Here is a 115,343-nt window from a genome sequence, read left to right as displayed (position 1 = left end):
GACGAGTCCGCCGCGACCCGCACGACAGCGGACGCCGCCGAGGGACAGGCCCGTGCCCTGGTCCAGGCGATGGAGGACGCGGGCTGGGACCCGGCCGCCGTACCCAACGAGCACGGCGAACAGGTTCGCGCGGTCCTGGACTTCGCAGCGCGCGAAGTCGTCCCGCGCCTGGCGGCGACCACCGCCGAACTCGACCACACGGTCCACGCGCTGGCCGGCGGCTTCGTCCCGGCGGGTCCGTCCGGCTCACCGTTGCGCGGCCTGGTGAACGTCCTGCCGACGGGGCGCAACTTCTACTCCGTCGACCCCAAGGCCGTCCCCTCCCGCCTCGCCTGGGAGACCGGCCAGGCCCTCGCCGAGTCCCTCCTGGAGCGCTACCGCGCGGACAACGGCGACTGGCCCACCTCCGTCGGCCTGTCCCTGTGGGGCACCAGCGCCATGCGTACCGCCGGCGACGACGTGGCCGAAGCCCTCGCCCTGCTTGGCATCCGCCCCGTCTGGGACGACGCCTCGCGCCGTGTGACCGGCCTCGAGCCCATCCCGTACGAGGAGCTGGGCCGTCCCCGTATCGACGTCACCCTGCGCATCTCGGGCTTCTTCCGCGACGCCTTTCCGCACACCATCGGCCTCCTGGACGACGCCGTGCGCCTGGCCGCCGCCCTGGACGAACCGGCCGAGATCAACCACGTCCGCACCCACGTACAGGCCGACCTGGCGGCCCATGGCGACGAACGCCGCGCCACCACCCGCATCTTCGGATCCCGCCCCGGAACGTACGGCGCCGGCCTGCTCCAGCTCATCGACTCGCGCGACTGGCGCACCGACGCCGACCTCGCCGAGGTCTACACCGTCTGGGGCGGCTACGCCTACGGCCGTGAACTCGACGGCCGCCCCGCCCGCGAGGAGATGGAGACGGCGTACCAGCGGATCGCGGTCGCGGCCAAGAACACCGACACCCGCGAGCACGACATCGCCGACTCCGACGACTACTTCCAGTACCACGGCGGCATGGTGGCCACCGTCCGGGCCCTGCGCGGCACGGCCCCCGAGGCGTACATCGGGGACTCCACCCGCCCCGAGACGGTCCGCACCCGCACGCTGGTGGAGGAGACTTCCCGCGTCTTCCGCGCCCGCGTCGTCAACCCGAAGTGGATCGACGCCATGCGCCGCCACGGCTACAAGGGCGCCTTCGAACTCGCCGCGACGGTCGACTACTTGTTCGGCTACGACGCCACGACCGGAGTGGTCGCCGACTGGATGTACGACAAGCTCACCGAGACCTACGTCCTGGACCCGGTCAACCGGGAGTTCCTTCAGCAGGCGAACCCCTGGGCCCTGCACGGCATCGCGGAGCGGCTGCTGGAGGCGGAGTCGCGAGGGATGTGGGCGAAGCCCGACCCGGCGGTCCTGGACGAACTGCGGCAGGTGTACCTGGAGACGGAGGGCAACCTGGAGGGCGACGCATGAGCCCTCCGCTTATTGCGAGTGAATCGCAATAAGGTCTAGATTCGACGGAGGTCGGCCGGCTGGGGTGCTGAAGCGGTACCGCGCCGTCGGCCGGGTGTGGGGCGTCGTCGTCATGCCTTTGACAGCGTCCGTTCCGACGGCGGCGCCCCGCACCCGTGACAGGAGCCCACTTACCCGCTGCACCGGGAACATCGGCCGTAGAGCAGCAGCGAGCCCCCTTCACCGGTGTGTAGTCCGGTCAGTTCGGTGATCTGTTCCACGGCTTCCCTCATGTCGGCGATCGCCACGTCCTGTACGCGACCACATTCCTCACACACGGCGTGATGGTGCGGTTCGGAGCTGACGCCGTAGCGCTTGGGCCCCGGGCCGTGCACGGCGTGCGCCAGACCCGCCTCCGTGAAGGTCTCCAGAGTCCGGTAGACGGTCGCCTGATCGAACGGCAGACCCATCTCCTGTAGTTCAGCGCAGACTTCGGCGGTGGACAGGTGCTGCCCCGACGCGGACAGCAGCCTCAAGGTGCACAGCCTGCTTGCCGTGCAGCGCAGGCCGTGGCGTCGCAGCAGTACCGAGTGCTCCGGTGCCGCCGCGCCGTGCTGTGCCGACGGCGGGGTCATGGTCACGTACCTGCCTTCCTTGCCGCCGTCGAGAAGTCCGGATCGCGGACAGCCGTCACCCGGCCGGCGGCGCGACATGGGGGAGGGGAGTCCTAGGTCCAACGCATGATCGCAAGGTACCGTTCTTACTGCTAGCGTGCACCTGCATACGACTCGCAATAACGTCGGAGGACGTTGGACATGGCGCTTTACACGCTCCCGGAACTTCCGTACGACTACTCGGCGCTCGCCCCGGTCATCAGCCCGGAGATCATCGAGCTGCACCACGACAAGCACCACGCGGCGTACGTGAAGGGCGCGAACGACACGCTGGAGCAGCTGGCGGAGGCGCGGGACAAGGAGTCGTGGGGCTCGATCAACGGCCTGGAGAAGAACCTGGCCTTCCACCTCTCCGGCCACATCCTGCACAGCATCTACTGGCAGAACATGACCGGCCCGAAGGACGGCGGCGGCGAGCCGCTGGCCCAGGACGGCGTCGGCGACCTGGCGGACGCGATCACTGAGTCCTTCGGTTCCTTCGCCGGCTTCAAGGCCCAGCTGACCAAGGCCGCCGCCACCACGCAGGGCTCCGGCTGGGGCGTCCTGGCGTACGAGCCGCTGAGCGGCCGGCTGATCGTCGAGCAGGTCTACGACCACCAGGGCAACGTCGGCCAGGGCTCCACCCCGATCCTGGTCTTCGACGCCTGGGAGCACGCCTTCTACCTCCAGTACAAGAACCAGAAGGTCGACTTCATCGACGCGATGTGGGCTGTCGTCAACTGGCAGGACGTGGCCAAGCGCTACGCCGCCGCCAAGGAGCGCGGCGACAGCCTGCTGCTCAAGCCGTGATGCCGTAGCCGCGCCGCACAGACGTCCTGCTCGTGATCGTCTTCTCACCCTTCACGGAGCAGGCGGTACAAGGGAAGGCTCCCGCAGGCCCGATGCCTGCGGGAGCCTTCCTGTTGCAGAGGCCGGCGCGGGGGGCTGTGGTGCGGGCTCAGGCGGTGGTGAACCGCAGCTCGGGCCGTTCCCAACGGACCTTCGGTGGTGAGGGGGCAACGGTTCCCACTCGCTCGGCGCCCAGGCGTCGGTAGAACTCCTCGGCGGGGGACGGGAGACCACCCGCACCTCGGTCAGGCCGGCGGCCCGGGCCTGGCGGATAGTGTGCTCGATGAGGAGCCGGCCGACGCCCCTGCCCTGAACGTCGTCGGCCATGAACGCCCAGCTCCGGGGGCTGTTCCAGCAGGGCGTAGAAGCCCTGAGGGCGTTCGGCCGTATCGACGGCCACGAAAGCCCGGTGTCTGGCGATGTAGTCGGGGGGGGGGCCCGGTAGCCGGAGATGATCGAGGCGTATGGTCCCCGGCAGGCGCCGGAGTCTGGATCAGGCTGGTGAGGCGGTCTGCGTCCTGCGCGACGCCGCGCTTGATGGTCGTGGACTGCATCCGTTTACTCATGGACTGCGACGGTCAGTTTCTTCCAGTGGACGGTGCGGTCGCACCAGCGGTCCAGGAGCACCTGGTCATGGCCGACGGCCAGGAGTCCGGCGCCGGTGGCGGTGCGGTACTCCTCGACGGCTGCCACCAGCGCGGCGGCGGTGGAGGCATCCAGCATCGCGGTCACCTCGTCGCAGATCAGCCAGCGCGGACGCAGGACGAGAGCGCGGGCGAGGCAGGCGCGTTGGAGCTGGCCGTCGCTGACCTCGTGGGGACGGCGGTCCATAAGGTCGGGTGTGAGGCCGACGGCCGGGGCCAACTCGGCCAGGCGCTCTGGTATTTCGTCGCGGCGGCCAGTGGCGCGCAGGGGCTCGGCGATCAGGTCGGTGAGCCGCAGCCGGGGGTCGCAGGAGAGACGGGGCTGCTGGAAGACCACGCCGATGGCGGTGCGCTGGGTGCGTGGGGCGCTGTAGCGCCAGCCGCGTACGGGATCACCGTCGAGGGTTACGGTGCCGGCCTCAGGGCGGTGGAGCAGAGCCGCGACCCGGGCCAGGGTGGACTTGCCGCAGCCGCTGGGCCCCAGCAGGCCGACGCTCTCGCCGGGGGCGAGGGCCAGGGTGGCGTTGCGGACGACGGGGGCTCCTCTGCCGTATCCGGCGGTGATGTCGTGCAGTTCAAGCACGGAGGTCCTCCGGTACGTGCGGGTGGTGGCAGGCGATGCCGTCGGCCTGCTGGGGCAGTGCGGTGCAGGCGTGGGTGGCCCGCGCGCAACGCGGAGCGAAGGCGCAGCCGTCGGGAAGATTGCCGAGTTCGGGCGGCATGCCGGGGATCGGGGTGAAGGCGCGGTGGGGGAGAGCCTGGAGGAGACCCCGGCTGTAGGGATGGCGGGGACCGGGGGCGTCGAAGAAGGCTTTTGCTTCGGCGACTTCGACGATACGGCCCGCGTACATCACGGCCACGCGATCGGCGATGCGCTCGGCGGCAGCCAGGTCGTGGGTGATCACGAGCAGGCCCCGATGGCCGGTGTCGGTGTGGCGGCGCAGTTCGTCCACGGTGTGGTCGACCAGGTCGCGGTCGAGGCCGGTGGTGGGTTCGTCGGCCACGAGCAGGGGCGCGTCGCCGACGAGGGCGAGGGCGGTGGCGGCGCGCTGGGCCAGGCCGCCGGAGAGTTCGTGCGGATGGCGGTCGAGGTGGCCGGCAGGAAAGGCGGCACGTTCTGCGGCTGCCTCGGCCGCGGATCGTACGGCTGCCCGCTTTCGCACGCCGGTCAACGCGACCACGGTTTCGCTCAGTTGGGAGCGGACGGTGCGCACGGGCGTGAGGTGCGCGGCGGGGCTCTGCGGGATGAGGCCGATCAGGCGGCCCCGTACCGTTCGCGCCAGCGTGCGTTCGTCGGCGGCGAGCAGGTCCAGGTCGCCGAGGCGGGCGTGTCCCGCGGCCTGGGCGTTGGCGGGCAGCAGACCGAGCAGGGCGGAGGCGAGGACCGACTTGCCGCAGCCGCTCTCGCCGATCAGGGCGAGACACTCGCCGGCCGCCACGTCGAAGTGCGCGTCGGTGACGGCGGCGATCCGCCGTCCGCCCGGCATGAGGAAGCGCACGGACAGCCCGCGTACCGAGAGGACCGGGGTTCGGGCGGTCACAGCATCAGCTCCGATCGGCGGCGGGGGGTGATCCGTTCCCGCCAGGCTCCGGCGAGCCCGGCGATGGCGAGGGTGGGGATGATGATGAACAGGCCGGGGAAGAGGGTGGGCCACCACTGCCCGACGAGCAGCGAGCCCCGCGCGCCCTGGATGAGGTTGCCCAGGCTGGCCATGTGGGTGGGCAGGCCGAGGCCGAGGAAGGACAGCGCGGACTCGTGCCACATGGCGTGCGGCACCATCAGGACGGCGGCCAGCGCGGCCTGGGGCAGCACGGCGGGCAGCAGATGCCGTACCGCCACCCGCCACCGGGAGGCGCCACCGGAGACGGCTGCGTCGATGTAGGGGCGGGCGCGCAGGGACAGCACCTCGGCGCGGACGATCCGGGCGGTGGACAGCCAGTGCGTGAGTGCCACCGACACGACCACCGGCCACACCCCGGGCCGGAACATGGCCACGATGAAGATGCCCAGCAGCAGATGCGGTACGGAGGAGAACGTGTCGACGACCCGCATGAGACCACGGTCGGCCCAGCCGCCCAGCGCTCCGGCAATCGCCCCGACGGCCGTGCCGATCACCGTCGCCGTGAGCGCTGCCGCCACCCCGACCAGGAGGGACACGCGCATAGCGTAGACACAGCGCAGGAGCAGATCCCGGCCGAGATCGTCGGTGCCGAAGGGGTGCGACCAACTCGGCGGCAGTAGTTTCGAGGACAGGTCGACGGCCTGCTGGTCGAGGTGGACCAGGGGCGGGACGAGGAGTACGGCCAGCACGATCGCGGCCACGAGGGCGACGGAGACGCGTACGCGTACCGCCCGAGTGGAGCGGCGGCTGGCGCCGTAGGACCGCCAGGCGGGATCCGCCGTGGTCGTGGGTTCACATGTCACTGAACTTCACCCTCGGGTCGAACAGGCCGTAGAGCAGGTCGGCGAGGAGGTTGCCGACGAGCACCGCGGCGGTGGCGAGCGTGGTGAGCGCGGCGAGCAGCGGGAAGTCGACGGCGGTGGCCGCCTCCACGGTGGCCGCCGCGATGCCCGGCCAGCTGAAGACGCTCTCCACCAGCAGGGCACCGGTGATGAGTTCGGGCACCCGGGAGCCGACCAGGGTGAGGACCGGCAGCAGGCCGGAACGCAGGGCATGGCCGAGCAGGACCGTTCGCTCGCTCAACCCCCGTGCGCGGGCGCCGCGTACGGGATCCTCCCCGAGAGCGTCGCCGACGCCCTGACGGACGTACAGGGTGAACCAGGGCAGCTGGGAGACGGCGAGCACCCCGGCCGGCAGCACGAGGTGACCGGCTACCTGATGGGCTGTGACCTGCTCGCTCGCGGTGTCGGTCAGACCGCCGGCCGGGAGCACTCCGAGTTGGAGGGCGAACAGCCAGACGGCCAGGAGGGCCAGCCAGAAGACCGGCGCCGCCTCCAGCGAGTAAGCCACCGAGGTGATCATCCGGTCGAGCGCGGATCCGGGGCGGCGGGCGGCGAGCACACCCAGCACCGTGCCCGCCGCCAACGCCACCACGAACGCGACCGCGCACAACAGCGAGGACCACACGAGGCGTTCGCCGATGACGTCGGCCACCGGCTGTCTCAGCACGCTGGACTGGCCGAGGTCGCCCGTGAGGGCCGCGGTCAGCCAGTGCCACCAGCGGGAGGTGAACGGCTGGTCCACGCCCAGGTTCTCGCGCAGCCGCTCCAGCGTTTCGGCGTCGGCGCCGAGGGCGGCCGTGCCGGCGTATGCCTTGACCGGGTCGAAGGGGGAGGCGGCGGCGATCGCGAAGACGCCGAAGGTCACGAAGAGCAGGATCGGGACGGCCAACAGCAGCCGCCGCCCCGCCAGTCGTGCCATCGCTCCCCAGGGAAGGGAGAACCTCACTTCTTCGGCTGCCAGGCTTCGAGGTTCCACCACGGGCCGGAGGCGAAGCCGTGTTCGTGCGGCTCGACCTGCGTGGTCAGGCCCTTCCAGCGGTCGGCGAGGACGTACACGTGGTCGATGTGGGTGAGGAAGGTGTAGCCGGGGTTCTTCACCAGTTCGCGCTGCAGGCTGTCGTAGGCGGCCTTGCGGGCCGTCGTGTCGGAGCTGTGGCGGCCAGTGTCGAGAGCCTTGTCCACGACCGGGTCGTCATAGCGGGCCATGTTGTTGAATCCGTCGCCGGCAAGGGAGGAGTGCAGCAGCGTGTAGAGGCCGTAGTCCGGGTCGCCGCTGCTGCCGAAGCCGGCCAGGACCGCGTCCGTCTTCATCCGCGGCTCGATCACCTCCCAGGTGGCGCTCTCCACCTTCACCTCGATACCGGCCTTCTTGACGTCGGAGGCGTAGGCGAGGGCGTGGTCCTGGCGGACCTTGTCACCGGAGGGGTAGAGGAGGGTGAACGAGGCCCGCTGCCCGTCCTTGGCACGGATGCCGCCCTCCCCGCTCTTCCAGCCCGCCTCATCCAGGACGCGCCTGGCCTTGGTGAGGTCCTGCTTGCGCTCGATGCCCTTGGCGAACCAGGGGTCGTCGACCGGCAGCGGCCCGTACGCCGGACGCCCGGCGCCGTCGAGGATCTTGTCGACCATGGCCTGCCGGTCCACGGCCGCGTCCAGGGCCTGGCGGATGGCGCGGTCGCCGGTGACCTTGTTCTCCTGAGGGAGGGTGACTGTGCGGAAGTCGTACGTCTTCGCGTCGTACGTCTTCTTCGCCTTGTCGTTTTTGAAGGTGGCGGCGAGGTTGGGCGGCAGGATCGCGCCGTCGAGGTCGCCGGACCGCAGCCGGGTGGCCCGCACGTCGTCGTCCTCGATGATCGCCATGGTCACCCTCTTCACCTTCGGTGCACCGCCCCAGTAGTTGGGGTTGGCCTTGAAGGTGAGCTTCTCGCCCTTGCTCCAGGAGGCGAGCAGATAGGGGCCGGTGCCGACCGGCTTGGTGTTGAAGGAGCCGGTGTTGGGGTCCTGCTTGCCCGCGACGTGTTCGGGGACGATGGGCAGCACCGTACGCCCGGCGAAGGAGGCGTACGGGTACTTGAGGGTGAAGACCACCTTGTCGTCACCCGCTGCCCGCACGTCCTTGATGGCGTCCAGTTCGCTGCGGTTGGTGTTGTTGGTCTTCGCGTCGAGGATCGAGTCGTACGTGAAGACGACGTCGGCGGAAGACAGCGGCTTGCCGTCGGAGAACTTCACGCCGTCGCGCAGGGTGTAGGTGTAGGTGAGGCCGTCGGCGGTGACCTCGGGCAGGGCCTCCGCCAGCGCCGGTCTCAACTTCAAGCCGGCGTCCCGGGCCAGCAGACCGTCGAAGATCTTCGAGTTGCCGTCCTTGCCGTAACCGAGCAGCGGACTGAGCGTGTCCGGCTCGGAGGCCACGCCGATCACGACGGAGTCGGCCGCCTCGCCGCCTCCCGTGCCGTTGCCGGGGGCCGAGCAGGCGGCGACACCCGTGAGTATCGCCGCCGCGGCGGCTGTCCGTATCCGTCGGACCGTCATGGACCTCACACCCTTATTGCTGGTCTGTAGCTGTTGCATGTTAATCGCAATAAGAGTTACCCGGGTCGGTGGGCGGACAGTCCGCCGCGGTGTCAGGCGTGGACACCTCCTGGCGCACCTCCCGGTGGTGCATGCGCCGGATCCGGGCCGGGTGAGTCAGCACGGGCTGGAGCTGGTCATGGCCGTCTGCTCGCACTTCGAGGTGCACCGCGAGCCGGTCGGCAAGCGGGTGATGGCGGCGGTGATGCTGGCCGACGATGCCCTCGGAGACACGGCCGGCCGCCCGGGCTGACGACGCTGACCAGGAGGAGAGGGTGACGCGGCTGGTTGACGCTCCGGTGACCGGTCGGTCCGGGCAACGTTGGGCTGGGCGGAGCGCGTGCACCGGCGCTCCGAGGTCCCCGGCTTGCTTCCTGCTGTCGCGCCTGGGCCATGGCAGACGTCCCTTGGCCGTCACCGGCCCGGTAACCGGCCAAGGGACGTCGCAGATCAGGCGGCTTCGTCTGTGCCCCTGCAGCTGGTGAATGGCTGCCAGGACGGCCGGTCCGGATCGGCGATCGGTGATAGGCACGTCGCGGAGGGCGCGGTGGGAGGATTGCTCGAGTGATGGCAAGAACCCCCGATATCGAGAAGGCAGTCGAGGTACTGCGCACCGGCGGCCTGGTGGCCCTCCCGACCGAGACCGTCTACGGTCTGGGCGCCAACGCCGAAGATCCCGTCGCCGTTGCCCGCATCTTCCGGGGCAAAGGTCGCCCGCCGTCCCATCCGCTGATCGTCCACATCGGCGGCGCGGAGCACCTGGACGACTGGGTCCAGGAGGTGCCCGCCACCGCGCGCCTGCTGGCCGAGCACTTCTGGCCGGGACCGCTGACGCTGGTCCTGCGGCGCGGCCGACGGGTGCCGCTCGAAGCGACCGGCGGATTGGAGACGGTGGCCGTGCGCGTCCCCGACCACCCCGTGGCGCTGGCGCTGCTGTCGGCCTTCGGTGGCGGTGTCACCGCTCCGTCCGCCAACCGCTTCGGCTCGGTCAGCCCCACCACCGCGGACCACGTCCGGGCGGAGCTCGGTGATGCCGTCGACTTCGTGCTGGACGGTGGCCACTGCGAGGTGGGTGTCGAGTCGACCATCGTCGACGCCACGGGCGACATCCCGAGCATCCTGCGGCCCGGCGGGGTGACCCGCGAGGACCTTGAAGCGGTGCTGAAGTGCCCGATCACGGTCCCTTCGACGAGCCAGGTCCGCGTGCCGGGCCAGCATCCGTCGCACTACGCGCCCCGGGCGCGGGTCGTCCTCGTCGAACCGGAGAAGGTCGTCGCCGAAGCGGAGCTCGCCCAGGAGCTGGGCCACCAGGTCGGCGTCTTCCTTCCGCCCTCCCTCACGGACGCCCCCGTGAAGGTGCACGCCGTGGTGGCCCTTCCCGCCTCGACGGCTGCCTACGCGCGCGGGCTGTACGGGTTCCTGCGCGAACTCGACCAGCGAGGGTGCGACCTCATCATCGTGTCCTTGCCGACGGAGGAGGGGCTGGGGCTGGCGATCGCCAACCGGCTGCGCCGCGCCGCCGGGCCCCGGCCCACGGTGTGACCAGCACCCACGCCGCTCGGTGTTCCCGTCGGCGCGACCAACCCTGATGGCGCCCGTGGAGTCCCTTCCGGCCGCGGCACATTCTCGGGGCAGCCGCGGCCGGGGTGGTCAGGACGTGGTGGCGACGTGCGTGTCGAAACCGCAGGCCGCAACGAGCTGCGCGCTGCCGTCGGCCAGCCGGTAGCACAGGCCCACCACGGCGGCCTGGCCAGCGGCCACCTTCTCGGCGAGGACGCGAGAGCGGTCCAGCAGCAGGTCGACAGTGTGCCTTACGTGCTCGGCGAGGACCTCCTGTGGCTCCACCCGTCCGGCGGCTCGCGCCGCCAGCACGCTGGGGGTCACCCGCTCGACCACATCCCGGATGTAGCCGGCCGGGGCCATGCCGTCCTCCAGCGCGGCGCACGCCGCGCCGACCGCCTTGCACGAGTCGTGGCCGAGCACCACGACCAGCGGGCAGCCCAGCACGTCAACGCCGTACTCGATGCTGCCCAGCACTTCCGCCCCCACCACGTGGCCGGCGGTGCGCACCACGAACAGGTCGCCCAGGCCGCGGTCGAAGATGATCTCGGCGGCCAGCCGGGAGTCGGAACACCCGAACAGCACGGCGAAGGGCTGCTGGCCCGGGGCGATCTCGGCGCGGCGGGTGGCGTCCTGGTTCGGGTGCTCAGGGGCGTTGGTGACGAAGCGCTGGTTACCGGCCAGCAGCAGTTCGAACGCTTCCGAGGGCGTCGCAGTGGGGATATCGCTCATGGCCCGCAGCCTACGAGACGGCACCAGCCGTCGCACCGCCTGATCGCCTCGGTCGTCGCCGGGGCGGCCGATCCCGACGCCTTGGGCATCATCCCCAGCCGCGACGCCAGAGCGGCCTCGGCCCGTGTCCTCAGCGCGCCACCCAGTCGCCACGCCTCCTGCGGCCAGCTGCCGCAACGCCGAATTCGACTGCTGGCTGGCTTCACCGGACGAGTTCGCTGCGACCATGGACCGTTCAGGACTGCCCTGCGTTCGTGCCGTGGCCGACGAAGGACAGCCGGTAAGGCAGCGGCAATGACTGGCCGTCAATGCCGGTCACTAGTGGGCGACTAGCCAAACCATCGTCAGCCTGCCCAGGCCAGGTTGAGCGCTGGTTCGGAAGAAGCCATCCGACAGTGATCGAGTCATGCCGTTGTGCCGAGATCAATGGGACGGTTACGCAGTGCCGTTCCGCATGGGGGTCTGACTCATGAGATCTATGACCGAAGTGTCCAGCCACGGACCTGTCGACTGCCGTTGCGGGATGCTGCCTGCCACCGAGCCACAGGCGTGTCCCAATAGGGGCCTTGCCGAGTTTCAGGCGCCATCACGGTTCAGACCGCCCGAGCAGGCTGGTGCCATTCACCCAGCACGTCACCACGCGGGAGGCGAACCACCATGACGACCAGAAAACGCAGCATCCCCTCCAGTACGGATCCTCCCGTGCGGAGCGAGGTCGTGCTGGGCGTGGACACGCACGGTGAGGTGCACGTCGCCGCCGTGAGCTCCACGCTCGGGAAGATGCTGGGCACCGAGACCTTTCCGGCCACGGCGGCCGGCTACCGGCGGCTCCTCGTATGGGCACGCAGGCGGGGGACGGTGCGCCGGGCGGGCGTGGAGGGCACCGGCACCTTCGGCGCGGGCCTGTCTCGCTACCTGCTGGCGCAGCAGGTCGAAGTGTACGAGGTGAACCGCCCCGACTGCTCGGTTCGCCGGCTGCTGGGGAAGTCGGACCCGCTCGATGCCCAGGCCGCAGCGCGAGCCGTGCTCAGCGGTCGCGCCCGGGCCCGGGCCAAGTCCGGCGACGGTCCGGTGCACAGCGCCCGGATGTTGAAACTCGCCAAGGACTCCGCGGTCAAGGCCCGTACCCAGGCGATCAACCAGCTCAAGGCCGTCCTGGTCATCGCCGATCCCGCACTGCGGGAACGGTTGTCGAGCTTGGGCAATGCCGTGCTGTTCCGCACCTGCGCGACCCTCAGCCCACCCGATGGTGGGGGAGACGAGGACGCGGTGGCCCAGGCCACCCACATGACCTTGCGCATGCTCGCCGAGCGCATCGAACAGCTCACCGGACAGATCAATGAGCTGAACCAACGCCTGACCCGGCTCGTCGAACGCCACGCCCCACAGCTGCTCGTACCGGTGGGCATCGGTCCGGACAGCGCCGTCACTCTCCTGATCACCATGGGGGACAATCCCGAGCGGCTGAACACCGAAGCGTCCTTTGCTGCCCTTTGCGGAGTCAGCCCCATCGAGTACTCCTCCGGGCGTCGGAGCACGCGACGGCTCAACTACGGCGGCGACCGGCAGGCCAACGCCGCCCTGCACCGCATCGTCTTCACCCGGCTGCGTCACGATCCGCGCACCCAGGCGTACTACGAACGCCGCACCCAGGAGGGCAGGACCCGACGTGAGATCATCCGATGCCTCAAGCGATATGCCGCCCGCGAGGTCTTCAACCTGGTCAGACCGGTTTCCCGCACCCCCACGCTATAGGGGCGTCGGTGATACGGCGAAGCCCCGTCGGAAACATCACGACGGGGCTTCCGCATGGAGGGGGCTATGACAGAGTGCGGCGTCCGGCAGCACGGGCACTGACGCTTGGACTCCCGGCTCTGGAGCACCGGGAGCAAGGATGCCGGGCGTGGTAGGGCCTGGCCGACCACACGGCACACACGTTCGCTCAGCCCGCCGAACGGCTTTGCCTTCGCGAATGTGGCGAGTCCCTCGACTGGCCAGTGTGCCTTCAGAGCGCGACCAGGAGGCGGTGTCCAAACCATCGACGGAAGATCGCGGTGCCCCGTCATAGGGGCAATGCGGCCAGCGTTGCTGCCGTTCGGCGTGGCGGCCTCATCTTCGAGGCCGCCACGCCGAACGGCTCGGAGCCGTCCCGGTATCTACAGGTCGGTGCCGCTGGCTTCCTTCAGGATTTCCATGCTCTCAGGGTCCTTCGGCTCGGAGCGTCGGTACTGGGGGTGGCCAAGGTCCATCTGAAGCGCGGCGTGGAGCGGGGCCGGGTATCGCGTCCGGTCTGACCAGGAGAGCGCCTGGTGACAAAGCCGCGCCGCGGCAACCGCGAGAATCTCTCGGTCGTAGCCGTCCCGCGTGTGCATCGGGGTGATCTCCCTGGTGGTCATGCTGTACCAGGGTGCGTTCAGTTCGTTCTCCTTGCGCTCGTCGGCATTCTTCGATGCTTTCCCCGGGGCGGCGCGCCAGCGGGTCTTCCACTGCCCATGGCGCTTCTTGCCGTAGTTGCGGGGTTCGGTGAACAGGAACCAGGGGTGGCCTTCGGGCCGGGCTTCCGGGTAGTAGAGGTCGCTGGAGGTCTTGAGCGGGACGGTCTTGCCGTTCTTCTGCTTCTCGGTGACGGCGACCAGACGGGGCATTTCCGCCTGCGCGCAGTTCATGCGGATGATGCTGACCGGATTCCAGGACGGGGGCAGTCCGCTTGCGGGGAGCCAGAGGCGCGGGTCCCCGGGATCTTTTCCGAGGCCCTGCTTGTTGTTGTGGAGGCCGGGCCATACACGGCGGCTGGCGTGACCGTCGATCATCAAGGCGTAGGGCAGGCCGTCGAGCTCGTCGTGGAGCTCTTGGAGTGCGGTGCGGACGTCTTCACCGGCCTGTGCCCAGCGCTGGATTTCGCCGTCGCCGTTTTCAGTGTGAAGAGGGTAGTTGGCGGCGTGGAAGTTGCTCTGTGCGAGGGCGTAGTGCTCCCACTGCGGGTGGATGTTGCTCCAGCCGATCATGCGCCACGGGCCGCTGGGTTCAGGAGAGGGGATGATCGCGCTGGCGGTGATGATCCTTTTGGGCTGGCCCTTGTACTTGCGGTCCGTGGCCTGCTTGCGGATGTGGATGCCGCAGAAGGCCATGCGGGGCAGCGGGTAGGGGTCGTCGCCGGGGTAGAGGGCACGCTCGAAGCGGTCGTCCACGACCCCGCACGAACGGTAGAGGTCCAGCAGACCCATGTAGACGCGGTGATCCTCGAAGGCTTTCGCCGGCCTCTTGATGATGGTGAAGGTCTTGGTGAACGGGTCGTACTCGCGGCCGACGAGGAATTGGGACGGCACTGCGGCCTTGGCGAGTTCCCGGACGACTTGGTGCTTGGCGTCGTTCTCCGCCAGGGCGGTCTTCACTTCGGCGGGCTTCATGCCCTCGTGTTCCTCGCCGCGCACTGGGATCTCTGTTTCACACCAGGCGGCGAGGAGGACGCCGGGTTCTGCGAAGGTGCCGGCGATCCTTTGGGCGTCAGTGGCGCGCTGAGTGCCGGGGCCGTGCTCCAGCAGGGCTTCGGCGTTGCAGAAGACAGCTTCGATGCCGTCCGCGAGCGGGAAGGACTTCTTTCCGCCAGGGTCCGGATCGATGCCCTCCGGGTCCAGCCCGTAGGGGTGGGCGAGACCGTGGATCATCCGCGTGAGGGTCGCGTCGCGGTACCACAGGCACAGGATGCGGAGTTTCTTGTATCCGGCCGCTTCGATGGAACGGCGAATACCCTCCGGGGAGGGCTTGCCGATGAGATCGACGTATTCGCCATCCTGCTTCTTCTGTTTCTTCTCTTTCTCCTGGGCGGCGGTGGCGGGCTCGTGGGAACGCTTACCGAAGACATTCCCCTTCGACTTCAGGTCGAGCAGGGAGACGGCGTCACCGAAGACTCGCTGGATGTGTTCCCGCAGCAGGGAGAGATGGTAGATGCCGGCGCCGGTACCGACAGCGAAGGAGTCCGTCTTCGGCATGGTCGGCCTGATCGCTCCAGGAGGAGGAGTCAGGATGTCGATCCTCTTGCCATTTTCGTCCCTGGCGTTCAGGCGGCTGCGCTCACCGGCGACGCGTTCCTCGATGGCGTTGAGCGATGACCGGTCGGCGTCCATCTTCGCCAGGATTTCCAGCGCGTGCTTGTTCGTCTGCCGCAGACCGCGCCCATCCAGGGACACAGACATGATCGGCCGGTCTGTTCCCTGGTCCACGAGAACGGTGCTGGCGTGGATCACCGTGTTGTTGATGCGCCGGATGTGAGCGTCAAGATTCAGGACGGGGTTCGGCTCGGCCGTGTAGGTGGCCATCTTCACCGACAGGCGGGACAGCGCGTACTGGACTTGACTGCGGGTGGGGTTCTCGGGACGGGCCTTGAGCGCTTCGGCGAGGTCGACCGGGTGGGCGAGGGCGGCGAAGACCGGGCCGATGGGCTGTTCCCAGGCGATCAGGTCACCGTTGCTGATGGGCCGGTACTGCACTGCCGCGACGTTGTCGGAGGGCTGCCAGCCGACGGTCCTGTGTTTCACCTGGCCGTTCGTCGCCTCGTACGCCTCACGGACCGGCTCGACTTCCCGGTCGAGGAAGGGCTTTGCCGCCAGCTTCTTGGCGATGTGCCACTTCACCGCCTCATAGGCCCAGCTGTCGGGACTGGCGGGCTTGCCGTCTTCCTCCTGGAGGATGTTCTTAGCCAGGCTTCGGCGCTCAGGAGCGACGTCCGCGACCAGTCGGGGCAAGGCGGGTGGATCCATGAAGGGGATCTCATCCAGAGGAATCCGGCGGACGATGCCTTCCAGGTAAGTGAAGACCCTCCTGAGGGCGTCGGGCTCCACGGGGTTGAGCGTCACCATGAAGGCCAGGTACTTGTCCAGGTAGACGTAGCCATCGGTGATCTGCTGGAGCACGGTGACAGCGATGGAATAGGGGACCAGGAAGGGGTCGGATTCCTGGACATCCTTGATCCATTTCGCGTTCTTTGAGGCCGTGCTCCCCAAATCCCGCCAGGCCGTGCGGATGGGCGAGTGGTAGTCGCCGAAGTCCCAGACCAGGGCGGTCATGCCGTCCAGAAGCTCGGGGGTGCACCGGATCGATGTGGTGTGCGCGGTGAGATCCCGCTGCGTGTTGCTTCGCCCCATGAGCGGGGGTACCTCGTCTCTCGGTCTCTCCGTTTGGGAGAGGATGCGGGTCCGTCTCCGCCGCGGCAAGGCGGCGACGCGTGGTCACTTCAGAGCGTCTCGCGGTCGAGCCCTGCATAGGTCAGGAATGCCTGAAGCGCTTGACCGTAGAGCTCATTCATGATGTCGCGCTGTTTCGGAGTCCAGTCGCGGTAGATCTGTTCGATGATCGTGGCCAGGTCGGAGCTGAACTTCTTGTCGTGGATGGAGTGGTCCACGATGTGGAGGGTCATGTCGGTCTCGCCCCGCCGGGCACGGCCGGCGAGCTGGATGAGCAGGACGAGCATTCCTGCGACGAGTTCCTTGCGCAGGTCGTGGTCCATGTTGGAGAACCGGGCCGGGGAGCGAAGGATCTTGGTGAGTTGCTTCCAGGAGGCTTCGCCTGCTGCGCGCAGGACGGCCAAGGGCTCGTCGCTGCCGTCGGCGGGAAGGGTGTTGTAACCGGCGGCGTTGACGCTTGCGTGCAGCCAGTCGGTGTCCTCGATGCTCAGGACAGGCCGGACGCACAGATAGATGTCGCGGACTGCCGAGCGCGTTCCGACGACGATGTTCAGGCCCCGGCCGATGACGGCGAGGGGGGCGATAAGGATCTCTCCGCGGTCGGGGAACTCCTTGAGCTCTTCGCGGACCATCCGGTCCACGTGGGCAGGTAGGTGCTCCTCGTAGTTCTGTTTCTCCGGCTTCTTCACCAGCAGGCAGATCCGGTGGTTCAGCCCGTCGGCCTGTGCCACCCCGGAGGCGAGGTAGGCGGCCTGCTCATAGGAGTTGACGGCGAGGATGACGCGGGCCCGTTCCGGTTCGTGCTTCTCCAGGCGGGCCAGGCGCTTGGCGAGCTGCTGCTCGTACAGGCCCCGGCCGAGATCGCGCAGTGCGTTGGGCTTCAGCTCTGGCGGGAGACCCCCGATCCTCATGGCATCCCCGCTGCTGCCCCGTACAGGCGTGGCGAGGGTGACGATGGACTCCGGACGGGTGTCGGGGAGCCACCAGCGGACCGGGGCATGGATGTGTTCCTGTACGGCCTGTGGTAGGTAGGCGGTGGCGGACAGGCCCATGACGGGGCGCTGCACGCCGGCCGCCAGCAGGGCGGTGAGGCCGCCGAGTTCGCTGACGAAGGTGTGCGGATCGCCGCCGAAAGAACGTGACAGGAGTTCCGCTTCCTGCTCCTTTTTGTCCATGCCCTTGACCTGGTAGCCGTGGATGGAGCGGCCCAGCATGGCCAGGGGGTAGAGGGTGGCGACCGTGCTGCTGCGCATGCTTTCAAGGATCTTGCGGACCGATCCCAGGTCGAGATAGCGCAGGGTCTGGGCCTGCATGCGCAGCTCGTCCAGCGCGCTGTCGAGTTCCCGTAGCACGGTGCGGGTGATCAACAGGTTCACCACGGCGGCCTGCTGATGCGCATCGGGCACGAGCTCACGCAGGAGCGTGCGCATCGCGTCGCGAGTGTCGGTGAGGTGGTCCTGGCCGCGCTGCGCGGTGAGGATCGTCAGGGCTGTTTGGATGGCGTCCCAGTCGGCTCCGTCGGGAAGTTTGGCCTCCTCATCCGGTCCGGCCGCGTACCAGCGGGCGGGCATGATCTCGTCGAGGAAGGCGAACAGCTCGGGCGGAACGTCGTCGGCCGCGGTCTGGTGGGGGAACAGGAGCTGAAGGATTTCACGGTCCCTCGAGCGGGCCAGGCGCCAGCCGGTGTTGTCGCGGCTGGCCCCGTCAGGGCTGTCCGCCTCGTTGCCCGGGTTCAACCTGAGCCCGCTGCCTGAGCAGAGCCACAGCAGCAGCATCTCGGCCATGAGCCGCGCGTGGCTGACCGGCGCTGCAAGGGCCATCTCATGGACGACGGGCAGGTTCCTGGCGTCCGAGTCGATCTCCCGCAACGCGGTCGTCCGTTTCCGGGAAGCCAGAGTGAGCTCCGAGGTACAGCGGCTGATGGCGGCCGTCTGGAAGGCATCGATCTCATCGATCACCAGCGCATCGCAGGCGCGCAGCGTCATCTCCAGCACGCTCATGCCCCTGGTGCCACGTGCCTTGCCGCGGAACTCCTGCCCGTCCAGGACGACACCGATGCGTGTGCGGCCTTCCAGGAGGTTGGCGTGGTTGGTGACGATCACGGCCGCGTCGGTGGCCCGGTAGAACTGCTGGAACTTGCCGCACACCGGGGCGAAGGAGCAGGTGAGCCGGGTGGAGCCGGTGGCCGGAGAGGTCAGCGAGGTGCAGTTCTCCTCCCCGTACGGATACAGGGTGGGCGGGTCCATCAACGCCCGCTGCGCGCAGCCGCCCGACAGCAGCGCGATGTCGGTCCTGGCGCGCCGGTCCCATTCGTCGATCTGGGTGGAGGTACCCAGGGCGGCGTAGTCCATGGCCCGCCGGTGCATGCTCGATGGGGACATCAGCGGAGTGCAGTGAGCGGGCTCGGCTAGGTGCTTGTTCTTGTGCAGATAGGCCAGGTCGTTGTTGATGTCCCAGGCCATGTCCAGGGTGGCGCGGACATCGGTGACGGCGAGGGCGATTCGCCGGTCGTTGAGCGCTGCCCAGGACGCCATGACCCGTACGAGTACCGTTTTGCCGCTTCCCGTGGGGGCGTTGAGGACCTGCAGGTCTCCGGACGTCAGGTCCAGTTCGGTCAGCTCGCCGTCGGTCGTCTTCATTGCCTTGAAGAAGCGCTTGAGCACCTTGTGCAGGTAGGCGACGCTCTTGTCCTGGCCGCTAAGGATCTTGGCGACATCCAGGAGTTGGTTCACTGTCGGCGCGACCCGGTCGCGCTGCGGGCGGGTGTGCACCTGCGGGAGCACCTCGTGGCCGGGCGCTTCAAGGAAGCCGGGAGTCGCCTGGATATGGATCTCTCTACTGGTCGTGCCGTGCTCTTGGCCCAGGTAGGCCGTCCTCGTCTTGAGGGTTCCTGGGCCCGCGAACGCCTGTGCCTTGGGGCGCTTGCCGAAGGTGAAGAACGGCCCGGTGACGCGTTGTGCGTATCCGAGGAAATCCCCTCCCACCCTGGGGATCACCGCCTCGGCCAGCTGTGGGTCTCCGGCCGGCAGCCGCAGCGAACCTCCCGACCTGTCCGCGAGGTCGGGATCGGGGGCCAGGGTGCCTAGGAGCGCGAGGACGGCGGCCCTGAGTTTCTTCGCATCCGTCCATTCGGGAGCCATCAAGGCCATCACCTGACGGATCAGGTTCCGCTCGGCCACTGGCAAGCTCGCCCACTCCGACCATGCATGCGGCTTGCGGTGGGCGAAGAACGTGGCTTCTTCGAAGCCGGCCAGGATGCGCCCCTCGTCGTCCTTGCGGGGAAAGTAGTGCGCGGCCAGAGCGAGTGCTCCAGCCAGGCCGGCTTCCTTACCCGTCATCTCCCCGCTCACGCCTTGCCCTCCTTGATCTGCGTGATGACCATCTCGAGGTAGTCCGTCGCGGTCATCGCCGCCTTCATCCTGTATGTGCGGCACACCGCGTGGAGCTGGGCCACCTGGTCCTGGCGATGGTCGGGCACTACCAGGTACTCGGCGCCGCCCTTATCGCCGCCGTCCATATGAAGTTTGCCGACCAGGTGATTCGGCCAGGTGTAGTCCTTGAAGTCAGCAGGAAAGTGCGGCTGTTCGCTTCCTTCGTGGGTGATCCACAGGTCACACTGGTCCCCGTTGGGCCACAGATGTGATGTCCAGGCGGTTCCCTCCAGGGCCGCCGCGGCGGCTCGGTGCAGGGCCAGTTCGGGTAGGCCAGGGATGACGGTGTAGCGCCACACCGGCCGTACCAGCGCCATGTACTCTGCGGCCGGCTTGGCCTGCGGCACGTGCGGTACGGCCCCGGTCCATAGGCGTGCGAACCGGCCGGCAGGGACCCGGCATTCGAACGTCGGACTCAGTTCGGGGGCCGACTTCTTCCGGGCGGTCACGACGAACTCGTACGACGCGCCCGTCTCCTCGTGCCAGGGGTACAGACACCGCACCCTTCCCCTTGTGCGCGCGCCGGTGCGGGCAGCTGTCACCTTCATCGGCCACTTGCAGGCGGGGCAGGGCCACCACCAGCCGTTGAACTGCGCGTACTGGGCGATCGGCTTGTAGAAGTCGTTCGCCCGGGAGGGCAGCTTGAGCTCCGTGAGACTGCCCGTCGGCACCGTCGGGTTCTCAACCAGAGTGGTGCGGTGCCTCTGGTAGAAGGAGCCCTTGATCGCGCTGAAGACGGCTTCCTGGCTGTACTCGTCATCCAGCTTCGGTTTCGTTACCTGCCCGGTGAACTTCCCGACCTTCTGCGCGGCCCGCAGGACGCGCTGGGCTTCGTGCCGGAAGTCGAACCCGTCCTCCGTGGCAACGCCCTCGCTGTCCATGAGCCGCACGCCAGCGAGAGCCTCGCTGTCGATCCAGTCGGGCAGCAGCCCTTCCAGGGAGCCAGCCCGGTCGCCAGTGAGCCTGCCCATCAGTTCGTCGAACAGGATCAGGTGCCCCGGGCCGCATGCCGCCATCAGGATGCCGTGGGCCTCCATGAGGCGGTCCAGGCGTCTCGGCCCGTCTAGTCCCTCGCCGACCATCGCGTGCTCGCACACGGCGAACGCCTTGACGATTTCCAGCAGTGCGTGAGTCTGCTGAATGTCCGTTGTGTCGTCAGCTTGCATCACGTGCCGGACCATACGGCAGGCCACTGACAATGGGCCCTGGGAATCCCGAGGGGAGTTCAGCCAGAGCTCTCGTCGAGGCCCTCGGTGTCGATGCTGGGATACAGGCCGCGGTAGGCGTCGAGGTGGTCGGCGATGTGGCTTCGCCCGGAGTCGGTGAGGAACCACCGGTACGGTCCGTGAGTCACTCCGTCGGGGTGCCGCAACACGATGAAGCCCCGACTCGGGGTCCGTCCATCAGGGCTTTGCCCCACCGCCAGGTAATGCGGCCCACGCCCGGCGAGGCTGCCGTCCACCCCCTGCGCTCCGGCGCGCGCGACCCGGACCATGATCTTCCAGAGCCACAACGACAGCAGCGGCGCAGGTGGTCCTGCTTCCCGGGGAGCCCCGAGGGCCGCACGGGCCACCGCTCGCCCGTGCCGGGTCATCTCCACCCGGGTACGGGGGATATCCCCCAGACCGTCGACATACAGCCGGTCCCGGTACACGACGATCAGGCCACGCCGCTCCAAAGCGGCCACCGACGATCCAGCTCCTGGGTCATGTACCCCCGCTGCGCGCAGCCCCTCCTGAATGCGGGTGTACCCGACTACATCAGACGAGGCGGAGACCGCCAACGTCATGCGCCGCCATTCGGCTGCCGGTCGCTGTTCCGCTCCCACCAAGCGGGCCTGCCGCTGTTCTTCCTCTACCTCCTGGTCGTGACGGAAGATGCACCTCAGGTAGGTACGTTGCCGCTCGTTGAGGGCCCTCCATACAGCCATCGACTCCTCGGAAGGCTGACGGGGACGTCGGACGGGAAGCACTGGGAGAGGGTCCTCCGGGCGGCTGCGGCGCCAGGCATCCATCACCACCCGGTCGGGGACTCTATAGACCTGGGCGATCATGTGCGCCACTCTCCCCAGGGTCTCGGGAGATCCCCACATCCAGCCGCGCACACGTCTGCCGCGTTCAAGATCGCGGATCTTCTCAGCGCTGATATGCAGACCGTGTGCACCACGCTTGCGTCGTAGAGCTGAGGCGGCCTCTTCCGTGCTCAAGCCAGCATCACGACGCAAGTCGGCCAGGCTCTCAGTACCCGGTTCGCGCCCTGTCAGATCCTGCGCGCCACATCGCAGAACCTCTAGCAATCGGCCGAAAGATCGGTCACCAACAGTCCGTGTTCCCGCTTCCCAGTGGCGTACAGCACGTGGCGTAACCCCTACAGCCTCGGCGAGCTGTTCCACGCTCATGCCTCTGAACAGTCGTTGGCGTTGCAGGGCCTGGGGACGGAGGGACTGTGCCATACCGGAAGCAAAACGTAGTGAACAGTTCACTGCAACTGTTCAGGGTGCGGATCTCGATCCCGGCCAAGGTGGTTGCGGACCCCGTGGCGCAAGCACCGGACCGTCCACGACCCTGGGAAGGTCCTCTTGGACGTCGCTCTCGCGGTCGGGCTGGGCGGGGACTGCCTCGCCGATGTGGGCATGCTGCGGATGTAGCCGGCCGTGTTCGGGCCGGTGGCCTCCGACCCGACGGCCTCCCGCCTGATCCGTCGACTGGCCGCAGGAGGGCAGCGGGTTCTGGCCGCGCTTCGCATGGCCCGGGCCGAAGTGCGCGAACACATCTGGAAGTTGGCCGGTGATGCGTCGTCGAACCCGATGACGACATCCGCGACGGCGCCTGGGTCGCCGAACTCGACGGCGACTGCCTGACCGGCTGGCCCAGAGGGATGCGGCTGGTCGTCCGCAAGGAACGGCCGCACCCCGGTGCCCAGTTGCGTTTCACCGACGCCGACAGCATGCGCCTGACCTGCTTCGCCACCAACACCAAGCATGTTCCGATCGCCGCTTTGGAGCTGCGGCACCGCCAGCGGGCCCGCGCCGAGGACCGCATCCGCGCCGCCCACGCCACCGGCCTGCGCAACCCGCCCCTGCATGACGCCGCGCAGAACCAGATCTGGCTGGAGATCGTCCAGCTCGCCCTCGAACTGCTCGCCTGGACGCCCACGCTCACGTTGACCGGCGCCGCCCGCCGGTGGGAACCCCGCCGCCTACGACTGCGACTGTTCTCCGCCGCCGCGCAGCTCGTCACCACTGGCCGCCACCGCATCCTCCGCCTGGCACAGCACTGGCCCTTCACCGACGTGATCACCAGCGCCCTGGCCCGGCTCGATGCCCTCCCGAACCCCGGCTGACCAGCGGTGTCCCGTCCCTACCAGCAGCATCATCTCGGAGCCCTGGAAGCCGGCGCTCACCCGACGGACAGCCGGGCCATCAACCTGCCCAGGCAGAAATCTCCGCTCCGAACGAGCAGAAAGGGCCCGACAGCAAGCTGACCCTCATGCAAGATCGAGGCTAAGGGAGTCCTATTAGGTGATATCCTGAGAGTGCTCAGTCCGGGACAGTTCCCCGGTAATCGGTGCGGGTTCTGACGGCCAGTCATCGAACTGTTAGCTCACTGAGTATTGAGATCCACTTCGAGTTTCGATCCGCGACGCGCCTTCATTGAAGGAAGACGTTGCACGTCAGGGGCGAACTCGGTTCGACGACATGCGTATTTGCATGGGTCGGATCGAGCGCCCGTGCCCGGTCCGACCCCTACAGAAGGGTTGAGGGACCGGATGGAAACCGTCAGGTGGGCTGCCGCGATCGTCGGCGTTCTCAGCGGGGCAACGTGGATCGCGGGACACGCGCTGGATCAGGTGCCGGTCATTTGCCGCAAGGCGGCCAAGGCGGTGCGCTCGGTGCGCGCTCTCAAGCAGGAGCTTCGCAGTCCCAAACCGGAGTTGGACGCCACAGGCCGAGAGCCCGAATGACTGCGGACACATCCACCAGGATTGACGGAGCGTTACCATGGCGGCGCCCCGGCATCCGATGTATCGGCCGGTCCCGTAGATCTCCACGGCCGTACCGTCGGGGCGCCGGATCTTCCGTCCCTGCCGGACGTCAGCGCGGCCCCAGATACGCAAGCCGTCGCCGGACGCGGACACCTCTACGCAGGTGGCGCGCGCGTGGCGAACGATGGCCTGGCCCATGGGGCGAGACTCCTCCAGTGAGCGGGTTCAGGCAGTGAGCTTCTTCGAGTTGGCCACCGATCGAGTGATGGGCCGTGAAGCGCAACGAGCGAGGCCCCCGGGCTGTTGATCGAGGTGCCTGACGGCTCAACCACGCTGCTCAGGGTCCTCGTTGGTCGTCCATCCTGCCGCACTCGACCTTCTGCATGCACTCGCGGAGTGGGTCACCATGCTCATCGTCACCCGTGAGGGCGACCGACGCTGCAAGCTCCGCCCGTCCCAGCGCGCGATGGTGGCACTGGTGTACCTGCACGAACACACCACTCTCGCGAAGATCGCCGCTGGATTCGGGATCAGCGAGTCCACCGCCCACGCCTACACCAGCGCGGTCGTCGACCTGCTCGCCGAACGTGCACCGGGTCTGTTGAAGACGCTGCGCGAGCACGAACCCGACTTCGTCCTGCTCGACGGCATCCTCGCCGAGTGCGACCGGGTCGGCGACGGCCGGGCCGGCTAATCCCACAAACACCGGCGCCACGGTTTGAACGTGCAGGTGGTCACCGATCCGGACGGCCGGTTGCTGTGGCTCTCACCCGCGCTGCCGGGCCGGTCTCATGACCTGACCGCCGCCGGCACCCACCGGATCATCCACATCTGCGAGCGCCAGGGCGTCCCCATCCTGGCGGATCTTGCCTACCAGGGCGGTGGCCCCTGGCTGACCACGGGCATCAAACGCAGGCCCCTGCAGGAACTCACCTGCACCGAGAAGACCGTCAACCGGGCCCTGCCCGCGGCACGGGCACCGGTCGAACGCGGTGTCGCCCGCCTTAAGTCCTGGCGGATCTTCCGCAGAGCCCACGGCAGCCCGAACCGCATGACGTCAATCGCCAAAGCTGTCCTCACCCTGGAGCGGCAACGCTGAAGAAGCTCACCGAAGAACCACCACACCACGTCGCCGCTTGCGGCTACGGTGGGCGCGTCGTTTCAGAAGGAGGGGAAGTGCCAGAGCTACGGTGGCAGGTCGTGGCCGAGAGCCTTGAACGTAAGTGCAAGGCGCCGACGGCCGAGCAGATTACCATCGCCCGCGCCTTGGCCTTGCCCCTAGGACAGGCCACACCCGCGCTGGTCGCTGCCGCCGAGCTGCGCGTCCTGCTTCGAATGCCTCTGGCGCTCACGCTCGCCGGTGACTTCGGCGACGACGAGTACGAGGTCCTCCTCGATCTCGCGAACCGCACGGACCTGGCGGTTCCCGAAATGGACAAGCTCGGATGCCGGGAGCTGCTTAACGCCTGGCTGCGCGTCGCCCGTGACCGCGAGTCCGCCGCCGCCCTGCGTCGGCTAAAGCCTGCGGTCGATGACGTTGTTACCGCTCGCGACCGGCGCAAGGGGCCGGATATACACGGCGAGATCTCATCAATCGGCGCCAATGGCCGACTGCACTTCCGGGGCGGCCACGGGCTCGGCACTGCCCCACACCGGGTCACCCGCATCACCCGCCCCGGTGAGGACGGCTACCTCGATCAGCTCCATCTGGCCCGCGAACACGCCGCTGCGGTTCAGAGCAACCCGGCTCGAATTACCCGAGCACAGGAGGCGCAGCTGGAACGCTGGCGGATCAACTTTCCAGCGACCCCGGCGGCGATCGAGGCACTGCGCAACGCACTGGAGACAGCGGACGAAGAGGCCGCGATGCAGCGGCTCTTGGAGAAGCACCCGGCGCTGCTGGCCGGCACCGTAGTGGGCACCCACGACACCTGGATCCGGCCCCAGGTCCAGCTCGGCAACCACTACATGGCCGACTTCATGATCGCCGGTCAGACCTCACTCGGAGTTCGGTGGACGCTGGTCGAACTGGAGAGCCCGGTCAGTCGCCTGACCAACCCCGGCAATAGGCGGGCGACGGCCACCCTGCGGCACGCGGTCGACCAGATCGAGGACTGGCGCAGGTGGCTGTCCACCAATCTGCACTACGCCCGCTCCGCGCGCGACGCCGACGGACTGGGCCTGCCGGGTATCACGGCTGAAGTCCCAGGCTTAATCATCATGGCCCGCGAGACTTACGACGACGCAGCCGCCGAAATCCGGGAACTGCATGCCCGGCGCTCCCACATCCAGGTACGCACCTACGACTGGCTGATGCGCATCAACGAGTCCCCCGACCCTCTCCGCCGAGACGCCCCCGACCAACGCCTTCGGCTCGCTTGAAACCAGATGTCCCTCTGCAAGCAGCGTCAGCCTGGAAGAACCGGGGCCCTGGTCGCGGACAGGACCGAGATCGCCGGGGTGATCATGCTGTCGCCGAAGAACAGCGACGCTCCGAAGATGCCCAGCGCGGCCAGTACGGCGGCGGTTTTTCCGGCCGGCCGCGAGGTGTATCGCCGTAAGAGGGTGATCAGCGCCATGATGCCGGGCCGTCGTTGTCGGCGCGCATCGCCAAGAGCACGTAGGTAACCAGGACGATGACCACCACCGACCAGAACACCAGCGACACCACCCCGTACACGTTCTGCGTCGTGACGGGGACGAGGTGCGGATCGCTCGGGTTGAAAACCGTCTGGAGGGTGTAGATCGGGCTGGTGCCGATGTCACCGAAGACCACACCGAGAGCACCGATCACCAGAGCCAGGCCGTGCCGTGCGCGTTCGTATGATGAGCCTCGGGTGTCCGCGATGGGAATCCGTCGCGCCCAGGGCCAGGGCGGCCTCCCGCTTGGACTCCGACCGCGACAGCACGGTGACCTCGGCGCCCATCGCCTTGGCGATCTTGACTCCCAGGTGGCCGAGTCCGCCCAGGCCGAGGACCGCGACGTGCTTGCCGGGGCCGGCGCCCCAGCGCTTGAGCGGGGCGTACACGGTGATGCCCGCGCACAGCAGGGGCGCCGCCGCGGGGTCGAGCGTCTCGGGCTCGCGCAGGACGAAGTCCTCATTCGCGACGATCGCCTCGGGGTAGCCGCCCTGGGTGATCGTGCCGTCGCGGTCGGCGTTGCTGAAGACCAAGGGTGTGTCCGTTGAGGCAATACTGCTCCTCGCCCTGTCGGCAGTTTTCGCACTCGCGGCAGGAGTTGACCATGCAGCCGAGACCGACTCGGTTGCCGACCTGGTGCTTGGTGATCTGGTCGCCCACTTCGGTCACCGCGCCGACGATTTCGTGGCCGGGGACCAGCGGGCTCACAGGCAGGGTCAGAAGTCGCCACCGGCGAAGTGGATGTCGGAGCGGCAGATGCCGCAGTACAGGATGTCGAGCTTGACGTCGTGCGGCCGACGTCCCGCCGTTCGATCTGGACCGGGCTCAGGGGCTGTCCGGCCTCGCGGAGCTGCCATGCCCTCCGAGAGGGATCCGCACTCCACGAGACCATGGTAACCGATAGTCAAATTGCGGTCACTTATTGTTGACAGATCGCCCCTGCATGTGCCGCTTACGCGGAAGGAATGTCTAATGGAATGGAAGCGCGATGTAAGGGCTGCAAGGAGTTGCGTCATGGCCGGACCCGGCAGGGCCACTGCGGCGGCAATCTCGGTTGTATTGGCGACGGCAGTCGTCATCGTCGTGACTCTATTTGTCTCGGGCTGGGCCTGGCCACTGGGAGCCGCCCTGTTGGCGTTGGTGGCGACGCAAGCTGGGTTCGAAGCTTGGCGCGCTCGCATGAACGCATCCTCCAGCGGTACATCGAAGCGCTGGAGCGTACGTCAACGCGTGCGCAATATGCGCAATAGCTCAGTCGCCGGCGTTCGCAAGCAAATGGGATCAGGGGACTTGAGCGTTCGACAGCGGGCACGAGATATGGAGAAGTCGAAAATTGTGGGGATAGATGGCACTGATGAGCCGGAAGGTCCGCCCTCAGGGGCTGATCCGACCGACTGAAGGATTCAATGAGTCGCAAACAGCAGAGCGCCGTGCCAGCAGAAATAACCGAAAATGAGTTGTTCATCGGCCGAGAATGGGCACTGAATGCGGTTGCCATGTGGCTCTCTGGCACAGGGCGCGTGTTGCTGATCGAAGCAGAGCCCGGTGGTGGCAAGACGGCGTTCGCAGCCCGCTTGATGCGGTCCTGCAGCGACGGGCGGCTGGCAGCCGTCCACTTTTGCCAGCAGCGCCGGCAAGAATCCCTGAGTGCCGTGCAGATTCTAGAGAACCTCGCTTCGCAGTTGGCTGAATCCGTTCCTGGATACGCGCACCGCCTGGTGGGGAGCCGCCACCGGGAGATCTTTCTCAAGATTGAAGCCAGGCAGAAGGTCAGGTCCATGGTGAACTCGACGTTGACCGGAGTTCATCTGGCTCTGGGGGAAATTGAGCCGCGACAGGCGTTCGATGAAGTGCTCCGCGCGCCACTCAAACGCCTTCAGGAGGACGGGTCGCTGGCCAATTCAGTAGTTGTCCTCATCGATGCGTTGGACGAGACGGTGGAAGGTGCCCAAGGTGTCACCTGGGCACAGTTGCTGGCAAGCGAGATGGGTCGTGACCCGCCCCCGGCTCTGCGGCTGATCGCCACTAGCCGGCCAGGATTTGCCGCTGCCCAATTGTCCCACTATGTCGGCAGCCACCTGCAGTCTTTGAACCTACTCGATGACGAGCCACCAGACGTGGACGACGTCGCTGCCTACGCACGTCACCGACTGCGTGCCGCCCCCGCCTCCGGGCGGAACACCCTCGCTGAGAGGATCGCTGAATCTGGAAAGGGCAACTTCCTTTACGCAAAATACGTCCTCGACGATATCCTCGGCCGACACCCAATGCCAGTAGACCTCGCGGAACTTCCGCTTCCCCGTGGCCTGACCAACGTTTACCGAGATTTTATGAGCCGGGCAATATATGCGGCGCCGGACGCCTGGCAACAGCGCTTTCGGCCTCTATTGGCTGCATTGGTCGAGAGTCAAGGTGATGGCCTCACCAGGGCCGAGCTAGTCTTCATTACTGGGATTCGAGAACGCGAACTTGACGACACCTTGCATGTATGTCGACCATACATGCATATCACCCCTGAGGGTGCGATGCGCCCTTACCACCAGTCACTGCGTGATTTCTTCCGTCAGCCCGGCGACTTGCACATCTACCCTCGCCACACCCACGCCGAAATCGCCGAACACCTCATAGCCGCCCACCAGGAGCGCTGGGTCGACTCCCCCTATCTAGTCGAGCATCTGGCCACACACGTTGCAGCTGCTTGCGCTCCCGGCCAGAGTGCGGAGCCCGGCGTCCAGAGGCTCGCGGTCCGGCTCACGGATCCCGCTTTCATTCAGGCCCGTACCGCTTTGGCTGGCATCGATGCCCTGCTTTCCGATTACGCCCGCGTTCTCGCCGCCATGAGCTACCCACCCCCCGAGCTGAGCGCCGTGTACCGGCTGGTCAGGCGTCAAGCCCACCACCTCCGTAAATGGAACAAGGACGCAGAGCAGGGTTTCTTGCTCCAGCAACTGCTGTATGAGGCTGTTGCTGGCGGGCACCGCGATCTCGTGCATGTAATCGCCGCCTACCTAGATGAGGAACGTTTGCCGCATCTACGAGCCGTGTGGGCTACAAGCAGTGATTCCTCCTGTCTCACTCACACCCTCGCCGGCGCCGGGGCGGTTGCGATCACGCCGGACGGCAGCCGGGCTGTCACAGCCTCAGGGGATGGCACAGGCCGGGTGTGGAACCTGGCCACGGGGCAGGAACTGCACACGCTCACCGGTCACACCAAAGGGGTGGTGGCCGTTGCGATCACGCCGGACGGCACCCGGGCCGTCACAGCCTCAGGGGATGGCACAGGCCGGGTGTGGGACCTTGCCACCGGCCAGGAACTACACACGCTGGCGGGACACCAGGGGTGGGTGCGCTCGGTGGCTGTCACGCCCGACGGCACCCGGGCCGTCACAGCCTCAGGGGATGGCACAGGCCGGGTGTGGAACCTGGCCACGGGGCAGGAACTGCACACGCTCACCGGTCACACCAAAGGGGTGGTGGCCGTTGCGATCACGCCGGACGGCACCCGGGCCGTCACAGCCTCAGGGGATGGCACAGGCCGGGTGTGGGACCTTGCCACCGGCCAGGAACTACACACGCTCACCCACGGTTACGATTTGGAGGCGGTCGCGGTGACACCTGAGAGCGGCCGCGCCATCACTAGCTCTCTGAACGGCACGGGCAAGGTGTGGGATCTGGCCACCGGACAGGAGCTACGTACGCTTGTTGGCCACCATTTCACAGCAGACTACGTGGCAGTTTCTCCAGACGGCACATGTGCCATCACCGCGTCTCGAGACCGGACTGCCCGAGTCTGGGACCTGGCGACGGGGCAAAACCTGCACATACTCGCCCATGCGGATTGGGTAGAAGCAGTCGCGATCACGCCGGATGGGACGCGAGTCATCACCGCGTCCCAGGACCGCACGGCCAAGGTGTGGGATCTGGCCACTGGACAGGAACTGCACACCCTCAGAGGGCACGCCCAGGGCGTGTACGCGGTTGCTATTGCTCCGGATGGCACTCGGGCTGTCACAGCCTCCGGTGACGGTACGGCTCGGGTTTGGGACCTCGCCGAGGAACAGGCGCACTACAGCGTGAGCCACTCCAAGCCGGTGAGTGCGGTTGCGGCGGTGCCCCATGGCACTCAGATAGTCACCGGATCCAGCGACGGTACGGCCCGGGTGTGGGACCTCGCCACTGGAGAGATGATTCACACCCTTGCGCATGGCACGAACGGCTACGTGAGCGCGCTTGCCTCGAGCGGTACCCACGTCATAACGGCCTATCATGAGTTCAGCACCCAAGTGTGGGGGGATGCAGACCGGGTTCACATATGGGACCTGGCTACCGGACAGGAGCAGTGCATCCTCACGGGTCATACGGACGTGGTGAATGCGGCGGCGGTCACACCAGATGGCACCCACGCCATCACGGTATCGCGTGACGAAACTGCAAGGGTCTGGGACCTGGCCACTAGAAAGGCCGTGCACATCCTCCAAGCACACACGAGCAATGTGATTACGGTGGCGGTCACCCCTGACGGTTCTCGTGCTGTGACGGGATCAGCAGACGGCACCGCCCGCGTATGGGACTTGGCCACGGGCGAGGAGCTCCACACTCTGGCTAAACATGCTGGCCTCATATACGCCGTGGCAGTGACCCCTGATGGTTCTCGTGCCATCACTGCGTCGATAGACCGCGCTGCTCGCGTGTGGGATTTGGCCACGGGGCAGGAGCTGCACACCCTGAGAGGCCACACCAGCGCGGTGCACGCGGTGGCTGTCACGCCGGATGGCACCCGGGCTGTCACAGCGTCGTGGGATGGCACAGGCCGGGTGTGGAGCCTGGCTACCGGACGGGAGCTGTACACTCTCATCGGCCATGCTCAAGACAGCAGAGTGAACGCGGTGGTGGTCACCCCGGACGGTGCGAACGCCGTAACCATCTCCTGGGATGCCACAGCTCGCCTGTGGAGCCTAGGTGATGGCCAGCAGATCTTGCAGTTCACCCCTCGCCACATAATTGAGTGCATCGCGGTGGCCTCCGGAGAAAGACCGACAATCCTCTGCGGCACCCAGGGCGGAGATCTGCTCTGCCTGGAACCCCGTCTCTGACCCTGACGCCTGCGTGGCGCTGTGTGCTCATCGCGAGTGCCCCATCAGACTGGCTTTCGTACGCAGCCAGAGTCTGTGAATTGAGAATTCGCGCTTACGGTTACCCACGCGCTGATCGCCGCCGCGGCCTGGTCGAGCACCAGATGCCTCCATCGCCGGGTGATCCTCCTCGTCAGGAGCGCCATCAAGTAGTCAACCTGCAGCGCGGTGGACGGCTACAGCTACACGTCCTTGGTGACCGAGGGGACGTCGTGCCCCAGCAGCGTGGACAACGCGTACCAGAGGTCGCCAAACTGCTCGCGTAGATTGGCCAGTTCGTCGGACACGACCCGCACGTACGGGAGTTGCTTGTACTGGCCCGTCCGTTGAGCCCGCCGGATCGCCTCCGTACGCGAGCCCCAACGGGTCGCAATAGCCCGCGACATCCCGCAACCCGCGGCGCGGGACCGTCGCCGGCGCGGCAAGTCGGACTCGCTCGATGGCCAGAACGCGGCCCGGGCGGTGCTGGGCGAACGGGCGCGCGCCCAGGCCAAGTCAGGGGGGGCCGTGAGGCGGTTCATCGACGAGTGCGGCCCGGCCTCCACCGACCTCGCGACTCATGCCGGGCCGGTGCCCATCACGTTCGGTGGGTTGCTGGTTCCGTGCGTACGCCCAGGCCGGTCGAGCCGGGAGCCGTTCGCAGATCCTCGACCTCTTGGACGAGCTGTTGTTCTTCGGGTCGTACGGAGTGGCAGAGCGGTCGCGGGCGTCGATCGGGGAGAGAAGGGACGCCCGTATGAGGTGCGGAGTGCCAAGGTCCGATTCCCTCTGCTCTCCCAAGGGTTGGCGACGTATCCGATGCCGGCGACGAGTCGTGGCAATCCGCAGGAAGGGCGGCGTACGGTGATCGAATGGTGGCGATACTGCGGTGCACCCCAGGCGAGGCCAAGTTCCTCGGCAGCCGGAAGCGGCAGGAGCAACTCGATGCCGGCTGGGAGTCGGTCGGAGAACGGGACGAGTGGAAGAGCAGACATGTCGTCCTGGTGGTGACCGGGCAGGAGAGAGGTCGACCGCGAGTCGAATACGTGGGGCAGGCCCGGTGCGGTCGCCCCGCCGGGACCTTCCGGCGTGTGGTCGAGGTGACTCAACTCCATCGAGTCGCGCCTCCGGTCCCGATGGAAGATTTGTCCGACCAGCTTCCGCTCCGACACAGGGACGCAGTCGACCGGTCCGGCGTGTTGACGAAGCGGTCCGGCGAAGAGTTGCTGAACGCTCTTACCACGCTCCGCGCGGATCTGGCTGCGGTCATCGCCCAGTTGCAGGAAAGGGTGGGCGGTGTCCGGATCCTCGGCAGAGTGCGGGAGTTGTTCCTGGAGCAGAGAGATGCCACCGGACTGGCACTTCAACTGGGCGGATTCGACCGGAGCATCATCGAAGAGGCGAAGTTCCCGGAAGAGGGCGGGGATCAGATCCCCGTCTTCGCCACCCTGCCGGGACATCCGGCGCACGAGGATCACCTCGTCGCTCACGATGCGCAACGTTTCTCTGACTGGATCGGAAGTGACGCGGAGCATCTCGCGAAGCGTGTATTCCACAAGGGCGACCAGCAACTGTTCATCGCCAACGTGAACCGCCTGCCGGCTGAGGACACGCTGGGGGTCGACCTGATCTATCACCATGTGAGCCGGGACAGCTTCATCCTTGTCCAGTACAAGAAGATGGTCCAGGTCGGAGCCGGGCGCAGAGAGTGGGGATATCGGCCGGACGGTGATCTTGACGACCAGCTCAAGCGCATGAGGCAGGTAGAAGAGGCGTGTATGCGGCTGGAACAGGATCCGCCGGCCGATTACCGCTTCGTTCACCAGCCGTGCTGGATCAAGTTCTGCAAGTCCGAACAAGTGGCGCCGAAGGGAGATGCGCTGATCGGCGGGATGTACCTCACGCGCGAACACGTCGAGTGGCTGCGAGGGCGGCCCGGACTGGCCACCGGTCCGAAAGGGGGTGAGCTGTTCGGCTACCACACGGTGCCCCGGTATCTCGACAACACGACCTTCACCCAACTCGTGCAGGACGGCTGGATCGGAACCCGTGGCAGGGCCAGTGACATCATCCAGGCCCAGATCAAGGCCAGTCTCGACGGCTCACGCGCACTGGTCTTCGCCGGCCTCATCGGCGACGACACGACCCAGGCCGAGCGTACGCGGGAACGCAGGGGCGGTCTAACGGGCTGAGAGTGTGAGGGGTGGGGCCGACCGTGAACCGGTGGATCCGCCCTCACCACGGCAAGAAGCGGACTTGAGCCGCCGGTCCCGGGGAGAGCGGCGGGGTATCGGCGCGCCGCCGGCTCGGTCAGCGCGTTGGCCCGCTTGGCATGGAGAAGGCTGGCCATGTGAGGATGCGGTCACCGCGGCAGCGGAACTCGGCGGTCACGGTGCTGCGGGTCCTGATCACGCGGCAGTCGGGGCACGCAATCATTGCGACAGGTTTTGCCGCCTTGTGCGTGATCGTCAAGAGATGCGCAACGCTGCAGTGTATTGGCCGGCGGTGCGGTCATAGATGACCAGGTCGGGGTGAACGTTGGCATCGTGGACACGGCCGAGCGTCACCGCAGCCGAAACGGGCATAGCTGCCAGTACGTGCAGTCGTCGTAGGTTCTTGTGGTTGGCCTCCAGCTCGGAGAGCAGTTGCCGGAGCACCGAGGTGAACTCGTTGAGCGTGGGAACGGAATTGATTACATCGACGGACGGGGTGACGTCGTGCGGGTGAATCGTCCAGCGCGGAAGCAAGGCAAGCTGTTGGGGTAGCTCTTCTGCCTGGATCGATCCGGAGATGTTCAATATCAGCACTCCGTCAGAGGCGTCAGGGGCAGGAGAGATAGGCGGCTCGGTGACGAAGCGCACCATCCGGTCCGTCGTGTCGGGCCAGGACCAGGATTCCGTGCTGCGGTGCCGTTGGTAGATGGAGACGGTGAACGTGTCGTCCAAGCGGGAGCCGAAATAGGCAAGCAGTGGCAAGCGGGCGAAGGCGAAGGCACTCACGTGGTGCACCGAGTCCTCACGCAGCGCTTCCGCCAGCTTGTGTTCCAGGACCCGATCGATTTGCTGCTGGCACTGTTTCCAGTACGCTGGCCCGCCGGCCTTCTCACCGGGTATGCGTCGTAGATCGATCTCGAAGCCGTCGCCGTGCAGGCTGAGGGGGAAGTCGGGGAATCGCTCTTCGGAGCGGATGACGGCCTCGGCGGCAGTGGGCTTGGTGAGTTCGACTTCCTGGCCGCGAACTTGTCCGATCAGCCGGATTACCACGGTGCCGGTTTCCGGGTTAAGACCGGTCAGCCGCCGGATCCACTCCTCCCGATCGCGCTTGATGCGCCGGAGCCGTTCGACCGTCATGACGTCGAGAGAGCCCTTGCGGTCGATTTCGTTATGCTCGCCGCGGCACAGCAGCATGAGGTTGTCAGCCAGGTCGCGCTGGTCCTTCGGGAGGGGGTCCATGCCGCGCGGTGACTTCGGCGTTGCGTCCTGCCCCACGATGTGGGCGAGCTCTCCGAGGGTGAAGTCCTGATAGGTGAGTTTTCCCTCGAGAAGGTAGGTTCCGCAAAGTTCACATCGTCCGCCGGCGCGGACCCAGACCTTGAGCCGCTCGACGTCGGGGATGGACTTGCGTGCCACAGGTCGACTCCTCTTGGCGCAGGCGGGGGTTGAGTGTGTCATGGGCCTTGGTTCGGGGACACCGGTCTGTTGCTGTGGTGCCATGCAGCGGAAGTATGGGGTATGGGCGCTCGGTCTGGCCGCACCGGCCGGGCTAGGGGACATGGGGAACGTAGTGATGATGCGGTCCGCTGCGGGCGTGTGGAAGAGCGACCAGGTGGGTTCCCGACTTCGACGCGGCCAGCTGCATGCCGAGAAACGTGGTGAGCGTGGCGGCGACGGCGGCGAGGTCGGCTGAGGATCCGTGGAAGGTGGGAACGGAGCAGCCGCGGGTCGGTATGAGTTCGTCGTCGGGCTCTGCTTCTTGCCACAGGGCGTGGTACAGCTCGAGTTGGTAGTCGTCAAGTACCGAAAAGCCAGCCAGGGAGTCCAAGCTGTGGGGGCCTTGGAGGGTTCCCGGTGCGCAGACGGTGAGGATGCCAAGTGTCCCGGTGCGGGTGTCTGTGGCGATCTGGGCGAGGGTTGCCTTGCGGTTGGGTGTGCGGGCGAGGGCATCGAGGCATTGCCCGATGGCCAGGCTGACCGTGGCGTCGATCACGAGATCGGCGTGGTTCATGATCTGTTCGGCGTCTTCGGGGACGAGGCCCTCAGCGATGTCGACGGTCAGGCGGTCGTCGATGTTACGCAGTCGGTCAGCCAGTGCGGCGGCCTTGGCCGCGCCGAGGTCGGTCTCGAGGAAGTTCTGCCGGACGAGCAGCCCGCCGGTGACGACGCTGGGGTCGCACAGCGTGATGCGTGCTGCTCCTGCGCGTGCGATGAACTCGGCGGTCCAGGATCCGATGCCTCCGCAGCCCCAGATGTGGATGTGCTTGTTCTGGTAGCTGTTGACGGGGCGGTTGTCGTCGCGGCGGGTTGTGACGGCATGCCGTTCGTCGGACACTTGGCACCACTCGATCGGGAGGGCCGGGTTGACCGCGCTGGGGGTGAGAGTGCTCAGGCAACCGGGCTGGCGCCTTGCGAGGCTGCGGAGTTCGTTGGCGGCGCTTGCGGGGATTCGGCCCGCGAGCAGGTGGGGTGGGCCGCCGGCGGGGTGGGGTACGGCCAGGAGGAGGTATTGGGGTGTGTCCTCAGCGTTTCTCACCACGCTGGTCGCGAGGGAGGTCAGCACGGCTGGCGCGAACGGCCTGGCGGTGGGGGCACGGCTGGCGAGTGGCGCATCGATCTGCTGGAGGAGTTCGACGAGTGTGGTGCCGGCTCCCATTGGCAGGGGCGCGGGGAGGATGATGACCGGCAGGCGTGCCGTGGGAGGTTCTTGTGGAGTGAAGGTGAGGTCCAGGCGCTGAGCGGTCCTTGGGATCAGGTATCCGGCCTGGACGCACTTTCCGAGCACGGGTTCACGCACAACGATGGTGGGTGTTCCTGCGGACTGATGCAGGACTCCGCCGACCGCGTGATAGAGGGCGGTTGAGGCGTTGAACCGGTTGCCGGCGGCATCGCCGAGCCAGGCCCACAGGCGGTTTAGGCTGGAGCGGATGCCGCCTGCCGGGTTCCATTCTCGCGCCGGGTCCAGGTACAAGCACAGCCGGTAACCCTGCAGGACGTGGGGGTGTCCGATGAACCGGGTGTGCGTTACGTCGACTTGTGGGGGGAGCAGCGGGGAGGACGGGACGCTGAGAACGAACCGCTCGCGCGGCTGGAGCTGAATCCCTCCCTCCACCGAGACGGTCCCCCTCGTGTCGATCTCGATCGTGATTGCCAGGGCGCCGTCGTCCGTACGGTCAGGCACTCCCACCACGCGCAGGGTGTCCGGCTGCTCGGCGCCGATCGCGCGGAGATCCGCGAGCGCCTGTCTCTGCCACGGTGTGGGAGCGCCGAACCGCCCAGGCTTTCGCTTGCTCATCCAGCGCGCCCCGACCGCCCCGTCGTCGTCACGGCGGCCACGGACGCGGCGGGGAACTTCGCGCTGCTCTGCTGGGCGTCGGGCTCCTTGAAGCCGGTGCCGAACAGACCCTGCCACAGCTCGATGCTGGTCTCCTTGTCCGCATGGTGGTAGGCAGCCTCGATCTCCTCCGTGTGCACGCGGATTCGCTCGCGGAAGTAGGCGTAGGTGTCCTGGGTCCAGCGGTGGTCAAACGTGACGCCCGACCCGGAGGGGTCGGCGATGGACGGCTTGTTGGGGTTGGCCTGCAGGTAAGTGTTGAGGTCCTGGACCAGGTGGAGCAGGGACGTGGGGACGTTGGCGTAGTAGCCCGGATCGATCAGCGTCTTGGTGTCGCTGACCTGGTTTCCGAGCAGAGTCGTGAGGATGATCGACCGGGTTCCGGTGAAGGAGTTCTTGTGGTCGCGCAGGTACTTCAGCAGCCGGATGACCCTGCGCAGGTTCCCGCCGGTGATGTCGTCCTGATTGCGCATCCAGGCCGTGAAGCCCTCGGGGTCCGTCGCCTCCCAGCAGTTGTCGTCCCGGTTGACGATGACCTCGCGGCCGTCGCTGAGCTGGACGTACGGGACGATGTCCACGTGCATCAGGTTCTTGTATTCCAGACGCACGCAACGGCACTTGCGCGAGTGCGGCATCTCGCGGTAACGGCTGTGGCGGTCCAGTGCCGCGTAGACCTTGTCGATGTAGGTCTTGGGGCTGCCGTGCCAGTCCGGGTTCTCCTCCATCAGAAGGAGGAAGTCGGCATCGAACTCCTTGTCGCCGACCGGGTTGATGATGGTTCTCTGCGCCCACGAACCTTGAGGGATCTTGTCGAGGACGAGGTGTCCGATCTCCTTGTCTGCCTTGAGGGCTCGGTAGACACTGTCCACTCGGTTGTCGAGCATGTCGAGCTTGAGCCGGCTCAGGTTGACCGTGTCCGTGAGGAGCGTGTTGAAACAGGTGGTGAGCTGCACTGGCGCCATCCCGTAAATCGTCTTCACCGAAGATGATGACACCGTAGCGTGGGGGTACGACAGCGACGGTGACACGGCTGGCCAGCCTGCCTTCAGAGCGGGGTAGTTAAAGGGCGCGCTTGGAACGACGAAGCTCCGCCGGAAGCGAAGCCTCGTCGAAGCTGGCTTAGGGCGTGGGGCGGCATCCGGCGCGCGCATCGTTATACTCCGGATCTCCGCTTTCGAGGACGCGGAGTAGAGACGCCGTGACAACACGCGTCTTACGGCCGATGCGTAGCACACGGCACGGAAACTGCCCGTTGCGGATCAGGTCGTATCCCTTGGCCCGTGAGAATCCCAGCGCCTTTGAGGCGTCCTCCACGCTCCCCGTTCCGTCCCAGGTGGCGCGGATGTGAGCGGGGCTATAGCGAGGGCCCAGAGTCTCTTCGATCTGCGTGTTCATTCCGATTACTTTCGTCTTGGCGGGTAGCCCGTGCCGGGCCTACGGACACCGCATGCGCCGGTCATCGCGGTGACCGTCAATACTCCGCGTTATCGCCGGTTTGGCTAACCGGCGGTTTGGGGCTATGTTGCCTCGCTCGCCGTGGAGGGGCTCACTCTGACAGCGTGAGGCACGATGCCGGAGAGGAGTCGGCAGAGTCCAGCACTTCACTGCACTGCCCAGCACTGTGACGAACGGTTACCACGGATGAGTTGGGTGTTGCCTGGGTCGCAGTTCGCCCCGTTGCGCCACTGCAGGTCAATTGGGGTCTGGCTCTTCGGGGTCAGGCCCCTTAATTTTGACCGTGCTGGATAGGTGCTGGATTTCCTGACCCCTCGTCACCTGCTGTCAACTCCGCATCTCCCGTAGTGTGCTGGATTCGTGCTGGACGCCGACGAATCACGGGTACCACCGGCCTGCGTGCTGCGCGCCGGGGCAGCTGACTCAGTCGATTGGGCATCGGCACACCTTCTTCACGTGACTCGCGCCGGTTGCGGAAACAAATCTCTGCCCGTCCGACGTTGTCGATCTCCTATGCGATAACGGGGGTGGTCGGCTTGAAGTTGTTCCGGACGGACGCATCGAAATGTGGCGTGAGCGAGGTCATGCCGCGTCTTGCTGAGGTCGAGGCAGATGTGCAGGGTCTCGTCGAGGCGCACATGGAGACGCTGCTAGGTGTCCGTTTCCTGGCGAGTGAGTACGGCACCGGGCCGGTCCACAAGGGCCGGATCGATTCGCTCGGGCTGGACGAGAACGGATCGCCGGTCATCGTCGAGTACAAGCGCGGCATCGACGCCGGCGTCATCAACCAGGGCCTGTTCTACCTGGCGTGGCTAATGGACCACCGTGCCGAGTTCGAGCACCTGGTCCTCGACCGGCTCGGGATGAGGGCCGCGTCCCAGGTCTTGTGGAGCAGCCCTCGCCTGATCTGTATCGCCGGCGACTTCACGCGTTACGACGTGCATGCCGTGCACGAGCACCGGCGGTCGATCGACCTGGTTCGCTACCGACTGTTCGGGAGCGACCTGCTTGGGCTTGAGACCGTGGCGTCCGGGAGCGGCGGCATGCAGGCGGCACGCCGAGCCCGCCGCCAGGCGGTTGCCCGGGCGACAGCCGGCATCCAGGACGCGTCGATGGTTGAGCTGGCGAGCGCGGTCGATGAGGCATTGCTTGGGCTCGGGGACGGTGTGAACCGCGTCGAGCGCAAAACGTACCGGGCGTACCAGCGGCTGCGGAACTTCGCCTGCCTCTGTCCGCCGCAGCGGAGCAAGCTGCTGGTCTACCTGAAGGTTGACCCGAAGGACGTCGACCTTGTCCCGGGATTCACCCGGGATGTCTCCGGTCTCGGTCACCATGGGACGGGTGATCTGGAGGTGCAGTTGCGTACGCCGAGGGATGTGGAGCGGGCGCAAAATCTGTTCCTGGCGAGCTACGCGGCAGCGTGACTCGTCCTTTCTGTGGCCTGCCCAAGGGCTGAGCCTGTGGCGGGTGTTTGCCTGGCTCCTGGCGACTCCGATTCTTCCGATGCTCCAGCTGCGTGACCATGCAGTGCCAGTGCGGTAGGAGTGCACCTTCCGCGCGCAGGTTCCTGCACCAGAGCGACGATGAGGGGGCAGCATCATGGACGTGGTCGAGCGCTGGACCGGCCGCTACGCCTGCCTGCTGCAGTCCGCCTTACGCCTCGGCAACGAACGCAGTCGAGAAGATCGATGTCATGTGGGTCCCAAGAAACTCGGTCCCCCGCTTCATCCCCGTCGATACGATCTTCCCACCCATCCTGGCTGTCCTGGAGGAGCAGACGTGACGCAGCAGAACGCGGAGGAGCAGCCGGGCATCGCCGCGGCCATCGTCGTCAGCGAGGGGCGCGTGCTCATGGTGCGGCGCCGGGTCAGCGAGGGACAGCTCTCGTGGCAGTTCCCGGCCGGCGAAATTGAGCCGGGCGAGAGCCGCGAAGACGCCGCCGTACGAGAGACCCACGAGGAGACCGGGGTGGAGGTGGCCGCCATGAAGCTGCTCGGCGAGCGGGTCCACCCGAAGACAGGTCGGTTGATGTCGTACACGGCCTGTGAGGTGGTGGGCGGTACTGCTCATGTCGCGGACGCCGAGGAGTTGGCTGAGCTTGCGTGGGTCGCCCATGGTGATATCCCGCAGTATGTGCCATATGGGCTGTTCGAGCCGGTGCAAGAGTATCTCGACACGGTCATGGCGACCTGAGTGGTTCCATCTCAAATGGGCGATCTCTTGAGCTCGAGTAAGTGCGTTGGTACCAGGACTGGAACTGGGGCGTGGCTGCTGGAGGCGGACCTCGATCTTGGTGAGCAGGACTTGCCTGCCCCTCGTGGTGCAAGCCTAGGTGGGTAGACGGCACCGGCGACCGCATCGACATCGAGACAAGCGCGAGCGTCCTCCAGGCCGAGAAGGACCTCAGCCGCCCGAAAATTCGCCTGTGCTCCGGGTTGTTCAGGTGCCCCATTCCATCCGTACGGGCTCGCGGGTTGCGGCGAGGGCGCCGTCGAAGTCGGCGAGGCGTTCGGCGAGGGTGGTGGTTGCGATGCGGGGCGGTAGGGCCGCCGAGAACTTGAGGCCGCGGACTGCCCGCGGGTCAACGGTGGGCAGGGTGAGGGAGTCGGGGAGTTCGGCGCGGGCGGTTTTCCAGTCGGTGGGGGAGAGGTCCTGGCGGAGCCGGATATGCGTGTCCGTGGGGCGCTGGACGGGGTCGGCGAGGTTGCCGAGGGAGGCGGCGAGGGTGGCGTTGGCGCGATACCCGGCCCAGGTCCACCAGCGGGTGGCGTCCGCGTCGCGGACCAGCAGGGTGCCCGCCGGGTGTACTTCGTGGGGTGCGCGGTCCATACGGAGTTCAGCAAGGGCCGCGACGGCGCGGCGGGTGAGGCGGACGTTGGGATCCGTGCCGAGCAGGACGTCGCGCATGGCGCGGGTGAGGACGTAGGACAGCCCGCGGGCTTCGCTGCCCTGCCATTTGGCGATGCCGCCGTCCTCGACGGGTTCCACGAAGGCACGGCGTCGGGCCCAGTCGATGAACGTGACCTGCCAGCTGCGGCCGGCCAGCAGCAGGCGGCGCGGGCCCGGTCGTTCTTCGGTGAGGACGGTGGGGTCGGTGGTGCCGATCTCGGTGCGTCCAGCGAGCACCGTGAACTCGGGGGGTGCGGTGAAGGAGGCGGTCAGCTCCATGAAGTGCCGGCGGCCGAAGTGCTTCTCGGCTTCGGAGCCGATGAACAGCATGCCGCCGTCGCTGTCGAGGAAGCCTTCCGCGACCAGGTGCGACAGGAGGGGCGCGGCAGACTGGTCGAAGGGAGCCAGGCCGTTCCACTGCTCGGGCCACAACCGGTCGCCGACGCGGTGTTCCTGCAGGGTGACGGCGAGGAGCTGCTGGGCGACGAGATGGCGGGGTGAGGGGGGCGGGGTGACGGGTTCCACCCAGCCACGGGCCCACAGAGTGAGCAGGCCGGCGGCTTGGAGCAGGGTGTCGGGCCGGGTGGCGAGGAACAGGCAGTTGCGGGATGTGCCGGCGCGACGCCCGGTGCGGCCGATGCGCTGCAGGAACGAGGCCACTGTGCCGGGGGAGTCGATCTGGATGACACGGTCGAGGTCGCCGACGTCGATGCCGAGTTCCAGGGTGGAGGTGGAGACGATGACGCAGTCGCGGGCTTCGGCGAATGCCTGCTCGGAGCGTGCGCGTTCGTCGGTGGACAGCGAGGCGTGTGAGAGGAACACGGTGACGTCGCGGGCGCGCAGTGCCGCACCGAGTTCTTCCACCTGCTTGCGGGAGTCGCAGAAGACGAGCCGTTTCTCTCCCCGGTGCAGGGCGGAGATCACCTTGGCGGCGTTGGCGAGCGATCCGACGTAGTCGAGCTCCGCCTCCCCTGCGGGGCGCGGGTGTTCGGTCGTGCCGGTTGTGGCGGGCAGAGTCACGCCGGGGGCGACGACCAGGCCGGGGCGATCGGCGGGGCGTGCGCCCTGGAGCCAGGTGAGCAGGGCGTCGGGGTTGCCGACTGTGGCGGACAGCCCGATGCGCTGGATGCGGTGGCCGGCGAGCCGTTCCAGGCGTTCGAGCACGGCGAGCAGGTGCCAGCCGCGGTCGTCCCCAGCGAAGGCGTGCACCTCATCAACGACGACGGCACGCACCCGGCCCAGCATGTGTGCGTGGTCGGTCTTGACGCTGATGAGCATCGCTTCGAGCGACTCGGGTGTGGTGAGCAGGAAGTCGGGGGATTCGGTGCGGATGCGACGGCGTACGGACTCGGGGGTGTCGCCGTGCCAGAGGGCGGCTCGGCGCCCCAGCCACTGGGCGTAGCTGTCGACCCGGTGCACCAGGTTGTTCAGGAGCGCCTTGAGCGGGGCCAGGTAGAGGACTGAGGTGCCGGTCCAGCGCTGCTCTCGCATGGCGGACAGCAGGGGGAAGGTGGCGGCCTCCGTCTTCCCGCCCGCCGTCGGCGCGAGCAGGACCGCGTCCTCACCGTTCATCAGCGGGTGCACGGACGCCTTCTGCAGCGGGCGCAGATCGGGCCACCCGAGCGTGTTGACGATGTGATGCAGGACTACCGGGTCAAGGCGCTCCAGCGGGTCAGTGCCGCGCGGCTGCTCCTGCACGTCTGCAACTCCCGGGCTGTTCGTCAGAGTTCGGGACTTCGGGAACTGGGGCGTCAGAGGTCGATCTCGAGGTCGTCAGCCGAGGCGGCCGGTGCGGGCGCGGCGAAGTTCCGTTCGGTGGCGGTGAGCTCACTGCTGCCCACGGTCAGCTTGTAGTGCCTGCGCGGGTCGAAGTCGGGGAACTGGTCGATCCGGTCGAGTACGTCGCCAACCAGCTTCTTCAGATACAGCCGTGGTGCGACTCCGACCTTCCCGCCCAGTGCCCCGCCCACAGCCCGGGCCAGGTCGGTGAGGTAGGCGTCGTCGGCAAGCTGCTTGATCCTGTCGGGGGACTGGGAGCCTTCGGTATACAGGTCGCGGATGGTGGCGCCCAGGCCGGTCAGTGATGCCTCGGTGAATCCGGGCAGCCGGATCTGGACGGCCCGCGGGTTGTCGAAGCGGGGGTCGGTGGTGAAGTCGGTGGCGAGGCGCTGGGCGAGCGGTGCGAGTCGCTGTACGCCCTGTTGCCCATCGTAGAAGGCGGGCGTGCCGGTGATGATGAGATACAGGCCGGGGAAGCGGCCGGAGTGGACCTCGTCGATGAGCTGCCGCAGCGCGTTGAGTGCTTTGTCGCGGGCGTCGGAGCGGACCCGTTGCAGGGTTTCTACTTCGTCGAGGACGAGGACGAGGCCGGCGTGCCCGGCGTCTCTCAGCACGGTGAGCAGGCCCTGAAGGAAGCCGAAGGCACCGAAGTGGTCGAGGTCACCGCGGACGCCTGCACTGCGCCGGGCGGCTGCGGCGACGTGCGGCTGGCCGCCGAGCCAGGCCATCACCGCAGCGGCGGTGGCCTCGTCGCCGGCATCCAGGGACTGCTTGTATCCGCGCAGGGCGGTGGCGAACGCGGGGGCGTGTCGGGACACCTCGGCCAGGCGGGCAGTGAGCAGCCGGTCCACGGCCTGTGGCAGCTCGCTCTCGCTCGCGCCGTCGGCGAGTGCGTCCTCCTCGAGTGCGTAGAACCAGGCGTCTACGACCGGCCGCAGGGCGCTGGGCGGGAAGCTGGCGGTGGCCAGGCGCTCAGTGAGTCGCCGGTAGACCGTCTCCAGCTTGTGCAGCGGGGTCTCGGTCTCTGACACCTGCACCTCGGCCACGGCAAAGGTGCGCCGTTTGGCGCGCTCGCCGAGCCAGCGGGTGAAGAAGGTCTTGCCGGATCCGTACTCGCCGCGCACGGCCTTGAACACCGAACCGCCTGCGGCGGCAGTGTCCAGTTCCTCATCGACGGCCCGCTCGAAGCGGTCGAGTCCGGTGGCGAGCAGGTCGAGGCCGCTCTCGGGGACAGCGCCGCGCCGCAGCGCGTCCACGACAGCACGCCGCCGCACCGCGCTGACCGGGGTGGCAGCCCCGGATGCTGAAGATCCAAACGCGTTCACCCGAATAGTCTCCCATCCGGCTGCCCACCTGGCCGGACACCCGTGCGTGCACCGCGCCGCCGGTGCCCGGAGCGGCCGGGCGGGCCGACTGCACCGCCCGGCATGGCCGCAGACCCCCGGTTCACAGTCCGAACTGCTCGATCAGCTGGCCCCGGTGCAGGCGCAGGGTGCGGTTGTCGGGGAGAATTTCCAGGATCTGGGCGCCGTCATAGTTGAGAAGCTGGGCCAGGGTCGCGGCGAGGCCAGGGGCTCGGGTGGCGGGCTGGCCGGCGCGTTCGGCCAGGGCGGTCATGGGCAAGGTGCCCGCTTCGACCAGCGCGGCCAGAGCCTTCGGCAGAACCGCCTTGTCGCGTGGCACACGGGCGAGCAGTGCCAGCTGTTCCTGGTACAGCTCGGTGGCCATGAGGCGATTCACCAGTGCGGTGGCAGGGTCCTCTGTTTGATCGGAGACGGGCACGGCCGCAGGCTTCACTACAGGGGCGACAGGTTCCTGTGGTGCGGAGGGTGCGACCTCGTCCTCGCCGAAGAGACTGATAGCGCCCTCTGTCACGGGCGGGGCTGACTTCTTGGCCTGCTTGCGGCTTGGGCGTGCAGCGGTGGCCTCGGGTGCCGCGATGGCATCGGCTCCGGCCTTCGTCTCGGCCTCGAGTCCGGTGGTGGCGTCGTTGTCCTGCTCCCACCATCCGGGCGTAAGGTCGCCCAGCTCCCGCCACCCCGTAGGTGGCTCCGCGCCGAACGGCAGTAGGGCGAGGAGGGGGATGGTGAACTCGGCGAGGGTTGCCCCGCCGTGGTAGCCCGCCTTGAGCGCGGTGTACCGGGCGTCGTGGTCCCGCAGCGCGACGATCCGCGATCCGGGCTCCGGCCAGACCACCCGTGGTCCGGACAGCTCAATTTCGGCCGGTGCGACGGGTCCGCCGGGGGCGCGGTGACGGGCCGACCCTATGGCGCCGGCGGCCGTGTCGATCTTGCTGCCGCGTCGCTCGACCACATGGCCGTGGTCGGAGGTGAGGAGCACGGTCATGTCGTTGGCGCGGGCGGCCCGCAGCAGCGGTTCCAGGCCGCCGATCTCCTTGATCTCCCAAGCGCCGTCGCCGAGCTTCTGCTCCTTGGCGAGCCGGTCGTCGACGGTGTTGAGGACGACCGCGACATGGGTGCGCTCGTCGGCGAGCGCTTCAGTCAGGGCGGTGGAGAAGGGCGAGCCGGTGTCGGGGCTGCGCAGATCGTCCTTGTGGAAGACAGCCGCAGGGGCCCCCTTCCAGCACGGGTGCTGAGGGAAGAGCCGCTTCTCGTCGTTCTGGTCGCCCTTCATCAGGGTGCCGGCGAACAGCGAGGTGCGGGAAACGGTGGTGAGAGTGGGCAGCGCAGCGGCCACGGCACGCCTCACCGGGGCTCCGGTCGCGACCTGCAGCGGGTCGAACTCGGACCAGTGTGCGTGCAGTTCCTCACCCAGTTCGGCTGCGATCGCCGCACTCATTCCGTCGATGAGGAGGAGCAGGACCCGTCGGCCGGGACAGTCCACGACGGGCGCGACGACCCGGTCCAGGAAGCTTTCGACGGTGAGCATGGCGCCGGGGGCGGTGCCATCTGCGGTCCACACCGCGAGCCGCTCGGAGAACGCGCGGTCCAGCTCACGACGTTTGCTGCGCACCTGCTCACCGATCCGGCTGTAGGCGTTGGCGAGTGCGTCATCTGCGTCGCCGCCCGCGTCCAGGTGTTCCAAGGCTCGGTCTACCCAGCCGAGTTCGCGGATCTGGCGGTCGGCGCCGTCTGCCACCGAGGCGATGTCGACTTCAGGCTGGGACGCCAGCCACCGCCGCAGCCGCCCTGCCATCCGTACCCGTTCAATACGGGCCTGGGTGGCGCCGTCGACGGCCAGGGCGTGTTCGGCCAGCGCGGTGATGGCAGCCGTGACCGTCTCGGGACCGCCGTCGGCGAGGGCGCGGCCCGCGGCGGTGAAGCGGGCATCGAGTCCGGCGGCGAGCAGCGGACTGGCAGCGGCGGCGGTCTGCGCCCCGAACTGTGTGACGAGCTGTGCGGCCCTGCTCAGGACCGGGTCGGCGAGCCGGTGTTCGCCCCGGTCGACGAGGCCGCGGACGTACGCCTCACCGCTTTGCCCGAAGGAGGTAAGGAGTCGGTCGAGGTCGTCACCCTGGGCGGGGGGCTGGTCACCGAGCCATCGCTCGGCGCGCCCGCGCGCCCGGTACAGGTCGTGGTCGGCCTCCGCGTGCCCCCACAGAGCCGCGCAGACGACCGCGTAGGCGGCTGCGTCCGCCCCGTGGTCGGCGTCTACCAGGGCGGTAATGATCTTTCCGGTGGAGCCGGCCTGTTCGGGTTCGGCGAGGAAGCGGGCCAGGCCGGCCCGTTCCGGTCCGCGCAGGTCGCGCAGGAGGTTGGGGCTGCCGGGGATGTGGGTCCACCGGAACAGGGTGATGGGGTCGATGCGGTCCCCGTCGTCGTGTGCGGCCGGCCCGCCCAACGCGTCCGTGTCACGGCGGCCGAGCCGGAGCCGACGCCGGGCCAGCCGGGTGAGGGCCTCGTCTCGGGAGAGCAGTCCCTTGCCGAGCGAGGGCCAACCGCGGCTGGCCGCCGCGTCAAGGAGCGCTTCGGCCGCCCAGGTCTCCCTCCGCAGCCGCCCGTCGAGACCGCGCGCGTCGAACGCCTCCTGCACGACCTCCCAATTGTCGACGGACCGGATCCTTCCGCCGTAGACGCGGGCGAGCAGCCCGGGGTCCAGGTCGGTGTCCTCGCGGTCGGTGAGGACGACCAGGACTTTGGGGTCGGGAGGAGTCGGCGCGTCGAGGTGGCCCAGGATCTGCTCGTGCACGGCCAGCACCGAGGGCGCGACGACCACCCGCGCCTGCAGCCCGCTCGCCGTACGCTGCACGGCGGGCCCGTCCCAGACGGGAGCGGCCCGCAGCAGCAGTACGCGGACCGTGCCGTCACCGAGCCGACTGCGGGCGGCGAGGTACTGACGGACGGTTCCTGCCGACAGCCGGGCGGGGCCGGCGGTCGCGGGGGCTGTGGTGACCGTGTCGGACATCAGTCGACGACCTTCCAGGTGACCTCGACGGTGGCGTTCGGGTGCTCGGCCGCGAGCGCCGCGATCTCCGCCTGCAGTTCGGCGGCGGCCCGGGCGGCGGTAGTCCGCCCGCCGCCGGAGCGGGCCACGGACCGCGAGGGTGTGCGCGGCCCCGGCTGCTGCGGCGGCTCCGGCAGCACCTGCGGGTGGGCGGATCCACCGTTCAGGTCCACGCTGTCGGAGCTCGGCGGGGGAGTGGGCGACGGCTGGGGGCGCTCGGCCGTGCTCTGGCGAGACCTCAGCAGGGACAGCACTTCCCGGCCGCTGGCGTGCAGCACGCCCGGCAGGTCGGGGTAATCACCCGGGTCGCCATCAGCAGCATCCCGCACCCGCTCCAGGACGGCCGCTCCGTCCACGCCGAGGGTGTCGGCCAGGCTCAGCTGGTCCCAGCTGGTGTTCTGCAGCGCGCTGGCGACCTTCCCGGCGCTCTTCAACGACATGCCGTACCGGTGTGCGGAAAAGTCGCCGAGAGGGAAGCGGGCGAGCCGGTCCACGACGGTCTTCGCCTCGATGCCCCCTTCCGTCACCTCCTTGACCAGCTCCTGCGCCCGCCGGGCAAGAACGAGGCGGGGGGAGTCGTCGTTCAACTGGAGGAAGGCACGGTGCTTCTCCAACTCCCCGACGAGCCGTCCGGCGTCCTGGCCGAGTGAGGCGGCGGCGTGCTTGATCTGTGCGGCGAACTGGTTGACGATCCGGCCGCGCCGCAGTTGCGGCGCCTGGTCGCCGAGCATGGTCTCGAACCGCTTGCGCGCCTCTGCCCAGTCGCTCTCCGTGGGCAGTTGCTGCTCACGCAGGGCGTAGTCCGGCTTCAGCTCGTGCGGTGCGGGCGCGGGTTCGATGGGGACGCCGCCGCGCACCCATACCCGGTCGGTCATCTCCGCGTACGCGGCGGCGAGCAGCCGGCGCAGCGGCTCGGGCAGTCCGCGCGGCTCGGGAAGGTCGCACCAGTCGGAGAGCTTGACCAGGGTCGGCTCGGCGGTGCCGTTCCGGCGGGCTTGGTCGTTGAAGTGGTCGGACCAGGCGGTGGACTGCCGGTAGTACGCCTCCCGCATCGCGCCGAGCCCGAGGCCACCCGCGATCCGCGCCATGGTCTTGCGGTCCTTGGAGTCGACCTCGGTCTGGCCGTCACGGTTCTCGGCGGCCTTGCGGACGTACTCGAAGACGGTCTTGATTTCGGCAGGCTTCACGGGCCTGCCAGTGCCGTCCGGGTCCAGGTCGGGGTGGGCGGGGTACTGGTGGGCGAGCAGCTTGCCGGCCAGGTCACGGGCGGCGGTATCCAGTGTCGCGCCGAGCGGAAGCCGCAGCTCGGGCACGTCCTGCTGGGCGACCAGGTGGGTGTCGAAGCTGAGGTCGACGACCCCTTCCTGCTTCTGCGTGAGCCCGTACGCCTGCCGCAACGCCTGGCTGACGCGCTCGGTGAGGATGAGGAGCTGCGACTGGAGCATGCCCTTGGCACGCTCTTTGTCGTCCGCGTTGAGGCTGCGCGCGAAGTCGGAGTCGAAGCGGGTCTCGTCAGCGAGGGCCTTGTCGATGACGACGAGGCGCTCGAAGTCGCCGCGGGAAGCATCGGTCAGGTGGGTGGGCAGCCAGGCCAGGGTGCGTGCGTCACCGCCCGGCTTCTCCCGCAGGGCGCGCAGCCGCTGCAGGTCATCCATCGGCCCGAACTCGCCCTCGTCATAGGGGAAGTCGACAATGAGCCGCCAGGCGTCCTCCTGGCTCGGCCGCAGGGTCGCCTCGGGCAGCGAGTCGACATCGGCGACGTTACCGAAGACCACCTCGACCTGCCGTTCGGTGCCCTTCCACACCAGGTTGAGCACGTCGTACGCGTCGAAGCCGCCAGGCCCGTCGCTGACGCCGAGCGCCTCCTTGAGCAGGCCGCGCATCTTGGCACGCCGGTTGTTCTGGTTGTTGTGGACCTGGGCGTTGGCGAGGACGGCGTCCAGATCGACACCGGTGAGTTCCAGTCGCACCACCGCCCCCGGCCCGGTACCCGTCACCTTTATCTCAGGGAAGGTCGCCGCCCACTCCTTCGCCTTCTGCTCAAGCCGGCCGACCTCGGTCCCCGCGATGCGGGTAGTGATGGAGCCGTGGTTGAGGGCATGCAGCCGCGCCAGGGTGAGGTCGGCCAGCGCGGGCACACTGGGCGCGAGCGCAGACAGCAGCAGGGTCTGCAGCAGTCGGCTGTCACCGGTGAAATCGCGGCAGCGTGCAGCGAGTTGCGGGTCGCCGAGTGTCTCGGGGCGGCGCCGGTACGCCTCGACCTGGTCCTCGGTGACCTGGTTGGTCTTCAGCAGGTACGGGCGCAGCTTGTCCCGGTACAGCTTGTCGGCAGCCTCGAAATGAACACTGGTCTCCCCGCTGAACGCCTTGTCGCCGCCGCCCGCGATCGCCGGGTAGAGATCACCCAACGGCACAAGCTGCCCGAGCCGCCAGTCGTCGCGGTGGTCGACGAGCAGCTGGCTCATCAGCTTCAGACCGGTGCGGGAGCGCTGCAGGGCCGCGGAGATGTGTACCAGGGTATCCATGAACGCCGGCGGGAACGGGTACGTCCGCCTGAACGCGCCCTCGTCCGCGCCGGTGGTGGACTTGTCATGGCCGAGAAGGGTGTCCCACACGTCCGGGCCGAGCCTCTTGGCCTCGGCGAACGCAGCCTCCACCTTCGCATCGGCCTCCGGGCTGGTGGGCTTGAGCAGGCGGGCCTGCGCGATCTGCGGGAGGTTGCGGTCCTCCAGGACGATCTTGTCGAAGCGCCCGCCGCTGAGCTTCAGACTGTCCTGGACGGCGGCCTCGGCGGCCCCTGACATCTCCTCGCCGACCAGCTCACGCAAGTCGCGCTGGCGGGCGATGAAGGACAGCACCGGGATGGCGCGCCGTTCGTCGCCGCCCTCCACAAAATTCGTGATCTTGTCGGCTTCGCGGGAGACGAACTTCTGGTCGTGGATGCGGGAGGCCAGCCACAGGATCAGCTCGTCCATGAAGAGGACGAGCCCGTCATAGCCAAGGGACTTGGCGTGCACGGCGATGATGCCGAGCCCCTTGTCCAGCGAGACGAACCCGTCGGCATCTTCCGAGGCGTTGCGCGAGAACGACGGGAACAGGGTTTGGGTGAGGTCCTGCACGAGCCGGGCCCGCAGTTCCCGCGGCGTGGAGGGGTTCTCCAGGTCGAGGTCCTTGGTGTTCTCATGCTCCTCCGGGGCGTTCACCGCCTGATCCAGCAGTTCGGTGGTCCAGGCGAAGGAGTCGCCCCACTCATCCTCCTGGCCGTCGCCGGCATCGGCGAGCTGCGCGATCACCCGCTCATCGCCGTTACGGCGGCGCTGCTCGGCGAAGTCCTCGAAGAGCCCGTCGGTCCGGTAGACCTGCGGCAACGGGCAGCCGGGGTGGAGCTTCCGTACATGCTCGACGTACTTACCGAGCACGCGCTGCTCCAGCGACTTGGAGCCCAGCATGTGGTAAGGCACCAGCAGGAACTTGCGGCCGTCCGCATCCAGCCAGGCGTGCCGGGCTCGCACGGGGTCGAGGTCGCGGCGCGCCCGGGCGGCTTGGTTCCGCGACAGCAGCGCGTAGAGCACCGCCATGAAGTGCGACTTACCGGAACCGAACGAGCCATGTAGATAGGCAGCCTTCGACGAGCGGCTGTCCAGCGCGGACTTGATCAGGTCGAGGGCCTCGTCGAAGTTGCCGAGCAGCCGGTCGGTGACGACGTAGTCCTTCAGCGCAGCCTCGGCCCCCTCGGGCGTGACCGCTTCGTTCAGCTTCAACACGAAGTCGGAGGTGGACACCGACTCCGGGATGTCGATCAGCTCCCGAAGCAGCGGCCGGTCCTCGGGACGAGGATTGTTCCTGTTCATGAACGCCATGGTGTGTCTGCTCCTCGCCCTACTCAGGCGGACTCTGCGCCGCTGACGGCATCGGTGACGGTGTCGTTGTCGGCGTCGATGATGGACGTCTGGACGGCGGCCTTCGTGCCCGTGCGCGTCCTCGATGTGGCGGCCTTCGACGCGCCGCGTCCACGGCTGGCGGCCGACGGACGCCAGGCCCGCAGTGCATCGTCGGTCAGCCCGAGCTCGCCCTGTTTCTGCTGCCTGAACGCCAGGATCTCGGCGGCCGGCGACGCCCCGAACTCGGGGTCGTATTCGCCATACCACTGCTCCAGCCATGGCTGCAGCTCAAGCAGCCCGGCCAGGTAAGGCACGAGGTCGTCGTCGCTGAGCCCAGCCTGCTGGATGTACGAGGCGAGCGCGAGTGCCTGCTCCAGGTGATCCCAGCCAGCCCACCCGTACAGCTCCGGCGACTGCGCGTTGACCGTGCCGTAGGACACGAACCGCTCCTTGGGCACATCCAGCTTGCCGCGCGCACGCCAGTAGCTCGGCTTCAGGAAGTCCGCCGAGGTGTACTTCGGCGGCACGGGCGTCCGCTCACGGACCTTCCGCTTGGCGGGCTCGTCGGGCGCGGCGTCCTCCTCCCGCTGCAACTTCCACACCTGTTCCCAGTCGGCACGCTTCTTCAGCCCGGACGGCTTGTACCGCAGCGCGGACACGAACGGCACATGCTCCTCGGACAGCAGCTCCCGCACGGTCTTCACGAGGTCCTGCCGGGGCGCGTACAGCTCAGCAACGGACGTGAAGTCCTCGTCAGCGGAGAGGGTTTCGGAGAGCCGGGCGAGGGTGATGACAGTAGGATTGCCATTGGCGTCGAACCAGTACGCGCGGTCCTCGACCCGGTCGAGCAGCCAGGACTTCAGCGCCTTCTGCCGCATCGCATCCCAACCCTCAGTGGCCCAGCGCCGTTTGTACTCGGGACGCTCCACCATGCCGATGGCACGGTTCGACTCGATGACCCCGATCCGCCTCCGCACGAGCGCCTGATAGTCGGCGGGCCAGTGCGCTGGGATCTCCGTGATCGGCGTGGAGGCGTGTCGCTTGAACCACTCGCCACTGGCCTCACCGGCCGCAACCCGCCGAGCGAGCACAATCTCGAAAGCCCGCTCGCCAAGGGCAAGTTCGGGCACGGCGGAGGTGTCGGGCAGGCGCAGATCCTCGGAGTGAAGGTCGTAGAGGGAGTACACCTGCCAGTCCAGCTCCTCCTGGAGGGCGATCATGCGGCCGCGAATCGAGTCGTAGCTGGCTTGGGCAGCGCGGAGGGTCGGAGCAAGGGGGGTGGCCTTGGCAGCGAGGGCAGCGGGGGTCGTCGCTGCGAGTTGCTGGGCAAGCGAATCGAGCTCCCCAGCGAGGGCGACGGGGTACTTAGCAGGAAGCGGGAATTCTCCGACCTTGCTGCCGGTGAACTCGTAGAAGCGTTCCCACGCCTGTGACTTGTAGCCCTCGTTTACGCCCTGGCTACCCTTGTCATGGCTGACCATCTTGAGCCAGAACCCGGCTGTAGAGCTATTGAGCAGCCCGAGCAGTCGCACGTGATCCTGCTCAGTCGCCCCGTCTCGCAGCTTAATTACAGGTGCGTGGCGATTAAAGACACTCCCACCTCGGTCCAGAACGAAGTGGTTATGGGTGGAGACAAATGCAAACATTACCGACAGGGGTGTAGCGTATGCCGATGACGTGAATTGCATGTAATCCCACCAGTTGAGGCCAGCGGCAGCCATATCCCCCTGGAAGGTACGTCGCTCCCGGAGGAGCGTCCGGTAAGGCCAGAGTTCCTCTTGAAGTTCTTCTGTCTTCATTCCCTCCGCATACGGAAACCAAATGGAATCCTCTGCCGCGGCATGCCAATCTCTGACGACATCACCAGTCAGAAAGGGAAGGAGGCTCGACTTGTCGGCTCTGGTTTGGTATGTGGGACGGCTTGGCCTAACGTAGGCGCTATCGGCGCCTACGCGGACGGCGCGACCGATACCAGGGTCGATGACATTCACCAACGATTTTGCGGTCGCCGCTGACAGGGCTTCAACCAACTCCAGTCCGCCATCAGCCAGGATCCACGGCTGCTTCCCGAAATACCGACCTCGCTCCAGGTCGTCCACTGACACCCACTGTCCCGCGCTCCCCGGTCGGTCGATCAGCTCAACGATCGCCCGCCACACCAGCCCCTCCGCTTCCTTCCCCTCCTCCGGTGCTGAAGGCTCCCCTTGCACGCTGCGTACCGTCCGGATCGTCGCCTGCCGCTTCGATCCCTCCCTTGGTCGCCCGACGAGAATCACCGTCGGCGTCCCATGCCCCGGGATGACTGCCCCCGACGTGTCGATGACCTCCGTCAGCTCGACCTTGTGCGCGAAGTACTCTTCGATGAGCGTGGTGCCGAACTCTCGCTTCATGAACGAGTTCGCCGTGATCTGACCGACCATGCCGTAGCCGGTTCCGTCAGCTCTGCCTCGCTTGGCCAGCTCGAAGAACCGCTGGGCGAAGGGGACGGACAGCGCGTATGTTCCCGCGCACGCGTCGTACAGCTCCCGGTACAGCTGGTTGAGTTGCTTGTCCTTGACCGTGATGTATGGCGGGTTGCCTACGACCACGTGGTAGCGCTCCTGCTCCAGGATCCCGGGATGCTCGTGCACGTCCTCCGTCGCGTACGAAAAGTCGGCCAGCGGGTCACCGGCTGCGCTGCCGCCCTCCTCCTCAAGGGCGAGCCCCAACTGCAGTTCCAGCTGCCGGTCCTTGATGAGCGAGTCGCCGACTGCGAGCTGGATGGGCCACTCGTAGCGCCGCGCCTCCTCGAAGGTCCTGATGCCGCTCGCAGCCATCGCCGCGACCAGGAGCCGGAAACGGGCCACTGCGACCGCGAACGGGTTGAGGTCCACCCCGTGCACCGAGTTCAGAGCTGCTCGAACCCGCTCGTAAGCGCCGACCTCAGGCCGCTGCTCGGCCCACATTCGCACAAGCCGCCGGAATGCGCCGAGCACGAAGTGGCCAGACCCGCACGTCGGGTCGATCATCTTCAGCTCTTCGAAGCCGAACTCCCGCACTGCCGGGGGCATCGTCCGGTCGAGGATGAACTCCTCCACGAACTCCGGTGTCTGCAGCAGCGCGTACGTCTTGCGGGCCGTCTCGCTCAGGTCTTGGTACAGGTCGCCCAGGAACCGGGTGTCCCAGCCCTCGGTGCCGTCCTCGCTCAGCGGGTCGCTGAAGTCGTGCACGAGGACCGGACCGTCCGCCCCTTCGTCCTCGTTGACCTCACCGACGCGCTGCTCCCGCCAGAATGCGAGCAACGCGCCGGCGCCGTCGTGCGACAGCGGGATCTGGTAGAGCGGGTTGTGGTCACGATCGAAGAGCAGCCGCCCGGCCTGCCCGGCGCCCAGCTCGGCGAACGCCGTCTCCAGCCATCCCCGGTACGTCGGGTCGGCGTCCTTCTCCAGGTATTCCTCGAAGCGCGCCTGGGCGGTCTCCCGCCCCGCCACGTCGGGGGAGGTGATGTACGGCTCGGCAATCAGCCGGTTGTCCTCGCTGAACCGCACGAAGACCGTGCCGAGCACCCAGGCAACCGCGACCTGGGTGATCCGCTCGCCAAGCCAGGCGTTCCACGTCGCCGCCGTACGGCCCAGCTTCCGGGCCTGCTCATACTCACCGCGCAGCCGCGTCCCGACCTCAGGGACGGCTTCGACCTGCTGTTCCAGATCGGTCTCTGCCGCCTTGACCTGCTTCTGCAGGTCGGCGAGGAGGATCTTGCGGACGATCACGAACGGCTCCTGAGGAGAAAGGCGAGAGGACGGAAGAAGATCAGGTTAGGAGGAGGGGCGTCATGCGTCCGGCTCGAGGTGTTTGCGCGCGACCCAGGCGTCAGGCACAACGATCCACTCGTCGAACCCCGCCTGGTACGGAACACTCTGCCCGGCCAACCGCGGAGCCCGTGCCGGATCGGACTGGGCGACGAGCAGCCACAGCGGGCTGCCGCCCTGTCGAGCCTCCTCCGAGAGGCGCCCGAGCAGGTCGAGCGCGTCGTAGCGGGCCAGCACCGCAGTGTCGGTGAGCAACAGCGGACCATCGGCCTCCGCTAGCTGCTCCCGCAGCTGCGGCTCGATCCGCCCCCACGCCTTGTCGGTGCGTATGCGCAGCTGTTGGTGAGCCCGACTACCCGGCTCGGCGGCGTCCGCCTTGAGGACGGTCTCCCAGGTCGGCCGGGCAGCCTCGCCGACCACGCCGCGCAGTTCGGCCACGAACAGTGCGGTCACCGACACCGGCCGAGCCCTGTATGGTTCGCCGGCCAGCCGCCGCACCGCGTCCTCGGCACGCCGCTGGGGCACGGTCAGGACCCGGAAGCCGTCCTGCCGCGCCGAGTGCGTAAGTCGCTGCTCAGCCTTGACGGCAGCGGCGACGGCCGCGTCCGCGTCGTACTGGGTGGGGGCCGAGCGGCGCGCAGCCGAGGCACCCCAGCTCGCCGAGGTCAGCCCGGCAGTCGCGTCCCCGGAGGGGCGGTCGGGGATGAGCCGGAGCACCTTGTCGTAGCGGGTGGCCAGTTTCAGCTCGAAGCCGGCCTGCTTCAGGGCGCGGACCAGGGCGCTGCCCGTGGGCAGCTCGCGCGGAGCCAGCGGATCGGTGCCCAGGTCGGGGAAGCGGGTGGCGACCCGCTTGTGCAGCGCGTCCACCGTCAGGCCCGGCTGCCGCTCCTCCTCGACGCTCGGCTGCACGGCGACCACGCCGGCCTGGGTGATCCGCAGCGCACGCACCAGGTCCAGGTCGCGCGGGTAGATCTCCAACCGCGGGGTGAGCGCGGCCCGGGTGGAGGCGGCGACAGCGATCTCGGCCGTCCGCCGCTCGTCCCAGCCCAGGCTGCCCGGTGGCCGTCGCACCGCGTCCAGCTCGGTGAGGACCGTGCTCGCCGTCGGCAGGGACTCAAGCGCCGCGAGCCGGTCGGCCCGCATGCCCAGGTTCAGCGCGTACTCCTGCAGGGCGGGCAGCGCCGGGGTGTCCGGGCCGTCCACGTCCTCCCGGACATCCAGGGCGAGCAGGCCGAGTACCGGATCGGCGCCCTTGGGCATGCGGGCGTGGAAGTAGCGGAAGAGCGGCGGGGACTCGTTGTCGTAACTCTCTCGTTCGACCACCGCACGCAGCAGCGACAGGGCGAGTGCACGCCGGTTGCGCCGCTCCACGTGCTGGGTGCCGCGCCGGGCGATGAGGGCGTCGGCGAGTTCGATCACCGGGGCCACCCGGCCGCGCTCAGCCAGGAGCTCCACGACCTGCTCACGCAGCAGCCCCAGGGCCGCGTCCTTGTACCAGCGCTCGCGCGCCTTCTTCACGATCTGCGGGATCCGGCCCGCGGTCAGGCCCACCGCATCGGCGACGTCCCGCTGCCGGACCCAGGCCAGGCCCCCGGGCAGCGTGCCTGTCTCATCGGGCAGCCGCAGCAGCAGCCGGATTGCTTCGCGCTCCTTGGCATTGGAGCGGGCACTACCGCTGGATGGCTTCGGTACGAGACGGGCGGCGAGCGCGTCCAGGCTCAGGCCGCCCAGCACCTGCGGGTCGGCGCCGTCCCCGTCGGCGGCGACCGACTCTGCGACCGCCCGCTCCAGGTCGGAGAGCTCCTGGCCCGCCGCCTTGCGGGCCTCCGCGCTGAGCGGCGCGGGAGCCGCCTTGCCCAGGCGTGCGTTCCACTCTTTCTGCCGGCGCTGGATCTCCTCCCGGGTGCGCGAGCCCATGCCCGGCGCGGTGAGGAACTTCTTCGCCGAGTATTCCAAGACGTCCCCGACGGTGTTCAGCCCCATCGCGAACAGCTGCGACTGCGCTGCGACCGTCAGACCCGCCACCGACAGCGGCGTGTTCCGGTCGGCGCGCTCGGCCTGCTGGTCGCGGACCTGCTCGGCAGAGACGTCGTCGTCCTCCCGCCCGATCCGCGGCTGCGCCGCCGACCCCGCAACCGCGTCGGTGCCGCCCTTCGCCCCGCGCCCCGACTTCTCACCGTGACCGGTGCTCGGCGCCGTGGTCTGCTGTGCGTCCAGGAAGATCCGCTGCCAGGCACGCTCCATCGGCTTGAGATCCGGGAAGCGGTCCTTCACATCTCGGGCCAGCGCCTTACGGAAGAACGCCACCAGGCCGTCCCGGACGGCCGGCTCAAAGGCGTCTGCCGCCAGCTGCGGGTACGGCCATTCCTTCGCATCCGTCTGCCGGGCCGTGACCGAGCCGTCACCCCAGCGGGGCAGCTCGTTCGACGCCATCTCATGCAGCGTCACGGCCAGCGCATACCGCTCGGCGTGCCCGTCGTACGAGCCGCGCGTGATGACGCCCACGAACGGGTCGAGATAGCCCTCGGTGCCCGCCTCGATCTCCTTCGCCGGGTACCCGGCGAGCGAGAAGTCGATCAGCACCAGCTGACGGGTGCCGTTGGGGCGGACCCGGATTGCGATGTTGTCCGGCTTCAGATCCCGGTGCCAGATCCCCTCCGCCTCCAAGTGCTCCACAGCACCGAAGAGGTACTTCCCGTACGCCTCCAGCTGGTCCATGCCCAAGCGGCCGTTGTCCCGCAGCTGGCGGGCAACGGTGTCCTCCCTGCGGCGCGGGCCCTTACTCGCACTGCCGTCCTGGTCCTTCAGCTCCCGGCTGTCGCCCACGTACTCCAGGACCAGGACCCGGCGCCCAGCCAATGTCAGGGGCTGCGGCTCGTACAGCGAAATGATGCTGGAGTCCCTGTGGATCCGGCCTAGGACCTCCGCCTCACGATCCAGGACAGCATGCTTGGCCTCGCTCAGCGCGACCTTCAGCACTGCCACCGGCAAGCCGCCGCTGCGCCGAGGCTCGCCCTCCAGATCCCGCACCAGGAAGGCCCGCGCGGTCGAGCCTGTACCGAGGCGGCGCACGACCTCCCAGCGTCCGGCCAGTACGTCCCCTGCCACGGCCTCCAGCGGGTCCTTCTCCGGCTCGGATCTTTCCTCGCCCACGCCTGCGGCTGAACCGCCGTCCCCGCCCGCGGCTGCAGCCGCATCCCCGCCGCCCGGGACCTCCTCGACGAATGCCTGCTCGACGTACTCCAGCATCTCCAGGAAGTCGTCGACCGTGGACAGACGCCGACCCGGTTCGTACGCGGTGGAAGCCTCCACCAGATCGTCGATGTCCGGATTGAGACCGTCGACGAGCGCGCTGGGACGCAGACTCTCGCCGGCCTCCAGACGTGCCATGACCTCGCTCTGGCTCGCGCCAGGCGCTTGCCCGGTCACCAGTAGATACGTGAGCACGCCAAGCCCGTACACATCGAGGCGCACCGGATCGGCCTTCGGAATCCTCAGCTCCGGAGCCAGATAGGGATCAGCCTGCTCGGCGACATGGAACCCCGTCACGTTAGTCGGAGCCAGGGTCAGCGGCCGGCCGCGGCTGGAGCTTTGCCCAGTGGCGATCTGCCAATCCGCGATCTGCGTCCACGGACGCAGCCAGCGCTGCTCCTCGCCGAGCTCCCGCCCGATTGGACCGCGGTCGCGCGGAATCACATGCACCGCGTGCGCCGACAGCGTGCGGTGGTGGACCCGCCGGGAGTGCGCGGAGCGCACCGTCTCGGCAAGCTGCCGCACCAGCGCGAGGCGCCCCTGCAGATCGAGACCCTCACCGTGCTGGACCAGGTAATCGTCCAGGCGCAGCGTTTCCGGGTGGTAGTCGAAGAGGATCGCGGGTCCAGCGGGATGCCCCGACGGCAGATAATTCTTCAGCTGTACCGCACCGGGATGACGAAAACGGCTGAGTACCGATGCCTCGCGGGCGGCGGCACGCTCCACCGAGCGCCGCTCGTCGTCGGAGGCACCACGTTCACTGAGGAAGACCCGCACCCGTGCCAGATCGTGCAGCTGGGAATGGCGTCCCAGATAGTCGGCCCAGGACGGCCCGGAGTCGAACGCCTTCGCCTCCAGGAGGTAGGAGCCCACCTCGTACTGGCGGCGGATCGGTGCGATACGGAGCTTTTTCAGGGCTGCATCGACAAAGCGGGATGCCTCGGCTGTGATCTGGTAGCGGGCGTCTCCCGGCGGCACGGCCAGCATCTCCACCAGCTGCTTGACCGTGAACACGCCGTTCATGTCGGCAGCCGGAAGGTTCACCTGAAGCTTGTCGTCCGTGAAGCAGACAGCCTCACCCACCCAGATCTTCGTTCGGTGCGCGGGCCGACCGGAGACGCCGTTGATCAGGCCCGACAGCTCCTTGGCCTTCCGGTTCGCCAGGTGCAGCGGGTTGCCGTGCCGACGGCTGGTCCCGCTGGGCGTGGTCTGCACCCAGTCGTTGCCGCCGCCGTGGACCGAGCCGTGCCAGTCCTTCAACTCGACCAGGAAGACCCCGGCCGGCGCTACCACCAGAAGATCGACCTCACGGACGTGCCCGCTGTTCGCGGTGAACATGAAGTTCGTCCAGGCACGCCACGGCTCCTCATCCGGCAGACGCCGGCGGATCGCCTCAAGACCACGGCGCTCGTGCTCATACTCGGACTCGGTGACCATCGTCCACCGGTCTTCCAGCATGCGGCTCCCCGTCCGTGTCTGTAAGCCTGCCGTAGTTCCTGCCGCTGCGTTCAGGAAGCACAGCTCAACCCTCGGACCGAATCCTAAAGGGTGTCACTGACATCAAGAGCGGCCTGAGCGTGCTACGACCGGGGCCGCGGAATCCCAGACCTGGCGTCGATGGAACGGGGCAGAGTGCGCCGCGAACGAATGTGCGCGGGATCGCTGGTTTGACCAACCGGCGATCCCGCACTGTGTTGCCCCGCTCGTGTGCGCCAATGCTCAGCGTGAACGGCTGACGGCTGGGTCGGCCGTAAACATGGGCGTGGCCGGCGGACTGGTAGCGAGGCTGGTCCTGTGTTCGCGGCGCGCAGGCTGTGCCTGGCGCGTGCCGGTCTCGTGGGCGAGGGTTTCGGAGAGATCGGCCAGCAGCGAACTCGGGGTATGCGGGGACGCGGTGATGGCCCAGATGGGCCGGTCCGGTCCGGGGCCGGCCCAGACGGTCCAGGTGGCCAGGTTCTGATTCGGGTGTTGTGCTGTGAAGGCGTCGAACTGGACGCCCACGTTCCCGTCGGGGGATGTCCAGCGGATCCATCGCCCGTCCACGGTGTGCTTCCATCCGGCGTCGGAGAGCGGCTGGGTGGCCGCGGTGACCCTCTTCTCGTCCACCGGGACGCCGGTGGTCGTGTCCCAGCCGTCGTCGTCGGCGAGGTGATTCAGAAGTTCCGCTATCACCGGGGCGGGGGTGGCGCCGGTCGCGGTGAGGACCCACATGCGGTCGGAGACGGGCGTCTCGTAGGCGGCTACGGTCCACGCGGTCTCGTGGGCCGGGGTCTCGTGGACGCGCTCGATGCGCAGGGTCTGCGACTCGTGGATGACGTGGGTTGTCTCGTCGGACCAGGTCCGCCACTTCTCGAACTCGCCGTGCCGGTCGAGGAAGGAGTCGAGGAGGGCGTCGTGGTCGCCTGCATCGGCCAGGTAGACGGGGACGGTCTCCGGCTCCGGGCGGTGAGGCCCGGGTTTCGCTGCGCCGAGGTCCAAGGTGGCGCGGGCCTCGACGCCGGCGCGCTCGGCGTCTGTCAGGGGTGCCGGACCGGGGCGCATGTCGGTGCCGTGGATCTTCTCGAAGGCGAGCAGGGCCTGGGCGGGTGAGTCGAAGGTGTCGGCGACCTGGCGCAGGTGGTCCTCGCCGTGGAGGTAGACGGACTTGCCGTTGCGGCCGAGGTACGTGCCGACCGCGACGGTGGTGTGGCCGTCGTGGGCGTGTGCGTGGATGAGGAGATGGCCGTAGCGGATGTCGTCGTGGATCTTCTGCGCCTGGTTGGAGACCTCGCGGATCTCGCTGCGGGTGCACCACGGCATCGGATAGTCCGCCCAGGTCCATTCCTCGTCCATGGCCTCCCGGAGTCGAGGGGTGATTTCGACGGTGATGCCGTCGGCGGACAGGTGATTGGCTGCATCCTCAGCCCAGTAGGGCTCCTCGTGGTCGATGCGAGCCAGGACCAGGACGTTGTCGGCGAGGACGGCCCAGTCGGCTGCCTCCAGAGCCATGAGAGCGATGCGGGCCTGGCTGCCGGTCAGGACAGCGGTCACGGCGCTGGGATGGGTTGGGTGGGTGTCGAGGCGGACGTGAGCGTCGATGGAGGTAGTCACGTTGGGTGTCGTCTCTTCTGCCGGTGGCCGGGCCTTCGGGTCCGGCCACCGGCGTGAGTGGGGTGCTATCGGATTGCTCGCGCGGCGCGGGCGGCGTGAGCGGCCGTCGTGGTCGGCGGGCCGGCGCGAGTGGCGGGTGCCGGGCGCGGCCGTGGTGGCGGGACAGTTCCGGTGGCGTGCTGCCAGCGGGTGTGAACGGCGCTGATGTCGGCGAGGGAGCGGCGGGCGCCCACCACAAGCTGGAACGGGGTGTTCGCCGGGTCTCCGGCGTACGCCGAGATGCGCCGGCCAGCGTGATCTGCGGTGGCCAGGAGGGAGCGCTGCAGGGCACGTTCGCCCCAGTGCTCCACGGAACCGGCCGGTTCGGCCAGCAGGCGGAGCACCTCGCCGGGTTCACTCGCGTTGTCGAGCAGGCCGCGCTGTTGGGCCTCCCATAGGACGGTGACGGGGTCGACGGGCTCGCGGCGGCGGGCCAGGGCGGTCAGGCATTGCCACAGGCCGGCGTGCAGGGGCCGGGTGAGGTCGTCGGGGAGCAGCCACCGGACGGACTCGATGTCGGCGGGGTGGGCGGTGGCGGTCGCTAGGAGCAGCTGCTCCTCCTCGACCGCCTCGGTGCGGTCGGTGGTGATGGCCGGCGGCGGTGCCGCGGTGCGGGGCAGCACTCCGGTGCGCGGCGGGAACCGGCTCGCGATGTCGTCCACGACCGCGGTGATCGCGTCGGCCTCGGCGAGCACTTTCTCGACTGGGTGCGGGTGGGAGGCGTCGTCGACGGTCTGGATGAGGCGTTCGGCGGCCGTCTGCAGGCGACGGCGGGCGGCTTCGGCCTCGACCATGCGGGCGTAGGCCCGTGCGTGGCGGGGCCAGGGGCAGACCTGGACGAGGGTGTGGAGGTAGGAGGGGGTCAGTCCGCGCGCCTGTTGGCGGCTCATTGCGAGCACTTGGTCGAGCCACTTGGTGTTCTTCACGTGCTCGGCGGGGTCGGGCGGAGGCAGGGTGCTGATGGCGGCGAACAGGGCGGCGTGCGTAGCAGTGGAGAAGGAGCCGGCGGCGATGCCGCTGACGTCGCTGAGACGGTGTGGTTCGAGGAGGAGAGCGCCGAGGAGGGCCTGCTCGACGTGGAATACCGGCTGCGTCGGCGCGATCCAGTCGAGGTCGTCTTCGTCGGGTTCGGGGGTGTGGGGCATCAGGCGGCGAGGGTGAAGTCGTCGGGGTCGAGGGTGACGCCGAGGTGCGGGGCGAGGAGGTGGCCAGCGAGCAGCGGGGGTACAGCGTTGCCGATCTGCGAGAACTGCTGGCCCTTGTTGCCGGCCCAGGGGTAGTTGGCGGGGAAGGTCTGCAGGAGGCCGGCCTCGCGGGCGGTGATCCGGATTGGCTCCGGCACCGCTGGCACGTCCGTGTCGTTGGCCGGAGCCGACACCGGTTCGGCGACCCAGGTGCACTCGTTCGCGCGGTGACCGAAGAACAGCGTGCCCGCCGGCTCGGACAGCGGACGGACGGTGGCGTTGGCCTGGTTGTTGCTGCGCAGGGACCAGGACCAGCGGTGCGCCTCGGAGGTGAACGTCGGCGCCGGAGCGTCGGCGGCACGGTTCTCGCGGGTGCCGTGCCGGGCCGCCCATCCAGCGCCTTCGCGACGGGACTGCAGGACCACACCGTCCAGCCTGGGCATCCAGGTGCCGCGCTCCCGGGCGTCGGACAGCGTCTTGCGGGAGCCCGATGGGAACGGCTCGGGCCCGCCGCCCGGTCCGCCGCCGGCGCAGACGGTGGGAACGGGCCGGTCGGTCGCGCCCCATCCCAGGGCTTCGGCCATGCTGACCCAGCGGGCGCGGCCCGGACCGAACAGCGATTCCGGCTCGGCGACTTGGGCGTGCGTGGGCGTGGGAGGCTGTGCCGTACGGACCCGGGAGGCGAGCAGGATCGCCCGCCTGCGCGTCTGTGGAACGCCGAAGTCGGCGGCGTTGAGGATCCCGTACCAGACCGAGAACCCCCAGGACCGCAAGATTGCCGCGTACTGCTTCCACAGCGGCAGGACGTCCGGCACCTCCTCCATCGCGACCCACTCGGGCTCGCCGACCGCGTTCAGGGCATGCAGGTAGCGCATCGGCTCTGCCGCGAGCAGGGAGCGTTCGTCGCGGCAGGCGGCGAGGAGGCGCTCGCGGGTGTCGCGTCCGGCGGCGAGGTCCTCGACTGCCGTGTGCACCAGCGGCTGGTCGAGTAGGCCGAGGCGTTTGCCGGCCATGCTCCATGCCTGGCACGGCGGGGAGGCGATCAGGCCGTACGTGCGGCCGAGGAAGGGCCATGTCGGATACATGGCCACGTCGGCGCGGATCGTCAACTGTCCAGCGGCCACGCGGGTTTTGCAGGCCCACTCGTCCCATTCCAGGCCGATGTCGCGCTCACCGAGGACCTTCAGTGCCCTGCTCCAGCCACCTGGACCCGCAAAGAGGTCGAGTATCACGTGGCCAGCCCGAAGTCGGACTGCGTCGGTGCGTGCTTGGCGATGGCCCGGGCGGTGATTGCCTTTGACGCGCGGACGGACGCCGCGGACAGTTCTGCCGCGCCGGGCTCCTGGTACCACGGGCGCAGGTCGAGCATGGCTGCGCGCATACCGGTGGCGAAGCAGAGCGCCGTGCCCTTGGGCAGGGCGCGGATCTCGTCGGCGGGCAGGATCCGCTGCTGTCGCATCGACACCGAGGTCGACTTGCCGGACTCGGAGTGCGAGGTCGAGGTGGTCTCGACGTCGTGGTCGCCGATCAGGCGGGACAGCTTGTCCGCGAAGTCGGGGTCGTCGATACCGGAGCCGATGACCTTGACGGTCGAGGCGGACCACATGGCGTCCATGCCGGCGTCCCCCCAGACCTTCTGGCCCTGGCGGTAGGACTGCAGGATCGTGATCGGGATGATCCCGCGCGACCCGAGGTGCGAGTACAGATCCGGAAGGTCCGAGATCTTGCACACGTTGGCGGCCTCGTCGAGGATGGCGAGCATGGGCGGGTCGAGGCGTCCGCCGGCGCGTTCGGCCTGCGCGGTCGCGGCCCGCATCACCGAATCCGCGCACGCGGCGATCAGCGCCGATGCTCCGCCTCCGCCGTCCTTGCTGAGCAGGAAGAGGGTGTCGGTGGAGGTGACGAACTCGGACGGCTTGAACTCCGGAACGTTCTTCTGCGGGGTGACCCAGGCCGTGATCTCGCTGTTCAGCAGCGCGGCGGCGTACTGGCGGGCGGTCTCGTAGATGCCGTCCCGGGTTTCCGGCGGTCCTTCCACGGTGCCCTTGAGCTGGGCGGCGACGGCGGTGTATCCGTGGTCGCGGAGGATGTCGAGCGGGGTACGGTCGGCGGGGAAGGCCAGCCACTGCATGACGTCGGTGATCGGCCGCTCGTCCAGGGCCGCGGCGAGGAACAACTGGGCGAGGATGTTGGATCCGGCCTTGGACCAGAAGTCGCCCTGCTGGCTGGCGTCCACGGAGGCGGCGAGAAAGTGGCCGGCCAACCGCCCGGCGTCGTCGAGGGTTTTGGCGCCAGCCAAGGGGTTCCACCACATCTCGCGTGCGGCGTGCGCGATCTGCTGCGGGTCCATCGCCCATACCCGTCCCACCGCGGCGCGGGCGTCGTAGGTGGCGGTGAACGCATCGCCGGCGGCCTTGTTCGAGGTCAGCAGGACCGGGCCGGGCGCGGCGAGGATGGAGGGGATCGCGAGCGAGGTGGTCTTGCCCGAGCGGGGCGCCATGATGGCGACGGCCACGTCCTCGTAGCCCATGCGGATCTCGTGCTTGGTGCCCTGCAGGTTGCCGAGGAGGATGCCGGTGTCCCGGGCCTCGATGTGCTTGGCGTCCTTCAGGCTCGGGCGCAGGGAGCGGGCCTTGTCGGTGATCGCCTTGGCCATCAGCGGTTCGATGTCCCGGGCCTTGGCCATGCCGGTGATCTTCTTCTTCCGGCCGCCGCTGCGGTTCTTGTGCCGGGCCCACAAAATGCCCGCCGCTGTCCCGAGGGCCAGGAGCAGGAGAACGGGCACGATGCGTGCCCCGATCAGCAGGGGCGTTTCTCCCGCGTGGGGCCAGAGGCGCTCGGGGTGGAGCAGGGCGTTGGTCGGTTGGTACGGCGCCCAGCCGGCTCCGGTGAGGGAGGCGGCGATGTTGCCGGACAGCCAGGCGAGGTGGGACAGGGGGACGACGACGGCTGCGGCGCCGATCAGGAGGCGCAGGACGATGTCGTATCCGTCGGTGGAACTGTTGGAGGAGGTGGGGGGCAAAGAGTTACGTGCCTTCCGGGCGGGGGCGGGGCATTCAGCGGCTGCGGCTCTTCCTGGCCGGCGGCTGGCGCGGCGAGCTTGGAGTCGTCGGCGGAAGGGTGCGGCGGGCCGCGAGGGCGTGGACGCGTTCTTCCAGGGCGGCGGCGACGTGCACGGCGAGGACGTCCGTTGTCCGGCGGGTGACGACGTCCGGGGCGCGGGTCGGAAGACTGCGCAAGCTGTTGGTACGCGCTGCGGGGTGGGGATCGGTGAGCGCGGTGGTGAACGCGGCGACCAGTCGTGCAGGGGTGTGTTCGCCGAAGCGGGCCTGCCACACCGGCTTTCGCTCCGGGCCGAGGGAGGCGGTGACGAACCAGGCTCCCGGCTCCTGCGCGGTTCCCAGGCGCTGCACGTAGGCCGTTCCGTCGGGCGACACGAGGCCGTCAGCCCCGATAGTGGGGGGCTGCCACGCGCTCTGCCGGAGCGGTTCGTACGGATCCGAGGGTGTGCTCGCGGCGGGGGCGGGGTCGGTGAGGGCGTCGGTGAAGACGGCGATGAGTTCCACCGGGGTGCGGGCGCCGAAACTCGCGTACCAGGCGGGCCGGTCCGCCTCCGCCGCATGGTTGAGCGTCCACCACTGTCCGTCGGGGTCAGGTTCCAGGCGCAGGAGGGCCTTCTGGTCCGGGCTGGAGAGCAGGACGCGGGGCATCAGGGGGTCGTTGCCGTGGCTCCAGCCGCAGGCACGGTGCAGGGGGACGGTGATCCAGGCGGGGTCACCGCCGCCGGCCAGGTGGCGCGGCGCGATGAAGTCGACCTCGACGGTCTCGGGGGTCGGGGGCATGCTCACTTCCGTGCCGCAGCTCGCCGGTCGGGCGCGGTGGCCGGGGCCGGTGTTGGTGTGGGAGCCAGGGGTGAAGGGGCTTTGCGGGCGGCCGTGTTGATCTCGCGGAGCGCCTTGCCGTGGGTGGCCCAGTCGTCGAGGTAGCTCCACGATTCGGCGTGATGTTCCGCGAGGGCGTCGTCGAAGTCGGCGGTGCCGGGCTTGGCGGTAGCGGGGAGGGCGTCGCGGGTGACCAGCCATTGATCGTGCAGTTCGTCGAGCCGGTCGATGGCGTCGCGCAGGACGCCCAACTGGTAGACCCAGCGGCTCTGCACGGCATCCTCCGGCAGGTCAGCCAGTTGAGTCTCGGCCGTGGCCAGCAGGTGACGGGCGCCGTACCGGAGCGGCTCGAACGCCTCGGCGGTGTCGGCGTCGCGCTGGCTCGCGCGCCTTCCGTAGGCGTGGTCGTCGTAGGGCCAGCCGTCGAGGTCGGTGTGCTCGTCGGAGTAGGTGTCCCAGGCGTCGAGGATCTTCTTGCTGTCGTTCACGTAGGCGTCGAGGTGGCGGAGGAAGGCGCGGTGGGCGCGGTGATCGGCGGGAATGGGGAGGATCCTGTCGGTTCAGCGGCGGGCGGCCGACTGGGCGGTGTGGGCCTGCGCCGGGGTCTGTGCGGGTTTCGTCTGCTGCCGTAGGGCGGAGCGTGCCCAGGCACGGAGCGACTCGATACGGGCGGTGTGGGCGTCGACCACCTGCTGTGGGCGCAGCGGGCTGGGCTCCTGCACGGCGCTGTAGTGGCCGGTGCGGTCGTACATGCGCGCTGGAGCGGGCTGCGGTCGGCCAGCGCGGTGAGGAACGATCCGACGAGGTGGGCGGGGGCGTCCTCGTCGAAGTAGGCGTGCCAGATGCGCGGGCCGGGGAACTGCCCGTCGGCGGGCTCGCAGGTCTCAACGTGCCAGGACGACCGGCCACTGAATTCGCTCAGCGGGCGCAGTTCGATATGGCACATGGAGTCCGGCGACTGCGCCGTGCCGTCTGAGTCGCGGTGCCAGCCTGCTGAGGTCAACGGCTGCCACGGGTCTGACTGTTGGGGCGGCGGGGTGATGAGGGCGTCGGTGAAGCCGGCGAGGACCTCGGCGGGCACGAGTTCACCGAATTCGGCGTACCAGCCGGGCTCGGTGTCGGTGGGCTCGGCCCGCAGCCGCCACCATGCGGAGGTGGTGGACTGCGGGTCGAACTGGAGGCTGTGGCGTAGGTCGGGACTGCGCAGGACGATCTCGGCACTCAAAGGGTCGGAGACGGCGCTCCATCCGGCGGCGGCCAGGCCGTGGGTGACGTGGCGGGCATCCCCGGGGCCGGCGAGGTGGCGGGGGCTGGTGTCGAAGGGGATCTGCCAGGCATGCTTTTCGGCGAACCCGGCGAGCTGCCGTTCGCTCAGCGGCACCGACCGCACCCCGGCTCACTCGAGGCGGCGCTGACGATCACCTTGCGCAGCTCGTCCAGGACGTAGTGGAGCATGTACTGGTCGGTCTGCGCCCACGCTGCGGCACGCAGCTCGGTGACCAGACCGCTGATCTTCTCGCTGTGCGGTGTGTTCGGGTGGCTCTGTACGGCGCGGGCGAGGGCGCGCAGGGTGTCGCCGAGCTGGATGGGCAGGCCGGTGTATTCGTCGAGGAGGGGCTCGACGAGAGCGAGAGCCTCCTTGGGGTCGGGGTTCTCGCGCAGGTATTCGGTGAGACGGCAGAGCGTGTCGGTCGCGGCGCGGATGGTGTCCGGGGTGAGTGCGGGCATCGGGCTCCGTAAGTTGTTGGGCGGCCCGGGAGGGTCGGATGTGGCTTATCGGGTCCTGCCTTCTGTGGCTTCCGAGGAGTGGCCGTCCGGCTCTCCGGGGCGCCCTGGCTGCTGATTGAGATGTGCGCGCCGTGTGCGGTCGCTGTTTACGGAGATGACAGCGGGGTGTTCCTCGGGCCGACGGCATGCCGTGCGGAACGAGGAGGGGCGAGTGAGCAGACGGACGGGTCGGGTCTGGGCCGGTGTCGACGCCGGCAAGGGTCACCACTGGGCGGCGGTGGTCGATGAGACCGGCGCGACCCTGTGGTCGAAGAAGATCGACAACGACGAGTCTGCGATCCTGGCGGCGCTCGGCGAGATCCTCGGCCTGACGGATGAAGTCCGCTGGGCGGTGGACATCTGCGGGACCTCCTCCGCGCTGCTGCTGGCACTGCTCGCCGCTCACGGCCAGCAGGCCGTCTACGTGCCCGGCCGCACGGTCAACCGCATGTCGGGCGCCTACCGGGGGGAGGCGAAGACCGACGCGCGTGACGCCTACGTCATCGCGGAGACCGCCCGCCACCGCAACGACTTCGCCGCGATCGACGTGCCGGCCCAGCTGGCCGCCGACCTCGCGCTGCTGACCGCCCACCGCTCCGACCTCGTGGCCGACCGGGTACGGATGATCAACCGGCTCCGCGACGTGCTGACCGGCGTCTTCCCCGCGCTGGAGCGGGCCTTCGACTACAGCTCGCAGAAGGGCGCGCTGGTCCTGCTGACGGGTTACCAGACTCCGGCGGCTCTCCGCCGCCGCGGCCGGGCCCGGCTGACGGCCTGGCTGGCCAACCGCAGCGTGCGCAACGCCGACGCCGTCGCCGCGACCGCGCTGCAGGCCGCGCAGGCCCAGCAGACCGCGCTGCCCGGGGAGGACGTCGCCGCGCAGATCGTCGCCGACCTGGCGGCACAGATCCTGGCCCTGGACGACCGGCTGAAGCGGATCGACAAGCAGATCCGTGAGACCTTCCGCAGCCACCCCCAGGCGGAGATCATCGAGTCCGTGCCCGGCATGGGCCCCATACTCGGCGCCGAGTTCGTGGTCGCTGCCGGCGACCTGTCGGCCTACGCCGACGCCGGCCACCTCGCCTCCGCGGCCGGGCTGGTGCCTGTCCCACGCGACTCCGGACGGCGCACCGGCAACCTGCACCGGCCCAAGCGCTACAGCCGCCGCCTGCGACGGGTGTTCTACATGTCCGCGCAGACCAGCATCATCCGCGAGGGCCCGAACCGGGACTTCTACCTCAAGAAGCGTGGCGAGGGCTGCAAGCACGTTCAGGCAGTCATCGCACTCGCCCGGCGACGGGCAAGTGTTCTGTGGGCACTCCTGCGTGACGGGCGGCTCTTCACCTCCGCCCCGCCGGTCACGCAAGCGGCTTGACTTCAGCATTGAGACTCATCGGGGTGGTGGGTGTCGTGGTCAGCGGCGGGTTCGTGCGCCGGCGGCGGCATGGGCGCGGGCGGTGGTGCGCGGTCCGGTGCTTCGGGCGCTGTTGCGGGCCCAGGTGGCGGCTCGGGCGGCCGTGATGCGGGCCTGCTGCCAGGCGCTGAGTTGGGAGGGCTTGACGGATACCGACCAGGTGCGGATCTGCGCGCTGTGTGGGACGCGCCGCGCGGGCGCATCACGGGGTCAGGGCTGGCGAGTTCGGTGGAGAAGGCTTGCACGAGGTGCATCGGGGTGTTCGGCGTGAAGTTGGCCGTCCAGCCGTTGCCCTGTTTGTCCTGCGCTCCGGTCCACCACATCGCCGTGCCGTCGGGGTTCTGGCGGTACTGCATCCACGCGGTGCCATCGGGGCTGGTCGCCACGTAGTTTTCGCCCTCGAAACGCGTGTGCCAGTTCTGCTCCTGCAACGGGGCCCAGACGTTGGGGGCGTGTGCGGAGCGGGGACGTGTGAGGGCGTCGGTCAGGCCGGCGACGATCTCCACCGGGGCCTGCCGTCCCAGGTGAGCCGACCACTCGCCGTTCGCCCCGTCTGCCCGGCCGTGGATGGTCCAGCCGCCGGGAAGGACGTAGGGGTCGTAGGCGACGCGGACGGTGCGGTCCGGGCTCTCCATGTGCAGGGGGCCGCCCGGCTTGGACTTGTCCCGCCAGCCCGAGGCGCGCAGGAACTCCGAGAGGTGCCGGACGTCGCCACCGCCGGCCAGGGCACGGGGCTGGACGAGGTAGTGCTGCTCGGCCTGCTCGCCGGGCCCCCAGCCCTGCCACTGCTTCTTCTTCACCGACGCCGCCGGACGACGAGCGGGGCGGGCACTGGGGGCTTCGCCGCAGTGGTGGCGGGCTGGGTGCAGACGTGCTGCAGGGTGTCCTTGTGTTCGTCCAGGTCGAGGGTGATGTCGTGCAGTTCGTTCGAGGCACGGCCCAGAGCGAGCCACACCTCTGCGGGGAGCGCGCCGCGCTCTGCCTGGTCCTTGGCGAACATGCTTCCGGTGGCGACGAGGTGGGTGACGCCCCCGAGGACTCCGCTGTCCGGGTCGAGAACGCGGGCGATGACTTGCGCGGCCTGGGCCGGAGGAAGCTGGGAGAGGTGGTCGGCGAGCTGGCCGAGCTGGCGGGTGATCTCGTCGGCGAGTCTCAACGGGTAGGGGGCGGGGTGGGACATGCTCCTCCGGGGCGGTGGACGGTCAGTGGTGGTGGCGCTGCCCGACGCGCTGTGCCTCGGTGAGGACGGCCTCCGGGCGGGCGCCGGCCAGAGGGGAGGTGTGGTCGGGGCCGCTCGGTATGCAGGCGCGCAGATAGCGGCGGAAGAGGGCGGTGGCGAGCCGGGGCTTGAGCCGGTTGCTGATCGGTGGGGGAGTGCGGGGTGCTACGGGTTTCTCCGGGAGTCGGGCTGTGTGCTGGGCGGCCCCTGTGGGGTGCCGGGGCCGCCCAGGCGTCTTACGGGGTACGGGGCGGACCGGCGCGGAGTGCGACGGGGAGCCGGCCGGTGACGGTTGCTGTGCGGCGGGACAGGCCGCTCGGGTGCGGAGGCCGTGCATGGCCTACCGGTAGGTGGCTTCGTCGAAGACGTCGGGCGTGCTGTTGACGTCGTAACCGGTCAGGAGCAGGGCGGATGCCGAGGTCGGCCTCCGCCTGGTTCATCGAGTCCTGGCGGTTGGCATACGGGTGCCGGCCGGTACCGGCGGCATGGGTGCCAGGGCGGAGATGGGCGCGGTCCGTCCGGCGGGGTGCTGGAGGGCGGTGCCGATGCCGAGTGCGTCGAGCTGCGGGCCGATCTCGCGCAGGGAGCGGGCCTGGGCGTGGGTGTCGTCGCCCTCCAGGCGGTAGATGCCGCTCTGCGGGTCCTGGACGAAGCCGTGGGCGATGAGGATCGTGCCGGCACGGTCGTCGGCGGGGGCGGTGGCGACGCTGCCGTCCGGCTGCCAGGTCAGGACGATCCGGTCCGGCTGGGAGGGCTGGATACCACCGAGGGCGTTGTGCCGGACCTGTGCGAGCGCACGGTCGTAGCGGGCGAGCAGATCGCCGGCGACCTGCTCGGCGCTCAGGAAGGGGTCGTCTGCCAGGGCGATGCCGTTGGGCTCGGGGACAGCGCGGTACGCCTCGTCGGGCAGGGCACGCGGGGCGACGGCGGCGAGAAGGAAGCCGTCGCGTCCGTCGTGCCGGTCCAGGAGGGCGAGCTGGGCGCCGTCGGTGCGGCTGAGGACGGCTGCCTGCGTCAGCGGGTGCTCGGCGAGGGAGGCAGCGACCATGTCCAGGTCCCAGATCCGGTCGGCGAGTTCGGCGAGGTCGTCCTTGGCGTCGGCTGGCAGGTGGGTGCTGGTCCAGGTGTCGGGGAGTTCGCCGGCGAGGACGTCGGCGTACGAGGCGAGGCGCTCGGAGGTGTCGTGGTCGTGCATGGTGTCCTTGGGCAGTTGCGGGGCTCAGCGGCGCAGGCGGGTGGCACCGACGGGTGGCGGTGCCGGGGCCGGCAGTGCACGCGGCGGGGGTGGGCAGGCGCACACGGCGGAGCGTTCGGGCTCGTGGTCGGGAACCCGCTCGGCGCAGGCGCGGCGGCCGGGGTGAGGGGCGCGCCGGTCGGCCAGCCGTTCGCGGGTGTGCGCGAGGTCGGAGTGGATGACGCGGACGTATTCATCGGCGAGGTAGCGCAGGCGCCGGGCAGTGTGCGGATCGCTAGCGTCGCCGAGTCCGTCGAAGAACTCCGCCAGGGCGCCGAGGGTCTCCTCGAACCCAGCGAGGATGCCGTCGTGGGGAGCGGTGAGTTCGGTGAGGATGTCGGCTGCCTCGGCGGTGTCGGTGGCTTCGCGCAGACGCTCGGCAAGGTGGGAGACCGAAGCACCGAGCGCGGGATAGCGGGCCGGCCGGGCCTCGGTGTCGAAAGCTGCGTCGCAGTCGACGTGGTAGCCGGCAGCTCGCAAGCGCCCTACGGCATCGGCGGCGAGACGGGACCCGTCGCCCTGGGTGAGGCCGGCGGGTGCGCGGTGGTAGGTCTCGTGGAGGCGGACGACGGCGATGAAACCCGCGCGCTGGAGAATGCTGTGCGCCTCCAAGTCGCCTCCATGGGCGAGGAGTTCGTCGGAGTGCGGGTCACGACGGATGTCCAGGAAGCGGTCGGTGGTGCGGGGCAAGGAGACGTTTCTCCTACGGAGATCGGTGTGTGATGTGCCGGGCCACGGGCGCTGCGGCGGCGATCCGGGACTGGACCAGGTGGGCCGCAGTGGTGTCCAGGTCCTGCTGGATGGCGTGGAGACGGCGGGCGATCAGCTCCAGGCGGTGCGCCGTGCCGGTGTCGGCGGCTCCCGGCTGGCGGGCGATGCGGTGAGCGGTGTGCTCGATCAGTCCGCGGACCGTGGCCAGCGGGCCGGCCTGCTCGTCGGCGAGCTGCGTAAGGACGCTCGCGAGCTGCGCGGATGCCGTGGGCGCCGTACGGACAGCAGGCCGCGCCGTGGGACCGGTGCGGACGGGGATCAGGTTCAGGTTCTGTTCGATGCGGCGTGCCTCGTCCGCAAGGCGCCGCAGGATGTCTGCGGGCGGGGTGCGCCACGTGCCGTCGAGGTGGATCAGGTTGGCGACCAGGTCCAGGCGTCCGGGCTGTGCTTGGACGGCGATCCACCGCCAGCCGTGCTCCGCGGCGCCGGGTATCTCGATACCGGCGGCTCGCGCGAACCGGTGAGCGGTTTCGGCCCACTCGGGACCGGTCAGCTCCCGGTCGTCCGGGTGGAGGTGGATGTCGAGATGGAGGATCGCCCGCCGGTCGTCGTCCGCACTGGCAGTGAACGGATGCTCCAGGTAGGGATCTTCGAGGTGCTCGGCCCACTGAGCGGACGTCCAGGTTCTCTGCTCGTCATCCGGGGTGTAGTAGTCCAGGCCCGGCCAGTGGGCGACGATGGTGTACTCCGTCAGACCCTCGTTCGGGGAAAGGGGCCGCCCGAGTGCCTCGGCGAGCGGGTCGCGCGGCGAGTGGGTCCGCGCGTGCAGGCGGGGGATCATGACGGCACCCCGCTCGACGTGCGGGTGGGCGGCCGGTGCTGATGAAGGTCGCGGGCTGTGCAGAGCAGGGAGCGCTCGCGGACCAGGTCGGCGTGCACCGAGGTGTCCCCCGGCGGGAGACAGTCGATCGCCCTGTCGATGGCGCCCAGCCCTTCGTCGTACCGGCCCAGCCGCCGCAGGGCACCCGCCACGCGGAAGAGGACGATCGGGTCGCTGCCGGTGGCGAGGGCCGGTCGGGAGCTGAGGGCCAGGAGACGCTCCGCGCCGTGGTCCAGGTCCTGGCCGAGCCACAGCCCGTGCAGCAGGACGTGCAGGGTCTTGGTGTGCTGCCCGGCGTCCGCGAGGACCTCGTCCATGACCGCGAGGCCCTCCGGGCGGGACTGGCCCAGCAGCGCGAAGGCGTACAAGGCCCGCGTGTAGCAGTCCAGCGGCTGACGCGCGGTTTCCGCGAGTTGTTCGACGAGGCGTTGGAGGGTGGGGCAGCGGAAGTCGAACCGCAGGGCGCTCAGGTACAGATGAGCCAAGGTGCGGGCGGTGATCGGGTCAAGGCCCATTGCGGTGACGTCCTGCGGGGACAGCAGGGCCAGGACGCTGTGTCCGGCCGACCGTGCCGCCCAGGCAGCATCCACGCACACCTCGGCCGAAGTTCTCCAGTCGGCCTCGATGTCGCGGAGGTCTTCGGCCAGGTGAAGCGGCCAGGAAGAATCGACCGGAGATGCGGTGGCTCGGGCCCTGGCTCTGTCGAGCGCGGCGAAACGGCCGGGACGGTGCGTGGGGGAAGTCATCGACCACTCCGGATGTCCGCGATGTGCACGAGCTGGCCCAGGGCGGTGGTGGTGTACCAGCCGCAGTCGATCAGCTCGTCGCGGTCGGTGAACCGCGTAAAGAGGGCATCCTCCATGGCGCGCAGGTAGATCAGGCAGTCCGGGCAGCGGCGCGAGAGGTGCACGAGGTAGCGGGGGTGGGCGGTGACGTAGGACTGGGCGCCGCCGGTCGCATCACGCAGCCGCCAGCCGTCCTCGTCGGTCGGGGTGTGCCAGGACGGGGCCACGACGCGCATCGCATCGCCCCACAGTTCTCCGCCAGCCATCCCCTTCAGGACGACGACAGTGTCACCGGCCTGGAAGTGGGCGTGGGTGATATCCCGATCGGGGGTGAGCGGGTCGGGCGTCGGTGCGAACGCCGAGGTGGGCGGAAGCTGGGACATGAGTTCCTTCCACGCAGATGCTGGCGGGGTGGGAGCATCAATAGTCCGGAGGAACGCCGGTTTGGCTAACCGGCGTTATCCGGCTATGTTGCCCCGCCGTCAGCGGAACGGGTTCTCCGTCCCGCGGTCCGCCTCACTGGCTGCGTCGAGGAGTTCGAGCAGGTCAGTGCCTTCGGCGTCGCGCTGGTCGATCCACCATCCGGCACGGGTGATGGCGCGGGCCTTCTCCTCCAGCTCCGCCCAGTCCGCCTCGTCCCACGTGCCCTCGATGACGAGCTCGGTGTGCGCGGATGTCATCAGCTGGTGGCGGGAGCGTTCGCCCCAGTCCAGGGCCTTGGCCGGGCCCTCCAACTGCGGCATGTCGAACTGCTTCGCCCACGTGAGGGCTGCCTCCTGCTCCTCGGCCCGCTTGGCCGCGAGCCACTCCTCCTTGGACCCGGTGTCGGCGTCGCGCGCCACCTTCCAGCAGTCGGTGCAGTTCTTCGACGCGAGCCAGCGGGCGAAGCCTGCCCGCTTGTCGGCAGGGCGATTGGACAGGTCATGATCCACACGGTGGGAGCAGGCGTGCTCCACGGTCCAGTGCGTACGCACAGCCATAATTCGATCTCCTCAAAGGGGTTGCAAGGTGGGGGTTGCGCCCTGATCAGGGCGTCTTATGCCGGCCTCGAAGCAGGCACCGGCGCCAGCCGCACCGCGACTGCCCGCGGAGCCCAGACGTCGGCGCGCGGCGAGAAGGACGGTGAGAGCGAAGGCCGCGCCGGTGCCAGGGAGCGCCGGGCCGGCGAGCGGCTGCTTGGCGAGGTATCCGGCGAGGGCCGTGCGGCGGGCGGGACGCTTGGCCAGGAGCACGGCCACCAGGAGAGGTGTGCCTGCAACGAGGCTTCGCGCGTGAAGACCAGGTAAGTGGGAGTCGCTGCAGATCGGCGCTTGGGCTCCCCCGAAGCGGCCACCAACTTGTCTGTGTGTCAGTGGGGTTGGCTACTATGGACGTGGTCGACGAGATCCTTGAAAGGCATGGTGCATCGGTGATGATGGCCAACCGCTACGGCGCTCCATCCGAGGAGCGATAGGCGCGCCTGGCCGGCGCTTCCCTATCGCGACGCCCGCTGGGCGGCGACGCTGTGACGTGAATCCAGCGCAGGATGCACCCTGCCCTGATTCAGGTGACGGCGCTCCGACGGAGTATGGGAGGGCCCTACTTGTCTGCCACCACTTCTACCTGTGACCACCGCGTGTATCACGTTGTCGTCGTTGCTCTGGTATCCGTCATCGCTGGGCTGGTTGCCGGGATCGGCTCCGTTGTTCTTGGGCAGTCTGCCCTCACTGCCGTCGCTTCTGGCGGTGCCGTCCTTGCCTTCACCTACGGCGCTGGCATGACCGCCGTGTCACACGTGAGTAAGCGTCAGCAGTAGCCGCTGCTCCGGGGCGGCTGGCATGGCCGCCCCTAGGCCGTGGGCTCTCAAGACAGCTCACGGTCGTGCTTGTAGTTTGCGAGGGCAAGGTTGATCGCGTACTGCTCCATGGGCTCGTGTTTGTCAAGACGAGGTGGGACTTGGGCTAGCGGTGTCGGGCGGTGGTGTTGGCGCGGGGTGGCGGCGTGGGCGGTGTGGTGTCCACGGCGGGGCGTGGACGGGTGCGCAGCACGGGGGTGCGGTGCGGGGGCAGGACGGCGACGGTCCCGCCGAGGTCCTCGGCAGCCTCTTCGACTTCGCGGGTGAGGAACTCGATCTGCCGGCTCAGCGCTGCCATGCGGGCGGCGATCTGGCGGCCCTGCACGGTCTCCAGGGCGCTGGCGAACTGGCCGCTGGTCTCCAGGAGTTCCTGCAGGCGGACCATCGGGCCGACGTCATAGCCGCGCTGGACAGCGCTGAGAAGCGCATTGGAGGCGTCACCGGCACTGTGGCCTTCGACGACATCGCGGATGAGGTCCTGCAGGGACACCTCCGGGACTGGTGCCGGGCGGTTGAACCGGGAGACGTCCGCGCGCAGCACGCCGGGCGGAACCGGAGCGGGCAGCACCTTGCCCGCCTCGTACTCGTGGGCGTAGTGCCCGACAACCTGCCAGCCCGGTGCGTCCGGGTCGCCACGCAGCGCGACCACCGTCGAGTCGTCATCCTCGACCAAATAGGCGAGGGTGATCGGCTGCCCGTCGGCGGCGTACCACGACTCGGTCAGCTCCAGCTCGCCGCGTCTTTGCGCGGCCTGGGCCTTCTTGGTCCACATTTGCTGTTCCTCGTCGGCCAGCGGAGCTTTGTGGTGCTGGCCGCCCTGCTGGTCGGCGAGGTTGCTGGCGATGGAGCCGTGGTCCGCCCAGGCGGCCAGGTGCGGCCACAGGGCCGCGTGCTGAGCGCGCGCGGCCGGGGAACCGGGGGCGGCTGGCCGGTCGAGCGCCCGGCGGATCTCGGCGGCCGAAACGGCCAGGCCGTCCAGGACGGCCCGCCATCCGGCCAGGTGCCGAGTGGGTGGCAGCTCATCGAGCACCAGGCGGGCGGCATCGAGGAGAGCCTCGGCGTGCGGGGCGAGGTGGGCGGCGTACGCCTCCACCGCGGCCTTGTCGCGGTGGGCTCGCGCGGCTGCCGCGGCGCCCGCGTGGACGGTACGGCCGTAACGGTCGCGTGTCATGTCGAGCGCGGCCTCGGTCTCGCGGTCGATGACCGCCATCCGCAAACGGAAGTCACGTGGCCCGTTGGCCGGTTCGGGAGCGGTCGGCAAGGGGCCGTCGGGGGCCGGACGGCTCGCGGGTGTCATCGGGACCGCCCGCCGGTCGCGGCCGTCAGGTGGACGGTCGGAGCGTAGGTGGGCTTCGGCGGGATCGGCCGGGCCGCTGGCGGGGAGGTGGTGGGCGGTGTAGAGCGCTGCGTCGTCCGGCCGGCGGCGGCCTGGGCGAGACGGCTGCGGCGCTCCCGCAGGCCGTTCGGCCGGGCGGGGTGTGCCGGGCCGGCCGAGAGGGACGGGTCAAGGCGGATGTCGGCCTGCACGGTGTAGCCGTGGCGGCGCAGGTCGTGGACGGCTTGGCGGGTGCGGCGGACTCCGTCGCGCTCGGGCTCGCTGAGCCGGTACAGGCCGGGTTCTCCGGGAACGGGCTCGAACTGCTCGCGCTCCAGGTACCAGTGGGCGAGGTGCGCGGGCATAGACGCGGTGAAGGAGGCGACGAAGCCGTGTTCCTCGTGGTCGCCGAAGGCGAAGTGGGTGCCGGGTTGCAAGGGGGCGGTGTTCTCCTCGGGGCGTGGGGCGTGGGGCGTGGGGCGTGGGGTGGAAGGGTCAGGGGCCGCGGTGCGCGGGCCGGGCCGTGGTGAAGGGGCGGGCCGGCGCGGCGACGGGCAGGGCCGGGCGGCGGTGGGGTGCGCTGATGCGGGCCTGACGCAAGAACGTTTCGCCGTCAGTGAGCCAGGTCTCGATGGCCGACCACGCGCGTGCTCGGCGCTCCTGCTCCGGCACGAAACCGCCGTGGACGATCTCGTCGACCAGGGTCTCGGCATCGATCACGGCGTCGGCCAGACGGGAGAGGGCCGCGGCGTCGTCGGGCCACGGGCTGCTCGCGGGTCGGCACCGGTCGAGCAGCGCCGGGGCGTGGTCGACGACGGTCAGGAAACGGCGCCAGGCGTGGTCGAGGAACAACTCCGTCGCGGCGCCGCGAGCGGCGGCGCTCAGCGGGGTGGCGTCGCTGTAGCGTCCGGAGGCGTTCATGGCCTGCCAGGCGTCGTGCTCGCAGCGGATGTCCCCGAGCACGGCGGCGATGGCCGCCGTCTGGCGGGCGTGGACGGCCTGCTCGTAGGCGGGGAGGTACCGGCCGGTGAGGGCCTGGGCAGCCCGCCCGGCAAACGGCGGCAGGACGATGCTGCGCGGGGCGTGGGGATCGCCGTAGCCCCCTTCCAGTCCCTCGGGCGAGAAGGCTCCGACCAGTAGTCGAGTTGACGGCCGGGACGTTCGATGAACAGCAGCGCGGTGCGCTGCACCGCGTCGGTGAGGAGCGCGGCGTAGGGGATTCGCTCGGTCTGGACGGCGCGGCCGAGTTCGCCGCTGTCCCAGATCCAGGGGACGAGGTCTTCCTGCCAGGCGGGGTGCGAGTAGATCTCGACCGAGGCGTGCCACTGGCCGGGCAGTAGGCGCGCGAGGTCGCGGGCGGCGTCGCCGATGAACCGGCGGATGCTCGTGTGCACGCGGGTGCGGTGCCGCTTCGCGCACGTGACCAGGTCGACCACGGTGGTCTGGGTGCCGTCCGCGGGCAGGTGCCAGACGCCCTCGTCGTCCCGCTGGAAGCCGCTCTCCGCGAGGGCGGTGTGCGCCCAGGCAAACCGCTCGCCCGAGGCGATGGCGACGATCCCGGACTCCCGGCTGTGCGCCAGGATGATCTGCGCCTCAGTCACGGACCAGGTCCTCGCCGCCGCGCAGGACGGCGCGCAGGCTGCGGCCGTACGCCCAGGCGTGCTCACGGGCAGCCGCCTCCAGCTGGTCATATCCGACCTGGGCTGTCATCTGCCCGTTCCACTTGCGGTATCGGTACACGGGGACCGGCAGCAGGATCCCGGGCGCGAGAGCGGTGACGCCGAGGGCCGCGCAGTAGTCCTCGCCCTGGACGAGGCCGCCCATCGGCGCGGCGCGCACGAGGTCGGTGCGGGCGAGGATCGTAGTCGGCCCGATCGGGATGGTGTCCGCCGGTGACTTCCAGTACGTCCACACGTCACCGGCCTCGTGCCGGCCGGGCGGCGTGGGGCAGCGCCACAGGGTGGTCGAGCCGTCGGGGTGCTGGTCCTCGCTCCAGCCGGCACACCAGCCGACCCCGGTGGACTCCAGGGTGTTCAGCCGTAGAGCCATCGCATCGTCGGTGAACTCGTCATCGTCATCCGCCCAGTTGGTGTACGGGGTGCGCACATGGCCGAGGGCCAGGTTCCGGGCGCAGGCGGCGCCGACCGGCCGGGGAAGCGCAAGCGTGCGAACGCGGGCATCCTGTGCGAGCGGGGCCGGCAGGCGGTTGGGCGAGGCACCGTCGAGCGCGATCACGGCCTCCCATGGCACGGACTGCCGGGTCAGGCTCGCATGCATGGCTGTCAGGTAGTCGAGCCGGTCTTCGCGCAGGCGGCTGGCGATGACGACGGTGATCAAGGGCGTGGTGCGCGGGGGCAGGGAAGGCTCCGGGAAGACGAGGGAAAGCTAGCGGCGGGCGGTGGGGCGCGAGGGGCTGGCCTTTGCCGGGGCTGCGGCAGGAGCGCTCGGACTCGGCGTGCTGCGCGATGCCCGGATAGCGGGCGGGGAGTCGCGGGAGGACCAAGCCGCCGGGTGGTCGTTGAAGGCGGTGCGCGGGTCGATGGCCCAGCTCACGATGGGGCCGATGTCATCGTGCAGGAGGCTGATCACCTCGACGCCCTCCTTGTGCAGGACGTACCCCCACTCCATGTCCTGCGCATCGGCGGTCTCGTCGGTGACCGACATGCGTACCGGCGGCGAGCCGTCCGGGGTGACCAGGTGGTCGAGGGTTCGGCTGGGCCAGTGGTTGCCGCCGGTCAGCGCGGTCACAAGTGCGGGCGGGGCATCGTCGAGGAGATCGGTGCCGAGTTCGTCCCAGCCGACGGCGACGTCGTCGATGAGGTGCCGGCACATGGCCTCGATGTCGCGTCCGAACTTGTACTGGTAGGCGGCCAGGAGCAGGGGGAGGTGGTGGCTGGGCACGCCGTCGAGCTGGACGTGGATGCCGGTGTAGCCCGTGCCGACGGTGGGGCGGGCGATTAAGGAGCGAGTGGACAGGGAGCTCTCCGCAGCAAGCAGGGGGGCGGGAAATGTTCGGTGGCCATCAGGTGGCGCGCGGGTGCGTCTACACGCGGGCCGACCAGGACGGGACCGGCGGGCCGGAGGCATCGGTGCGGGCGCAGGTGTAGCCGATCAGGCGGGACGGGGCAGCCTTCGCGGGGACGGTGGCGGCGTCGTTGCACACGAACGTGTACCTGATGGAGGTGCGGGGCACATCGTGGAGCCAGGCCCGGTCCTCCTTGCCCGGGTTGATCTGCAGGCCGGAGTGCGCGACGGCGTCGGTCTGCGTGTGCATGTGGGAGAAGAGAACTAGCGCGCCGCCGTCGGTGGTCTTGAGGGCGTAGGCGTCCTTGTAGCGGTTGTCGGCGCCGGCGAAGACGGTGGTGCCCTGGTCCTCGTAGCGGGTGCCGGTCTTGTCGTGGACCTCGATCTGCCGCTTGCTCGCCGTGGTTGGCGTGAAGACCTTCGTCCCGGTGTGCGTGCCGCCGGTGGCGAAGTTGTCGAGCACCGCGGCACGCAGAACGCCGGCGTCGGCGGCGAGGTGCTTGTTGCCGTCGGCGGCGACGGCCGTCGCGTACCCGTCGTGGTCGAGTGCGATGTCCGGCAGTTTCGGGCTGTCGAGGTCGACGACGGACACCATCTCCCAGCGCTTGTGCTGGGGTCGTTCGGCGAACACCGCCAGACGCGAGGGGGCCTTGCCCTTGTCGTCCGAGAGCGCGGCGGCGAACCAGCGGTCCTGTCCGGCGGCCAGGCGCGGGATGTACAGCTTGGTGCTGGCGGTGTCGTAGGACCAGGGCTTGTAGGGCGTGCGGTCGGCCGCGGGAAGTCCCTCGGTCTCGGCGTAGTCCGAGACGGACATGGGGTACAGAGGGCCGTCCTCGATGGTGCCGAGCAGGGCGCGGTTGCGATCGGCGTTGGCCTCGTTGTTGATCTGCGAGTAGTGGGTGATGACGGCGCGGGCCTGGGCGGCGCTGAGGGCAGGCGCCGGCTGCGGCGCGCTGCTGGCGCTGGGCGTCTGCTTGGCGACGGCAGCATCGTTGTCGGTGGCACAACCGGTGAGCGCCAGGGCGAGGCAGGCGGCGCCGACGAACAGCGGCAGGGTGCGGCGGGCGATGCGGATGGAGACTCCAAGGATCTAGGGGCAGGGGGGTCAGCGCGTACGGCGGAGCGGGGACACGGCCTTCGCTGAGGTCGGCGGCAGGGCGGCGCTGGTGGTGGGCGCCGAGTGGCGCAGGTTCACGCCGATGCCCTTGGCCGTGAGCTGCTGGACCACGGAGTGGACGCGAAGGGCACGACCGGTGTCCCCGTAGGCGGTGGGCAGGAGAAACGCTGCTTGGTGCGGGTGGTACTGGAAGCCGTGGGTGTACAGGGTCATGCGGGCATCCACCGGCACGCTCTCGTACGGTGCGCCGAGGGCTCCGTCGCTGTACAGGGTCAGGGTGAGGACCTGGTCGACCTGCGGTGGGGCGGGCCGGTGCGGAGGCTGGGGCTGGTGCTCCGCGTTGTTGAGGACCGCCCGCAGGGCCTGTTCGTAGCGGGGTAGCAGCCGCCGGGCGATGCGTGCTGCCGCCCGCGCGGGGTCCTTGGGAACGGCGATGCCGTTGGGTTCCGCGACTCCGGCGAAGTGGTGGGGCTTGATGCGCGCGCCGTCGGGGGCGAGCGCAGCGACGACGAACTGGTGCGGGTAGCGAGGCCGGTCGGTCACGTAGAGCCGCTGGTCGGCCGGCCCGTGGAGCACGGCGTCGTGGGTGAGGACGTACTGGCTGACGACGTAGTCGACGTGGCCGGTGTCCCAGAGCTGTTCGGTGCGGGGGAACTGGTCGGCGTACTGCGAGTGGCGCTGGTACTGGCTGGTCCAGGTGCCGGGCAGGCGCGCGGAAAGGGCGGCGGCGAAGGCGGCCAGGTCGGTGCGGAGTGAAGTCATGTGTTCCGGGAGGGAAGCGGTGGTCCGGGGTCAGCGCGTGTGCCGCGGCTGTGCCGGCGGGAGCACTCGCGGGGGCAGGGACGGTGTACGGGCCGGGCTGGAGGGCAGTCGCGGTGCCGACGCGAGCGGAGTGAGGGCCCGCATCCTGTCCTCGGCCACGTGCAGGACCTCTCCGAGGTTGCGGATCTCGGCGGCGGCGTCGGCGAGGTCGTACGACAGGTCGAAGCCGTCGTCCTCCTCCGCTTCCTTGGCTTTCTCCCCGGCTGCTTCGAAGAACTCGCCGAGCTGCGCCAGCAGTCCGTCGGTGGGCTCCAGGATCTGGTGCAGCAGGGCAGTGGCATCCGCATGCGACTCCGCTCCGTTGAGCCGGTCGGTCAGAGCGCGCAGCGCGTCGCCGTAGACGTAGATGGGAGCGTCGTCGGGTGTGCCGGGGACGCCCTGGGCCTGGGGCGGGGGCGTCGGCTGGGCTGAGTGCACGTGTGGGCTTTCGCCGGGCAAGACGGGGTGCGGCAGCAGTCCGAGCTTGGCCAGGCGGTGGTTGATCGCCTCGATCAGGGGCTGGGCGCTGCCGCCGTGGCGGGCTTCGGGCCGCTGGGGAGCGCCGGGGTCGTCGGAGGGGGCCGAGTCGTAGAGGACCTCGAACAGCGACGGGTCGTCGGGGTGCTCACGCGTCGCGATCCAGCCCTCGGGGTCTCCGGGCGGGCGCTCGGAGGACGGCTCCTGCGGCGGACCGATGATCAGGTAACTGTCGTCGGGGAGAGAGACGCGCACGATGTAGGCGCTGAGGCCGAACTCGATGTCGCACTGCAGGCCGCGCGCCCGCAGCGGCGTGGTGATGTGCGCGTGGCGACGCCACAGCTCCTGCCACCACGGGGTGTCCACGTTGCGGTGGTCGGGAAGCGGTGCGAGCGAGGCAACGCGGCGGGAGTCTGGGGTGCTCGCTTCGTCAGCGGCCACGGTTCCTCACGCGGGAGGAGGCGGGAGATCGGTGCGGTGGAGGCGTCCGTCCAGTGGGGGTGACTCCCGGCTGCGACTCCTGACTGAAGCCGAGTTCGTACTCGTCGTGGGTGGCGATCAGGTCGTGTTCCATCTGGGCGTCCTGGTCGGCGACCTGTGCCATGAGGTCGTCGACTTCGGCTCGGCGTTGTTGGTATTCGGCCCATTCGGTGGCGTTCAGGTGAGGGGGACGTTTCAAGAGGACTCCGTGTGCAGGCGGTGGCGGTGCCGTGTCGATCAACAGTGGTGGTCCCTCGGGATCGCGTTTGCGAGAGTCGGGCGGGACTGGAATCGCAGAAAGAGAGCTATCGGCGGGGTGCGGTACCGGGGGACGGAGGAGCGGGCGGGACGCCTGCGCTGGCCCCAGGCTGGCCGCCGGTCGGTGTCGCGGGGGTGGGAGCCGGGTCGTAGGCGGCGCGCAGCCTGCTCAGGCCGGCCTCGTCGGCGAGGGCCAGGACCGACAGCGCCCGGCTGGCCGCCGTCATCAGCAGGTTTGAGGGAGATCCCTTGGCCGCACCGCGGTTCTCCCGCCGCCACCGGGCGGCGGCGACGAGGTAGTCGCTCACGGCGCGCAGTGCAGGTTCGGCGGCGTCCAGGACGTGGTCGGTGACTGCTTCGATCTCTGCCGGAGTCTGAGCCGCGGCGAGGGCGTCCAGGTGGGGGGTGAGATCAGGTGCGGGCCAGGGCTGGTCCGGCAGCGGATGCGCGTCGCGGAAGGGCTGCGCGTCGCGTCGCGCCCACCGCTTCAGGTCGCCGCGGGTGGCGAGGTTGTACCGGGCGGCGTGGATCTGGTCGGCGTCGCGGCCGACGTTGTCGTACAGGTCGAAGTCCGGGTCACGCGGGGAGATACGAGAGTCCTTCGATGGGGTGTTGTCAGGATTCGTGAACTAGACGCTTTTTCAATGCATTCGGGCGTCGGTGTCGAAGAGCGCCAGCTCGTTGGGATGTAGCAGGTGCTGGACGATGAAGGATCTGCCAGCGACTTTCCACAGACCACGGCCCCGGTTGAGGTGCGCGATGGCGTCCATTTCCACAGAGGTCAGGCCGAGCAGGGCGGCGGCGGCGTGGAGTTGGTCGGTCTCCTGGCGGTAGATGATCCGGGTGCTGCAGTCGGCGAGGAGGCCCTCGGCGAGGGCGCGGCCTTGTGATCCGGCGTCGCCGGCGGTGAGCAGGTCGGACAGCCGGTGGATCACCATGAGGTTGGCGATACCGAGGCCGCGGCTGAGCTTCCACTGGGCCTGCATCCGCTGCAGCAGGCCGACGTGCCGCATCAGTCGCCACGCCTCGTCGTACACGATCCAGCGCCTGCCGCCGTTCGGATCGGAGAGGGCGGACTCCATCCAGGCACTTGCGCAGGTCATGGCCAGGACGAGGGCGGTGTCGTCGCCGGATCCGCCGAGGCGGGACAGGTCGATGGTGAGCATCGGCGCGTGCGGGTCGAAGGCGACGGTGGAGGGGGCGTCGAACATGCCGGCCAGGTCACCGTGGACGAGGCGGCGCATCGCGTGGGCCAGGTCGCGTGCGGCGTCGCCGAGCTGGCCGGACATCATGCCGGCGGCTTCGTCGAGCGCACTGGGGTTGTTGAGGGTGGCGGCGACGTCGCCGAGGAGTGGGGTGCGGCCGGTGGCGGTGGCGCGGGTGACGACGGCGTCGAGGGCGACGTCGAGGGCGGTGTGCTCCATGGGCATCACGTCCCGGCCCAGGACGGTCCGGGCGAGGGAGCCGAGCAGGAGCAGGCGCCGTTTGCGGATCTCGCCGACCCAGTCGGCCTCCGTGACGCTGTCCGGTCGCGGGGCCGCGTCCAGGGGGTTCAGGCGTCCGGGCAGTCCGGGGCCGAGAGCGACGGACCGGCCGCCGAGGGCTTGCGCCACCGGCGTCCACTCGCCTTTGGGATCACAGGGGACGTAGACGCGGTAGCCGAAGGCCACCGAGCGCAGCGCGAAGGACTTGGCGAGCGCGCTCTTGCCCTGGCCGATCACCCCGGCGAGCAGGAGGTTGGGGTTGGTGAATCCCTCGACCTTGCCGTACAGCGCGAACGGGTCGAAGACGAACGACGCTTCCGCGTGGACGTCGCGGCCGATGTAGATGCCCTCGGCGCCGAGCCCGCCTTCGGCGAGGAAGGGGTAGGCGCCGGCGGCCACGGCGGTGGTCATGCGGTGGGCGGGCAGCTTCAGCCGGTTGTTGCGCGCGGAGGCGGGCCCGGGCCGTCCGCTCGGGGGGTAGAGCGGAGCGGGCATCTCGTGCTCGGCGGGTGTGCTCTCGGCCTGGTGGGCGGTGGCTTCGGCGCGGGCCTTGGCGGCGGCTTCGGCGAGCTGGCGGCGGGCTGCCTTGCGGCTGGCCCGATCGGTGCCGTGGGGGGTGAACAGCGGGCTGGCGGAGGCGCGGCGGGCGCGGCGAGCGGGCCGGTGGCTCATCGGAGGCCCTCGATTCTGCGAGTGGTGCTCATCGCACGCAGGCCGTGGTACGTGGGCGGAGGTCGGTGGGGGTGGTCTTGCGCCGGATGCTGTGCCCGGTGGCGAGGTGGCGTTGGCAGATGGTCAGCACGGGCGGCCCTTCGGGCAGCCGTTCCGGATGGCACGCGCTCGTCTCGGTGTCTGCCTGCGCTGTATTGCCGGGCAGCAGGTGGAAGGCGGCATGGATCTCGGTGGCGGCCTGCCACAGGCGGGTGTGCGCGGTGGCGAGGTGGCGGCCTGCTGCAGGATGCGGGGGCCCTGCTACCTCGACCAACTGGTCGATGAACCGGTGTAGTTCGGTGAGGTGGGCGTGGAGGGTGTCGAGGTGCCCGCGATCCGGGGGCGCGGCACGGTTGAGTGCACGAGCGTGGTGGCGGACGCCTGCGGTGGCGGCCCGAAGGTAGGGGTGCGCGTCGGGCGCGCTGGGACGGGGATGGATCAATGGGAGGTCCTTGCCGCCAAAGAGGCGGGAGCGGGGTGTGGGGGCGAACTGGCAGCTACAGGGTGGTGCGGGCCAGGGGGAGTGCGGCAACGGCGAACGCGTCGGGCTGCTGATAGTTCAGCCGTCGCAGGTCGACGCCCGAGCTGACGGCGTGGGTCTCGATCTGGGCGCAGGCGGCGTCCAGGAGGGCGTCGGTCTCGGCGGTGACGGTGACGAGGCCGGTCAGGGCGACGTCCGCGTGTCCGGCGATGAGCTGGCGCTCACGCTGTTTGACGTCGGCGTACTCGACGGAGTCTTCCTCGCTGTCGACCTGCCCGCGGCGGGCGCGCTCGTTGGCGTCGGCAATGATCGCGGCCTTCTTGCGCTGGACGTCCCGCAGCGCGGACTCGAGCCCCTGCGGTACGTAGATGAGGGACAGGCTGCGTCGCACGCCGGCCGTGAACATGAGGCCGTGCATGAAACCGGCGTTCGTCTCGGTGCGGGGCCAGTTCTCCACCCAATACGTGGCGTGCCGTGCGCTGTCGGTGGCGAGGCGGTCGTACTCCTCGACCTGGACGACGGGACCTGCGGCTGGGGGATCGGCCTCGGCGCGGCCGGTGTCGGACCACTGATGGAGTGCGGCGAGGGCCCCCGGGTCGTAGGCGGTGCGGATGACGGCGGCGATCTCCCGCGCGGTCAGCCAGCCGGTGACCATCAGTCCGGCGTTGCGGGCCGCCTGGGCGATGGACGCGGTGGTCTGCTCCATGACGGTGAACGCCCCGGGCAGCCCGCCGCCGGCCTGCGAGATCAGCCGCCGGGCGGCCTTCAGATCGAGGGAGATGGCGAAATAGGTCTCGTGGGGTGCGGCGGCGGGACCGGCCGAGGCGACCAGTTCGGAGTAGATCTGTCCGGCGACCGGTGTCTGGGGCTGCCCGTTCTGGGCCCAGTGGCGGGTGAGGGTGTCGCCGCTGTCGGGGACGGTGCGTTCCAGCACCTGCACGGTGGCGATGTGCCCGGTGCGGGCGATGCCCGCGAGCGCGCGTCCCCAGCTGCCCACGTTGTGGTTCTGGGTGGCGGGGTCGAGGAGGGCGAAGGCGCGGCTGCTGACCCGGGCGATGGCGGTCAGGGTCTGCCGGTGCGGGTCGTGCACGGCCGCGGCGCCGTTGGCGGAGTCGCCGGGGGTGACCACCTTGAGGGAGGCGGCCGTGCCGGGCAGGTGGAGGACGCCGTCCTGCCGGGGCCGGGTGACGGGCCGGGCGAGCCAGAGCGTCTGGCCGGTGCGTCGGCGCTGTGCGTAGCGGGCGACGATCGGCGCCCAGTCGATCAGGGAGCGTCCGTGCCGACGGATCACCACGAGCGCACCGGAAGCCGCCCACAGCGGTGCCAGGGCGACGGCGCCGACCAGCCCGGTGGAGACCACCGTCATCAGCAGCAGCGCCAGCGTGCAGGAAACAAGGACGAGTTGGGGCAGGGAGAGGCCGAGGAGGATGCCGCGGCGGGACCGGTGCGGAAACTTCACCGTGACCGGGGCGACGGAGAGATCAGTCAAGGGGCGGGTCCTGAAAGGCGCGGGTGGAACCCGGGGACGGGAGGTGGCGTGCACGTCCCGCCCCGGTAGACGGCAGGGGATCAGAGGCCGGTCGCAGGCGGCGGCGGTGAGGCCGTTCCGCTGGGCGTGGCATTCTGTGCCCCGGGGGACGGTGGTGCGCCCTGCGGCGGCGGGGTCGCGGTCGGCGGCACTGACTGCCAGCCGCCTTGCTGGCCGGACGCGGCGCTCGCGCCGGATCCGCCCGGCCCCGGGCTGCCGCCCACCTGGCCGCTGGTGTCGTCGGAGACGCTCGTCGGCGCGGGCTGGACGGCCTTCTCCAGGCCGGACTTCATGGCACCGCCACCGGGCGAGCCGCCCGTTCCGCCACCCTGCGAAGCGTCCTTGCTGCCGCCGCTGTCGCCGGTCGGGTTGGCGGCGATGTCGCCGGGGAATCCGCCTCCGCCTGCGGCGTCGGGGCCTTGCGCGGCGGTGACACCCGCTCCGGCTGCCGCGCCGCCGGTTCCGGCGGTGGCCGCTGCTGCCGCGGCCTTGCGGGCGGCGTTCTCGGCGTGGGCCTTGGCGATCTGCGCTCCGGCGCCGCCAGCGCGGTGGATGGACTCGCCGTCGGTGCCGTCGGCCGCCCAGTGCACGAACTTGAACACGGCATACGGGCACAGCAGCACCAGGATCATGATCACGATGCCGGACATGACGTCGGCGAGGGCGGCGATGCCGTCCTTGGCGTCGGTCTTGCCCATGGAGGCGATGCCGAGCACGAAGATCACAGTCATCAGCAGCTTGCTGACGACGAGGGTGGCGGTGGCTTCGATCCAGCCCTTGCGCCAGCGGCGTGCGACTTCCCAACCGCCGCCGGCGGACGCGAAGACGGCCAGGGTGACCATGACGAGGATGCCGACCTTGCGGACCATCATCACGCACCAGTAGAGGAAGGCGCCGATGGCGGCGCCGAGACCGACGACGACCGGGACGAGCCAGCCGAGTCCGGCCAGGGATCCGATCTGGCTGACCTTCACGATGCGGCGCACGGCCGACTCGATGCTCAGGTGCGCGGTCTTGAACAGGCCGTCGCTGACGGCGTCGACGACTTCGACGGCGACCGTGGTCAGGGCGATGGCGCAGAACGCGAACAGGACCCCTGACATGGTGCCGGTGAACGCCTGGGTGAGGGCTTGTCCGTCGCGTCTGACAGCGGCCCGGACGAGCTGTGCGCAGAAGGTGGCGACCAGCAGGACCAGGCCCAACGGCAGCAGCATCTCGTAGTTGTCGCGGAACCATCCGGCGTTCAGGTCGACCCTCGTGGTGGTGTTAACCGCCTTGGCGGCCAAGTCGGCCGCTGCCGCAGCCAGCTCACCTGCGGACTTCGCCATCCAGTCACCGATGGCCTTGCCAGGGTCCGAGGCGAAATCGACCGCGTCGCCGACGGCACAGAGCTTGTCCGCCAGGGGGTAATCACAGAAACCCACGGGGAATTACTCCTCCTTGTCTCGTGTCAGGCGCGGGTCACTGCGTGACGCTCGGAGCGATGGCGGCCAGGGCACAGTCGTGGCCGGGGCGGCACTGCACGGCGAGGGTCACGGCGCGGTCCTCGGCTCCGCCGCCGCCCTTCTTCCAGGCGATCTGCTGCTTGCCGTTGACGGTGACGACGTAGATGTACGCCTCGGTGATCGCCGAGGGGTCCTCGGCGAGGGCCTGCTTGAACGCGCCCGGGTAGTGGCCTTCGGTGACGCGGGCGGTGGCGTGCTGGTCCTGGTCGGCCATCCGCGACCACAGCAACGGATCAGGGACCTGGCCGGAGACGGACGCCCAGTCGGCGTAGGTGGGCTCCTTGGTCATCCACTCGCGCATGCCGGCGAGCTGATGGTCGCGGCTGGTGTCGCGGGTGTCGTAGGACCACAGCATCTGGGCTGCTGCCTTGGCGTACGCGACCGGCTCGGAGATCTGCGGAGGCTTGGGCACGGAACCGGAGTCGGCCTCGGGTTTCGGGGCGGGGGCCTCGGAGGAGGACGGGCTGTGCGTCGCGGCTGGCCCGGCAGCTGTCGGATCCCGGTGGGCGTTGCCGCTGCCGGACAGCCAGGCGACGGCTGCGGCGATGGTGAGCAGGACGGTGACGACCAGAGCGACGATGGCGATGCGTCGGTTGGCCGACCAGCCGACGCCGTAAGAGGACAGCGAGAGGGTGGGGAATCGGTTCCGCATCAGTGGACCTGCGAGCCGAGGGTGGAGAAGAACGCGACGATTCCGTTCGCGGCGCCGAGGCCGAGGGCGGCGCCCGCGGCGACGACGGCGCCCTTCTTCCCGTTGGCCTCGGCCTGGTGGCCGCCGGTGTGGTGGCCCCATGCCCACACGCCGAGCGAGACGGCGAGGGCGCCGACGACGGCGATGATCCCGAACATGTTGATCGAGTTGACGACGTTCTTCAGCACGCTGAGCCCGGGCAGGCCGCCGCCCTTGGGCGAGATCCCTGGGTCGTAGGCGAGCTGGATGACGCGGTCTGCGAGAGGGAGGGACATAGGTGTGGCGGGCTCCTTGCATACGCGGGCCAGACGAGGGGCCGGCGGGGGGAGGGGAAGCAGAGGGGGTGGGGAGATGCGCTCGGGGCGCGGGAGATCGCCGCGGCGGCCGGCCTGGAGCGGTGGCCGGGCGGTGGCGTCAGATGACGCGGCGGGCGGCGAGAATCGTCCAGTCCTTGATTGGGGTGATCCGGACCGGCTTGGTGGTGCGCGGTGCCTCGATGACGAGGCCCTCGCCGATGTACATGCCGACATGCTCGGGACGGCTCGCGGTACCGCGGCTGAAGACGAGGTCACCGGGCTTGAGCTGGGCGGGCGAGACCGCCTTGCCCTCGTTGACCTGCGTGTACGTGGTGCGGGTGAGCGTGACGCCGGCGTGCGCGTACGCCTGCTGCATCAGCGAGCTGCAGTCGCAGCGGCCCATCGGGTCGGGACCGTGGGCGTTGGTGCAGGATCCGCCCCACTGGTAGAGGGTGCCGAGCTGGTGCATGGCCCACTCGATGGCCTTGTGTGCCTTCGGGTCGGCGTCCTTGGGGATCTTGTATCCCTTCGGGACGCTGCCCTCGGGGATCGGGCCGAAGCCGGAGCCGTCCTGGCCCGGAGCGCAGCCGGTGGTGCCGGCTCCTGGGTCCTTGCCTGGGTTCGGATCCTTGGCGTCCTTGTCGTTGCCGGCGCCGGGGAAGGTCTTGGCGATGGCTTCCTGCAGGGCGGTGGCCAGGTGCTCCCACTGCGCGTAGGCGTCCGGCAGGCCGGACTGCTGTACTGCTTGGGCGGCCTGGGTGACGGTCATCTGCTGCCAGCCGTTCACCTTGAGCAGGTGCTTGTAGAACTGCTCGCTCGCGTACGTCGGATCGCGGATCTGCTGGGCGGTGCCCCAGCCCTGGGAGGGACGCTGCTGGAACAACCCAAGGCTGTCCCTGTCGCCGTAGTTGAGGTTGCGCAGCCGCGACTCCTGCATCGCCGTGGCGAGGGCGATGACCTGGCCCTTCTTGGGTACGTCGAGGCTGATACCGGTGGCCACGATCGTCTGGGCGTTGGGGATCTGCTCGGCGGGCAGGTCCAGGCCCTCGACGTGGACGTTCTTGCCGGACGCCCCGTCGAGGATCTTGGTGACCTGCTCGGCGACCTTGCTGGTGTCGATGTCGTTCAGGCAGATGAGGGAGCTGCTGCTGGTTTGAACGGCGTCTGCGGAGGACGCCATCATCATGCCGGTGCCGGCGAGCAGGAGCGGGGAGAGGAAGACGACGCCGATGCCGGCGGCGAGCGCCTTCAACCGGAGCGGACCGCTCGTGGGCCAGCGGTGTCGTGCAGGGGTGGGTGGCGAGACGTCATGAGCGTGTCCTTCGGGGGTGCGGTGTCCGGCGTGCCGCGTGCGCGAGGCGTGGTGGAAGGGCGCGGCGGCCGGGGTGGGCGATCAAGGCGGGTCAGCACGGGGCGAGTTGCCGCTCGCTCCAGCTGGCCGGGCCGTGAGCTAGGTGTGCCGGGGCAAGGGGGTACCTCCGTGAGGTGTGGCGGGGGAGTAGCCAGCGGCGGTGTGCGCCGGGCGGTTCAAAAACAGTAGATGCGGATTGGCGGTTGACCAAAAAGCTGGCGCGAGGTGCCGGAATCCGGCACCCCCGCACGGCACTTCTTGGTCGTCGGCGGATTCGCCTCTACAGTTTTTGGACTCCCCCTCGCCTCCTCGGTCTGCGGCCCTGGGCTTCTTCATGCCCACTTCCGGCCTGCGAGGACTCCTGTGCGAGGCGGCTAGTTCCTCCCGTGAATACGCACCCGAATAGGGGTCCATCTTTGCCTTTTTCCCTTCACCAGGGCGACGCTCTGGCCGTTCTCTCCGGCCTTCCGGACGGCTGCGTCGACTCCGTCATCACCGACCCGCCGTACAACAGCGGTGGCCGGACCGCGAAGGAGCGCACCACCCGCTCCGCGAAGCAGAAGTACACCTCCGCCGATGCCAAGAACGACCTCGCCGACTTCACCGGCGAGAACATGGACCAGAGGTCCTACGCGTTCTGGCTGACGCAGATCATGACCGAAGCGCACCGTCTGACGAAGACCGGCGGGACCGCGCTGCTGTTCACCGACTGGCGTCAGCTCCCGACGACGACGGACGCGATCCAGGCCGCCGGGTGGCTGTGGCGCGGCGTGCTGGCCTGGCACAAGCCGCAGGCCAGGCCGCAGAAGGGCCGCTTCACCCAGAACTGCGAATTCATCGTGTGGGCCAGTAAGGGGCCGATCGACGGCTCCCGGAACCCGGTCTATCTGCCCGGCATGTACTCGGCGTCGCAGCCCTCGGGCGCGCAGCGCCGGCACATCACGCAGAAGCCGGTCGAGGTGATGCGCGAGCTGGTCAAGATCAGCCCCGAGGGCGGCACGGTCCTCGACTTCTGCGCCGGCTCCGGCTCCACGGGCGTGGCCGCTCTGCTGGAAGGCCGGGACTTCATCGGCGTGGAGAAGACCGAGCACTACGCGTCGATCGCGGCCGACCGGCTCACCGAGACGATCCGCCGGACCCTCGCGCAGGACGACGTGGACCTTACCGGCTGAGCCCCGTCCTTGCCTGCTACCAAGGCGACCGGCTCCCACTCCCCACGCGTAGCCGTCGGCGAAATACCGCCGCAGTGGCCGTGCAGCTCGCCGGATGGGCCGCGCGCCGACGCTTCTGTCCTTTTCTCATCCCGTGTCTCGTAGGAGGCCGAGCTTTTCAATGCCCGAATCAACAAAGTCGCCTGACGATGGCGAGTTGGAGCCGGTTCGTATCCCGGACCGACAGCTGGAGGGAATCGAGGCGAGCGTGCGGCGGCTCATGGAGCAGTCGGCGCAACAGGCTCAGCAGCTCGACCACCTCGCGTCCGCCCCGCCGCCCAGCGGATCACCGTTCGCGGCCTTCGGCATGCCAGGACTCGGTGGGCCGCCTCCCGCCGCTCCACCGGAGCCCCGCCCGATCCTGGAACTCGACGGAGAAGAACGCGAGGACGAACTCGACGCCCTGTCCGACTGGGTGGATGACTTCTTCCTCCCGGTGTACGGGGCGGAGGTCACCACCGCGGCACCCTGGTGCCTGCAGTGGCAGGAGCACGACGACGTCGTGGCCTGGCTCCACGCCCTGTGGCTCGCCTACCAGCAGCACAAGGATCCCGAAGCCGGGCTGTCCGGCCTGTTCGTGTGGCACCGGGACTTCCTCACCCACGCCGTCGCGGCGATCCGCGCGCCGGGTGGGCCGCTGTCGGCCTGCATGACCTCGCCCGACCGGCCCGCGCACCGCCTTCTGCCCGGCCCGCCGCCGTCCGTGCGCACGGAGACGGCGAACACGACACAAGCCGCCGAACCGCACGAGCCGACGTCATGACCGCGGGAGCGGGACAGCCCGCCTTCGCACTGAGCTTCGACCCCCGCGCGCTGACCGATCTCCTCCAGGCCCCCAGCGACATACGCGACCTCACCCTCGCCTACCTGCAGGAAGTCGTGAACGCGCAGCGCTTCGGCCTGTGTCTCGACGGTGACCTGGAGGGATTCAGGAAGCTGTTCGTGGACTCGCGCAAGGACTGGCGTGTCGTCTACGGCGTCCGCCCGGCACCCGCAGAGTCCGCGCATCCCAAGGAGATCCACGTCGTCGCCATCCGGCCGCGAGCAGGCAACGACGTCTACGACGAGGTCGGCCGCCGCCTGGGGATGACCCATCGGCCGCTGAGCGCCCGCACCCACGCGGCACGCTCGCGTTCCCCGCAGCTGACCACCCGCGCTCCCGTGACCCGGCCCGGTCCGCCGCCCACCGCACTGCCGGGGCTGCCCCGTCCCGCCCCAAACCCCGCGCACCGTCACACCCGCTGAACGTACAGAGGTCCGCCTATGCCCCCTCCACCCGCGCCGGCACCCGCCCGGCGTGCGGTCTCCCCGCTCGACCACCGCCTCGAAGCCGTCACCGGGCACGACATCGACACCCTGTGGGCCTACCGCGACCGCGAAGTCCTCGACGAGCAGCACGCCCAAGTGGTCGACCGGCACCGTGAACTGGCTAAGGCCCAGACCAGCGTCACCTTCTACCTCCGGCTCCTCAACCGCCTGTCCAGCGGCGAGTTCGACGTCGACAGCGCTCTAATCACGCGCCTCGACCGCACCGTGGACCAGCTGGAAGAGGCCGCCGCCGCGCGGGACGCCGCGGCTAGGAAGGTGCTCGCCGCCCTGGAGCCCATCGAAGCCGCAGCGGTGGCTTCCGCGCGCGACGCCCGGCAGCTCTCGACGGACGACCAGGCCGCGCTGCTCGCCATCGCCGGCGGCGCCAAGCTCTACGAACACCTGCTGACCGGCCGGATGTCCGTCACAACCGCCTCCGGTACCCGAATCCCTCATGCCGCCCTGCAGCAGTTGGAAGATGCCGGCCTGGTCGTCCGGGACACCGGCGACCCCGTGCACGTCGGCCAGCCGGTCGCGCTCACCGACGCCGGACGGGCCGCGCTGTTCGCCGCCCGCCGGGCTCCCACGGTGCAGGCGCCGAAGGTCCCGGCTCGCCCCGGCGCATCGTGGCTCACCCCGGCGCAGCGGCGCTGACCTCACCGAAAGGCTCTTGTTGTCTCCGACCGACCCGGCGCCGGGCCGGAAGTCCATCCCCCAAGTCGACTTCGATCTGGACGACCTCGACGCCGACGAGGAGAAATACCTCGACTTCTACCGCAAGGTCGCCGTCCACGAGGACATGCTCGTTCCCCTCGCCGAACACCACGACGGCCCGCACAGCTACTACGTCCTGTTCGACCGCACCACCACCTGGGGGCACCCCGGCATGCCGCAGGTGCTCGCCGTGCATCTGCAACGGGACCGCGAGAAGCGGACGTTCAGCTTCGAGCATGCCCCTCTGCCGCTGCCCGCGATGGCGCAGTCCTGGCTCATCCACCGTGGCTGTCCGTCCGATGCCATCGCCCTCGCCCCACTGGGCCCGCCGCCAGCGGACGAGGCCACGCGCGCGCTGGAGTTGCGCCTCGCCGGCGACGGCGACCACTACGCCATGGGCTACTCCTACACCAGCGACGACCCGGACGACATGGTCATCGTCGTGGCCCTGCGTGCCCTGGACGAGCGAGCTCCCTCGCCGTTCCGCGTCGTGGTCGAAGAGGTCGACACCGAGACGTGGACGCACACCCTGCGCGAGGGCGGCTTCGACACGCTCGGCGAGGCACTGCAGTGGTGCGACGACCGCCTCGCGGGCGAGGCCGGCCCTCTTCCGCCGGTCCGCCCGGCAGCCGCAGTTAGCCGCCCGGCCGGCTTGCCGAAGGCTCCTGCCCCGCGCCCGCCCGGCCGCTCACGCTGAGCGTCAAAGCCGACCAGGGCGGCGCAACATAGCCGACGATCGCCGGTTAGCCAAACCGGCGAATATCCGGACTCTTATACAGCCGCCGGGACAACACCCGCGGCACCTTCCCCGCAATCCCTATGCCTTCACGGAGGTTTCTTCCGCATGCGCTCCACCCGAATTGCCATATCCGCAGCCATGCTCGGCGCACTCGCTCTGCCTGTGCTGTCCGCCACCACCGCCAGCGCGACCCCCGCGAGCAGCTGCTCGTCCCAGCCGCCGCTGCCGTACGAGGTACACACCAAGGCCGTGACCATCCGGTCCAAGGCCACCACGAAGTCCACCGCGCTCGGCGTGCTCTACAAGAGCCACAATTTCACCGTGCACAAGAAGAGCGGCAACTGGCTCTACATCACGGACAAGACCACCGGGGTCAAGGGCTGGGTCTCCGGCACGTACGTCTACCGCGACGTCCGAATGTGCCTGGACTGACAGAGCCCAGCAGGTGCCCGTAAGCGGCTCAGCCACCGGGTACGGCAGCCCCTCCCACCCCAGGGATCGGCCTTTCCAGAACAGGAGATTTCCCTTTGCCCGATGGCATATCCGATGAGTCTGAGGATGTCGTGGGCGTGCTCACCGAACGGATCGAAGCGCGCTTCGACATGGGCATGGACCAGTTGAAGGCCGCGGTCGCCGCCGCGCCGACCGCGAATCCCGATGCCACCGACGTCGTCAAGTGGCATGGCCTTCTCGTCGAGGCCCAGTCCGTGCTGGAGCGTGCGGAGGACGACCTCCTCGCTGCGCTGCAAACCCAGCCCAGCGAGATCGACGATCCGGCGATGGGCCTCGCCCACCGGGTGAACGCGGCCGTCACCGCCCGCGACGGCCGAGCCATGGTCGTGCGCTGGCTCCTCGACCCGGACGCCCCGGGGAAGAAGGACCTCGCCGCCCAGCGCCTCGCCCGCCTCCGGCCCCGAACCGGCCCGGCGGTGCAGACCAGCGTTCCCCACCGGCCCGCCGGCACAGCCGCACCGGCATCGGCGTGGCGGCCGGCAAGGACCGCCCGATGAGCCGGGACAAGGCCAGCACCATGGACGCCGACCTGCAGAAGGTCTTCGGCAACCCGCTACCCGAGCTGCACGAGACGGCTGCCAGCCCAGGTGCCTCGCCCGCGCTCGCCCGTGCCCTGGAGCTGCATTCGTTCCTGGCGCTCACCGAGGAGCAGGTCGCCCGCGTCCGCGACCGCGTCCACGCCGACATGGACCCGGACCGCGACATGGGCGAACTGTCGGCGGACAAGCTCCGCTTCGACGCGCAGTGGCTGGAAGCCGCACTGGAGGCCCGCGACGGCTACCGCGCCGCCCTCGGCGGACTGCTGCGCACCATGTCCCCGCCTGCCCAGCAGGCTCGGCCCGTGCGAACGGCTCAGCTCAGGGCCACCGCAACCCTGCCCCCGTCTGCCGCCCCGGCACCGCAGCGTGCCGGGGCGGCCCGGGCCCGCCGACCGTGAAAGCCCACGCTTGCCCCACCTCACGTCCACCGACATAGCCGGACGGATCGAGGACTTGTACTGCGCGCCGCTCGCCGACCTCGAAGCCCACGCCCAGGACCAGCCGCCCGGCATGCTCTCCGCCCTGCTCGGCATGCACGACGACCTCGCCCTCGCCGAGCGCAGCATCGACGTCCACCGCGACCACCTCGCCCGGCTCATCCACCCCGAGCGGCAGATCGACCCGCACGAGGTCTCCCACCTCCTCGACGGTGCACGCCGGCTCGCCGAAGCCGTCGCCGTCCGCGACGTCCAGGCCAAGTCGGTCGCCGCCGTCCTGCAGAGCCTGGCCCGCGTCCCGGCCCCGACGCCTGCCCCGCCGGCTCCCTCGCCGTCCGTTCCAGCTCCGCCTCTACCGGTGCCGAGCCCGGCACACAGCCGCTGACCCAGGCGATCTCTCTCTTTCCTTCACCCAGGAGTTCCTCCCTTGGCCATCACCGCTCTGCCCCCTGACACCGACGCCGACATCGCCCGGGTCACCGAGGCCCTCGCCATGATCACCCCACGCTGGAACGTGAGGATCCTCCTGGCCCTCTCCGGCCCGCCGCTGCGCTACAGCGAGCTGGCGGCCAAGGTGTCCTGGCTGCAGAACGGCCAGCTCCACCCCAAGCTCAAGTCTCTGTGCGACGCCGGACTCGTCGAACGCACCGAACACACCGCACGGCACGTGAGCTACCGCCACACCGAACGTGGCGCGGCCCTGCTGCCGGTCCTGCCGGTGATCGTCACCTGGGCCGAGGAACACCTGGAGAAGGCGGACGGTCCGCTGCCCGCGATCGAGCAGATCGAGGACGGCCTCACCCTGCTCACCCGGCGCCACGCCGCCGCCATCCTGTGGGTGCTCAAGTCCCGACAGGAGGTCAGCGGCCGGGCTCTGGCCCGGATCGTGATGCCCAGCAGCGACTGGACCAACATTTATCCGCCGCTGCGGCAGCTCGTCGCCGACGGCCTGGTCGACACCGACGGCATCGGCCAGCCCTACCGGCTGTCCGCAGCCGGTGACGGCCTTGGCCCCGTGCTCGGCGCCCTGTCCGCCTGGTCCGCCGGGCAGAGCCTCGACCAGGCGGCCCAACATCCGGTCTGGGGACACCCGCAGGCGAAGCCCGCGCCGAGGCCGTGGCTCAGCAGCCAGCCACGGCCGACCCCCGCGGCGCTCCCACCCGCTCGCACGACCGCATCCTCTCCGGCGTGGCACCACCGCGATCTCTTCTCGCACGGTACGACCGCCCGCCCGAAGGCAGCCATCCCGGCGGGAGGCCCGCGCCGATGAGCACCCCCTTCACCCCTGCCGAAGTACGCCACGCCGTCGAACTTCTCGCCTCGCGCTCCTTGATCCGCCTGGTCACCGAGATCGACGACAACGGCGCCATACCGCCGCGACGGCTGGCCGGCACCCTGCCCGACCTCTCCACGCACCAACTGCGAAGCGCCTCCGACACGGCCCGCGCCCACGCCCTCGTCCGGATCGCACCCGGCTCCGGTCTCGAACTTACCGAGGCAGGAGCGGAGTTGGCCGACCTGTACGACGCGATGGCTCGCTGGGCCCGGCGTCACGCCGTCCCGGCCCCCGTCTGCGAGTTCAGCCGCCGTATCCGGCACGTCCTCGACCTGTTGGCACCGTCGCTCTCCACCGAGCGTGCCGACGCTCTCTCTCCGCTGACCGGCGACGGTGCCGAGGCGGGGCTGGCCCGTCCCCGCACCCTCCTGATCCAGTGGCTGGCCGACAACCCCCAGGTGGCCAGGGTGCCCGAGCCTGAGCCGGTCGCGTGAGCGCAGCGGTCACACCGCGGCACGCACGCCACACCGGCGGGCTGATGCGCAGCATCTACCTGCCGCGCACGGCGGACGCGCTGGCGTTCGCGACGTCCACCTACGGCATCCCGCTGCTTGTCCTAGCCACGACGCGATCCGCTGCGCTGACGGGCGCCGCCTTCGCCCTGGAGTGGATTCCGCGGCTGGCCGCGTTCGGGTGGGCCGGCTCGGTCGTTGACCGGCGCGGTGCCTCGGTGGTCTTCCACCTTGCCTCCCTGGGGAGGGCGCTGGCCCTCGCCGCTGGCGCGGTCCTGCTCCACCTCCACCCGTCCGGCACCGTGGCGGGCGCGACCGTGATGGTGCTGGCGGCGACGACCGGCGTGCTCACCGAGTTCAGCTATATCGCGGCCGAGACCGCGGGCGCCGCCGCCGGACGGCGAGCAGGACGGCGGGCCCACCGTGTCCAGGCCGTCCTGCTTGGCATCGACCAGACCGCAACCCTGGCCGGGCCGGCGTTCGCCGCAGTGCTCCTGCTCGCCGGGCCGCCGCCGATGCTCGCAATGATCAGCGTGCTCTCGCTGCTGGCTGCCATGCTCGCCCTGCGCACCCCGCCCTCGCCCGTGGCACCGGCCCGCGCGCCGAAGGGGCAGTCCGGCGCCGGACTGCTCACCGGGTGGCGCACCATCCGCTCGCTGCCCGCGCTCGGCTGGCTCGTGACCGGGCTGACCCTGTCCAACCTGGCCACCGGCCTTCTCCAAGCGGCCGGCCCCGTGATCGTCGTCAAGCACTTCGGGCAGTCCACCACCGCCGTCGGCCTCGTCTGGTCCGCCGCTGCCGCAGCGACGCTCCTCAGCGTCACATTCTGCCGGTTTGCGATCGACCGCCTCGGTCTGTGGCCGGTCGGCGCCGCCTGCGCCGCCCTCGCCTCACTCGGCTGTCTCGCCGCCGCCCAGGCCCCCGACTACCGGTCCTACCTCGTCCTAGTCGCGGTCCTCATGGCGGGCGAAGGAGGCATGACGGTCGTGCTGCGCACCCTGCGCTCCCGCCTGATCCCTCCGGAGAAGTTCGGCAGCACCCTGTCGGCGACCATCCTCATCCTCCTGCTGCCCTTCCCCGTCGCCGGCGTACTCACCGCGCTCACCCCGCCCGACGCACTGGGACACGTCATCACCGCATGCGCCGCCCTGCAGGCCATCGGCCTGTTCTGCTCCTTCGCCCGCCTTCGCACCGATCCCGTCCTGCGCACCTGACCCTGCTGCGTCCTCAGCCTGTGGAGAACTTCATGTCTATCGCCGCCCTCGGATCGCACCGCGCGACCGGTCGCACCATCACCGAGCGGTTCCACGCTTTCGACGCCCACAACCCGAACGTCTACCGGGCCCTGGAACGCATGGCCGCCCGCCGTCTGGCCTCCGGCGCCACACGCGTCGGCGTGAAGGACCTCTTCGAGGACCTGCGCCGCCAACTCCCGTACGGGGTCGCCGGGCTGAACAACAACTTCACCGCCCTCTACGCCCGTCGGCTGATCAGCGAAAACCCGCACTGGGCTGCGGCGTTCGAGTTGCGCCGCCGTCGTGCCGACTGACAGCTCTCGGTTTCCTCCCGCCTAAGCATCCTCGGCCGGCACCGACTTCGCCGCTCTGCTCCGCCGGCCCCGCTCGCGGCGGCTGCTCGCCGGACACTCAGCGGCCCTGCGCCGCCGAGGGCCGCCGTCCACATATCCCTGCCCCCTCTTTAGATTCTGAGGAGCCTGTTCTTGCCCGACCGTCCTGTCGTCCTGGTCGTCGCCGCATCCGACATGGAGGCCGAGGCGTACCGCGGGTACTGCCTTCAGTCCGTGGCCGCCGTCTACGACGTCGTCCTGATCACCGGCGAAGAGCCCTCGTGGGAGACGCCGTACCTGCGGGACTGCGTGGTCGTGTCCGATCCGACCGCCCAGGCGGCGCTGTCCGCCGCCGGCCGGGACCTGGCCGACCGCTACGACCTTGCCGGCGTGTTCACCTGGACCGAGTGGTACCTCGTCCCGGTCGCCCGCCTCGCCCGCCAGCTCGGCCTGCCCACCACTGCCCCGGAAGCCATGCAGGCATGCCGCAACAAAGCCACCTCCCGTACGTTGTTCGCCCGGCACGGGGTTCCGTCGGCAGCCTCGGTGAGCGTGCGCACGCGTGCCGAGGCCCAGGTGGCGGCCGAGCGGATCGGCTACCCGGTCGTGCTGAAGCCCGCCGCGCACGCGGCCAGCATCGGGGTGATCCGCGCCGACACCCCCGAACAGCTCACCGCCGCCTTCGCGTTCGCCGACCAGGCGGCCGGGCTGGGACTCGAGTCCACGAGCGTGCTGGTGGAGGAGTATCTCGACGGACCCGAGGTGTCGGCCGAGTGTGTCACCTACGGCGGTGAGACCACCGTGGTGGCCGTCACCCGCAAGACGGTCAGCGCCCCGCCGTATTTCGAGGAACTGGCCCACTCGGTCGACGCCGCCGACCCACTGCTCGACGTGGTCGCACCGGCGGCACGCGCCGCGATCCACGCCCTGGGAATCACCGACGGCGTTTCCCATGTCGAGATGCGGCTGGTCGACGGCCGGCCGCGGCTGGTCGAGGTCAACGGCCGGATCGCCGGTGACATGATCGGCCATCTTGTCCAGCTCGCCACCGGCATCGACCTGCCGCGCACCGCCGCCGACATCGCCTGCGGCCGTGCCCCCGACCTCACCCCGACCCGGTCCTCGGCCGCCGCGATCCAGCTGCTCTACCCCGACACCTCCGGCACCCTGCTCCGCCTCGGATTCGACGGCGTCAGCCCGCGCTGGCTGGAACGCGTGCACTTCCAGCACCAGGTCGGTGACCAACTGCTCCTGCCGGCCGACGGCGGCAACATGTTCACCGCGCGCATCGGCTACCTGATCACCACCGCGCCCACCGCGGACCTCGCACAGGCCCGTGCCAAGCAGGCTGTGCGCCATCTGCAGGTCGCCCTGGTGCCGCACACGGCCGACGAGCCTGCTGCGGGTGGCCGCCCCGCATGACCCGCGCCGACGCTTCCGTGCGCCGCAGCCGTGTCCTGCTGACCAGCTACTTCCTCGGCCTGGGCGTGGTGATGGCGGTCTGGGGCGCCCGGATGCCGGCCGTCCAGCACGCCGCTCACCTCACCACCGCCGGCCTGTCGCTCGTCCTGCTCGCCGCCGCTGTCGGCATGGTTGCCGGACTGCAGGCCGGCGGCCGACTCGCCCGGCCCGACCGACTTCCCCTGCTCCTGATTGGCGGAGCTGTCGCACTGGGAGCGGCTCTCGCCGTGCTGGGGCAGTGCCGGACGCTGACCTCGCTACTCGCGGCGGCTGTCACCTTCGGTGCCGCGCACGGTGTCCTGGACGTCGCCGCCAATACCGCGGCGGTTCGCTGCCAGAACGCCGCCAGCCGGCCGGTCATGTCCTCCCTGCACGCCGCGTACTCGATCGGTGCCCTGGGCGGTGCCGCCCTGGCCGCTGCCACTGCGCGCACAGCCCACAGCGCCTTGTTTATGGCCACCGGCCTCGCGCTGACCGCGACCGTGCTCGTGGCCGGGCCACGCACCCTCGCGCTGAGCGGCGCCGACCAGCCCAAGCTGCCGGAGCCCCAGGGGGCCGGTCAGGGCCGGGCGGGAGGTGTGTGGCTGTTGGGTGCGCTGGCGGCTGCGAGCCTGCTGGGGGAGGGGGCGGCGGCCGACTGGGCCGCAGTGCACCTGCACACGCTGCACGCCACAACCGCCCTCAGCGCGACAGCGTTTGCCCTCTACAGCATGGGCATGGCGATCGGCCGGCTCACCGGCGACTGGCTCACGACCCGCTTCGGCGCTCCTGCCGTGGTCCGAACCGGCGCTGCGCTCGCCGCCGGCGGACTGACCACCGGCGTCCTGGTCGGCAGCGTGCTTGCGGCGCTGGCCGGCTGGGCGGTCTTCGGGCTCGGCCTGTCCAGCGCCGTCCCCTCCCTGATCACCGCCGCCGGCAGACACGGCCCGAGGGCCGTCGCCACGGTCTCCGTCACCGGCTACCTCGGCCTCCTCGCCGGCCCCGCCGTCATCGGCGCCCTCGCCAGCGCCACCACCTTGCCCACGGCCCTGCTGCTGCCCGCCCTCCTCGCAGCCGCTCTCGCCGCCCTCACCCGCCGAGCCCTGGAGAACACCGCCCCTTGACCCGCCCCACTGGCCCCGACGCCGTCATCCTTGACTACAACGGCGTCCTCGGCCTGCAGCCCACCCGCGCCCAGTGGCTACGGCTGGCCCGTACCGCTTCCTGGCCCGAAGACGATCTCGCAGCATTCCAGCGCGTCTTCTGGAACGCCCGCGACCTCTACGACGCCGGCCAGCTCAGCGACCTGGCGTACTGGGCCCGCGTCCTCGGCTTCCATCCGGGCCCCCGCCTGTTGCGCGAACTCCTCGCCGCAGACACCGACATGTGGACCGCGACCGACGAGGGCGTCCTGTCCGTCCTGCGCCGCGCCCATGCCACCGGACTGCCGATGGTGCTGTTGTCCAACGCACCCGCCCACCTCAGTACGGTGCTGGACACCCACGACTGGCGCCGAATGATGACCCAGGCGCTCTACTCGGCCCGCCTGCAGCTGTGCAAGCCCGACCCGGCTATCTACCAGCAGGCGCTGGCGGCCACCGGGGTCGGTGATCCACGACGTGTCCTGTTCGTGGACGACCGCCCCGACAACTGCCAGGCCGCCGCCCGCTTGGGCCTTCGCACGCTGCACTACACCGGCTCGACCGACGCCCTACGAGCAGCTTTGCTGCCCGCTGACTGACTCATCCGCCCACGCCGCCAATCAGGAACCCGTGTCCCTCCACGACGACCCCCACACGCCTGACGGAGACGTCTTCGTCTCACCGCGCCATCTCGCCAGCAGCACCAACACCGGCGACCCCGCCCTCACCCCGCTCATCGACCATGGCTGGGACCTCCAGCACGACGACCTCGGCAACGTGTACGTCAACGCTCCCGACCGGCGCATGCGCCTGGGCTACCTGCCCGAAGGCGAGGACGACGGGCTCTGGCGCATCAACGCCTACAAGGACCAGTTTGGCCCGCCGACATGGGGCGTCTGTTTCAACGACCGCGTCCCCACCGAGTTCGTCCAGGCGTTCACCACCGCCCTCGCCACCGCTTACGAACAGGGGCCGGACGCCTACCTCGCCAGACCGGTCTCGGGAACCGACGAGCACGATCCCTTCCTCGCCGTCGTGCCTCTCCTGCAACAAGGCTGGGAGATCGACCGTCCCCGCTGGGGCGTGTTCGCCGTCCAGGCCCCGGACGGCCTCGCCGGTCTGGAGTTCACCACCGGGGACCTCGATCCGGAAGCCGAGCTGACCACCCGTGACGCTCGCTGGCAGCTGTGGGCGGGAAGATCCATCGACCGGCCCGTCTGGTACGCGACGGCCAGCACCGACACCCCCGTCGCCCTGCTCACCGCAGTCACCCAGTGCGTCGCCGATCCGGCTCCGCTTCCCCGGTGGCGCCAGGACACCCTCAGCTACATCGAGGGCATGGCCCAGCTCACCCCCATCATCCCACCGCAGCCGCAGGCCCCAACTCCGCTCGACGTGCAGCGGGCTGCCTCTCGTCGGCCGGCCGCGCTGCCGGCTGCGAGTGTCCCTCGGTGGAGCACCAACAGCCGACCGGCCCTGCCCGGCCCGCGCCGATAGCGCCGGCTCGTCCCCGACCGGAGATCCCCCTTGTCCCTGCACGCCGCCGAGTTCTTCGCCGAACTGTGCCTCCCCTTCCACGACCACGCCGTCGTGGGCGCCACTTACTTCGCCGCCCCGGTCCCGGGCGCACCGCTGCGGCTGCGGATCGACTTCACCGCCACCATCCACGCGGACACCTACGGCGGACTTCGTGTGGCGGTCATCCACCCGGACCGCGGTGAAATCGACGTGGTCGCCCTCAGCTTCCTCGATCACGGCACCTTCCACCGCCGCGACGAAGCCCACAACACCCGGCCGAACACCAAGCAGTACGGCACGTTCAGCACCAACCGCCGCCCCGGTCGGCCACCCTGGGAGGGAGCCGTCACCACAGGGCTGCGCGACGCCATCGAGCAGTACACCACCGTCTGGTTCCCCGGCGCCTGGGCCGCGACCACGCCAAGCCCCGCGGCGAGCCGCGCAGCGCACCGGGCGCCCGCCCCGCCAGCCACCCGCAGCCAAGCCCGCACCCGCTGAATCCCCGTGCGGTGACCGACCTTCCACCAACCGATCAAGGAGCCCCCTTCCTCGTGCACGCTCGTTTCGTCCGTGGCGCCGTCCGATCCGCCGCAGTCGTCGCCGCAGTGACCGGCACCCTCACCTGGGCGCCGGCCGCGAACGCCCAACCCTCCGAACCGACCCCCTCCGCGTCGGCCACCGTTGCCGACACACCGGCCCCGGACGCGGGCAGCGTCGAGATCACCACCAAGGACACGGCCGGCGATGGGCTCCCCGGCGCCGCGTTCCTGCTGCTCAACTCAGCTGGCCAGGAGGCCGGACACGGGACAACCGACGCGCAGGGCAAGCTGACCTTCCCCGACCTCGCCCCGGGCATCTACCGACTCAAGGAGACCGCCTCCAACAGCCCGCTCCACGAGGTTGTCGCCGACCAGGACGTCATCATCACGCCTGGCGTCACCACGCGACTGACGATCACCGACCCATTCAAGGCCGCCAAGGTTCTCCTGCAGGCCAAGGACGACAAGACCGGCAAGCTCCTGCCCGGCGCAACGGTGAACATCGGCACCGGCACATCGACGCTGCTCATCCTGACGACCGGGGACAAGGGCACGGCCTCAGGGGAGCTGCCGGTGTCGAGCCGGAACATGGAGTTCTGGGTCAAGCAGGTCAAGGCACCCGCCGGATACGACCGCTACAAGCCGTCCAAGACATTCACCGCGGGCCCCGGCGCTCCGGTGACGGTGACCGTTACCAACACCAAAACCGCCACCAGCCCGAAGCCCCACCCCTCGGACAAGCCGACGTCCAAGCCCACCGGCACCCCGACTCCTGCGGACACGCCGGGCGACGGGACCGGCGGGGTCAAGCCCTCAGCGCCGGACACCGGTACAGCGGATGCTGACTCCTCGTCCACCGCAGCCACGGCCCCGGACAGCGACTCCTCGCCGCCGACCCCGGCAGGCTCCCTCGCCCACACCGGTGCCGACGCCACGCCTTGGATCGCCGCAGGCGCGGGGATCCTCGTCATCGCGGGCGTCGTCACCCTGGTCGCCGTCCGCCGTCGTACGACGACCGAGTCCGAGCCCGACGACAACAGCAAGACCAACTAGCCGAACATCAACCACCGCCGCAGGCCCCCGTGAAGCGAATCCGGGGGCCTGCTGGCGTCTATCGACGCCGAACCGCACCGTTCAGAGCATCATCGAGGACCTGGAACAAGTCGGCTACCTCACACGGGAGCGAGACGGGCGGCGCACGCGATACTTCCTTCGCCCGGATGGGAGGCGGCGCCATCCGGAGGAGGCCCCATCTGCGCCTCGCGACGCTGCTGGAGTTGTGTGTCCGCCAGGACCAACAGGGTGCAGCCGGCGGTTCCGTAGACTGCCGTTCCGCCACGCAGTCGTGATCCACCCTGGACACTGAGGGGCGGGCGCGTGAGCACCTGAGCACCACGCACGCTGACGCTCAGTCGGCGCTCACGGACGCACAATCGGTAGGGAACTTCCCGCCACACCAGCGGCCCGTGATGCCCTTGACGCTGCGGACCGCCCTTGGGGGTGCCGATGAGGACCAGCGGCCGGTGATCAGTTCCCGCCTCCGACTGTCGGCCGCGCCCCAAGATCAGCGAATCGTCTCCGTGCGTACGGTGCTCCAGCTGGCCGACGGCAGCTGACCTACCGCCCTGTCATCCAGGTTGGGTGAGCGGCTCCCCGGAACGCACCGCCACCGTTCGGGGTCGGTTGATGTGGAGATCTAGGCGCGTACCGGGGGCAGGTCGTAGCGACTGACAGCCAGGTACGTCTCTGGGGTCGCCGCTTCGAGAAGACTCGCGTCGCCTTCCAGGTCGAGTGCCGGCTCCTGGGGGCGGCGCAGCAGTTCGCTCCAGTCGCTCGTCGCACCCCGCTCGTAGGCGTCGCGGAGCAAGAGGCGCAGCCGGGGGCGGGCTTCCTCCTGCTGTTCGCGGAAGATCCGCCGTTGGGTGAGCCGCTGTTCTTCCTGGGCTTCGTCGCTGAGTTCTTGGTCGAAGCTCGGCTCGTCCTCGGCGCGAAGTCCTGGAGTGCGCCGGGCGATGGCGAGGTCTTCCTCGTGGAGGCGCTCGCAGGCGGCGAATAGCTTCCGGGACATGCCGAGGTGCACTTCGGTTCCGGGGATGCGGCAGGTGAGGAAGTCGTCGAGCCCCATGAAGCGGATACCGGCGCGCAAGGTCTGCTGATCGGCTTGGAGCGCTGCTCCGCGGGCGTCGGCCCGCATGGCGAGGGTGAGCCCGTCGTGCTCCAGGGGCGTCGTGAGCCCGGTGCGCCGGCGGCGGGAAGTGCGGTCGGCGGGCACCGGCACGGTGCGTAGTTGCGAGGCGGGAGCGGAGCGCAAGGCGAGGTAGGTGAGCATCTGGGCGCGGGCCGCGCCGATGAGCGCGTCGTCGCTGTCGCCGAGGTGGTCTTCCAGATTGCCCGGGCCCGCCGCCTCGTCGTCGATGCCGGACCCGTAAGGGCTGAGGGGCGGCTGGCCGGGGTGCAGGTCGTGATCGATGGTGAGAAAGAGATCGTCACCGGGCCGTACGGATGCTCCGACCAGGACGGTGCGGTGCGCGTACGCGCCGAGGATCTTGCTGCCGGCCGCCAGCTGCGCCCACCCCTTGCGAAGCGTGCCCAGGCCGACGTCGCCCCCCTTGGCCTCGATCAGCCAGTACATCTCCTCTGCCTCGTGGCGCCCCCACAGGTCGGGCAGCTTCTTCTTTGGATCCTTGAACGTGTCGTACAGAGCCGGGATGGGGCCGCCGAGTTCAAGATGCTGAGTCTGGCCGAGGCCCAGCAGCGAGCGGCAGGCCCACTCGGTCATCGTCATGCCCAGCCGGTAGCCGGCGGCGTTCTTCGCGCTGCGCTCGGTGCCGTGCGCGTACACCGGGTTCCAGGTCAGGCGTCGTCCCTTGGACCCAGGCACAGGGTGACGGGGCTCGACGGAGTGCGCGCCGAGGTAGGCGTACAGCGGGGAAACCCGAGCGACCAGTTCGCCGTGTGCGTAGCGTGGCTGGTTCTGCAGGTGCGGGGTGACGTCCCGGCCGACCTCGGTGGCGGCTTTGATGATCTCCCGCCACGTGGTGGTCGGGGCGTACCAGCCGTCGGCCGCCGGGAAGCCGTTCGACCCGGCCCACGGCTGGTGCTCGGCCGTCCTCCACTGTCTGCGCGGCTTGTTCGCGGGCCCGTTACGGAACAGGACCGGCACGTCGAAACTGTCGGCATACGTGAGCGGCGGCTCGTCGGGAACGTCTGCGGGGATCATGTCGATCACTCTGGCACGGGCCCCGACGTCTCCCGGTGCCGGGTATCAAGGGGGCATCACGGACTGGGTCCGAGGTAGGTTCAGCGCCCTCCGGCCGCAATTGCGCTCCTGGCCCGCTGGTTCTGGAATCACTTTGCGCCACGGCCATGCTGGTGAGTCTTACGATCCTGGACAACCTCTGGTGTGCTGGGCGCTGATGATCATCGGCTAGCGTCGATCCGCACCCCGCATGATGTCGATCAGGTCGCCAAGGCTCGGAAGGCGTCCTCGGTAGACCATGGTGAGAACCAGCGTGATGAGCAGTGCCGCTACAGGGCTTACGGCGGTGTCGGGTAGCCCTATCTGTGCCACGCCAACCAGCGCGACTGTGATCAGTACTCCGCCGAACAGCAGCCGTAGCCACCCCCAATCCCGCGTGACCTGTACGTTCTCGAGCTGCTCGTCGTCCAGCAGCTGTGAGACTCGGCCTTGTGCGTACCGTTCGGCGATCACCAAGAGCATCGTCGCCAACTCGGGCAGCGCACCCGAGGGGTCTTTGTACTGGCGACTCTCGGCACTCCTCAGAGCGGCTATGACCTTTTCGGCGTGCTGTTTGAGCACCTTCCGGTCGTGGCGGCGCACCCCGTTGAACGGGCCGACCCGATAGCACGTGCGCCATGCCTGCTTGATCACGTTCTCCGCTCGCCTCACGGAGACTGGCTTGCGCTCCAGCACTCCCGTCGGCGCTTGGGACTGTCGCTGCAACTCGTGATACGCACGGCCGCACTGGATCGCGCACACGGCCAGTGCCACGACCGGCCAGTTCAGTGCGGCGCCTTCGGCGGCCTCGCGCCTATGCGTCTGCCTCGGCGAACCGGTGAGCTGAGCCTCGCCTCCTGAACGCGCCAGGTGTGCGGGCCAGCACACCAAGAGGGCTAGACCGAACATCAAGCAGAAAAAGAGAAACCGAAGCGGCAAGAACCGGCCCGGATGCTGCCCCACAGCAACAGCCTTTCCCGGCAGGCTCTTTATCGCATCCCACTCCCCATGCGCTGCGGCAACCCAGGTCTTCATGTCGTGCGGTATGGGGCCAAGGTCTACGAGCAGGAACACCACGAGCACGATGACGAGTTGCCAGAGCATGGTCGTGGGCATGGCTCGCGCCCAGCGCCGGACGGATACAGCGACAAGGCCACGAGTCTCCGGTCCGCGGGTCACGACGCCTTCCAGGGCCTCCCGCATCGCGGTGGAGATCCTGCGTTCGGTGTCGGCCGAGAAGGCATCTACCCGGGCTCGTACCACCGGGCGCGCCCAGCGCATCCATGCACGCCGCGCACCGTAGACGGCTGCGATCAGAGCGAGTAAGGCGACCAACAGGCGTGGGTTTTCGATCAGTACGAGGATCATCCTCGAAGTGTGTCGCAAGGCACTGACAACGAGGCATGGTCGACTGGCACGGGAAACAAGCGGTCTCCCATCTGTGGCATGTGGGCCACCGAGCAGCCAGCGGTCGTGAGATGCGGTGACGCCATTGAAATGCCATCCGTGTAGGGAGCGCGACTTCGTGAGCACTGACTCCTGCGGAAACACTGGAATCCGCATCTGGTTAGCAGCGCACGTGTTGCTTGATCACGGGCAGAATCGCTTGCCAGGTTCTGATTGGTGGTCACTGCCCTTGGCGGTCCCTGGTGTCGGGGCCGTCGTGGCTCCACGGAAGCCTTGTGCCAGCGGCCCGTGGAGAGGCCGCTGTGACTGGAAGGCTGGCCGTGCCATCGGTATGTGCGAACGCACATCCCCCTATGCTCGAGGACGAACGGCCATGATCCAGCGGCGCTTCCAGACCGCTCGCGCGGGCATCAGGCCGTAGCCGGGCTGCGCTTGGCGCCGCCGGGGGCCGCGTCGCCGCCGGCCCGAACCCAGGCATGCGAATTCGGGTCAGCGGGTAGTTTGCGGCCCTACACTGCGGGGCGCAGCAGCCTGCTCCTGCGTGTTTGCGTGGACGCTGTACGCCGGCGTACCCGGGTCTCCCATTCCTCGAGGTCAGCACGCGGAAGGCTGTGGTTGAGCGGGATGACCCACAGGAAGTGCCAGGTGGCGCGGGCTTCGGGGGGCTCATTACCACGGTAATGCTCGGAGGTGCGATGCCGGATAGCATTCATGTCAGGATGCTCGGTCGTGCCGCGCTGCACGACGCCGGTGTACAGGCAACGGTGCTGCTCGTCGAGGGCGACGTAGAGCGCGACGGGCCACAGCGGCAGAGCCTGGGGGGTCCAGGCGCCATGGCGGTCACGCAGCGGGTATACGCACGTGGCGAGCGCGTCGACGGGGACGGCCAGGTGGCGTCCGGGGACAGCCGCGATGTCGGTGGCGAGACTAGCGCTGAGGGTCCATCCGGCGGTCATTCGCCCTCCTTGGGGAGGGCATAGGGATCGCCGGAGGGGGTCGGAACATCGACCGGGATGAGGCGGACTTCGCCGCCGAGCTTCCACAGCAACTGTTGCAGTTCCTCCCGGTGGGCCGCCTCCGCGAAACAGGGCGGGTTGCTGCTGCCGAGGATCTTCTCGATGGTCAGCTGGACACGGGTGATGTCCGTCTGCAGCGTCTTGAGCGTGACGCTCTCGCTTTCGTCCTTGTTGCCGTTCTTGACGGCGGCGCGGGCGGCCTTCTGGCGGGCCTCGACCTGGTTACGCCGACTGCTGGACAGGCCCGGGTAGGCGGTGTCGAAGACGTCCCATTCGGTGGCGCGCTGGGTCAAGCCGTAGGGCGCTACGATCTTGGGATGGCCGTCGTCTGCGATCTCGATCTTGGGAACCACGAAGCCGCGGGAAAAGTCCTCGGGCTGGCCGGGGACCTTCGCGACCCAGTCGGCCAGAGCCTCGCTGAGCATGAGACGGCCGGCCTTAGTAGCGCGGAGTGCCGCGACAATGCTGGGCGGCTTGGAGCGGTAGGGGGTCTTCTTATCCTGAGGCGTGGTGGAGATCAAGTCTTCCTTGGAGCCGCGGTCTCGGGTCAAAGCCTCGGCCACGATGAGGGCGTCGCCACCCAGCACGGCGAGCTCGTCCCGTGCCGTCGGGTCGTCCTCCTCGGCGCGCTTGCGTAGATGCTCCACGGCCGCCTTGGCGGCCATACGGGGAGGCAGATCGAGGTGCTTGGCCTCGAGGCGGGTGAGGGTGAACGCGTTCTCGCCACTGGGGACGCGTGCCCACATCTCCCGGGTAATGGCGCCGCCATCGGCCCAGGTGTGGACCATCTGAGGGAAGACCGTCTTCTCGTCCGAGCGCAGGAAGCGGGTTGCGAAGATCGCCACGATCTCCAGCAGCTTCCGAGGGAAGCCCTTGTCGTTGGGGTCGAGGGACAGGTACTCGGCGATGGCGGCACGGATGTGTGGGCCAGCACCAGCGGACAGGACAGCCTCGAACAGCGCCGCACGCGCGAAAGCCGGGTGGAAGGGCAAACGGGTAGCGCGAGTGAACGCCGCGCCGTGCAGGCGCCCGGAGAGGGCCGCGGCCTCGTCTTGGGTGAGCTTCTCCGCGCGGACGGCCGCGCTCAGGGCGTCGGCGACGGCCTTCTCCCGGTCGCTACCACCACCCCAGGATCGGGTGCGCAGGTGGATCTGGGTGAGGAACTCGGTGAACCACTGGGTGGCGTCGCACGGCTCGCCCGTGCGGGTGAACGTGCCCAGCACGAGGTTGACTGGGGCAACGTGAGAGTGGAGGAGGAGTACCTCCCGCGCGGTCCACGAGTGCGTTGCGGCGGTCTGCAGGGCGTCATTGACGGTCTTTCGAGTCGCGGACACGGCGTCGTGCGCGAACATACGGCCGACGATCTGCTCAGCGTAGGAGCGGGCCTCGGTGCTGGTGAGCTTCCTGCCGTCGATCTTCAGGGTGTTGCGCCAGGCGGACACCAGGCGGGACTGGCCGTCGATGACCACCACGATCAGCTCGGTGTGGCCGTCGTCGTAGTGCACGCGCATCGCCATACCCACCAGGGGCTGTTGGATGCCGGTGCGGGCGATGGAATCTGACCAGTCGTAGTCCAAGAGGTGGTGCTGGACGGTCTGGACCATCATGTCCCGCAGGTGCGCCTGCGTCGGCAGGCGAGTCTCCAGCAGGCCGGGCGTGGAGCCCTCAATCGCGGGGTCGGTGACGCGACCCTTGGTGAAAGCGTGCTGCAGCAGGGCGATGAACCGCGGGTTGACCGGCAGGACCTTCAGCCCGGGCAACTGGTGCAGGGGGCTGTGCACGGCCGAGGCGTAGCACATGTCCGTGGTGAGCCGGTTCAGTCGACCGAGGGGAGAGACAGCGGGGAGCGGCGTTTTGGCGTTCTTGCGCCCGTTGCTTCGGGCGCTGTGAAGCTGCGCCGCCATGGTCTCGGGGTGGGCGAGCTGGTCCAGGACTTCGTGGTGGTGCGTGACGCCGGCTAGGAGTGCCTGGACGGCGTCCTTGTCGAGCGTCACCGCCGGGTGGGGGACCGCTGCGGCAGTCAGGGCCTGGAGTTCGCTGGGCGCGGGGATCGGTTGCATCTGCAGCAGCCCGGCGGCGAACGAGGCGTTCTGCTCGGCTGTCAGCTTGCCGATTACGTCGCGGGTGGCGTCCTCGTCGCCGTAGGCGCCGGGCGCGGGAAAGGCGGCCAAGGTGGACATAGGCGTGTGCCTCCTGTCGCAGGGCGGCGCTTCGGTGCTGGCCGAAGCGCGTGCCATCCAAAGAGAGGCCCCTGTGGGGCCACCGCTCGGGATGGGGATCCCACGACAGCGTCAGCCGCCCGCACCTGGCGCGGGCAGTCGACCCGGTCGCGCAGTCACAAGGACGCACCTGCTCTGAGGAAGACCCAGGGGATGGCCTGTAGGCTCGCTGGATCCGCTCACCGCCTCGCAGCGGGCCCGCCACGGGGGCGGGAGACAGTTACGACTCGCTCGTGCTGAGCAGTCGCAGGCAGAATACATGCCACGCATCGGGCATCAACTGCCTTCTGACAAAGGCAGTCAGACGCATCGTCAACGTTTCGAAAATCGCGCCCTGGTCAGGTGAGCCGTTGGTGTAGCGGCCCGTCAAACGCCTGGGCACCAACTTGCCGACGCCCCGCCCGAATCCACGACGATGGCCGCCATCCGGGCTGCTCTAGCCACGATTCTCGACCGCAAGGTTCCGCGAACGGCCGTTACTGACTGTCCCCAGTGCTCGTGATCATCCGAATTTGCTCATGTAGGATCTCGCGGCTCACGTCCTATGAAGGGACTCCGAACTGCGGCTTTTGTGGAGTCTCATGCTCGTGTCCAGCCGTTCAGTCTCACGACCGTGTCCAAATCCTCGACATGGGACTTCGGACTGGATGGACCGACCAAGCGACAACTGGCTGGCCCCCTGCCCACATGAGGCTGGCGCACGCCACAACGCCGGACCACGCAGTTGTCATTTGACAGCCGGGTTGGTCGCGATCAGTGCGTTGACTTGGCCCGACTGGATTGGGTTGCCAAGCATTCATTTCGCTCAGGTCCCCGTCCGGCGCTCCCCCGTCCGCGACAGCTGGAACCTATAGCGCAGGCCCTCGCCGACCGAGCGGAAGAAGTGGGCCGACCGGGGGTGGAGCGGGTTGGGTAGGAGGTGGATCTTCCGCAGGTCGGCGTCGAGGGCGTGGGAGACGTACAGGATGTGGTACGTCTCTCGCTTCTTCAGGGAGCGCGCCCGGGCAATCTCGGTGGGCGAGAGGACGAACTCCCCCTCGCCTCCGGCCGAGGACTTCACCTCGAAGAGCAGGCTCGACCGTTTCCTCTCGACGATGAGGTCGTAGCCGAGTGTATCGTCGCCCATGCCGTCACCCAGGACCTTGTTGCGGTAGCCCGACACCCACGCGCTCTCGTCCACGGCGTCGTACCGGTTCATGAGCCAGGCGAGGGCTGCGACCTCCCCCGCGAGTCCGACCGCGAGCGCCTGTGTGTCGGAGAGCTTGCCCCGTCGGCCAGCGGAGAATCCGGGGCGCCCGGCGCCGGGGCGCCGCTCTGTCTGCCGGCCCAGTGCGACGAGCGGGGCGTCGCCCGCGGAGCCGAGGAACTCGGGGGTGAGGCCGCCCCGTACGGCCTCCACGATCGCGTGGTAGTTGTCCTCCTCCGCCGACATCCTCGTGCGGTCCACCACGATGTGCCGCCGCTCCTCCTGCCGAAGCCGCCGCTCCCTCTTCTCCTGCCGTTCGGCGTCGGCCAGCTGACCAGCCGTCAGGCCGAGGTCTCCGGGTGTCAGGGCGAGCGGGACGGCGGCGGGCCAGCGGTCTACGGTTCGGAGCCAGCGCAGCGTCGTGGCGTCGTCGAGCGGGAAAAAGTCGAGCAGCCCGGCGGCGGTGGCCTCGGTCGTGAGGTTCTCCGGGTCCCCCGGGAGGCCGGAGATGGGCTCGCCGTGCGCGGCCTCCCACGCGTGGATCAGGGCCCGTGCGCGCTTCAGCCGTTCCAGGAGGAGGGGCCGGTTGGTCAGCCGGAGTTCATCCACGGGCGTCAGCCCCGCGTCCGTACCGAGCGGCGGTGCCCCGAGTTCTGTGAGCCAGCGGTCGACGTGCGCCTGCATGAGGGCGGTCTCCAGATGGAGGTGTTCGTCCGCCCAGGCGGTGTCCGGCACGAGTCCGGTCAAATTCCGGTTCTCGGCGTACGAGGTCAGGGGGGCTCCGGACCGGAACGCGTCCAGGAAGCCGACCCGCAGCGCGTCCAGGATGCTTCGTCGCCGGCCGGCGACGAAGTGCCGGAACTCCTGCTCGATGCCCTCGGCGTTGCGCAGCGGCCGGTAGGTCGAACCGAGGGCGGCAATCGCGGCGTTGAGCTCGCGCAGCGACAGCGACATGGCCCTGCGGGCGGTGTCCAGGTCGAGGTGGCGGGCCGCCGCCCGCAGCGTCCGGTG

At 69.2% G+C, this 115,343-nt stretch carries 91 protein-coding genes and 8 pseudogenes (2 of these 99 running past the window's edge); 33 read left to right on the top strand and 66 right to left on the bottom strand.

From position 1 onward, the window contains the following. Positions 1–1,467: the 3' end of a cobaltochelatase subunit CobN gene (gene cobN / locus Saso_RS30500; RefSeq protein WP_189923362.1), read on the top strand. Its footprint begins 2,163 nt before the window's first position; only the last 1,467 of its 3,630 coding nucleotides appear in the window; the start codon falls outside the window, past its left edge; it ends in the stop codon at positions 1,465–1,467. 170 nt (positions 1,468–1,637) lie between these two features. Here cobN and Saso_RS30495 read toward each other — a convergent pair whose 3' ends face one another. Next, positions 1,638–2,081, bottom strand: coding sequence for a Fur family transcriptional regulator (locus tag Saso_RS30495; RefSeq protein WP_189923417.1), 444 nt, complete (start codon positions 2,079–2,081; stop codon positions 1,638–1,640). A 180-nt stretch (positions 2,082–2,261) separates the two neighbouring features. Here Saso_RS30495 and Saso_RS30490 point away from each other — a divergent pair, with 180 nt between their 5' ends. Beyond that, positions 2,262–2,909, top strand: a complete 648-nt coding sequence (locus Saso_RS30490) for a superoxide dismutase (protein ID WP_189923363.1) — start codon at positions 2,262–2,264, stop codon at positions 2,907–2,909. 148 nt (positions 2,910–3,057) lie between these two features. Here Saso_RS30490 and Saso_RS38540 read toward each other — a convergent pair. The 6 genes and pseudogenes from Saso_RS38540 to Saso_RS30465 all read right to left on the bottom strand — a co-directional run bounded on the left by Saso_RS38540 (position 3,058) and on the right by Saso_RS30465 (position 8,582). Then, positions 3,058–3,502: pseudogene (locus tag Saso_RS38540) on the bottom strand (GNAT family N-acetyltransferase). A gap of 4 nt (positions 3,503–3,506) precedes the next feature. Further along, on the bottom strand, positions 3,507–4,175 hold the full coding sequence (locus Saso_RS30485; protein WP_189923364.1) for an ABC transporter ATP-binding protein: 669 nt from the start codon (positions 4,173–4,175) through the stop codon (positions 3,507–3,509). Continuing rightward, on the bottom strand, positions 4,168–5,133 hold the full coding sequence (locus tag Saso_RS30480) for an ABC transporter ATP-binding protein (RefSeq protein ID WP_189923365.1): 966 nt from the start codon (positions 5,131–5,133) through the stop codon (positions 4,168–4,170). Before Saso_RS30480 ends, Saso_RS30485 begins: the two co-directional genes overlap by 8 nt. Further along, positions 5,130–6,017, bottom strand: coding sequence for an ABC transporter permease (locus Saso_RS30475; protein WP_189923366.1), 888 nt, complete (start codon positions 6,015–6,017; stop codon positions 5,130–5,132). The genes Saso_RS30480 and Saso_RS30475 overlap by 4 nt, the downstream gene beginning before the upstream one ends. Next, positions 6,007–6,975, bottom strand: a complete 969-nt coding sequence (locus tag Saso_RS30470) for an ABC transporter permease (protein ID WP_189923367.1) — start codon at positions 6,973–6,975, stop codon at positions 6,007–6,009. Before Saso_RS30470 ends, Saso_RS30475 begins: the two co-directional genes overlap by 11 nt. A gap of 23 nt (positions 6,976–6,998) precedes the next feature. Further along, on the bottom strand, positions 6,999–8,582 hold the full coding sequence (locus Saso_RS30465) for an ABC transporter substrate-binding protein (RefSeq protein ID WP_189923368.1): 1,584 nt from the start codon (positions 8,580–8,582) through the stop codon (positions 6,999–7,001). Positions 8,583–8,700: 118 nt separating this feature from the next. Between Saso_RS30465 and Saso_RS30460 the strand changes: the two are divergent. Further along, positions 8,701–8,874, top strand: a pseudogene (locus Saso_RS30460) (ATP-binding protein); the annotation flags it as partial. A 314-nt stretch (positions 8,875–9,188) separates the two neighbouring features. After that, positions 9,189–10,163 (top strand): L-threonylcarbamoyladenylate synthase, encoded by a 975-nt coding sequence (locus Saso_RS30455; RefSeq protein WP_189923369.1) that lies wholly within the window; start codon positions 9,189–9,191, stop codon positions 10,161–10,163. A gap of 108 nt (positions 10,164–10,271) precedes the next feature. Here the strand turns inward: Saso_RS30455 and Saso_RS30450 are convergent, their stop codons facing one another. Further along, entirely contained in the window at positions 10,272–10,913 is a 642-nt protein-coding gene (locus Saso_RS30450; protein WP_189923370.1) for a carbonic anhydrase, read from the bottom strand. Positions 10,914–11,570: 657 nt separating this feature from the next. Here Saso_RS30450 and Saso_RS30445 point away from each other — a divergent pair. Then, positions 11,571–12,668: an IS110 family RNA-guided transposase gene (locus tag Saso_RS30445; protein WP_230426628.1), complete on the top strand. Its 1,098-nt coding sequence runs from the start codon at positions 11,571–11,573 to the stop codon at positions 12,666–12,668. A gap of 401 nt (positions 12,669–13,069) precedes the next feature. Here Saso_RS30445 and Saso_RS30440 read toward each other — a convergent pair whose 3' ends face one another. From Saso_RS30440 to Saso_RS39180, 5 genes and pseudogenes are all read right to left on the bottom strand, one after another. Then, positions 13,070–16,054 (bottom strand): RNaseH domain-containing protein, encoded by a 2,985-nt coding sequence (locus Saso_RS30440; RefSeq protein WP_189923371.1) that lies wholly within the window; start codon positions 16,052–16,054, stop codon positions 13,070–13,072. An 89-nt stretch (positions 16,055–16,143) separates the two neighbouring features. Further along, a complete protein-coding gene (locus Saso_RS30435) occupies positions 16,144–19,443 on the bottom strand; it encodes a hypothetical protein (protein WP_189923373.1) in 3,300 nt (1,099 codons plus the stop codon). Then, positions 19,440–20,690, bottom strand: a complete 1,251-nt coding sequence (locus Saso_RS30430) for a restriction endonuclease-related protein (protein WP_189923420.1) — start codon at positions 20,688–20,690, stop codon at positions 19,440–19,442. Before Saso_RS30430 ends, Saso_RS30435 begins: the two co-directional genes overlap by 4 nt. A gap of 59 nt (positions 20,691–20,749) precedes the next feature. Beyond that, on the bottom strand, positions 20,750–21,211 hold the full coding sequence (locus Saso_RS38535; protein ID WP_229901339.1) for a hypothetical protein: 462 nt from the start codon (positions 21,209–21,211) through the stop codon (positions 20,750–20,752). A gap of 588 nt (positions 21,212–21,799) precedes the next feature. After that, positions 21,800–21,976 (bottom strand): annotated as a pseudogene (locus tag Saso_RS39180) (helix-turn-helix domain-containing protein); the annotation flags it as partial. Between the two features lie 81 nt (positions 21,977–22,057). On the opposite strand from Saso_RS39180, the pseudogene Saso_RS30420 reads away from it, so the two are divergent. The 3 genes and pseudogenes from Saso_RS30420 to Saso_RS30410 form a co-directional block, all read left to right on the top strand. Continuing rightward, positions 22,058–22,866, top strand: a pseudogene (locus tag Saso_RS30420) (transposase); the annotation flags it as partial. A gap of 991 nt (positions 22,867–23,857) precedes the next feature. Further along, a pseudogene (locus Saso_RS30415) lies at positions 23,858–24,607 on the top strand (transposase). Between the two features lie 101 nt (positions 24,608–24,708). After that, entirely contained in the window at positions 24,709–25,890 is a 1,182-nt protein-coding gene (locus Saso_RS30410; protein ID WP_189923377.1) for a Shedu anti-phage system protein SduA domain-containing protein, read from the top strand. A 26-nt stretch (positions 25,891–25,916) separates the two neighbouring features. On the opposite strand, the gene Saso_RS39175 is transcribed toward Saso_RS30410, so the two are convergent. From Saso_RS39175 to Saso_RS38520, 4 genes are read right to left on the bottom strand one after another with little or no spacing between them, the layout of a single operon-like run. Next, the gene (locus Saso_RS39175) at positions 25,917–26,087 is read right to left on the bottom strand and encodes a KUP/HAK/KT family potassium transporter (RefSeq protein ID WP_372442512.1); all 171 of its coding nucleotides are present in this window, start codon (positions 26,085–26,087) and stop codon (positions 25,917–25,919) included. Further along, positions 26,078–26,302, bottom strand: coding sequence for a KUP/HAK/KT family potassium transporter (locus tag Saso_RS39170; RefSeq protein WP_372442511.1), 225 nt, complete (start codon positions 26,300–26,302; stop codon positions 26,078–26,080). The genes Saso_RS39175 and Saso_RS39170 overlap by 10 nt, the downstream gene beginning before the upstream one ends. Continuing rightward, on the bottom strand, positions 26,271–26,681 hold the full coding sequence (locus Saso_RS38525) for a zinc-binding dehydrogenase (RefSeq protein ID WP_229901333.1): 411 nt from the start codon (positions 26,679–26,681) through the stop codon (positions 26,271–26,273). The genes Saso_RS39170 and Saso_RS38525 overlap by 32 nt, the downstream gene beginning before the upstream one ends. Continuing rightward, positions 26,608–26,808: an alcohol dehydrogenase catalytic domain-containing protein gene (locus Saso_RS38520; protein ID WP_229901338.1), complete on the bottom strand. Its 201-nt coding sequence runs from the start codon at positions 26,806–26,808 to the stop codon at positions 26,608–26,610. The genes Saso_RS38525 and Saso_RS38520 overlap by 74 nt, the downstream gene beginning before the upstream one ends. A 746-nt stretch (positions 26,809–27,554) precedes the next feature. On the opposite strand from Saso_RS38520, the gene Saso_RS30395 reads away from it, so the two are divergent. Next, complete coding sequence (locus tag Saso_RS30395) at positions 27,555–31,241, top strand: WD40 repeat domain-containing protein (protein WP_203833569.1); 3,687 nt, start codon at positions 27,555–27,557, stop codon at positions 31,239–31,241. A gap of 890 nt (positions 31,242–32,131) precedes the next feature. Beyond that, positions 32,132–33,451, top strand: a complete 1,320-nt coding sequence (locus Saso_RS30390; protein WP_229901440.1) for a hypothetical protein — start codon at positions 32,132–32,134, stop codon at positions 33,449–33,451. Between the two features lie 276 nt (positions 33,452–33,727). Here Saso_RS30390 and Saso_RS30385 read toward each other — a convergent pair whose 3' ends face one another. The 4 genes from Saso_RS30385 to Saso_RS30370 form a co-directional block, all read right to left on the bottom strand. Further along, a complete protein-coding gene (locus Saso_RS30385) occupies positions 33,728–34,888 on the bottom strand; it encodes an HNH endonuclease (protein WP_229901441.1) in 1,161 nt (386 codons plus the stop codon). Positions 34,889–35,021: 133 nt separating this feature from the next. Further along, entirely contained in the window at positions 35,022–36,767 is a 1,746-nt protein-coding gene (locus tag Saso_RS30380; protein WP_189925587.1) for a ThiF family adenylyltransferase, read from the bottom strand. Continuing rightward, positions 36,764–37,768 carry an SMODS domain-containing nucleotidyltransferase gene (locus Saso_RS30375; protein ID WP_229901442.1) on the bottom strand — a complete coding sequence of 335 codons (1,005 nt, stop codon included), beginning with the start codon at positions 37,766–37,768 and terminating at the stop codon, positions 36,764–36,766. Before Saso_RS30375 ends, Saso_RS30380 begins: the two co-directional genes overlap by 4 nt. Positions 37,769–37,925: 157 nt before the next feature. Beyond that, positions 37,926–38,201, bottom strand: coding sequence for a helix-turn-helix transcriptional regulator (locus Saso_RS30370; protein WP_189925588.1), 276 nt, complete (start codon positions 38,199–38,201; stop codon positions 37,926–37,928). Between the two features lie 587 nt (positions 38,202–38,788). Between Saso_RS30370 and Saso_RS30365 the strand changes: the two genes are divergently transcribed. The 3 genes and pseudogenes from Saso_RS30365 to Saso_RS30360 all read left to right on the top strand — a co-directional run bounded on the left by Saso_RS30365 (position 38,789) and on the right by Saso_RS30360 (position 40,454). Beyond that, a complete protein-coding gene (locus Saso_RS30365) occupies positions 38,789–39,685 on the top strand; it encodes a DUF5655 domain-containing protein (protein ID WP_189925590.1) in 897 nt (298 codons plus the stop codon). Between the two features lie 248 nt (positions 39,686–39,933). Continuing rightward, positions 39,934–40,044 (top strand): annotated as a pseudogene (locus Saso_RS39165) (NUDIX hydrolase); the annotation flags it as partial. After that, on the top strand, positions 40,041–40,454 hold the full coding sequence (locus tag Saso_RS30360; protein ID WP_189925592.1) for an NUDIX hydrolase: 414 nt from the start codon (positions 40,041–40,043) through the stop codon (positions 40,452–40,454). The pseudogene Saso_RS39165 and the gene Saso_RS30360, both read left to right, overlap by 4 nt. A 246-nt stretch (positions 40,455–40,700) precedes the next feature. Here the strand turns inward: Saso_RS30360 and Saso_RS30355 are convergent, their stop codons facing one another. The 14 genes and pseudogenes from Saso_RS30355 to Saso_RS30290 form a co-directional block, all read right to left on the bottom strand. Further along, positions 40,701–42,848, bottom strand: coding sequence for a DEAD/DEAH box helicase (locus Saso_RS30355; RefSeq protein WP_189925594.1), 2,148 nt, complete (start codon positions 42,846–42,848; stop codon positions 40,701–40,703). 53 nt (positions 42,849–42,901) lie between these two features. Continuing rightward, the gene (gene brxD / locus Saso_RS30350) at positions 42,902–44,254 is read right to left on the bottom strand and encodes a BREX system ATP-binding protein BrxD (protein ID WP_189925596.1); all 1,353 of its coding nucleotides are present in this window, start codon (positions 44,252–44,254) and stop codon (positions 42,902–42,904) included. A 121-nt stretch (positions 44,255–44,375) separates the two neighbouring features. Continuing rightward, complete coding sequence (gene pglZ, locus Saso_RS30345; RefSeq protein ID WP_189925598.1) at positions 44,376–47,294, bottom strand: BREX-2 system phosphatase PglZ; 2,919 nt, start codon at positions 47,292–47,294, stop codon at positions 44,376–44,378. After that, positions 47,294–51,193 carry a BREX-2 system ATPase PglY gene (gene pglY / locus Saso_RS30340; protein WP_189925600.1) on the bottom strand — a complete coding sequence of 1,300 codons (3,900 nt, stop codon included), beginning with the start codon at positions 51,191–51,193 and terminating at the stop codon, positions 47,294–47,296. The genes pglZ and pglY overlap by 1 nt, the downstream gene beginning before the upstream one ends. Positions 51,194–51,216: 23 nt before the next feature. Further along, positions 51,217–54,963 (bottom strand): BREX-2 system adenine-specific DNA-methyltransferase PglX, encoded by a 3,747-nt coding sequence (gene pglX, locus Saso_RS30335; protein WP_189925602.1) that lies wholly within the window; start codon positions 54,961–54,963, stop codon positions 51,217–51,219. A gap of 60 nt (positions 54,964–55,023) precedes the next feature. After that, complete coding sequence (gene pglW / locus Saso_RS30330; RefSeq protein WP_189925604.1) at positions 55,024–59,712, bottom strand: BREX system serine/threonine kinase PglW; 4,689 nt, start codon at positions 59,710–59,712, stop codon at positions 55,024–55,026. A 261-nt stretch (positions 59,713–59,973) separates the two neighbouring features. Then, on the bottom strand, positions 59,974–61,344 hold the full coding sequence (locus Saso_RS30325) for an SPDY domain-containing protein (RefSeq protein WP_189925605.1): 1,371 nt from the start codon (positions 61,342–61,344) through the stop codon (positions 59,974–59,976). Between the two features lie 65 nt (positions 61,345–61,409). Continuing rightward, on the bottom strand, positions 61,410–62,528 hold the full coding sequence (locus Saso_RS30320) for a DnaB-like helicase N-terminal domain-containing protein (RefSeq protein WP_189925607.1): 1,119 nt from the start codon (positions 62,526–62,528) through the stop codon (positions 61,410–61,412). After that, positions 62,528–63,799: a DNA cytosine methyltransferase gene (locus Saso_RS30315; RefSeq protein ID WP_189925609.1), complete on the bottom strand. Its 1,272-nt coding sequence runs from the start codon at positions 63,797–63,799 to the stop codon at positions 62,528–62,530. The genes Saso_RS30320 and Saso_RS30315 overlap by 1 nt, the downstream gene beginning before the upstream one ends. Continuing rightward, positions 63,796–65,589 (bottom strand): type IV secretory system conjugative DNA transfer family protein, encoded by a 1,794-nt coding sequence (locus tag Saso_RS30310; protein ID WP_189925611.1) that lies wholly within the window; start codon positions 65,587–65,589, stop codon positions 63,796–63,798. Before Saso_RS30310 ends, Saso_RS30315 begins: the two co-directional genes overlap by 4 nt. A 34-nt stretch (positions 65,590–65,623) precedes the next feature. Next, positions 65,624–66,409 (bottom strand): SPDY domain-containing protein, encoded by a 786-nt coding sequence (locus tag Saso_RS30305; RefSeq protein ID WP_189925613.1) that lies wholly within the window; start codon positions 66,407–66,409, stop codon positions 65,624–65,626. Positions 66,410–66,411: 2 nt separating this feature from the next. Continuing rightward, on the bottom strand, positions 66,412–66,936 hold the full coding sequence (locus tag Saso_RS30300) for a hypothetical protein (protein ID WP_189925615.1): 525 nt from the start codon (positions 66,934–66,936) through the stop codon (positions 66,412–66,414). A 72-nt stretch (positions 66,937–67,008) separates the two neighbouring features. Then, positions 67,009–67,829: pseudogene (locus tag Saso_RS30295) on the bottom strand (SPDY domain-containing protein). Continuing rightward, positions 67,820–68,176: a hypothetical protein gene (locus Saso_RS30290; RefSeq protein WP_189925617.1), complete on the bottom strand. Its 357-nt coding sequence runs from the start codon at positions 68,174–68,176 to the stop codon at positions 67,820–67,822. The pseudogene Saso_RS30295 and the gene Saso_RS30290 overlap by 10 nt, the downstream one beginning before the upstream one ends. Positions 68,177–68,387: 211 nt before the next feature. On the opposite strand from Saso_RS30290, the gene Saso_RS30285 reads away from it, so the two are divergent. Then, positions 68,388–69,590, top strand: a complete 1,203-nt coding sequence (locus tag Saso_RS30285; RefSeq protein ID WP_189925619.1) for an IS110 family RNA-guided transposase — start codon at positions 68,388–68,390, stop codon at positions 69,588–69,590. A 39-nt stretch (positions 69,591–69,629) separates the two neighbouring features. Here the strand turns inward: Saso_RS30285 and Saso_RS30280 are convergent. The 26 genes and pseudogenes from Saso_RS30280 to Saso_RS30160 form a co-directional block, all read right to left on the bottom strand. Further along, positions 69,630–70,429 (bottom strand): annotated as a pseudogene (locus Saso_RS30280) (SPDY domain-containing protein). After that, on the bottom strand, positions 70,426–70,809 hold the full coding sequence (locus tag Saso_RS30275; protein ID WP_189925621.1) for a hypothetical protein: 384 nt from the start codon (positions 70,807–70,809) through the stop codon (positions 70,426–70,428). The pseudogene Saso_RS30280 and the gene Saso_RS30275 overlap by 4 nt, the downstream one beginning before the upstream one ends. Before the next feature lie 475 nt (positions 70,810–71,284). After that, positions 71,285–72,043: a hypothetical protein gene (locus Saso_RS30270; RefSeq protein WP_189925624.1), complete on the bottom strand. Its 759-nt coding sequence runs from the start codon at positions 72,041–72,043 to the stop codon at positions 71,285–71,287. Positions 72,044–72,067: 24 nt separating this feature from the next. After that, positions 72,068–72,772: a hypothetical protein gene (locus Saso_RS30265; RefSeq protein WP_189925626.1), complete on the bottom strand. Its 705-nt coding sequence runs from the start codon at positions 72,770–72,772 to the stop codon at positions 72,068–72,070. A 13-nt stretch (positions 72,773–72,785) separates the two neighbouring features. After that, positions 72,786–73,634, bottom strand: coding sequence for a relaxase/mobilization nuclease (locus tag Saso_RS30260; RefSeq protein WP_189925627.1), 849 nt, complete (start codon positions 73,632–73,634; stop codon positions 72,786–72,788). Further along, entirely contained in the window at positions 73,631–74,263 is a 633-nt protein-coding gene (locus tag Saso_RS30255) for a tetratricopeptide repeat protein (protein ID WP_230426627.1), read from the bottom strand. The genes Saso_RS30260 and Saso_RS30255 overlap by 4 nt, the downstream gene beginning before the upstream one ends. A 152-nt stretch (positions 74,264–74,415) precedes the next feature. Then, positions 74,416–74,841 carry a hypothetical protein gene (locus Saso_RS30250; RefSeq protein WP_189925631.1) on the bottom strand — a complete coding sequence of 142 codons (426 nt, stop codon included), beginning with the start codon at positions 74,839–74,841 and terminating at the stop codon, positions 74,416–74,418. Between the two features lie 99 nt (positions 74,842–74,940). Then, positions 74,941–75,438, bottom strand: coding sequence for a hypothetical protein (locus tag Saso_RS30245; RefSeq protein WP_189925632.1), 498 nt, complete (start codon positions 75,436–75,438; stop codon positions 74,941–74,943). Positions 75,439–76,398: 960 nt separating this feature from the next. Next, complete coding sequence (locus tag Saso_RS30240) at positions 76,399–77,589, bottom strand: hypothetical protein (protein WP_189925634.1); 1,191 nt, start codon at positions 77,587–77,589, stop codon at positions 76,399–76,401. Then, positions 77,586–78,044 carry a hypothetical protein gene (locus Saso_RS30235; protein WP_061915806.1) on the bottom strand — a complete coding sequence of 153 codons (459 nt, stop codon included), beginning with the start codon at positions 78,042–78,044 and terminating at the stop codon, positions 77,586–77,588. The genes Saso_RS30240 and Saso_RS30235 overlap by 4 nt, the downstream gene beginning before the upstream one ends. A 58-nt stretch (positions 78,045–78,102) precedes the next feature. After that, the gene (locus Saso_RS38515; protein WP_229901443.1) at positions 78,103–78,570 is read right to left on the bottom strand and encodes a hypothetical protein; all 468 of its coding nucleotides are present in this window, start codon (positions 78,568–78,570) and stop codon (positions 78,103–78,105) included. Beyond that, entirely contained in the window at positions 78,525–79,208 is a 684-nt protein-coding gene (locus Saso_RS38510) for a hypothetical protein (RefSeq protein WP_229901444.1), read from the bottom strand. The genes Saso_RS38515 and Saso_RS38510 overlap by 46 nt, the downstream gene beginning before the upstream one ends. After that, on the bottom strand, positions 79,201–79,944 hold the full coding sequence (locus Saso_RS30225) for a glycosyltransferase family 2 protein (RefSeq protein WP_189925636.1): 744 nt from the start codon (positions 79,942–79,944) through the stop codon (positions 79,201–79,203). The genes Saso_RS38510 and Saso_RS30225 overlap by 8 nt, the downstream gene beginning before the upstream one ends. Positions 79,945–79,992: 48 nt before the next feature. After that, entirely contained in the window at positions 79,993–80,508 is a 516-nt protein-coding gene (locus Saso_RS30220; protein ID WP_079060033.1) for a hypothetical protein, read from the bottom strand. Between the two features lie 142 nt (positions 80,509–80,650). Then, positions 80,651–81,445 (bottom strand): hypothetical protein, encoded by a 795-nt coding sequence (locus Saso_RS30215; RefSeq protein WP_189925638.1) that lies wholly within the window; start codon positions 81,443–81,445, stop codon positions 80,651–80,653. 291 nt (positions 81,446–81,736) lie between these two features. Then, complete coding sequence (locus tag Saso_RS30210; RefSeq protein WP_189925640.1) at positions 81,737–82,510, bottom strand: hypothetical protein; 774 nt, start codon at positions 82,508–82,510, stop codon at positions 81,737–81,739. A gap of 30 nt (positions 82,511–82,540) precedes the next feature. Then, a complete protein-coding gene (locus tag Saso_RS30205) occupies positions 82,541–83,467 on the bottom strand; it encodes a hypothetical protein (protein ID WP_189925642.1) in 927 nt (308 codons plus the stop codon). After that, positions 83,457–83,705 carry a hypothetical protein gene (locus tag Saso_RS30200; RefSeq protein WP_189926037.1) on the bottom strand — a complete coding sequence of 83 codons (249 nt, stop codon included), beginning with the start codon at positions 83,703–83,705 and terminating at the stop codon, positions 83,457–83,459. The genes Saso_RS30205 and Saso_RS30200 overlap by 11 nt, the downstream gene beginning before the upstream one ends. 106 nt (positions 83,706–83,811) lie before the next feature. Further along, a complete protein-coding gene (locus tag Saso_RS30195) occupies positions 83,812–84,072 on the bottom strand; it encodes a hypothetical protein (RefSeq protein WP_006143170.1) in 261 nt (86 codons plus the stop codon). 333 nt (positions 84,073–84,405) lie between these two features. Further along, the gene (locus Saso_RS30190) at positions 84,406–85,920 is read right to left on the bottom strand and encodes a TraC family protein (RefSeq protein ID WP_189925644.1); all 1,515 of its coding nucleotides are present in this window, start codon (positions 85,918–85,920) and stop codon (positions 84,406–84,408) included. 28 nt (positions 85,921–85,948) lie between these two features. Next, the gene (locus Saso_RS30185; protein WP_189925646.1) at positions 85,949–86,401 is read right to left on the bottom strand and encodes a DUF6238 family protein; all 453 of its coding nucleotides are present in this window, start codon (positions 86,399–86,401) and stop codon (positions 85,949–85,951) included. Positions 86,402–86,456: 55 nt separating this feature from the next. Beyond that, entirely contained in the window at positions 86,457–87,929 is a 1,473-nt protein-coding gene (locus Saso_RS30180) for an SCO6880 family protein (protein ID WP_189925648.1), read from the bottom strand. 80 nt (positions 87,930–88,009) lie between these two features. After that, the gene (locus tag Saso_RS30175) at positions 88,010–89,392 is read right to left on the bottom strand and encodes an SCO6881 family protein (protein WP_189925650.1); all 1,383 of its coding nucleotides are present in this window, start codon (positions 89,390–89,392) and stop codon (positions 88,010–88,012) included. A gap of 37 nt (positions 89,393–89,429) precedes the next feature. Next, positions 89,430–90,125, bottom strand: coding sequence for a hypothetical protein (locus Saso_RS30170; protein WP_189925652.1), 696 nt, complete (start codon positions 90,123–90,125; stop codon positions 89,430–89,432). Beyond that, on the bottom strand, positions 90,125–90,439 hold the full coding sequence (locus Saso_RS30165; protein WP_006143162.1) for a DUF6112 family protein: 315 nt from the start codon (positions 90,437–90,439) through the stop codon (positions 90,125–90,127). The genes Saso_RS30170 and Saso_RS30165 overlap by 1 nt, the downstream gene beginning before the upstream one ends. Before the next feature lie 139 nt (positions 90,440–90,578). Next, the gene (locus Saso_RS30160) at positions 90,579–91,712 is read right to left on the bottom strand and encodes a C40 family peptidase (RefSeq protein ID WP_189925653.1); all 1,134 of its coding nucleotides are present in this window, start codon (positions 91,710–91,712) and stop codon (positions 90,579–90,581) included. Between the two features lie 515 nt (positions 91,713–92,227). On the opposite strand from Saso_RS30160, the gene Saso_RS30155 reads away from it, so the two are divergent. The 19 genes from Saso_RS30155 to Saso_RS30065 all read left to right on the top strand — a co-directional run bounded on the left by Saso_RS30155 (position 92,228) and on the right by Saso_RS30065 (position 106,319). Further along, positions 92,228–92,983, top strand: a complete 756-nt coding sequence (locus Saso_RS30155; protein WP_189925654.1) for a DNA-methyltransferase — start codon at positions 92,228–92,230, stop codon at positions 92,981–92,983. A 259-nt stretch (positions 92,984–93,242) separates the two neighbouring features. Continuing rightward, positions 93,243–93,785 carry a DUF4913 domain-containing protein gene (locus Saso_RS30150; protein ID WP_189926002.1) on the top strand — a complete coding sequence of 181 codons (543 nt, stop codon included), beginning with the start codon at positions 93,243–93,245 and terminating at the stop codon, positions 93,783–93,785. Beyond that, entirely contained in the window at positions 93,782–94,267 is a 486-nt protein-coding gene (locus Saso_RS30145; protein WP_189925655.1) for a hypothetical protein, read from the top strand. The genes Saso_RS30150 and Saso_RS30145 overlap by 4 nt, the downstream gene beginning before the upstream one ends. An 18-nt stretch (positions 94,268–94,285) precedes the next feature. Continuing rightward, positions 94,286–94,984 (top strand): hypothetical protein, encoded by a 699-nt coding sequence (locus tag Saso_RS30140; RefSeq protein WP_189925656.1) that lies wholly within the window; start codon positions 94,286–94,288, stop codon positions 94,982–94,984. Positions 94,985–95,000: 16 nt separating this feature from the next. After that, positions 95,001–95,741 carry a hypothetical protein gene (locus Saso_RS30135; protein WP_189925657.1) on the top strand — a complete coding sequence of 247 codons (741 nt, stop codon included), beginning with the start codon at positions 95,001–95,003 and terminating at the stop codon, positions 95,739–95,741. 180 nt (positions 95,742–95,921) lie between these two features. Then, on the top strand, positions 95,922–96,215 hold the full coding sequence (locus Saso_RS30130; RefSeq protein ID WP_189926004.1) for an SH3 domain-containing protein: 294 nt from the start codon (positions 95,922–95,924) through the stop codon (positions 96,213–96,215). Positions 96,216–96,310: 95 nt separating this feature from the next. After that, complete coding sequence (locus Saso_RS30125) at positions 96,311–96,793, top strand: hypothetical protein (protein ID WP_189925658.1); 483 nt, start codon at positions 96,311–96,313, stop codon at positions 96,791–96,793. Next, complete coding sequence (locus Saso_RS30120; RefSeq protein WP_189925659.1) at positions 96,790–97,233, top strand: hypothetical protein; 444 nt, start codon at positions 96,790–96,792, stop codon at positions 97,231–97,233. Before Saso_RS30125 ends, Saso_RS30120 begins: the two co-directional genes overlap by 4 nt. 10 nt (positions 97,234–97,243) lie before the next feature. Continuing rightward, entirely contained in the window at positions 97,244–97,657 is a 414-nt protein-coding gene (locus tag Saso_RS30115; RefSeq protein ID WP_189925661.1) for a hypothetical protein, read from the top strand. Between the two features lie 42 nt (positions 97,658–97,699). After that, complete coding sequence (locus Saso_RS30110; RefSeq protein WP_189925663.1) at positions 97,700–98,542, top strand: winged helix-turn-helix transcriptional regulator; 843 nt, start codon at positions 97,700–97,702, stop codon at positions 98,540–98,542. Continuing rightward, a complete protein-coding gene (locus tag Saso_RS30105; protein ID WP_189925666.1) occupies positions 98,539–99,042 on the top strand; it encodes a regulator in 504 nt (167 codons plus the stop codon). The genes Saso_RS30110 and Saso_RS30105 overlap by 4 nt, the downstream gene beginning before the upstream one ends. Next, positions 99,039–100,274, top strand: coding sequence for an MFS transporter (locus Saso_RS30100; protein ID WP_189925668.1), 1,236 nt, complete (start codon positions 99,039–99,041; stop codon positions 100,272–100,274). Before Saso_RS30105 ends, Saso_RS30100 begins: the two co-directional genes overlap by 4 nt. A gap of 32 nt (positions 100,275–100,306) precedes the next feature. After that, on the top strand, positions 100,307–100,609 hold the full coding sequence (locus Saso_RS30095; protein WP_189925670.1) for a hypothetical protein: 303 nt from the start codon (positions 100,307–100,309) through the stop codon (positions 100,607–100,609). A gap of 213 nt (positions 100,610–100,822) precedes the next feature. After that, positions 100,823–102,049: an ATP-grasp domain-containing protein gene (locus Saso_RS30090; protein WP_189926006.1), complete on the top strand. Its 1,227-nt coding sequence runs from the start codon at positions 100,823–100,825 to the stop codon at positions 102,047–102,049. Next, positions 102,046–103,191 (top strand): MFS transporter, encoded by a 1,146-nt coding sequence (locus tag Saso_RS30085; protein WP_189925671.1) that lies wholly within the window; start codon positions 102,046–102,048, stop codon positions 103,189–103,191. The genes Saso_RS30090 and Saso_RS30085 overlap by 4 nt, the downstream gene beginning before the upstream one ends. Further along, positions 103,188–103,808, top strand: coding sequence for an HAD family hydrolase (locus tag Saso_RS30080; protein WP_189925673.1), 621 nt, complete (start codon positions 103,188–103,190; stop codon positions 103,806–103,808). Before Saso_RS30085 ends, Saso_RS30080 begins: the two co-directional genes overlap by 4 nt. A 31-nt stretch (positions 103,809–103,839) precedes the next feature. Then, positions 103,840–104,706 (top strand): SPDY domain-containing protein, encoded by an 867-nt coding sequence (locus Saso_RS30075; protein WP_189925675.1) that lies wholly within the window; start codon positions 103,840–103,842, stop codon positions 104,704–104,706. A 30-nt stretch (positions 104,707–104,736) separates the two neighbouring features. Further along, positions 104,737–105,225, top strand: a complete 489-nt coding sequence (locus Saso_RS30070; protein ID WP_006143140.1) for a hypothetical protein — start codon at positions 104,737–104,739, stop codon at positions 105,223–105,225. A gap of 53 nt (positions 105,226–105,278) precedes the next feature. Next, entirely contained in the window at positions 105,279–106,319 is a 1,041-nt protein-coding gene (locus Saso_RS30065) for a SpaA isopeptide-forming pilin-related protein (protein WP_189925677.1), read from the top strand. A gap of 643 nt (positions 106,320–106,962) precedes the next feature. Here the strand turns inward: Saso_RS30065 and Saso_RS30060 are convergent. The 5 genes from Saso_RS30060 to Saso_RS38985 form a co-directional block, all read right to left on the bottom strand. Continuing rightward, positions 106,963–108,486, bottom strand: coding sequence for a gamma-glutamyltransferase (locus Saso_RS30060; protein ID WP_229901445.1), 1,524 nt, complete (start codon positions 108,484–108,486; stop codon positions 106,963–106,965). A 207-nt stretch (positions 108,487–108,693) separates the two neighbouring features. Then, positions 108,694–109,872, bottom strand: a complete 1,179-nt coding sequence (locus tag Saso_RS30055) for a hypothetical protein (protein WP_189925680.1) — start codon at positions 109,870–109,872, stop codon at positions 108,694–108,696. 548 nt (positions 109,873–110,420) lie between these two features. Continuing rightward, positions 110,421–110,867 carry a hypothetical protein gene (locus Saso_RS30050; RefSeq protein WP_189925682.1) on the bottom strand — a complete coding sequence of 149 codons (447 nt, stop codon included), beginning with the start codon at positions 110,865–110,867 and terminating at the stop codon, positions 110,421–110,423. Further along, positions 110,864–113,107 carry a hypothetical protein gene (locus Saso_RS30045; protein WP_189925684.1) on the bottom strand — a complete coding sequence of 748 codons (2,244 nt, stop codon included), beginning with the start codon at positions 113,105–113,107 and terminating at the stop codon, positions 110,864–110,866. The genes Saso_RS30050 and Saso_RS30045 overlap by 4 nt, the downstream gene beginning before the upstream one ends. Before the next feature lie 844 nt (positions 113,108–113,951). Beyond that, positions 113,952–115,343 carry the 3' end of a sacsin N-terminal ATP-binding-like domain-containing protein gene (locus tag Saso_RS38985; protein WP_189925686.1) on the bottom strand. 3,903 nt of this gene lie beyond the right edge of the window, so only the last 1,392 of its 5,295 coding nucleotides appear in the window; its start codon lies beyond the right edge, outside the window; its stop codon occupies positions 113,952–113,954.

It is taken from the genome of Streptomyces asoensis (genome assembly GCF_016860545.1).
Taxonomy (GTDB): Bacteria; Actinomycetota; Actinomycetes; order Streptomycetales; family Streptomycetaceae; genus Streptomyces; species Streptomyces asoensis.
Note: the sequence above shows the minus strand (reverse complement) of the source record. Positions and strands in the feature narration are given on the sequence as shown.

Coding starts and splice junctions, on each gene's coding strand:
- Saso_RS30495 (WP_189923417.1), bottom strand. CDS start 2,081: ATGACCCCGCCGTCGGCACAGCACGGCGCGGCGGCACCGGAGCACTCG.
- Saso_RS30275 (WP_189925621.1), bottom strand. CDS start 70,809: ATGTCCCACCCCGCCCCCTACCCGTTGAGACTCGCCGACGAGATCACC.
- Saso_RS30260 (WP_189925627.1), bottom strand. CDS start 73,634: ATGATCCCCCGCCTGCACGCGCGGACCCACTCGCCGCGCGACCCGCTC.
- Saso_RS30215 (WP_189925638.1), bottom strand. CDS start 81,445: ATGTCCGTCTCGGACTACGCCGAGACCGAGGGACTTCCCGCGGCCGAC.
- Saso_RS30190 (WP_189925644.1), bottom strand. CDS start 85,920: ATGAGCCACCGGCCCGCTCGCCGCGCCCGCCGCGCCTCCGCCAGCCCG.
- Saso_RS30240 (WP_189925634.1), bottom strand. CDS start 77,589: ATGACACCCGCGAGCCGTCCGGCCCCCGACGGCCCCTTGCCGACCGCT.
- Saso_RS30430 (WP_189923420.1), bottom strand. CDS start 20,690: ATGCAAGCTGACGACACAACGGACATTCAGCAGACTCACGCACTGCTG.
- Saso_RS30465 (WP_189923368.1), bottom strand. CDS start 8,582: ATGACGGTCCGACGGATACGGACAGCCGCCGCGGCGGCGATACTCACG.
- Saso_RS30060 (WP_229901445.1), bottom strand. CDS start 108,486: ATGATCCCCGCAGACGTTCCCGACGAGCCGCCGCTCACGTATGCCGAC.
- Saso_RS30145 (WP_189925655.1), top strand. CDS start 93,782: ATGACCGCGGGAGCGGGACAGCCCGCCTTCGCACTGAGCTTCGACCCC.
- Saso_RS30390 (WP_229901440.1), top strand. CDS start 32,132: ATGGTGGCGATACTGCGGTGCACCCCAGGCGAGGCCAAGTTCCTCGGC.
- Saso_RS30165 (WP_006143162.1), bottom strand. CDS start 90,439: ATGTCCCTCCCTCTCGCAGACCGCGTCATCCAGCTCGCCTACGACCCA.
- Saso_RS39175 (WP_372442512.1), bottom strand. CDS start 26,087: ATGGCGCTGATCACCCTCTTACGGCGATACACCTCGCGGCCGGCCGGA.
- pglY (WP_189925600.1), bottom strand. CDS start 51,193: ATGGCGTTCATGAACAGGAACAATCCTCGTCCCGAGGACCGGCCGCTG.
- Saso_RS30150 (WP_189926002.1), top strand. CDS start 93,243: ATGGAGCAGTCGGCGCAACAGGCTCAGCAGCTCGACCACCTCGCGTCC.
- Saso_RS30290 (WP_189925617.1), bottom strand. CDS start 68,176: ATGCCCGCACTCACCCCGGACACCATCCGCGCCGCGACCGACACGCTC.
- Saso_RS30470 (WP_189923367.1), bottom strand. CDS start 6,975: ATGGCACGACTGGCGGGGCGGCGGCTGCTGTTGGCCGTCCCGATCCTG.
- Saso_RS30320 (WP_189925607.1), bottom strand. CDS start 62,528: ATGCCCCACACCCCCGAACCCGACGAAGACGACCTCGACTGGATCGCG.
- pglW (WP_189925604.1), bottom strand. CDS start 59,712: ATGCTGGAAGACCGGTGGACGATGGTCACCGAGTCCGAGTATGAGCAC.
- Saso_RS30055 (WP_189925680.1), bottom strand. CDS start 109,872: ATGATCCTCGTACTGATCGAAAACCCACGCCTGTTGGTCGCCTTACTC.
- Saso_RS30375 (WP_229901442.1), bottom strand. CDS start 37,768: ATGGCGCCAGTGCAGCTCACCACCTGTTTCAACACGCTCCTCACGGAC.
- Saso_RS30395 (WP_203833569.1), top strand. CDS start 27,555: ATGAGTCGCAAACAGCAGAGCGCCGTGCCAGCAGAAATAACCGAAAAT.
- pglZ (WP_189925598.1), bottom strand. CDS start 47,294: ATGTCCGACACGGTCACCACAGCCCCCGCGACCGCCGGCCCCGCCCGG.
- Saso_RS30210 (WP_189925640.1), bottom strand. CDS start 82,510: ATGACTTCACTCCGCACCGACCTGGCCGCCTTCGCCGCCGCCCTTTCC.
- Saso_RS30170 (WP_189925652.1), bottom strand. CDS start 90,125: ATGCGGAACCGATTCCCCACCCTCTCGCTGTCCTCTTACGGCGTCGGC.
- Saso_RS30490 (WP_189923363.1), top strand. CDS start 2,262: ATGGCGCTTTACACGCTCCCGGAACTTCCGTACGACTACTCGGCGCTC.
- Saso_RS30270 (WP_189925624.1), bottom strand. CDS start 72,043: ATGCACGACCACGACACCTCCGAGCGCCTCGCCTCGTACGCCGACGTC.
- Saso_RS30045 (WP_189925684.1), bottom strand. CDS start 113,107: ATGTCCACCTTGGCCGCCTTTCCCGCGCCCGGCGCCTACGGCGACGAG.
- Saso_RS30245 (WP_189925632.1), bottom strand. CDS start 75,438: ATGGCTGTGCGTACGCACTGGACCGTGGAGCACGCCTGCTCCCACCGT.
- Saso_RS30450 (WP_189923370.1), bottom strand. CDS start 10,913: ATGAGCGATATCCCCACTGCGACGCCCTCGGAAGCGTTCGAACTGCTG.
- Saso_RS30120 (WP_189925659.1), top strand. CDS start 96,790: ATGAGCCGGGACAAGGCCAGCACCATGGACGCCGACCTGCAGAAGGTC.
- Saso_RS30305 (WP_189925613.1), bottom strand. CDS start 66,409: ATGCCCCCGACCCCCGAGACCGTCGAGGTCGACTTCATCGCGCCGCGC.
- Saso_RS30105 (WP_189925666.1), top strand. CDS start 98,539: ATGAGCACCCCCTTCACCCCTGCCGAAGTACGCCACGCCGTCGAACTT.
- Saso_RS30445 (WP_230426628.1), top strand. CDS start 11,571: ATGACGACCAGAAAACGCAGCATCCCCTCCAGTACGGATCCTCCCGTG.
- Saso_RS30250 (WP_189925631.1), bottom strand. CDS start 74,841: ATGTCCCAGCTTCCGCCCACCTCGGCGTTCGCACCGACGCCCGACCCG.
- Saso_RS30050 (WP_189925682.1), bottom strand. CDS start 110,867: ATGACCGCCGGATGGACCCTCAGCGCTAGTCTCGCCACCGACATCGCG.
- Saso_RS30090 (WP_189926006.1), top strand. CDS start 100,823: ATGGAGGCCGAGGCGTACCGCGGGTACTGCCTTCAGTCCGTGGCCGCC.
- Saso_RS30085 (WP_189925671.1), top strand. CDS start 102,046: ATGACCCGCGCCGACGCTTCCGTGCGCCGCAGCCGTGTCCTGCTGACC.
- Saso_RS30370 (WP_189925588.1), bottom strand. CDS start 38,201: ATGAACACGCAGATCGAAGAGACTCTGGGCCCTCGCTATAGCCCCGCT.
- Saso_RS30140 (WP_189925656.1), top strand. CDS start 94,286: ATGCCCCCTCCACCCGCGCCGGCACCCGCCCGGCGTGCGGTCTCCCCG.
- Saso_RS30440 (WP_189923371.1), bottom strand. CDS start 16,054: ATGGGGCGAAGCAACACGCAGCGGGATCTCACCGCGCACACCACATCG.
- Saso_RS30455 (WP_189923369.1), top strand. CDS start 9,189: ATGGCAAGAACCCCCGATATCGAGAAGGCAGTCGAGGTACTGCGCACC.
- Saso_RS30130 (WP_189926004.1), top strand. CDS start 95,922: ATGCTCGGCGCACTCGCTCTGCCTGTGCTGTCCGCCACCACCGCCAGC.
- Saso_RS30095 (WP_189925670.1), top strand. CDS start 100,307: ATGTCTATCGCCGCCCTCGGATCGCACCGCGCGACCGGTCGCACCATC.
- Saso_RS30380 (WP_189925587.1), bottom strand. CDS start 36,767: ATGAGCAAGCGAAAGCCTGGGCGGTTCGGCGCTCCCACACCGTGGCAG.